This is a genomic window from Mesoflavibacter sp. CH_XMU1422-2, from assembly GCF_037029245.1.
Lineage (GTDB): Bacteria > Bacteroidota > Bacteroidia > Flavobacteriales > Flavobacteriaceae > Mesoflavibacter > Mesoflavibacter zeaxanthinifaciens.
Window position 1 is genome coordinate 1 of record NZ_JAYMEE010000012.1, and the last position, 110371, is coordinate 110371.

At 31.1% G+C, this 110371-nt stretch carries 96 protein-coding genes; 67 read left to right on the top strand and 29 right to left on the bottom strand.

What is annotated here, in order from left to right:
- Positions 1-58 precede the first annotated feature (58 nt).
- The 3 genes from WA340_RS02650 to WA340_RS02660 form a co-directional block, all read right to left on the bottom strand.
- Positions 59-361, bottom strand: a complete 303-nt coding sequence (locus tag WA340_RS02650; protein WP_336127172.1) for a hypothetical protein — start codon at positions 359-361, stop codon at positions 59-61.
- Between the two features lie 133 nt (positions 362-494).
- Positions 495-2381: a molecular chaperone HtpG gene (gene htpG / locus WA340_RS02655; protein WP_336127173.1), complete on the bottom strand. Its 1887-nt coding sequence runs from the start codon at positions 2379-2381 to the stop codon at positions 495-497.
- Positions 2382-2540: 159 nt separating this feature from the next.
- Positions 2541-4943, bottom strand: a complete 2403-nt coding sequence (locus tag WA340_RS02660) for a prolyl oligopeptidase family serine peptidase (RefSeq protein ID WP_336127174.1) — start codon at positions 4941-4943, stop codon at positions 2541-2543.
- 168 nt (positions 4944-5111) lie between these two features.
- Between WA340_RS02660 and WA340_RS02665 the strand changes: the two genes are divergently transcribed.
- Positions 5112-6122, top strand: a complete 1011-nt coding sequence (locus WA340_RS02665) for a 3-oxoacyl-ACP synthase III family protein (protein WP_304143227.1) — start codon at positions 5112-5114, stop codon at positions 6120-6122.
- A gap of 359 nt (positions 6123-6481) precedes the next feature.
- On the opposite strand, the gene WA340_RS02670 is transcribed toward WA340_RS02665, so the two are convergent.
- Positions 6482-8956, bottom strand: a complete 2475-nt coding sequence (locus WA340_RS02670) for an outer membrane beta-barrel family protein (protein ID WP_336127175.1) — start codon at positions 8954-8956, stop codon at positions 6482-6484.
- Between the two features lie 107 nt (positions 8957-9063).
- Between WA340_RS02670 and WA340_RS02675 the strand changes: the two genes are divergently transcribed.
- Positions 9064-9426, top strand: coding sequence for a CoA-binding protein (locus WA340_RS02675; protein ID WP_304143231.1), 363 nt, complete (start codon positions 9064-9066; stop codon positions 9424-9426).
- A 2-nt stretch (positions 9427-9428) separates the two neighbouring features.
- Here WA340_RS02675 and WA340_RS02680 read toward each other — a convergent pair whose 3' ends face one another.
- Positions 9429-12692 carry a VCBS repeat-containing protein gene (locus WA340_RS02680; RefSeq protein WP_336127176.1) on the bottom strand — a complete coding sequence of 1088 codons (3264 nt, stop codon included), beginning with the start codon at positions 12690-12692 and terminating at the stop codon, positions 9429-9431.
- 96 nt (positions 12693-12788) lie between these two features.
- Positions 12789-14234, bottom strand: a complete 1446-nt coding sequence (locus WA340_RS02685; protein WP_336127177.1) for a sodium:solute symporter — start codon at positions 14232-14234, stop codon at positions 12789-12791.
- Positions 14235-14424: 190 nt separating this feature from the next.
- Here WA340_RS02685 and recR point away from each other — a divergent pair, with 190 nt between their 5' ends.
- The 3 genes from recR to WA340_RS02700 all read left to right on the top strand — a co-directional run bounded on the left by recR (position 14425) and on the right by WA340_RS02700 (position 17555).
- Positions 14425-15042 carry a recombination mediator RecR gene (gene recR / locus WA340_RS02690; RefSeq protein ID WP_027880102.1) on the top strand — a complete coding sequence of 206 codons (618 nt, stop codon included), beginning with the start codon at positions 14425-14427 and terminating at the stop codon, positions 15040-15042.
- A gap of 9 nt (positions 15043-15051) precedes the next feature.
- Positions 15052-16149 carry a glycosyltransferase family 2 protein gene (locus tag WA340_RS02695; RefSeq protein WP_336127178.1) on the top strand — a complete coding sequence of 366 codons (1098 nt, stop codon included), beginning with the start codon at positions 15052-15054 and terminating at the stop codon, positions 16147-16149.
- 92 nt (positions 16150-16241) lie between these two features.
- The gene (locus tag WA340_RS02700; RefSeq protein WP_336127179.1) at positions 16242-17555 is read left to right on the top strand and encodes a dihydrolipoamide acetyltransferase family protein; all 1314 of its coding nucleotides are present in this window, start codon (positions 16242-16244) and stop codon (positions 17553-17555) included.
- 83 nt (positions 17556-17638) lie between these two features.
- On the opposite strand, the gene WA340_RS02705 is transcribed toward WA340_RS02700, so the two are convergent.
- Both WA340_RS02705 and WA340_RS02710 read right to left on the bottom strand, forming a co-directional pair.
- Positions 17639-18250 (bottom strand): metallophosphoesterase, encoded by a 612-nt coding sequence (locus tag WA340_RS02705; protein WP_336127180.1) that lies wholly within the window; start codon positions 18248-18250, stop codon positions 17639-17641.
- A gap of 300 nt (positions 18251-18550) precedes the next feature.
- Positions 18551-19189 carry a glutaredoxin family protein gene (locus WA340_RS02710; RefSeq protein ID WP_336127181.1) on the bottom strand — a complete coding sequence of 213 codons (639 nt, stop codon included), beginning with the start codon at positions 19187-19189 and terminating at the stop codon, positions 18551-18553.
- A gap of 69 nt (positions 19190-19258) precedes the next feature.
- Between WA340_RS02710 and WA340_RS02715 the strand changes: the two genes are divergently transcribed.
- From WA340_RS02715 to WA340_RS02755, 9 genes are all read left to right on the top strand, one after another.
- A complete protein-coding gene (locus WA340_RS02715) occupies positions 19259-20035 on the top strand; it encodes a 3'-5' exonuclease (RefSeq protein WP_336127182.1) in 777 nt (258 codons plus the stop codon).
- 304 nt (positions 20036-20339) lie between these two features.
- Positions 20340-20951 (top strand): fumarylacetoacetate hydrolase family protein, encoded by a 612-nt coding sequence (locus WA340_RS02720; protein ID WP_336127183.1) that lies wholly within the window; start codon positions 20340-20342, stop codon positions 20949-20951.
- Positions 20952-21293, top strand: coding sequence for a hypothetical protein (locus tag WA340_RS02725; RefSeq protein WP_027880096.1), 342 nt, complete (start codon positions 20952-20954; stop codon positions 21291-21293).
- On the top strand, positions 21293-22543 hold the full coding sequence (locus WA340_RS02730) for a competence/damage-inducible protein A (protein ID WP_336127184.1): 1251 nt from the start codon (positions 21293-21295) through the stop codon (positions 22541-22543). The genes WA340_RS02725 and WA340_RS02730 overlap by 1 nt, the downstream gene beginning before the upstream one ends.
- Positions 22544-22623: 80 nt before the next feature.
- Complete coding sequence (gene rpmB, locus WA340_RS02735; RefSeq protein WP_027880094.1) at positions 22624-22860, top strand: 50S ribosomal protein L28; 237 nt, start codon at positions 22624-22626, stop codon at positions 22858-22860.
- Between the two features lie 30 nt (positions 22861-22890).
- Positions 22891-23073 (top strand): 50S ribosomal protein L33, encoded by a 183-nt coding sequence (gene rpmG, locus WA340_RS02740; protein WP_027880093.1) that lies wholly within the window; start codon positions 22891-22893, stop codon positions 23071-23073.
- 36 nt (positions 23074-23109) lie between these two features.
- A complete protein-coding gene (locus WA340_RS02745; RefSeq protein WP_081653195.1) occupies positions 23110-23259 on the top strand; it encodes a DUF4295 domain-containing protein in 150 nt (49 codons plus the stop codon).
- Between the two features lie 164 nt (positions 23260-23423).
- On the top strand, positions 23424-24398 hold the full coding sequence (ftsY, locus tag WA340_RS02750) for a signal recognition particle-docking protein FtsY (RefSeq protein WP_027880092.1): 975 nt from the start codon (positions 23424-23426) through the stop codon (positions 24396-24398).
- Positions 24399-24480: 82 nt separating this feature from the next.
- Positions 24481-26133, top strand: a complete 1653-nt coding sequence (locus WA340_RS02755) for an amidase family protein (RefSeq protein ID WP_223076354.1) — start codon at positions 24481-24483, stop codon at positions 26131-26133.
- Here WA340_RS02755 and WA340_RS02760 read toward each other — a convergent pair.
- The gene (locus WA340_RS02760) at positions 26126-27211 is read right to left on the bottom strand and encodes a serine hydrolase domain-containing protein (RefSeq protein ID WP_336127185.1); all 1086 of its coding nucleotides are present in this window, start codon (positions 27209-27211) and stop codon (positions 26126-26128) included. The genes WA340_RS02755 and WA340_RS02760 overlap by 8 nt on opposite strands.
- Positions 27212-27334: 123 nt before the next feature.
- On the opposite strand from WA340_RS02760, the gene rimO reads away from it, so the two are divergent.
- Positions 27335-28639 (top strand): 30S ribosomal protein S12 methylthiotransferase RimO, encoded by a 1305-nt coding sequence (rimO, locus tag WA340_RS02765; RefSeq protein WP_336127186.1) that lies wholly within the window; start codon positions 27335-27337, stop codon positions 28637-28639.
- 1 nt (position 28640) lies between these two features.
- On the opposite strand, the gene WA340_RS02770 is transcribed toward rimO, so the two are convergent.
- Positions 28641-29897, bottom strand: coding sequence for a carboxypeptidase-like regulatory domain-containing protein (locus tag WA340_RS02770; protein ID WP_336127187.1), 1257 nt, complete (start codon positions 29895-29897; stop codon positions 28641-28643).
- 128 nt (positions 29898-30025) lie between these two features.
- Here WA340_RS02770 and bshC point away from each other — a divergent pair, with 128 nt between their 5' ends.
- From bshC to WA340_RS02815, 9 genes are all read left to right on the top strand, one after another.
- Positions 30026-31639, top strand: coding sequence for a bacillithiol biosynthesis cysteine-adding enzyme BshC (gene bshC, locus WA340_RS02775; RefSeq protein ID WP_336127188.1), 1614 nt, complete (start codon positions 30026-30028; stop codon positions 31637-31639).
- Complete coding sequence (locus WA340_RS02780; RefSeq protein WP_336127189.1) at positions 31632-33005, top strand: pyridoxal phosphate-dependent decarboxylase family protein; 1374 nt, start codon at positions 31632-31634, stop codon at positions 33003-33005. Before bshC ends, WA340_RS02780 begins: the two co-directional genes overlap by 8 nt.
- Positions 33006-33084: 79 nt before the next feature.
- Entirely contained in the window at positions 33085-34620 is a 1536-nt protein-coding gene (gene guaA, locus WA340_RS02785) for a glutamine-hydrolyzing GMP synthase (protein WP_304143271.1), read from the top strand.
- 167 nt (positions 34621-34787) lie between these two features.
- Positions 34788-36731 carry a LysM peptidoglycan-binding domain-containing protein gene (locus WA340_RS02790; RefSeq protein WP_336127190.1) on the top strand — a complete coding sequence of 648 codons (1944 nt, stop codon included), beginning with the start codon at positions 34788-34790 and terminating at the stop codon, positions 36729-36731.
- Between the two features lie 29 nt (positions 36732-36760).
- Entirely contained in the window at positions 36761-37303 is a 543-nt protein-coding gene (locus WA340_RS02795; RefSeq protein ID WP_336127191.1) for a DUF922 domain-containing protein, read from the top strand.
- On the top strand, positions 37303-37533 hold the full coding sequence (locus WA340_RS02800) for a DUF3820 family protein (RefSeq protein WP_027880082.1): 231 nt from the start codon (positions 37303-37305) through the stop codon (positions 37531-37533). Before WA340_RS02795 ends, WA340_RS02800 begins: the two co-directional genes overlap by 1 nt.
- Before the next feature lie 63 nt (positions 37534-37596).
- Positions 37597-39213 (top strand): CTP synthase, encoded by a 1617-nt coding sequence (locus WA340_RS02805; protein WP_336127192.1) that lies wholly within the window; start codon positions 37597-37599, stop codon positions 39211-39213.
- A gap of 101 nt (positions 39214-39314) precedes the next feature.
- Entirely contained in the window at positions 39315-41222 is a 1908-nt protein-coding gene (gene yidC, locus WA340_RS02810) for a membrane protein insertase YidC (RefSeq protein WP_336127193.1), read from the top strand.
- Positions 41223-41422: 200 nt separating this feature from the next.
- Complete coding sequence (locus WA340_RS02815) at positions 41423-42139, top strand: toxin-antitoxin system YwqK family antitoxin (protein ID WP_336127194.1); 717 nt, start codon at positions 41423-41425, stop codon at positions 42137-42139.
- A 74-nt stretch (positions 42140-42213) separates the two neighbouring features.
- On the opposite strand, the gene WA340_RS02820 is transcribed toward WA340_RS02815, so the two are convergent.
- Positions 42214-43614 (bottom strand): fasciclin domain-containing protein, encoded by a 1401-nt coding sequence (locus WA340_RS02820; protein ID WP_336127195.1) that lies wholly within the window; start codon positions 43612-43614, stop codon positions 42214-42216.
- Between the two features lie 190 nt (positions 43615-43804).
- Here WA340_RS02820 and mnmA point away from each other — a divergent pair, with 190 nt between their 5' ends.
- The 7 genes from mnmA (at position 43805) to WA340_RS02855 (ending at position 50423) form a co-directional block, all read left to right on the top strand.
- On the top strand, positions 43805-44995 hold the full coding sequence (gene mnmA, locus WA340_RS02825) for a tRNA 2-thiouridine(34) synthase MnmA (RefSeq protein WP_336127196.1): 1191 nt from the start codon (positions 43805-43807) through the stop codon (positions 44993-44995).
- Between the two features lie 28 nt (positions 44996-45023).
- On the top strand, positions 45024-46634 hold the full coding sequence (locus WA340_RS02830; RefSeq protein ID WP_336127197.1) for a S8 family serine peptidase: 1611 nt from the start codon (positions 45024-45026) through the stop codon (positions 46632-46634).
- A gap of 64 nt (positions 46635-46698) precedes the next feature.
- Positions 46699-47640, top strand: a complete 942-nt coding sequence (locus WA340_RS02835) for an NAD(P)H-dependent flavin oxidoreductase (protein ID WP_336065925.1) — start codon at positions 46699-46701, stop codon at positions 47638-47640.
- A gap of 56 nt (positions 47641-47696) precedes the next feature.
- A complete protein-coding gene (locus tag WA340_RS02840) occupies positions 47697-49073 on the top strand; it encodes an MATE family efflux transporter (RefSeq protein ID WP_336127198.1) in 1377 nt (458 codons plus the stop codon).
- 99 nt (positions 49074-49172) lie between these two features.
- A complete protein-coding gene (locus WA340_RS02845) occupies positions 49173-49526 on the top strand; it encodes a four helix bundle protein (RefSeq protein WP_223076370.1) in 354 nt (117 codons plus the stop codon).
- A 92-nt stretch (positions 49527-49618) separates the two neighbouring features.
- A complete protein-coding gene (locus WA340_RS02850; protein ID WP_027880073.1) occupies positions 49619-49846 on the top strand; it encodes a hypothetical protein in 228 nt (75 codons plus the stop codon).
- A 4-nt stretch (positions 49847-49850) separates the two neighbouring features.
- Positions 49851-50423, top strand: coding sequence for a phosphatase PAP2 family protein (locus WA340_RS02855; protein WP_106679443.1), 573 nt, complete (start codon positions 49851-49853; stop codon positions 50421-50423).
- Between the two features lie 3 nt (positions 50424-50426).
- Here WA340_RS02855 and WA340_RS02860 read toward each other — a convergent pair whose 3' ends face one another.
- The 5 genes from WA340_RS02860 to WA340_RS02880 are packed head-to-tail and all read right to left on the bottom strand — an operon-like array spanning position 50427 to position 55044.
- Positions 50427-51107, bottom strand: a complete 681-nt coding sequence (locus WA340_RS02860; RefSeq protein WP_336127199.1) for a hypothetical protein — start codon at positions 51105-51107, stop codon at positions 50427-50429.
- Between the two features lie 19 nt (positions 51108-51126).
- Positions 51127-52059 carry an ArnT family glycosyltransferase gene (locus WA340_RS02865; protein WP_336127200.1) on the bottom strand — a complete coding sequence of 311 codons (933 nt, stop codon included), beginning with the start codon at positions 52057-52059 and terminating at the stop codon, positions 51127-51129.
- Entirely contained in the window at positions 52052-52675 is a 624-nt protein-coding gene (locus WA340_RS02870; protein WP_336127201.1) for a lipid-A-disaccharide synthase N-terminal domain-containing protein, read from the bottom strand. The genes WA340_RS02865 and WA340_RS02870 overlap by 8 nt, the downstream gene beginning before the upstream one ends.
- Positions 52676-53389, bottom strand: a complete 714-nt coding sequence (locus WA340_RS02875; RefSeq protein ID WP_336127202.1) for a glycosyltransferase family 2 protein — start codon at positions 53387-53389, stop codon at positions 52676-52678.
- A 35-nt stretch (positions 53390-53424) separates the two neighbouring features.
- On the bottom strand, positions 53425-55044 hold the full coding sequence (locus WA340_RS02880) for an ArnT family glycosyltransferase (RefSeq protein WP_336127203.1): 1620 nt from the start codon (positions 55042-55044) through the stop codon (positions 53425-53427).
- A 101-nt stretch (positions 55045-55145) separates the two neighbouring features.
- Between WA340_RS02880 and WA340_RS02885 the strand changes: the two genes are divergently transcribed.
- Entirely contained in the window at positions 55146-56084 is a 939-nt protein-coding gene (locus tag WA340_RS02885) for an NAD-dependent epimerase/dehydratase family protein (protein WP_336127204.1), read from the top strand.
- On the opposite strand, the gene meaB is transcribed toward WA340_RS02885, so the two are convergent.
- Complete coding sequence (gene meaB, locus WA340_RS02890) at positions 56081-57163, bottom strand: methylmalonyl Co-A mutase-associated GTPase MeaB (protein ID WP_336127205.1); 1083 nt, start codon at positions 57161-57163, stop codon at positions 56081-56083. The two genes, WA340_RS02885 and meaB, sit on opposite strands and share 4 nt — an antisense overlap.
- 23 nt (positions 57164-57186) lie before the next feature.
- Positions 57187-57747, bottom strand: coding sequence for a DUF2911 domain-containing protein (locus tag WA340_RS02895; RefSeq protein ID WP_336127206.1), 561 nt, complete (start codon positions 57745-57747; stop codon positions 57187-57189).
- A gap of 111 nt (positions 57748-57858) precedes the next feature.
- On the opposite strand from WA340_RS02895, the gene WA340_RS02900 reads away from it, so the two are divergent.
- Positions 57859-58542 (top strand): peptidoglycan DD-metalloendopeptidase family protein, encoded by a 684-nt coding sequence (locus WA340_RS02900; protein WP_336127207.1) that lies wholly within the window; start codon positions 57859-57861, stop codon positions 58540-58542.
- Here the strand turns inward: WA340_RS02900 and WA340_RS02905 are convergent.
- From WA340_RS02905 to WA340_RS02935, 7 genes are all read right to left on the bottom strand, one after another.
- Positions 58539-58949 (bottom strand): MFS transporter, encoded by a 411-nt coding sequence (locus tag WA340_RS02905; protein WP_336127208.1) that lies wholly within the window; start codon positions 58947-58949, stop codon positions 58539-58541. The genes WA340_RS02900 and WA340_RS02905 overlap by 4 nt on opposite strands.
- Positions 58950-58953: 4 nt before the next feature.
- Positions 58954-59379 carry a hypothetical protein gene (locus WA340_RS02910; RefSeq protein ID WP_336127209.1) on the bottom strand — a complete coding sequence of 142 codons (426 nt, stop codon included), beginning with the start codon at positions 59377-59379 and terminating at the stop codon, positions 58954-58956.
- A 281-nt stretch (positions 59380-59660) separates the two neighbouring features.
- Entirely contained in the window at positions 59661-63017 is a 3357-nt protein-coding gene (secA, locus tag WA340_RS02915; protein ID WP_336127210.1) for a preprotein translocase subunit SecA, read from the bottom strand.
- Between the two features lie 221 nt (positions 63018-63238).
- On the bottom strand, positions 63239-63460 hold the full coding sequence (locus WA340_RS02920) for a DUF2795 domain-containing protein (protein WP_006989959.1): 222 nt from the start codon (positions 63458-63460) through the stop codon (positions 63239-63241).
- 159 nt (positions 63461-63619) lie between these two features.
- The gene (locus WA340_RS02925) at positions 63620-64195 is read right to left on the bottom strand and encodes a cob(I)yrinic acid a,c-diamide adenosyltransferase (protein ID WP_106679467.1); all 576 of its coding nucleotides are present in this window, start codon (positions 64193-64195) and stop codon (positions 63620-63622) included.
- A 328-nt stretch (positions 64196-64523) separates the two neighbouring features.
- Positions 64524-65297 carry an O-methyltransferase gene (locus tag WA340_RS02930; protein ID WP_336127211.1) on the bottom strand — a complete coding sequence of 258 codons (774 nt, stop codon included), beginning with the start codon at positions 65295-65297 and terminating at the stop codon, positions 64524-64526.
- A gap of 278 nt (positions 65298-65575) precedes the next feature.
- Positions 65576-67438 carry an ABC-F family ATP-binding cassette domain-containing protein gene (locus WA340_RS02935; RefSeq protein ID WP_336127212.1) on the bottom strand — a complete coding sequence of 621 codons (1863 nt, stop codon included), beginning with the start codon at positions 67436-67438 and terminating at the stop codon, positions 65576-65578.
- Positions 67439-68391: 953 nt separating this feature from the next.
- On the opposite strand from WA340_RS02935, the gene WA340_RS02940 reads away from it, so the two are divergent.
- From WA340_RS02940 to WA340_RS03095, 32 genes are all read left to right on the top strand, one after another.
- Entirely contained in the window at positions 68392-69192 is an 801-nt protein-coding gene (locus WA340_RS02940; protein ID WP_106679473.1) for a polysaccharide biosynthesis/export family protein, read from the top strand.
- A 1-nt stretch (position 69193) separates the two neighbouring features.
- Positions 69194-71650 (top strand): exopolysaccharide transport family protein, encoded by a 2457-nt coding sequence (locus WA340_RS02945; protein ID WP_336127213.1) that lies wholly within the window; start codon positions 69194-69196, stop codon positions 71648-71650.
- A 1191-nt stretch (positions 71651-72841) separates the two neighbouring features.
- On the top strand, positions 72842-73591 hold the full coding sequence (locus WA340_RS02950; RefSeq protein ID WP_336127214.1) for a hypothetical protein: 750 nt from the start codon (positions 72842-72844) through the stop codon (positions 73589-73591).
- A gap of 508 nt (positions 73592-74099) precedes the next feature.
- The gene (locus WA340_RS02955; protein WP_336127215.1) at positions 74100-74462 is read left to right on the top strand and encodes an endonuclease domain-containing protein; all 363 of its coding nucleotides are present in this window, start codon (positions 74100-74102) and stop codon (positions 74460-74462) included.
- A gap of 489 nt (positions 74463-74951) precedes the next feature.
- Positions 74952-75179 carry a hypothetical protein gene (locus WA340_RS02960; protein ID WP_336127216.1) on the top strand — a complete coding sequence of 76 codons (228 nt, stop codon included), beginning with the start codon at positions 74952-74954 and terminating at the stop codon, positions 75177-75179.
- A 141-nt stretch (positions 75180-75320) separates the two neighbouring features.
- Complete coding sequence (locus WA340_RS02965; RefSeq protein WP_336127217.1) at positions 75321-76190, top strand: ABC transporter permease; 870 nt, start codon at positions 75321-75323, stop codon at positions 76188-76190.
- 87 nt (positions 76191-76277) lie between these two features.
- Complete coding sequence (locus WA340_RS02970) at positions 76278-77570, top strand: ABC transporter ATP-binding protein (RefSeq protein ID WP_336127218.1); 1293 nt, start codon at positions 76278-76280, stop codon at positions 77568-77570.
- The gene (locus WA340_RS02975; protein ID WP_336127219.1) at positions 77545-78744 is read left to right on the top strand and encodes a CatB-related O-acetyltransferase; all 1200 of its coding nucleotides are present in this window, start codon (positions 77545-77547) and stop codon (positions 78742-78744) included. The genes WA340_RS02970 and WA340_RS02975 overlap by 26 nt, the downstream gene beginning before the upstream one ends.
- 28 nt (positions 78745-78772) lie before the next feature.
- Positions 78773-79525, top strand: coding sequence for a hypothetical protein (locus tag WA340_RS02980; protein ID WP_336127220.1), 753 nt, complete (start codon positions 78773-78775; stop codon positions 79523-79525).
- Positions 79522-80409, top strand: a complete 888-nt coding sequence (locus tag WA340_RS02985; RefSeq protein WP_336127221.1) for a hypothetical protein — start codon at positions 79522-79524, stop codon at positions 80407-80409. Before WA340_RS02980 ends, WA340_RS02985 begins: the two co-directional genes overlap by 4 nt.
- Positions 80400-81242 carry a polysaccharide pyruvyl transferase family protein gene (locus tag WA340_RS02990; RefSeq protein ID WP_336127222.1) on the top strand — a complete coding sequence of 281 codons (843 nt, stop codon included), beginning with the start codon at positions 80400-80402 and terminating at the stop codon, positions 81240-81242. The genes WA340_RS02985 and WA340_RS02990 overlap by 10 nt, the downstream gene beginning before the upstream one ends.
- A complete protein-coding gene (locus WA340_RS02995; RefSeq protein ID WP_336127223.1) occupies positions 81239-82057 on the top strand; it encodes a hypothetical protein in 819 nt (272 codons plus the stop codon). The genes WA340_RS02990 and WA340_RS02995 overlap by 4 nt, the downstream gene beginning before the upstream one ends.
- On the top strand, positions 82050-83102 hold the full coding sequence (locus WA340_RS03000) for a hypothetical protein (protein WP_336127224.1): 1053 nt from the start codon (positions 82050-82052) through the stop codon (positions 83100-83102). The genes WA340_RS02995 and WA340_RS03000 overlap by 8 nt, the downstream gene beginning before the upstream one ends.
- Positions 83096-84085, top strand: coding sequence for a glycosyltransferase family 2 protein (locus WA340_RS03005; RefSeq protein WP_336127225.1), 990 nt, complete (start codon positions 83096-83098; stop codon positions 84083-84085). Before WA340_RS03000 ends, WA340_RS03005 begins: the two co-directional genes overlap by 7 nt.
- The gene (locus WA340_RS03010; protein WP_336127226.1) at positions 84078-84902 is read left to right on the top strand and encodes a glycosyltransferase family 2 protein; all 825 of its coding nucleotides are present in this window, start codon (positions 84078-84080) and stop codon (positions 84900-84902) included. Before WA340_RS03005 ends, WA340_RS03010 begins: the two co-directional genes overlap by 8 nt.
- A 2-nt stretch (positions 84903-84904) precedes the next feature.
- Complete coding sequence (locus tag WA340_RS03015) at positions 84905-85930, top strand: glycosyltransferase family A protein (protein WP_336127227.1); 1026 nt, start codon at positions 84905-84907, stop codon at positions 85928-85930.
- Between the two features lie 35 nt (positions 85931-85965).
- Positions 85966-87048, top strand: a complete 1083-nt coding sequence (locus WA340_RS03020) for a glycosyltransferase family 2 protein (protein ID WP_336127228.1) — start codon at positions 85966-85968, stop codon at positions 87046-87048.
- Between the two features lie 5 nt (positions 87049-87053).
- Complete coding sequence (locus WA340_RS03025; protein ID WP_336127229.1) at positions 87054-87842, top strand: glycosyltransferase; 789 nt, start codon at positions 87054-87056, stop codon at positions 87840-87842.
- Positions 87843-87966: 124 nt separating this feature from the next.
- Positions 87967-89121 carry a cytidylyltransferase domain-containing protein gene (locus WA340_RS03030; RefSeq protein WP_336127230.1) on the top strand — a complete coding sequence of 385 codons (1155 nt, stop codon included), beginning with the start codon at positions 87967-87969 and terminating at the stop codon, positions 89119-89121.
- Between the two features lie 10 nt (positions 89122-89131).
- Positions 89132-90007, top strand: coding sequence for an N-acetylneuraminate synthase family protein (locus WA340_RS03035; RefSeq protein WP_336127231.1), 876 nt, complete (start codon positions 89132-89134; stop codon positions 90005-90007).
- Positions 90008-90319: 312 nt separating this feature from the next.
- Complete coding sequence (locus WA340_RS03040; RefSeq protein WP_336127232.1) at positions 90320-91141, top strand: polysaccharide pyruvyl transferase family protein; 822 nt, start codon at positions 90320-90322, stop codon at positions 91139-91141.
- A 279-nt stretch (positions 91142-91420) separates the two neighbouring features.
- Entirely contained in the window at positions 91421-92815 is a 1395-nt protein-coding gene (locus WA340_RS03045) for a UDP-glycosyltransferase (protein ID WP_336127233.1), read from the top strand.
- Positions 92816-92820: 5 nt separating this feature from the next.
- Positions 92821-93966 carry a glycosyltransferase family 4 protein gene (locus WA340_RS03050; protein ID WP_336127234.1) on the top strand — a complete coding sequence of 382 codons (1146 nt, stop codon included), beginning with the start codon at positions 92821-92823 and terminating at the stop codon, positions 93964-93966.
- Positions 93963-95498 (top strand): glycosyltransferase family 2 protein, encoded by a 1536-nt coding sequence (locus WA340_RS03055; RefSeq protein ID WP_336127235.1) that lies wholly within the window; start codon positions 93963-93965, stop codon positions 95496-95498. The genes WA340_RS03050 and WA340_RS03055 overlap by 4 nt, the downstream gene beginning before the upstream one ends.
- A 3-nt stretch (positions 95499-95501) precedes the next feature.
- Complete coding sequence (locus tag WA340_RS03060) at positions 95502-96275, top strand: glycosyltransferase family 2 protein (RefSeq protein ID WP_336127236.1); 774 nt, start codon at positions 95502-95504, stop codon at positions 96273-96275.
- A gap of 5 nt (positions 96276-96280) precedes the next feature.
- Entirely contained in the window at positions 96281-97312 is a 1032-nt protein-coding gene (locus WA340_RS03065) for an exostosin domain-containing protein (RefSeq protein ID WP_336127237.1), read from the top strand.
- Positions 97309-98304 carry a glycosyltransferase family 2 protein gene (locus WA340_RS03070; protein WP_336127238.1) on the top strand — a complete coding sequence of 332 codons (996 nt, stop codon included), beginning with the start codon at positions 97309-97311 and terminating at the stop codon, positions 98302-98304. The genes WA340_RS03065 and WA340_RS03070 overlap by 4 nt, the downstream gene beginning before the upstream one ends.
- On the top strand, positions 98301-99428 hold the full coding sequence (locus WA340_RS03075) for a glycosyltransferase (RefSeq protein ID WP_336127239.1): 1128 nt from the start codon (positions 98301-98303) through the stop codon (positions 99426-99428). Before WA340_RS03070 ends, WA340_RS03075 begins: the two co-directional genes overlap by 4 nt.
- Positions 99429-99639: 211 nt before the next feature.
- Positions 99640-100719 (top strand): glycosyltransferase, encoded by a 1080-nt coding sequence (locus WA340_RS03080; protein WP_336127240.1) that lies wholly within the window; start codon positions 99640-99642, stop codon positions 100717-100719.
- Positions 100719-102068, top strand: coding sequence for an O-antigen ligase family protein (locus WA340_RS03085; RefSeq protein ID WP_336127241.1), 1350 nt, complete (start codon positions 100719-100721; stop codon positions 102066-102068). Before WA340_RS03080 ends, WA340_RS03085 begins: the two co-directional genes overlap by 1 nt.
- Positions 102028-103035 carry a glycosyltransferase family 4 protein gene (locus tag WA340_RS03090; RefSeq protein ID WP_336127242.1) on the top strand — a complete coding sequence of 336 codons (1008 nt, stop codon included), beginning with the start codon at positions 102028-102030 and terminating at the stop codon, positions 103033-103035. Before WA340_RS03085 ends, WA340_RS03090 begins: the two co-directional genes overlap by 41 nt.
- A 78-nt stretch (positions 103036-103113) precedes the next feature.
- On the top strand, positions 103114-104508 hold the full coding sequence (locus WA340_RS03095) for a sugar transferase (RefSeq protein WP_336127243.1): 1395 nt from the start codon (positions 103114-103116) through the stop codon (positions 104506-104508).
- Between the two features lie 82 nt (positions 104509-104590).
- Here WA340_RS03095 and WA340_RS03100 read toward each other — a convergent pair whose 3' ends face one another.
- A complete protein-coding gene (locus WA340_RS03100) occupies positions 104591-105742 on the bottom strand; it encodes a lipoprotein N-acyltransferase Lnb domain-containing protein (RefSeq protein ID WP_336127244.1) in 1152 nt (383 codons plus the stop codon).
- Between the two features lie 9 nt (positions 105743-105751).
- Positions 105752-106738, bottom strand: coding sequence for a PorV/PorQ family protein (locus WA340_RS03105; protein ID WP_304141669.1), 987 nt, complete (start codon positions 106736-106738; stop codon positions 105752-105754).
- A 205-nt stretch (positions 106739-106943) separates the two neighbouring features.
- Here WA340_RS03105 and WA340_RS03110 point away from each other — a divergent pair, with 205 nt between their 5' ends.
- On the top strand, positions 106944-107693 hold the full coding sequence (locus tag WA340_RS03110) for a CDP-alcohol phosphatidyltransferase family protein (protein ID WP_304141625.1): 750 nt from the start codon (positions 106944-106946) through the stop codon (positions 107691-107693).
- Positions 107694-107701: 8 nt separating this feature from the next.
- Positions 107702-108511: a TerC family protein gene (locus WA340_RS03115; protein WP_304141626.1), complete on the top strand. Its 810-nt coding sequence runs from the start codon at positions 107702-107704 to the stop codon at positions 108509-108511.
- A 101-nt stretch (positions 108512-108612) separates the two neighbouring features.
- Here the strand turns inward: WA340_RS03115 and WA340_RS03120 are convergent, their stop codons facing one another.
- Both WA340_RS03120 and WA340_RS03125 read right to left on the bottom strand, forming a co-directional pair.
- Positions 108613-109293: an ABC transporter ATP-binding protein gene (locus WA340_RS03120; protein ID WP_304141627.1), complete on the bottom strand. Its 681-nt coding sequence runs from the start codon at positions 109291-109293 to the stop codon at positions 108613-108615.
- Positions 109286-110206 (bottom strand): ABC transporter permease, encoded by a 921-nt coding sequence (locus WA340_RS03125; RefSeq protein WP_304141628.1) that lies wholly within the window; start codon positions 110204-110206, stop codon positions 109286-109288. Before WA340_RS03125 ends, WA340_RS03120 begins: the two co-directional genes overlap by 8 nt.
- Between the last annotated feature and the right edge of the window lie 165 nt (positions 110207-110371).

Genomic DNA, 110371 nt, shown 5'->3' on the forward strand with positions numbered 1-110371 from the left:
GCCTTACAATGGTGAACATAGAAGTACTCTAGCAATAAATAATTAATATTTTACTTGTTTATTGCCTCAGTTCTTTGTTGGTTATTTTAGCAGTTGTGTAACTTCCATATTTTTTAATTTCTGCTTGATTGTAATAGTATCTAATGCTAGAAGGTAAAGTAAATAGCATAAAAGCAGAACTTAAGATAATAAATAGAATGCCAAAGATTATAAATCCTAATCCATTACTTTCAACTTTATTTCCAATAAAAGTAAAGAAAATACCAAGAATAATAAATAAAAGCCAGACGCCAAGTAAACCAAGATGTGCTCTTATTGCTTTTATGATAAACTTTTTGCGATCTGTTAAAGTTGTTCTCAATTGATTATTAACTTGATTCTAGTCAAAAGTAAAGAATGCTATTAAATATAGTAGGTTGGTTTTTGATAAAAAAATAAAAAAAAACCACTTCGGTTAAGAAGTGGTTTAAAATCTTCTGCGAAAGCAGAAATAATTATTTTATCATTTCATAGCTACGTTTTATAAAGTCGCTAAGTTCTTTACCTTTTAAAAGTCCTTGCGATAAACGTGCTAAATCTAAACTTTGATTTATTAAGCGTTCTTGTTTTTTACGCGTTTTAGTATTTAAAATTTCGTTTACTAATTCAGAGTTTGTATTGACAACAAGATTGTACATTTCTGGCATATTACCCATTCCAAACATACCGCCGCCGCCAGTTTGTTGCATCTCTTTCATACGACGCATAAATTCTGGTTGCGTGATCATGAATGGTGTTGCGTTACTATCCATAGCTTCTAATTGCACCATAAATTTTTCTGAAGGAATCACTTCTTTCAACAACTCATCCAACTGTTTTTGTTGGTCTTCGTCTAATTTAGAAATTGTGTTTTCTTCTTTCTGAATTAACTTATCAATATGATCTGCATCTACACGAGCAAATGAGATATTTTCTTTAGAACCTTCTAATTTTTGCATTAAATGCGAAACAATAGGACTGTCTAATAATAAAACTTCGTAACCTTTGTCCTTAGCAGCTTCTATATAACTGTGTTGCTCATCTTGATTACTTGCGTAAAGGATAATTAACTTATCGTCTTTGTCAGTTTGTTTTGCTTTTATTGCATTGTAAAGCTCGTCGTAAGTATAATACTTACCATCTACAGTTGGGTATAAAGCAAATGCTTCTGCTTTTTCGAAGAATTTTTCTTCAGACAGCATTCCGTATTCAATAACAATTTTAATGTCATTCCATTTTGCTTCAAAATCTTCGCGGTTACTGTTAAATAGCGACTTTAATTTATCGGCAACTTTACGTGTAATGTAAGAGCTAATTTTTTTAACTGCACCATCTGCTTGTAAGTAAGAACGAGACACATTTAAAGGAATGTCTGGACTATCTATAACACCACGTAGCATGGTTAAAAATTCAGGAACAATACCTTCTACATTATCTGTTACAAATACTTGATTTTGATATAGTTGAATTTTATCCTTTTGAATTTGCATATCATTAGATAACTTAGGGAAATACAAGATTCCTGTTAAGTTAAATGGATAATCTACATTAAGATGAATGTTGAAAAGAGGCTCTTCAAACTGCATTGGATACAACTCACGATAGAAGTTTTTATAGTCGTCTTCTTCTAACTCGGTTGGTTGTTTGGTCCAAGCAGGATTTGGGTTGTTTATAATGTTGTCTACTTCTTTAGTAGGAGCAGGATCGTCTTCTTTAGCGTCTTCTGGTTTTGGTAAAGTTTCAGTTTTAGTACCAAATTTAATTGGTATTGGCATAAACTTGTTATACTTCACTAAAAGCTCTCTAATTTTACTGTCTTCTAAAAATTCTTCTTCACCTTCAGAAATATGAAGAATAATTTCTGTACCTCTTTCGGTTTTATCGGCTTCTTCTAAAGTGAATTCTGGGCTACCATCGCAAATCCAATGTGCAGCAGGTTCGTCTTTAAAAGATTTTGTAATAATTTCTACTTTATCTGCCACCATAAACGCAGAGTAAAAACCTAGTCCGAAGTGACCGATAATTCCGCTATCCTTAGCACTGTCTTTGTATTTGTCTAAAAACTCTTCGGCACCAGAAAAAGCAACTTGGTTAATGTATTTTTCTACCTCTTCGGCAGTCATACCTAAACCTTGATCAATGATGTGTAATTTTTTTCCTTCTTTATCAATTTTTACTTCGATAATAGGATTGCCATATTCGGTTTTTGCTTCGCCAATGCTAGTTAAATGTTTTAATTTAAGCGTAGCATCTGTTGCGTTACTAATAAGCTCACGTAAAAAGATTTCGTGATCGCTATACAAGAATTTTTTAATTAAAGGGAAAATGTTTTCTACCGAAACGTTAATATTTCCTTTTGCCATAATACGTTGTTTTATGTTTAGTTTCCGCGAAAGCGAAAAAATGTTATTATTTATACATGATGCATTAGACAACAAAAATGCCAATTAAGGTTGTGTGACAATATGACATAAAAAAACCGTTTAATTTAATTAAACGGTTTTTGTAGTTATGTTGTAATGTTATTTTTTGTTTTTTACATGTTTTTCTAACCATTGATCTTGTTCCCAAAGCATGTGCATAATAGATTCTTTAGCTCTATAACCATGACTTTCTTTAGGTAACATTACTAATCTTACTGGTGCGCCTAATCCTTTTAAGGCATTAAAGTAACGTTCGCTTTGTAGAGGATAGGTACCAGAATTATTATCTGCAACACCATGAATTAATAATAATGGTGTTTTCATTTTATCGGCATTCATAAAAGGAGACATTGTGTTGTATATTTCTGGAGCTTCCCAATAGCTTCGCTCTTCACTTTGAAAACCAAAAGGCGTTAATGTTCTGTTATAAGCACCGCTTCTTGCAATTCCTGCAGCAAAAAGATTAGAATGAGATAGTAAATTTGCTGTCATAAATGCACCATAACTATGTCCGCCAACAGCAACTTTGTTAGGGTCTATATAACCAAGATTATCTACTGCATCTATTGCTGCTTTTGCGTTAGCTACAAGTTGTGTTATAAATGTGTCGTTTGGTTCTTGGTTGCCTTCTCCAACAATTGGAAAAGCAGCATCGTCTAATACGACATAACCTTTAGTAACCCAATAAATAGGTGATCCCCAATATGGGTAAACAAACTCGTTAGGGTTTGCTGTACTTTGGGATGCACTTGCTTTATCTTTATACTCTCTTGGGTAAGCCCATAAAATCATTGGGTATTTTTCTCCTTCTTTGTAATCTAATGGCAGGTATAATGTACCTTCTAAATCTAAGCCATCATTACGCTTATAATTAATAACGCGCTTATCTACGCTTTCTAAACTTTTAAAAGGATTATCAAAATCTGTAATTGCTGTAAGTTTATTCTTTTTAATATTTCTAATGTAATAATTAGGGTAATCTGTTTTAGATTCTATACGAACAAGGATGTCTCCTTTTTTCATATCAATTGCAAAGTTTAAACTTTCTAGTTTATCTGTGTATTTAGATTTATATAAGCGTTTTGTTTTACCAGTCTTAATATTGTACTCGTCTATAAAAGGAAATTGTCCTTCTTTAGAATAACCATCGCCCATTAGATAAAGATTGTCTCCGTTAATGGTTAGTGTGTAGCTGCCATATTTGTTTTTTGAAGACACAAAATCGCCTGGATCACTGTATACATCTTGATAATTTCTGTCAGAAATTATTTTAGCTTCAGCTGTAGTAGGATTAAATAAGTAAGTTTTTAAGTTTCTGGTATTCCACCAATAATCAAAAGCAATAGCAATATTATCATTACCCCATCTTATACCAGAAAAGCGTTGTTTTGTTTTAAGTATTTCTTTTGGTTGACCATTAAAAGGCGCATCTAATTGATACACTACATCCCTGTAGTCTACTTTTACTTCAGGATCACCTTTGTCTAATGCTTCTGCCCAAACTATAGTTGCAGGCTTGTCGCTTCTCCATTGCATACTGCGTTTACCTGTTCTTGTAGCCATAAAACCTTTTGGTCTTACTTCGTCTAACGGAACATTGTTTACTGTTTTTAAAAAGTTACCGTTAAGGTCATATATGTTACTTTCACTAGGGAATCTAGAATAAGTTACTAAATAAGAGAATGGACGTTTAATTTTTGTAACCATTATATAATTACCGTCAGGAGAAAAGCTTATGCCACGATACATATCTGCATCTAAAAAATCTGTAATTTCTCCATTTATGGATAGTTTTTTAATTTCGGAACGTGCTAATTGCTCAAAGTTAAACTCGTCATTAGGTGTTTTTAGTAGATCTTGATAAGTTCTGTTTTGTGCTTTTGCACCATCACTAACAGAAACGGTTGGACCAGAAGGAACAGCTGTAGCACTATTTATAAGCTCTTTTCGGTCGTTTGGCAGCATTTTTACAAGAAGGTGTTTATTATCTTTAAACCAATTAATTGTACTTCTCATATTAGCGTTAACATTGGCGTTAGAAATTTTATATGCATTAGCGTTTTTTATATTTACAATCCAAACTTCAACTCCTTTAGGTGTTGTATTTAAGCAAGCTATAAGACTTTCGTCAGGAGACCAACTAAAATTAGATAAACGCGCATTGTCTGGTAAGCCTTTAACTTGTTTAGCCTCTTTGTCTTTAACTTGTTTAACTTTTAAATTTGTATAGTAATTGGTACGACTACCAATGTTAGTAACAGGATTAATTCTTAAACCAGCTAATCTTAGTTCGGTTTCAGAGAGTTCTTCAATAGATTTATATTGGTTACGATATAATAGTACCATGTGCTCTCCTTTGCTATCTATTTGTACACCAGGAGCAAGATCTGCATCTGCTAGTTCTAAAATTTCTTTAGAAGGTTTTTGATACGTTAAGTTTTGTTGTGCATATCCGTTTAGACACACAAAAATAAGTAGTAGTTTAATTAATGATTTTGCCATTTTATTTGAAATTAATTAGGACTTCAAGATACCTAAAAATGAAATTTATGACTTAAAACGATTTGTTAAACTTGTGTGAAAGACTTATTGGTAAAAATGGTTAATTATAGGTTGTTTTAATTATAATTTATTGAAATACTTTAAATTTGTATTATAAATATTAAGTATATGTACAATTCAAAAATTATAGGAATTGGTAAGTATGTGCCAGATAATGTGGTGACTAACCAGGATTTGTCCAAAATAATGGATACTAGCGACGAGTGGATAACAGAGCGCACAGGTATTAAAGAGCGACGTTGGGTCGTAGAAGGTAGCGATGATACTACAGCTACAATGGGTGTAAAAGCAGCAAAACAAGCTATAGAACGCTCTGGTTTAGATAAAGACGATATAGATTTTATCATTTTTGCAACATTAAGTCCTGATATGTATTTTCCTGGTCCAGGCGTACAGGTGCAACATGCTTTAGATATAAAAACTGTTGGTGCATTAGATGTGCGTAATCAATGTTCTGGATTTATTTATGCATTATCTGTTGCAGATAATTTTATAAAAACGGGTATGTATAAAAACATACTTGTTATTGGTAGCGAGTTACATTCTCACGGATTAGATAAAACCACACGAGGAAGAGGTGTTTCTGTTATTTTTGGTGACGGCGCAGGCGCAGTTGTAGTGAGTAGAGAAGAAGATAATAGTAAAGGAATATTATCTACACATTTACATAGTCAAGGTGAACATGCAGAAGAATTAGTGGTAAAAGCACCAGGTATGGGAACACGCTGGGTAACAGATATTATTGCAGATAATGATGAGAATGACGACAGTTATTTTCCGCATATGAATGGACAATTTGTATTTAAAAACGCAGTTGTACGTTTTAGCGAAGTTATTATGGAAGGTTTGATAAAAAATAATCTTAAAAAGGAAAATATAGATATGTTAATTCCGCATCAAGCTAATTTGAGAATAGCTCAATTTATTCAAAAGAAATTTGACTTGACAGATGATAAAGTGTATAATAACATTATGCATTATGGTAATACAACTGCAGCTTCTATACCTTTGGCTTTATGTGAAGCTTGGGAAGAAGGAAAAATTAATGAAGGCGATACGGTAGTCTTAGCTGCTTTTGGAAGTGGATTTACTTGGGGAAGCGCTATTATTAAATGGTAGTTAAAATAATTTTATAACTAAAAAATCCGAAACTTACGTTTCGGATTTTTTTTATAACTAAACTTAACTAACTAAACTTATGTTTTATAGGTTGAGGACTAATTCAAATAAATATAAAACTTATGGTTTGCTTTGTTTATTACATGACGCTTAATTCTTATTTTTATTACATTGATTTTCAATATTTAACGCTTATTTAACAAAGATTAAGTGTTAAACAAAAAATTATCTTAAAAAAGTTAGTTTTAAATTAGAAAACCCAAAGTCGATCAGGCTTTGGGTTTTCCTTTATTTAGCAAATTTACCTTAACACTAACCATCAACTTTAAAGTAAACTGCTAAATTTCTAGAAGGTTTATTTACATAAATCCGCCGCCACCAGAAGATTCGTTGTCATCACGTTGTTTACGTTGTAATGCTCGGTATTTTCCACCACCAAATCTATAGGATAACGCAACGTTCCATGTGTTGCTTTCCCAATTAAATTGTCCAGTAGAAGGATAAGGTGTGTCGGTTTCAAATTCAAAACGCATGGTGTTGAAAATGTCATTATAGTTAAAGCTAATAGTTGCTCTATTATCTTCCAAAAACGTATAGCGTAAACCAGTATTTACAAAATACATTGGTTTTCTTAAAAACTGAACGCCTTGTTCTTCACCACGGTACATAGCAAATAATGATAAGCTTAGGTTTTTAGTAGCTTTAAAGTTGTTAAACATTCTAAAGTTCCAAACTACATTTTCGACTTCAGTTTTACGTGTTTCAATATCATTAACTGTTGCTGTACTTAAATCGTTAGCATCAATAAATTCTGTAATACCAGTTTGAGACTGAGAATATAAATCAAAACTCGCGTTAAAGTTCCACCATTTTGTTGGTCTATAGTTGCTAGAAAGTTCTATACCGTAGGCAGATGTATTATCAAAATTATCATAAGATAAAATAGAATTACCAGCAGAAATATTTGTTCTGTCAATAGCTACAAATCTGTTTATGTTATCTTCAATTATTCTATAAAATACACCAGCAGTTATGCTTCCTTTTTTTAATTGTCTTGTATAGTTTGCTTCTGCAGAGTTGGTGAATTGAGGTTGTAATTCAGTATTTCCAAAAGATGAAACTCTTGGTGTGCTCCATTCTCTAATTGGGTTAACTTGTTGTAAACCTGGTCTGTCTACACGTCTACTTAAGCTAAATTGATATGAGTTTTTATCTGAAGCAGCATAAGTTAAAAATGCAGATGGATATATTTGAAAATATTCATTAGTAAAAGGTAACACTTGTGTTGTCCCATCTGTAAACATGTTTAAAGCTTCAGCTTCTACTTTTACTTGTTCTGCACGTGCACCAACTTGATAGCTCCATTTTTCGTTAATAGTTTTTCCAAAAGTTATGTAAGCAGAAAAAATATCTCTTTTATAATCAAACGCTGTACTTGGTGTAGGTATAATTGTACCTGTGCTAGAAAATGTTTGACCAGTAGATCTGTATCTTAAATCGGTATTAAAAAGTCTTGCTTCTGCACCAATTTCTAATTTAGAGTCTTCGTTTATTGGTTTTACATAATCTACGTTTATTGTGGTTTGATCTCTTTTTGTATCAACAAAATCATTGTAATCTGGCGGAAAACTAAAATTGATGTAGTTAAAGTCTGCTACTTCTGTATTAGTAAAGTCGTTGTAATCTACTTCAATATCTAAAGTTTCGTTTTCGTCTTTAAAAAGGTGTTTATAGACAAAGTTGTATTGACCTGAATTGTTCTCTGAGTCACTACCAAAAATTTGTCTTTGATATAGATTTTGGTCAGGAAAACTTAAATTGGTAGTACCAACACCATTGCCTTCAAAAATATTTTGATTGGTAAAGAAAGATAATGTGTTGTTATCGTTTAAATAATAATCTACACCAACTTTAAATAAATGAGATTTATTATTGTTGAAAAATTGAAAATCTTGTCTAGAGTTATCGTTAGATTGGTCGATATATCCAAAATTGTCATATTTACCAATGTTATTACCGTAACTACCGTAAAAGTTGAATTTTCCGTTACGATAATTTAAGTCTATAGAACTATTAAATTTTGCATAAACCTCATTAGTGAGACCAATGTTTAAATTACCGTTAAAACCTAATTTGGTATTTTTATGAAGTTTAATGTTGATAATTCCGCTCATTCCTTCTGGGTTATATTTTGCCGAAGGATTAGTAATTAACTCGATGCTTTTAATTGCTGTAGATGGTATTTGTTTTAATAATTGAGCAATTGGCACGTTAGATAATTTACCGTCTACCATAACACGTACGTTTTCGTTTCCGCGTAAGCTAATGTTACCTGTTTGTTGGTCTACGTTTACAGATGGTATGTTATTCATAATATCGCTTGCATTTGCACCTGCCGTTTGTAGATCTTTACCAATGGTAATGACTTTTCTATCTATTTTTTGTTGAATGGTTGAGGTTTCTGCAACAATGGTTACTTCTTCTAAGCTTTCAGCAGATTCACTTAAATTAATAGTACCTAGGTTGATATTTTTATTGTTGTTAGAAATTTCAATGTTTTTACTTTCGGTTTGATAACCTAAAAACTCGATGCTAACAATATTTTTACCTAATGGTATTTGATTAACATTAAAGCTTCCGTCTTCATTAGTAATTCCGCCAGTTATAATATTTTGATTTACATCTTTTATAACGACATTTACATACGGTAAGGGTTGTTGTAAATTTACGTCTAATACTTTACCGGTAACAGTTCCGATTTTGGGTAAAGTTTTGTCTTGGGCATTTATGCTAAAGGTTACCAATAGCATAACAATGGAGAATAGTTTTTTCATTTTTGGTTGTAATGATTATTTGATTGATGAAATTGTTTATGCTATTAAGACTAAATTTTACTTGTATTGTTACGGATAAAATTTAATTTTAAGAATATTTAACATTTATGAATAAAAAAACTTTAGTGCTAGGAGCGTCATTAAATCCAGTGCGTTATTCTAATACAGCTATTAACAAATTGGTAGCTAATAATATACCCACTGTAGCATTTGGATTAAGAGAAGGAGAAGTGGCTGGTGTTAAAATTGATACAGATTTAAAAATGTATACTGATTTAGATACTGTAACATTATATTTAAATCCAACCAGACAAAAAGAGTATTATGATTACATAGTAAGTTTAAATCCTAATCGTGTGATTTTTAATCCAGGAACTGAAAATCCTGAATTTTATAAAATTTTAGATAAAAACAATATTGTTTATGAGGTTGCTTGTACGTTAGTTTTGTTGTCTATTAATCAGTATTAAATTTACTTAACCGCGTAACAGTCTACCTTGTCATTGTTTGAGATTGTTAAAAGGTATTTGTTGTTTTTTGTGTTAATTTTCTCAAAAGATTTCACTTGTTTTTTAAAAGGCTTGATACCTAAATTAGATACAGGTGTTATGTTATCTAAGGAATAAAAAGTATAACCTTGAAGTGAGTTGTATTGTCCATGATAGGTAGTTACATTTAGGTTGTTACCTCCAATTAGTATTTGTTCTTTGGTGTCTATAGAAATATTTTCGAAAGAAGTTATTGGTGATAACTGTAATTGAACTGGGAAAGGGACAAATTGATTAAAAGAGCCATTATTGTTTTGCAAAATACCAGATTTTAAATTATCAACATAGAACAGTTGAGCGCTTTTTACAGATTTTGGCGTTAATACTTCTTCTACTGTTTTTAAAGAAAAATCACTATGTTGTACAAATCGTTTGCTTATTACATTCATTTGCGAAGCTAATTCGTCTTTAGTATTTAAAGGGTAATATTGTCCGTCAATATTGTAAGCTATTATAGTTTCTTTAATATTGTTATTGTCAAAATCACCAAAATACATGTGTAATGGTTTTTCTTTTGTTGCATTAAACCTTGTGTTTAATCCCCAATTACCTAAGAGTATATCTTTATCTCCGTCATGGTCATAATCGTAAGTTATAGCTGTTTGCCATAAGCCATTTAGGTTTTCTGGAATTTTTATTAAATCTAGAGAACCGTTATTATTTAAATAAATTTTAGGAGTATCCCATTGACAAGTAACAATTAAATCTTTAACACCATCGTCGTTTAAATCTTCCCAAATGGCATCTGTTACTTTAGAAGATAATTTAAAGTTTAGATCTTTTTTAAAATTACCTTTTCCGTCATTAATAAGTATGTAAGATTCAGTAGATTCTCCAAATACATCTGGGTTAGATAGATTGCCTATAAAAATATCTATATCACCATCATTATCATAGTCGTAGGTAACAACAGTAGATGTGTTTAAATAATTGTCTGGAAAGTTAGTAGATTTCTTAAATGTATTGTTTTCGTTTATGTAAAGTCTATCGTTTTCGTATTTTTTTATTCTATTAGTATTAATTCCAGAACCTACATATAAATCTAAATCGCCATCTCCGTCAGCGTCAAATAAAGATGCAGAGTTGTCTTCGCAATAAATATCTTCTTCAAAGACGTTATGGTTTTTGGGGTTTAGTTTATATCCGTTATTTAAATATAATTTTGAAGATTTTCCTGAAGCGCCTCCTATAAAAATATCTTCATATTTGTTATTGTCTACGTCTGCAACAGCTACTGCAGGTCCTAATGTTGATACTTTATAAGGAATTAATTTTTGGTTGAAAAAGTCATTAAAATTATCTTCTTCATGTTTATAGTTAATTATGTCTTTGTTGTTAAAGACTGTATTTTCGGTTTTTCCTTTTAAGTAATAATTTTGTGATGTATTACGGTTAGGAGAATAGTTTATGTTTAATACCGTATTTATTTCAGGGTTTTCAATAGTTTGAACTTTTAAGTCTGGCCAAATTATTACTAAAGAATCGATTTTATTTTCTTCGTTTAAACCAAAATGAAGTTTTTTTTCTGTTGAAGAAAGAAATCCTCTAGATTTAAATAACTGTTTTAATTGTCTTGTTTTATTAGTGTATACAATTGCTTTGCTGCCAATTGCTTCTTTATTTCCTTTTAAAAATTTTAAATCTAAGCTTACAGAGTTTTTTGATTGGTCTGTGTTGTTTTTGTATATGTATGGATAGTCGTTCAAGTTGTTTGTAATAATGTCTAGATCACCGTCGTTATCTAAATCTGCATATATTGCACCGTTAGAAAGTGATGGTGTTTTGTCTATCCATTGACCGGTCTTGATGGTTAATTTTTCAGAATCTCCTTGGTAAATTTCATTTGCAACTTCACCTCTTGGCATTTCATTTATAGATTTAAAAAGCCATTCTAAACCATCACTTCTTGATCTGCTTTTAAAAGCATTAGCTACGTATTTTCTAAAATCTAATCCGTTAGGTCTTCTTAAGATTCCGTTTGCAATAAATATATCTTGATGGCTATCATTATTAAAGTCTGCAATTAATGGTCCCCAACTCCAATCTGTATTTTCTATATTATTAACAATTGCTGCATCGTAAAAATAAGCCCCATTTTGGTTGTTTATTTGAAGCATATTTCTAGAATACTGATTTGAATACCCTAGTCTTTTAAGTTGACTTTGTTTATTAAGCATAGCTTCGTCACCTTCAGTTTCTTTAATTACCTTTTCGTCTTTAGGTAACATATCTAATGTTATTATATCCTGAAGTCCATCTGCATTTATATCTGCAGCATCACTACCCATAGAAAATCTGCTTGTAGCAGTAAAAGCCGATTTTAAAGATTCTTTAAAAGTACCGTCCTTTTGGTTGATATAATAATAATCATCTTCATGAAAATCGTTACAAACATATAAATCATCCCAACCGTCATTGTTAAAATCTGCAAGAGACGCGCTTAATCCGTAACTGTTAGCGCCACCATATATATTAGCGTCTTCACTTACATCTACAAACTTACCGTTGTCATTTCTTAATAATACATCTCCAACTAACGGAGTACGATTAGATCTTATACTTGCTGGACCATGTGAAATTGATGTGTGTATTGCGTGATTAACTATATAAACGTCTAAGTCTAAGTCTTTGTCATAATCAAAAAAATACGCTTGAGTAGAATAACCTGTAAAGTCTAATCCGTATTCTTCAGCTTTTTCTGTAAAAGTTCCATCACCATTATTAATAAATAGTTCATTACGACCAGTAAAATCTAATAATCCAGAAACTGAACATAAGTAGATATCTAAAAACCCATCATTATTAATATCTACCATAGTAACGCCAGTATTCCAGCTAGAATTACTGTTAATATTAGCGCTTTCAGAGATGTCTTCAAATTTAAAGTTGCCTTTATTTAAGTACAGTTTATTTCTGTTTTGGTTGGAAGCAAAATATAGATCAACCAATCCGTCATTATTAATGTCTCCAGCAGCTACACCGCTACCATTATAAAAATAAATGTAATTAATAATGCTGTGATCGGTGTTTTCAGAAATATTATTTTTAAAGGTAATACCTGTGTTTTCTGGTTGTAATCTCTCTAATAAATATGTTTTTGCTGTGATGTTTTGTTTGTTCTGATCTGTTTTTTTATTACAAGAGAATAATGTAATAATCACTATAAATACTGAGATATATCTTTTCAAAGCTAAAAATCTGTTAATTTATGTTAAATTATTAACACAAACTTAACAAATTATTCCAAAAACAACTAAAACAACTGTGTTTTGTTTAATAAAATGTTAATTATTTTTCTTTTTAAGAATAAGCATTAGCCCTAAAAACGTCAAGAACCCATTAAGTATTAAAATGAAAAAGCCAAACTCAAATCCAAGCCATTTTAAGCTATTTACACTAATAATGTAAGATAGAATAGGAGATAGAATGGCGATTATTGGTATAAATTTATCCTTAACATTCCATTTTGTAAATAAACCAAAAGCATAAAGACCAAGTAAAGGACCATAAGTGTATCCAGCAAAGACAAACAGTTTAGAGATTACACTTTCGTCTTTAATAATGTATTTAAAAGCTATAATAACTAATATTAATAATAATGAAATTAAAACATGTATACGCTTTCTTATTTTGACTTGCTTGTTTTGGTCGTGTTTTTTTTCGATGTCTAAGATGTCAATGCTAAAAGATGTCGTTAATGACGTTAAAGCACTATCTGCACTACTGTAAGCAGCAGCAATTAATCCTAGTAAGAAAAACACAAAAACACCAAAACCTAAATGATTTTTAGCAAGAATAGGGAACAAATCATCTTTATGTGCTTCAATTCCGTTTTGCTGTGCGTAAACAGTAAGTAGTAATCCTAAACTTAAAAATACAAAGTTAACTACAGTTAGAACTAACGTAAACCAAAACATGTTTTTTTGTGCATCTTTTAAAGATCTACAAGTTAGGTTTTTTTGCATCATATCTTGATCTAATCCAGTCATTACAATAGCTATAAATGCACCAGAAATAAATTGTTTCCAAAAATAATCTCCGGATTTAATATCCTCAAAGAAAAATATTTTACTAAGTTCGTTATCGTTAACAAAAGCAAAAATACTTTTCCCGCTTAAATCCATTTCAGAACTTACAAAATAGATAGCGACACCAACAGCAATAAGCATAAAAAGCGTTTGTAAGGTATCTGTCCAGACAATTGTTTTTATACCAGATTTAAAAGTATATAACCAAATTAAAGCAACTGTTATACTTACTGTTTGCCAAAACTGAATACCTAAATCATCAAACAAAATAAGTTGTAAAACATTAGCTACTAAATACAGTCTAAAACTTGCGCCTACTATACGAGATATCAAAAAAAAGGAAGAGCCAGTTTTGTACGCATAATTACCAAAACGTCCTTCTAAATAGGTGTAAATAGAAGTTAAATTCATTTTATAATATAGTGGAAGCAACACCGTGCCAATAACCAAATAGCCCAGCATATACCCAAAAACTACTTGCATGTAGCTAAATTTAGAGGCTTCAATCCAACCAGGAACCGATATAAAAGTAACACCAGATAAGGAAGCACCAATCATCCCAAAAGCCACTACATACCAAGGTGATTGCTTATTGCCTTTAAAAAAAGCATCGTTGCCAGATTTTTTTCCGGTGAAATAAGAAATTAAAATTAGTACACCAAAATAGGCAGCGATTAATAAAATGATTTGAGTAGATGTCATAAATTAAATTTTCTGATTGCCAAAATACGAAATAAGTTTTGACTTCAGTTAGTGGTGATTAGTTAGTAGTAAGTAACAAGTGGTTTTGCGCTTTACTTAAAAAATAGTGTCAATTCGTGAAACTCATGTCTAACTATTAATTTATCCAAAAATGTAAAATAATATCTTGCAATGTCGTAAATTCGCAACTATGGAATTTTCTTCAAAATTATTAGAAAACGCAGTTAACGAAATCTCGCAATTACCAGGTATAGGCAAGCGTACCGCATTGCGTTTGGCACTACATTTATTGCGTCAACCTAAAGAAAATACCCATGGTTTAAGTAAAGCGTTAAACCAAATGGTGGACGATTTAAAGTTGTGTAAATCATGTCACAATATTAGTGATACCGAGCTATGTGATATTTGTGCAAACCCAATGCGTAAAACAGATGTAATTTGCGTAGTCGAAGATATTAGAGATGTTATGGCGATAGAAAATACAGCATCTCACAAAGGGTTGTATCATGTTTTAGGCGGAAAAATATCGCCAATGGATGGTGTTGGTCCACATGATTTAAACATTTCTAGTTTAGTAGAAAAAGTAAAAAGCGGAAGCGTAAAAGAGCTTATTTTTGCACTAAGCCCAACTATGGAAGGCGATACCACAAACTTCTATATTTACAAACAAATTAAAGAGTTTGAAGTAGAGACTTCTACCATTGCACGAGGTATTTCGGTTGGTGACGAGCTTGAATATGCAGACGAAATAACTCTTGGGAGAAGTATTTTAAACCGAATTCCTTTTGAAAATTCTTTAAAATTATAAATTCTACTTTTGAAGCTATCCGTTATCATACTTAACTATAACGTGCGTTATTTTTTAGAGCTTTGTCTACAAAGTGTAGAAGCAGCAATCCAAAATTTAGATGCCGAAATTATTGTGGTAGACAACAACTCTTCAGATGAAAGTTGTACGATGGTAAAGCAAAATTTTCCGAAGGTTAAATTAATCGAGAATAAAGAAAATCTAGGTTTTTCAAAAGGAAATAATATAGGTGTACAACATGCAAAAGGCGAGTATCTGTGTATTTTAAATCCAGATACCGTTGTGCCAGAAGATTGTTTTACAGAGTTATTTGAATTCTCCGAAATCAAAAATGATTTGGGTTTATTTGCTTGCCGATTAATTGACGGAACAGGCTCATTTTTACCAGAAAGTAAACGTCACATTCCAACACCAAAAGTGGCAATTAAAAAAATGTTAGGCTTTACCAAAAGCTATTATGCAACAGACGTTGAAGAAGATTCTACGGGTATTGTACCAATTCTTGTTGGTGCATTTATGATGGTAAAAACAAGTGTATATAAGCAAGTACAAGGTTTTGATGAAGACTATTTTATGTACGGAGAAGATATAGATTTGTCATATAAAGTCACTAAAGCGGGTTACGACAATATGTATTACGGACCAATACAAGTCATACATTTTAAAGGAGAAAGTACATTAAAAGACCGTGTTTACGCTAAACGTTTTTACGGTGCTATGCAGATATTTTATCAAAAACATTTTAAAAGTAATGCGTTAACCAAAACGGTGATTAATTTGGGTATAAAATTGGTAAAACTCTTTAAAGATAACACTTCCGTAGAAAAAATGCCTGTAGATAGATATGTGTTAATTAGCGATAAAAATTATCCAAAATTGGCAGAAATTTTTAAAAAACCATTCAGAGTTCAAACAAAAACAGAAGTGTTTGAAGTCAATACACAAGTTGTTCTAGATGCAAATTATTTAAGTTTCAAGCAGATAATAATATGTATGTCAACTTCAGAAAAAAACAGAAACATATCATTTAAAATTATCCCAAAAAACTCTAATTTTATACTCGGAAGTAATTCTTCAAAAAATAGAGGAGAAGTTATTCATTTTTAAAAATTCAAATTGATAAATAATAAACAGTAAATTAGGTTATTTTTTATTAATTTTGCAAAACAAAACAATAAAACTACATTTCAATTATTAATATGGCAAGATTTGAACTAAAATTACCAAAAATGGGAGAAAGTGTTGCAGAAGCAACAATTACCTCTTGGCTTAAAGAAGTTGGCGATACTATTGAAGCAGATGAAGCAGTCTTAGAGATTGCAACAGACAAAGTAGATAGCGAAGTACCAAGTGAAGTAGACGGTGTTTTAGTAGAAAAACTGTTTAACGTAGACGATGTTGTAAACGTTGGACAAACCATTGCAATTATAGAAACCGATGGTGACGCACCAGAAACTGCTGCTGCACCAAAAGAAGAAAGCACACCAGAACCAGAAGCAGCTCAAGAAGTTGCAAAAACAGTTGAGGTTGCTAAAGAAACTGCAGAGCCAATTACATCTAACGGAGATCGTTTTTACTCGCCATTAGTGAAAAACATGGCAAAAACAGAAGGTATTAGCCAATCTGAGTTAGATGCTATTCCAGGAACAGGTAAAGATGGTCGTGTGACTAAAAACGACATGATGGCTTATCTTGATAATAGAGGTAATCAACCTGCAACAACACAAGCTGCGCCAGCAACACCACAAAAGACAGAAGCGCCAAAAGAAGCACCAAAAACAGCTGCGCCAGTTAGCGTAAATGGTGGTGATGAGATTATTGAGATGACCAGAATGGGCAAATTAATTGCACATCACATGGTAGAATCAGTACAAACAAGTGCGCACGTACAAAGTTTTATTGAAGCCGATGTAACTAACATATGGAATTGGCGTAAAAAAGTTAAAAACGACTTTGCTAAACGAGAAGGAGAAAACTTAACGTTTACACCAATATTTATGGAAGCGGTAGCAAAAGCCTTACGCGATTTCCCGATGATGAACATCTCTGTTCAAGGTGATACAATTATTAAAAAGAAAAACATTAACCTTGGTATGGCAGCAGCTTTACCAGATGGTAATTTAATTGTACCAGTTATAAAAAATGCAGACCAATTAAACTTAGTTGGTATGGCAAAACAAGTTAATGATTTAGCAGGAAGAGCTAGAGATAACAAGTTAAAACCAGACGATATACAAGGCGGAACATACACTGTAACTAACGTTGGTACCTTTGGTAGTGTTATGGGTACGCCAATAATTAACCAACCACAAGTAGGTATTTTAGCTTTAGGAGCTATACGTAAAGTACCAGCAGTTATAGAAACACCAGATGGCGACTTTATAGGTATACGTTACAAAATGTTCTTATCGCATAGTTACGACCATCGTGTAGTAAATGGTGCGCTTGGTGGACAATTTGTACAAGCGGTTAAAAATTATTTAGAAGCTTGGGATATTAATAGAGAGATTTAAAAATACCTGCTAGTCACTGAGCGAAGTCGAAGTGCAGGTATCTAAATGATATAAAAAAGCACAACTTTTAGGTTGTGCTTTTTTTATATTTCCATTTCCACCATTTCAGCTCTTGCTCCAAATCGGATTGGTAAAATACTTGTTCCAATTCCTTTTGAAATGTACATTTTCGGTCCAGATTCTTTATACCATCCTTTTAAGTACTTTCCGCTTCCTTGAGGTTTGAAAGGAACAATTCCTAAAAATGTTATTTGTCCTCCGTGAGTATGTCCAGAAAGTACTAAATCAATATTTAAGCTTCCTTTTTGTTTTGTAATAATATCTCTGTATTCAGGACAATGTGATAAAATTATATTGGTTTCAGTTTCTTTTATATTCTCAACTGCTTTTCTAAAATCTGCGTTGCCGCCAACAAAATCATCAATTCCTATTATTGAGATTTCTCGGTTTTTAATTAAAATTGTTCTATTCTCGTTTATCAGTAATTCGCAATTATTTTTAGAATAAATACTTTTAAGTTTTGTCAGGTTTACATTTCCCCAATACTCCCAATTTCCTGTTATCGCATATTTTTTAATCGAATTATCAATTAATTCAAGAAATTTATTCAGAGGTTTTATTTTTTCTGTTTTATCAACAGAATCTCCAGTAATAAATATTAAATCAGGTTTTATTGAGTTTATTTTTTTTTGCAATAGATTTATGGAAGTATCTTAATTGGTCAAAATGTAAATCCGAAATTTGGATAATTTTTATTTTATCTTTTTCTGATTTCGAGATGTCAAAATAGTTCCATTCAATTACATATTTCTCAAACCAAAGTGAGTCCAAAAGAACTAAGCCAAGTGAGGCTAAAATTCCTCTTTTAATAAATTTTCTTCTGGTTAAGTTGGTCATTTCACAAATTACTACCAATGAAAAGGTAAAGCGAGTTTTTTAATTCATGTTATTAGTTGTTAAGCTAAGTTAGAATAAAAATTCAATTGACCAAATGTTTAATTAAACCCATCACGCAAAGCTTCAATAAAATCTTCCAAACTTTCAATTTGGTTATATACTTTATCGTCCACTTTTAAAATAGGGATTTTGTTAACAGCGCTATTGGGTTTTAAGGCTTTAAATTCCTTAATTAGTTTGTTGTAATGCGTTGTGTCTTGGTCTATGTTATACTCTTGATAACCAATTTTATTTTTGGTTAAAATACGCTTTGCATCAGGACAAATACTGCAATCGTTTTGGGTATAAATTTCAACAGTTTTAGATTTTAATGCTTCATCTAATTTGGTATCTAACAGCTCAAAATCTTTATCAAATTGTAAGGCGTAAGCTACTTCGTTTATGATTAACGTGTACGTGTATTTACCTTCTTTACCGTTTAAAATAACCATAGTTAGCACGCGTTGTTTGGACTTTGGCGGTACGGTTTTTAAAATTGGTCTTTCGCTACTGCGTCTAAAATCTTCTGTATCAACTTTTAAAAAAATATCATAAGAGATAGAGTCTGTGTTTTCTATATACAACTCATAGCGTTTGCCTTTAATTTCTTCAATAAGTTTAACGTGTTTATGGTCATTTTGTGCTTTTGTTCCAATTGTAAAAAAGATTAAAAGAGTAAGAAGTAAATAGTTTTTCATTTTTTAAAAAGCTTTACAAAGTAAAAGTAACAGATTACATTTATATTTGCATAAATCAAAGCAAAATTCATGCCTTTAAATTTAACAAAACCACTTTGTTTTTTCGATTTAGAAACTACCGGTATTAATATTACTAACGATAGAATTGTCGAAATTTCAATTTTAAAAGTCTATCCAAACGGAAATAAAGAAAGCAAAACCTGGCTAGTCAATCCCGAAATGCCAATACCAGCAGAAGTCTCTGCAATACATGGTATAACTGACGATAAAGTAGCAAACGAGCCAACGTTTAAGCAATTAGCATCAGAGATTAACAACATGATCAAAGATGCAGATTTGGCAGGTTTTAACTCTAACCGTTTTGATATTCCGTTGTTAGCCGAAGAAATGTTGCGTGCCGATATGGATTTTGATATGAAATCGCGCCTTGCGATAGATGTACAGACTATTTTTCATAAAATGGAACAACGTACACTTAGCGCAGCGTACAAATTTTACTGCGATAAAACTTTAGAAAACGCACATACAGCAGCAGCAGATACATTGGCAACTTATGAGGTTTTAGAAGCGCAAGTAGAACGTTATGAAGATTTAGAAAACAATGCAAAGTTTTTAGCCGATTTTAGCTCCCGCAAGCGTTTTGCAGATTTTGCTGGTTTTATTGCGTTTAATAAAGAAGGACAAGAAGTGTTTAGTTTTGGTAAACATAAAGGCAAATTAGTAACCGATGTTTTAGAAACCGAACCAGGTTATTTTGGATGGTTGTTAAATGCAGATTTTCCGTTATATACTAAAAAAGTACTAACTGCAATTAAGTTAAGAGCGTTTAATAATAAGTTGGGTTAGATCAATAAACAATAAACAATAAACAGTTGTCAGTTGTCAGGTCGAGCGCAGTCGAGACCTAATTAAGTGAGAAGCACGAAGCACGAAGCACGAAGAAAATAATTAAAAACTAATGGCTAGCACCTTTAATTAAACCGCGTCACTTCGAGTGATGCCGAAGGATGAGGCATTGTATCGAGAAGTGCAAAGCACGAAGTAAAAAGATAAAGTTTAAAAATTACATTGCAATCAAAAACAATAAATAATCGAGTAAGCATCTGTTTTCTAGCAGCGAAGCGGTCTTTACTCTTGATTCTTAAATAATATGAAATTAATCTGCATAGGTCGTAATTACACCAAACATATAGAAGAATTACAAAACGAGCGTCCAACAGAACCAGTAGTCTTTATCAAACCAGATACAGCTATATTATTGAAAAAACAACCGTTTTTTATACCAGATTTTTCAGAAGATGTACACTACGAAGTTGAAGTATTGGTAAAAATAAATCGTGTAGGTAAACACATTGATAAAAAATTTGCCCACAAGTATTATGATAAAGTTGGATTAGGTATAGATTTTACAGCAAGAGATGTTCAGCAAAAATTAAAAGAAAAAGGATTACCTTGGGAAAAAGCAAAATCTTTTGATGGTGCAGCTGTAATTGGTAACTGGATAGATAAGTCAGAAATTTCAGATATTAACAACTTGAATTTCAGTCTGCAAAAAAATGAAATTACCGTACAAAAAGGTAACACTAGTCACATGCTCTATAAAATTGACGAGATTATCGAATATGTGTCTAAATATTTTACATTAAAAATAGGAGACATTATCTTTACGGGTACGCCTGCAGGAGTTGGCAAAGTTGTTGCTGATGACGCACTAAAAGGATATATAGAAGACAAAGAAATGTTTTCGATTAAAGTTAAATAAATGGAACAGCATTATAAATTAGAAAGAATAAAAGAGCTAGCAGATAATGACCAAGATTTTATCATGGCATTAGCACAAACATTTTTAGAAGAAGTCCCAGAAGATGCAGCTGTTTTAAAAACCGCGGTAGAAAATAAAAACTACAAGTTATCTTACCAAACAGCTCATAAAATGAAACCAACTGTAGATATGTTTGAGCTTGGCGTACTTAACGATTTAATCGAAGTCCAAGATTGGGGTAAATTTGAACAAACAGATAAAGATATTTCAAGTAAATTAACTATTGTGCTTACAGCAATAGATAACGCAGTTAAAGAAATTAAAGAAGATTTTAATTTATAATGCAGGCCGAAATAATAACCATTGGAGACGAGATTCTCATTGGTCAAATTATAGACACAAATTCAGCTTTTATAGGTAAAGCGTTAAACTCCATAGGTGTATCTGTATATCAAATAACTTCAATACAAGACGAAAGAGAATACCTAATAAAAGCCTTTAAAGAAGCAGAAGAAAATGCCGATATCATTATTGTTACAGGCGGATTAGGACCAACTAAGGACGATATTACGAAGCATACTTTAGCCGAGTATTTTAATGATACTTTGGTGCAAAACGATTTAGTATTAGCACACGTAGAGCAACTTTTTGAAAAATATATTACGACTCCAATTTCAGATTTAAATCGAAAACAAGCATTAGTACCATCAAAAAGTAAAGTGCTAATGAATAAGTATGGTACAGCGCCTGGAATGTGGATGGAAAAAGGAGATAAAGTTTTTATATCTCTACCAGGTGTTCCCTACGAAATGAAAGCGCTAGTAGAAGATGAAGTACTGCCAAAATTAGCGCATAAATACAAAAGACCATTTATTTTACACAAAACCATTTTAACCTATGGTTTAGGTGAAAGCGCAATTGCACAACGTATAGAACATATAGAAGACCAATTACCAAAACATATTAAACTGGCATATTTGCCTAGTTTAGGACGTGTGCGTTTAAGATTGTCAGGTAAAGGCAACGATGAAGATGTTTTAAATAAAGACATCCAAACGCAAGTTGAGAATATCTTACCATTAATAAAAGATATTTTTGTTGGTTTTGAAGACAATAATAATAGTATAGAACAAATTATTGCCAATCAATTAGTAAAAACTAACCAGACATTGGCAATTGCCGAAAGTTGTACAGGCGGAAAATTAACCCAAACCTTTACACAACATTCTGGCGCATCGGCATATTTTAAAGGCGGATTAGTCACTTATGCTACACAAAGTAAAGTAGATATTTTAGGTGTAGATCAAGCTATTATAGAAAAACATTCTGTTGTTAGTGAAGCTGTTGCAAAAGCTATGGCTATTAATGTAAGAGAAAAGCTGAATGCAGATATTGGGATATCAACAACAGGTAATGCAGGATCAACAAAAGGCGATTCTGATGCAGAAGTAGGAACAGTTTTTATTGGATTTGCCACTAAAGAAGGCGCAAAAGCCTTTCAATTTAATATGGGTAATCATCGTGAGCGTGTAATAAATAAAACCGTAAATAAGGTTTTAGAACTACTTCAAAAAGAAATTTTTGAAAATTAATTATTTAGCTATTGTCAAATAGTAAATAATTAGTATATTTGCACCTCGATTTTTAATAACACTTTTAAAGTTATATAGTAATGTCAAGAGTTTGTGAACTTACAGGAAAGAAGGCAATGGTTGGAAACAACGTGTCTCACGCAATGAATAAGACAAAGCGTACATTTGGAGCTAATTTAATTAAAAAACGTTTTTATATTCCTGAAGAAGATAAGTGGATAACTTTAAAAATATCTACATCAGCGTTAAAAACAATTAATAAAATCGGTATCTCTGCTGCATTAAAAAAAGCAAGAGCTAACGGATTTGTAAAATAATATTAGCCTAATAGGTAAATAATAGTAATTATGGCAAAGAAAGGTAACAGAGTACAAGTAATATTAGAGTGTACAGAGCACAAAGAGTCTGGTAAACCAGGAACATCTCGTTATATTACAACAAAAAATAAAAAGAACACGCCAGACAGAATGGAGTTAAAGAAATTTAACCCAATCTTAAAGCGTATGACAGTTCATAAAGAAATTAAGTAACATTCTTTATTGCAAAGAATTTAAAAAAGATAAAAGATGGCAAAGAAATCAGTAGCATCGTTACAGACAGGATCAAAAAGATTATCAAAAGCTATAAAGATGGTAAAATCTCCTAAAACAGGAGCTTACATGTTCGTAGAGTCTATTATGGCGCCAGACTTAGTAAACGACTGGTTAAAAAAATAAGAATTGTGCTTTAGCAATCCTATTAAGCTACTTTCTGCCCGAAGGTGGCTTTTTTTATTTTAAAATATTGCGTTTCTTTACACTGTAATTATGACAATTTAGCAGTAAAACTATTTGGCTCTATTATTGTAATTGCATCGCTAACAAACAAATATTAAAACTATATGAGTTTTTTTAAAAGAATATTTTCTTCAGAAAAAAAAGAAACACTAGACAAAGGACTAGAAAAGTCTAGTACAAGCTTCTTAGGTAAGCTAAGTAAAGCAGTTGCAGGAAAATCTAAAGTAGATGATGATGTTTTAGATAACCTAGAAGAAGTTTTAGTGACTAGTGATGTTGGTGTTAATACGACATTAAAAGTTATAGAGCGTATTGAAGAGCGAGTAGCTAAAGATAAATATTTAGGTACAGACGAATTAAACCGAATCCTACGTGAAGAAATTGCAGGATTACTATCCGAAACCAATTCTGGAGAAGAAACAGAATATACAATACCAAATTTACCAGCACAATCAAACGGACAAAAGACTCCATATGTGTTGATGGTAGTTGGTGTAAATGGTGTTGGTAAAACAACAACTATTGGTAAATTAGCTTATCAGTTTAAAAAGAAAGGACTTAAAGTTGTTCTTGGTGCAGCAGATACCTTTAGAGCAGCAGCGATAGATCAATTACAAGTTTGGGCAGATAGAGTAGATGTACCGATGGTAAGACAAGAAATGGGATCTGATCCTGCAAGTGTGGCTTTTGATGCTTTACAATCTGGTGTCTCTCAAGATGCAGATGTTATAATTATTGATACTGCTGGTCGTTTACACAACAAAATTAACTTAATGAACGAGTTAACTAAAGTAAAACGTGTCATGCAGAAAGTAGTTGGTGATGCGCCACATGATGTATTACTAGTTTTAGATGGTAGTACTGGTCAAAACGCTTTTGAACAAGCAAAACAATTTACAGCAGCTACCGAAGTAACAAGTCTAGCTGTGACTAAATTAGATGGTACAGCAAAAGGTGGTGTAGTTATTGGTATAAGTGACCAATTTCAAATACCAGTAAAATATATAGGTGTTGGAGAAGGTATAGAAGATTTACAAGTGTTTAATAAATATGAATTTGTAGATTCTTTCTTTAAATAGAAATTTTTCAACATAAATTATTACAAAAAAAGCCTCTTATTTAAAGAGGCTTTTTTTTGTATTTTTATTGAAAACAAAAATCATGAAACTAGCTAAACTCCTAATTGTATTTCTTTTTTTATTTAATAGTTGTAAAGAAAATAATAAAACTGTAAAAGAAGCCGAAGTTGAAAATGAAATAAGCTCTATTTCTACAAAAGACTTTAGAGAGTTTAAAGTTTTAGATTCAAAATACATATCTAATGCTTCAATTTGGGAGCAATTAAATTCGCAATTAGAAGATTTTTCAGAAGAAAATTATCAGCAATTAAAGCCGTTAATTTTAGATCAAAATATACCAACACTTCAGCAGTATATTATTGATGGTAAACTAACTTATGAGAGTCTTACAAAATTCTATTTATATCGAATTAGAAAATTTGACAGAGAAAATGATTTGGCATTAAATTCAGTAATAGCTGTCAATCCTAATGTGATAATGGAAGCTAAAAATAGAGATGAATCTTTTAAAAATATGGATGTTAACGTACGTGATTTATTGATGTCTGTTTATGGTATGCCAATTCTTTTAAAAGATAATATTAATACCTCAGATATGGTAACTACTGCAGGTGCTGTTGCTTTAAAAAATAATAAAACCAATGATGCTTCTATTGTTAAACGATTAAAAGAAAAAGGTGCGTTAATTTTAGGTAAAGCTAATTTAAGCGAATGGGCATATTTTTTCTGCGGAGATTGTCCTAGCGGTTATAGTGCAATTGGTGGACAAACATTAAATCCATACGGAAGAAGAGTTATTGATACAGGCGGATCAAGTTCTGGTAGTGGTGTAGCGGTAGCGGCTAATTTTTGTGTCGCAGCTGTTGGTAGTGAAACTGCAGGGTCAATTTTATCCCCAGCAAGCCAAAATTCGGTTGTAGGTTTAAAACCTACTATTGGATTGGTAAGTAGAAGTGGTGTTGTACCTATTTCTTCCACATTAGATACAGCAGGACCAATGTCTAAAAATGTAATAGACAATGCTATTCTCTTAGAAGCTTTAGTTGGTTTTGATGATGCTGATAGTAAATCTATTGAAACAGCTTCAAGTATTATAAATTATGATGAATTGAAAAATTTTTCTGTAGAAGGAAAACGTTTAGGAGCAATTAAATCTCTTATGAAAGATTCTTTATACTCAAGAGCTGTAAAAGATTTAAAAACTATTGGTTTTGAAATTGTAGAAATTGAAATGAATAACGTTGAATTGCCAGACTTTATAAGACTACTAAATTTAGATATGCAAAAAGATTTACCAGAATATTTTAATGCATATGCTGATACATCTTTAGGTTTTAAAACTATAGATGATATTATCGAATTCAATAAAAAAGATTCATTAAATAGTATGCCTTACGGACAGAAGTTATTTGAAGGTGTAGTTGCAGATAAAGCTTCGGTTAATGAATTGGAGACAATTAAAGAAAAATTAAAAGCCAATGGTAAACTATTTTTTGACAAACCAATGGAAGCAAGTAATGTAGATGTGGTTTTGTCAATTAATAATTATCATGCTGCACATGCTGCTGTAGCAGAATATCCAGCATTAACAGTTCCTATGGGATATGAAGAAAATGGAGCGCCTAAAGGAATAACTTTTATAGGAAAACCACTAACAGAAAATCAGTTATTACAAATAGGTTTTGCTTTTGAAAACAAGACAAAGTATCGTCAGTCACTAAAAGAACTTAATTAATTACCGCATTAATTTTTTCCCAAAGCTCATTATCAAAACCAGATAAACCAAAAGAAGAATTGTCAGGATTAGCAACTTCTCCCATTCTTATGACTACTATGTTTTTGCTAGGTACAACGTAAACTTTTTGATCGTTTTTACCTAAACCAGCAAACATATCTGCTGGTGCATTTGGTATTAATTCACCTGTAAATTCAACTTGCGTTGTTGGTAAGTGAAAGCTTGAATTACCATTTAACCACCATAAATATCCGTAAGCTAAATTAATGTCTTGAGATGTGTTAGTGGCTTGGTTAGTATAACTTTCGCTGATGATTTGTTGGTCTTCCCATTTACCGTTAGCTAACGTCATTAAACCAAATCTAGCCATGCTTCGTGTGTTACTCCAATACACACTTAACGCATTTAAATTTACCCAACTACCAGTCATTCCTATTTTATCACGTAATTTTTCATTAAAATAGGTATCCCAATCTTGTCCAGTAGCTTGTGCAACAACATCTTGCATTTTTACATACACATTGTGATAAGCCCAACGTGTACCAGCATCTGCTAAATATTGAAGATTTTCAGGAGAAACATCATCTCCAGTTTCATCGTCTAAACCAGAAGTCATTGATAATAAATGTTTGCAAGTAATTAGGTTTTCTTTGTTTAATGTAGCGCTTGTCCAACCAGTACCAATATAATCAGAAACTTTATTTTCAATATTTAAAAAACCTTCGTCTTGAGCAATACCAGAAACAGTTGCGGTTAATGTTTTACCTGCGCTTGCCCAATACCAAATACTATTGGCGTTATGACCATTCATATAAGATTCTACAACTATTTTACCGTTGTGCAGGATAATAAAACCTTTTGTGTTTTTTTCATCTAAAAAATCTAATAAAGGTTGAAGTTGGCTTTCATTCCAACCTGCTTCTGCTAAAGTTTTAGTTTCCCAAGTGTCTGAATTTATAGGTGGAAAATATAAACTCTCTTCATTGGCAGTTGGTGTTTCATCAATTTCATTATTGTCATTACTGCTGCAATTCAATATTAAAAAAGAAAATGAAAATAGAAAAAGCAGTTTTTTCATAACAGTTTGTTTTTCAACTTTAGACTAAAGTATACAAAAAAGGTTTAATGTCTGATTTTTAATATTATTTCGACACTTAAAAATCGTAAATCATTACGTATCTTTGCCATCCAAAATTAAGGTATGAGAACTAAATCACTTAAAAAAAATAAAATAAACGTTGTTACTTTAGGTTGCAGTAAAAATGTGTACGATAGTGAAGTATTAATGGGGCAACTTAAAGCAAATGGAAAAGAAGTTGTGCATGAGCAAGAAGGTAACGTTGTGGTTATTAATACCTGCGGATTTATTAACAACGCCAAAGAAGAAAGTGTAAATACTATTTTACATTATATGCAGAAAAAGGAAGATGGCGAAGTTGATAAAGTGTTTGTAACTGGCTGTTTAAGTGAACGTTATAAACCTGATTTAGAGAAAGAAATTCCTAATGTTGATCAATATTTTGGGACTACAGAATTACCTGGTTTACTAAAAGCTTTAGGTGCAGATTATAAACACGAATTAATTGGTGAACGCTTGACAACAACACCAAAAAACTACGCCTATTTAAAAATTGCTGAAGGTTGTGATAGACCTTGTAGTTTTTGCGCAATACCTTTAATGCGTGGTAAACACAAGTCTACACCAATTGAAGATTTAGTAGTTGAAGCTGAAAAGTTAGCAGCAAATGGTGTTAAAGAATTAATTTTAATAGCTCAAGATTTAACCTATTACGGATTAGATTTATATAAGAAAAGAAATCTTGCCGAATTACTTGAAAACCTTGTAAAAGTTGAAGGTATAGAATGGATAAGATTACACTATGCATTCCCAACTGGTTTCCCGATGGATGTTTTAGATGTTATGAATCGCGAGCCAAAAATTTGTAACTATTTAGATATTCCTTTACAGCATATTTCTGATAAGATTTTAAAAAGCATGCGTCGTGGTACAACACAAGAAAAAACAACTAAGTTGTTAAAAGAATTTAGAGCTGCAGTACCAGAAATGACTATACGTACAACTTTAATAGTTGGTTATCCAGGTGAAACAGAAGAAGATTTTGAAACCTTAAAACAATGGGTGACAGATATGCGTTTTGAGCGTTTAGGTTGTTTTACATATTCTCACGAAGAAAATACACACGCGTATAATCTAGAAGATGATGTGCCTGAAGAAGTAAAGCAAGATCGTGCTAATCAAATTATGGAAATACAGTCGCAAATTTCTTGGGAATTAAACCAAGAAAAAATAGGACAGACCTTTAAAGTGGTTATAGACCGTAAAGAAGGTAATTACTTTATTGGTCGTACCGAGTTTGATAGTCCAGATGTGGATAACGAAGTGCTAATCGACGCAACTACAACTTACCTTAAAACTGGCGATTTTTATAATGTTAAAGTTGTAGAAGCAGAAGATTTTGACTTGTATGCACAAGTTGTAGAATAGTTTAAGACTTGTCTAAGTGCCTACTAATTTTTCTAATGGCGCTTTCAATAGATTTTTCGGGTTCAATAATATTATATTCGCCCCAAAATTCTGGGTCAGTAAAACCAGAAACTTCATCTTGAAGGATACTAGATGGTCTTAATCTTTTATTTTCATTAGAGCTTATAGTATTGTTGTCTAAATTCCAATCTGTAATAGCCATTTCACTATTTAATGTGTATTTGCTATTAAAAAGTTTACCCTTCCAATCTACTATAAAAGTTAACAACATGTTGCTGTAACTGTAATACCACTTACCGTTTTTAACTCTGTAAGTTACTTTATAATTAGCTTCTGTAGGAGTTATTTCGACTCTATTAGGCTTTTTCTTTACAAAAAATGAAGATGCTTTAGCTTTGTTTTCAACATTTAAGTTGTAATCAGCACTTGTAAGTGCGTAAGTTTGAGAATCTATATATAGTTTCCCATAGTAAAGTGGCATGTTATAATTAGAGTTTTGTTTAAAGTTAACAACGTAAACCATTCTGCCATTTTTTTCAGTTGATTGTTCAAAACTAAAATCATAGTATTTTATAGATTCATTATTAAAAACATAATCAGGGTATTTAATCATATCTGCGTATAAAGATCCAAATGGTCCACCTTGTAGCTTTAAAGCAAGAGTATCTAATCTGTTATAGTTGGTCTGCTTTCTGGACTTTATTAAGGTTATTTTATCAGATTTATAATTAGTGTAAGGTTGTTTTTCTATGCTTACAATAGCTTCTGCTAAAGAAGCATTTCGGTTTCTCTTTTTTATCGATTCGCGATAAAAACCTGTCATATACGCGTTCTCGGTTAAATAATTTTCACCTTTTAAGGAAAGTGTTTTTTTTACTAAATCATAAGCGTCTTTAGGTCTAACAATATCAACAGAAGCTAATATGGTTGCTGCAGGTTCTAAGTATATTTTAGCATTAGCATTATTAATTTCAGATAGTTTTACTTTTTGCTGTTTATAACCTAAAAATGAAATTATTAAACGCTCATTAAGTTGGTTTTCTGGAATTTTAATAGAAAATTCTCCTTCTCTATTGGTAATCGTACTAATGTTGCTGTTTGTAAGAGATATGTCTGCTAAAGCTAATTCATTTTTATTATTTTGATCTAAAACAACACCTTTATATTCAACTAAGTTTTGAGCAAAACTTATCGAGCAATATAAAGTGGTAAACATTAAAAATATAATCTTTTGTGATGTGAAATTAATCGTTTTCATAACGTTTTTAATTAAAGAGTTATCTATAAATATACGTAAAAAAGCAACATGTTTATTGAGGATTTATGTTAATTTTAAGACATAGAATAGTCTATTCTGTGTTATATTTGTAGTAGAATTTTACACTTATGCCAACAGACTGTATTCCATTTAAAGACACAGGATATTTTTCTACTTTAATAACCGATTATCTCTCAGAAAAAGAAGAGCTAAAACCATTTTATAATCACTTTCCAAAGCTTCAAAATTTTAAATTTCAAATTGAAGAAAAACAAGCATCATTTTCATCTGAAAACAGAAAAATTCTTGCAGAAACTTTAATAGAACAATATCAGTCTTTTGATGCGTCGTTACAAACTTTAAACAATATTGAAGCACTGCGTAAAGACAACACGTTTACGGTAACTACAGGACATCAACTTAACTTGTTTACAGGACCTTTATATTTTTTATATAAAATTATTTCAACCATAAATCTTACTAAAAATTTAAAAGCAACCTATCCAAAGTATAATTTTGTTCCTGTCTATTGGATGGCGACCGAAGATCATGATTTTGAAGAAATTAACTATTTTAATTTCAATGGAAAAAAAATAAGGTGGAATAAAAATGCATCAGGTGCAGTTGGCGAATTATCTACAGAAGGTTTGCAAGAGGTTTTAGAGGTATTCTCTCAAGAGTTAGGACTTGGTAATAATGCAAATACACTAAAGCAATGGTTTGAAAAAGCCTATTTAAAACACAGTAATTTAGCCGAAGCAACCTTGTTTTTAGCAAACCAACTTTTTAAAGATTATGGATTAGTAATTGTTGATGCCAATCACAAAAAATTAAAGCAATTATTTGTTCCTTATATAGAAAAAGAACTTGTAGAGCAAACGTCTTTTAATAAAGTGATGCAGACCAATGCTGAAATTGAAAAAACGTCAGAAAACTATAAAATACAAGTAAATCCAAGAGAAATTAACCTGTTTTATATAGGCGAAAATCTAAGAGAACGTATTGTTTTTGAAGATGAAACTTATAGCGTATTAAACACAAATATTACGTGGACAACTCCTGAAATTAAAGAAGAAATTAAAAATCACCCAGAACGTTTTAGTCCAAATGTAATTTTACGTCCGTTATATCAAGAAGTTATTTTACCAAATCTGTGTTACATTGGTGGTGGCGGAGAATTAGCCTATTGGTTCCAATTAAAAGAAAATTTTAAGGCAAACAATGTAGTTTTTCCAATGCTTCTATTGCGTAATTCGGTACTGTTAAAAACCGAAAGGCAAGCCAAAAAACTAGACAAACTGAATATTAATAATGCTTCATTATTTTTAAAGCGTGATACATTCATAAACAAACGTGTACGCGAAATTTCAAATATAGATATCAATTTTTCACCACAAATAAAGCATTTAAAACAGCAGTTTGAAGATTTATATACATTGGCTGAACAAACCGATAAATCCTTTATTGGCGCAGTAGACGCGCAAAGACGTAAGCAAATAAAAGGTTTAGAACATCTAGAAAAACGTCTGCTTGCCGCACAAAAAAGAAAGTTAAAAGACCATGTACAGCGCATTACAGATTTACAAAATCGACTATTTCCAAATCAAAGTTTACAAGAGCGTAGCGTAAACTTTTCCCAATTTTATTTAGAGTATGGAGATAGTTTAATACCACAATTAATTAATAATTTAGAGCCTTTAAAAAGCGAATTTTTAGTTCTTCAATTACAAGATAATGCATAAGATAGATATAGATTTAGTAGAAATGACGCTAGACGTCATGAAATACACAATAGACCGAATTTCTAAAACAGAAGATGTTATCGGTAAACCTCAAAAAGCTGAAACTTTAAAAGCTTTAGTAGGAGAAACTATTACAGAAAAAGGAATTGGAGGCGAAACCGCATTTAACATGTGGAAAAAACATTTAATGCATGCTAATGTAAAAATTGATCATCCACGTCATTTAGCTTTTGTGCCAGCATCACCAACAAGAGCTGCAGTAATGTTTGATTTAGTAACATCAGCATCAAGCATTCATGGTGCGTATTGGATGGAAGGTGCAGGAGGTATTTTTTGTGAAAACGAAGCTATGAAGTGGATTGTATCCTTGACGGGTTTACCAGAAGGAGCATTTGGTGTATTTACAAGTGGCGGTACTGCAGCAAATTTATCTGCAATAGTAACTGCACGCGAATATTGGAGAAGCCTAAATGAGCAAAACAAAAACGAAAAAGGATTAATTATAACCTCTATTGGCGCTCACTCTTCAATAAAAGCTATGGCAAAAGTGGTGGATGTAGATGTATTATTGGTAGATACTGAAGACCGTTTAGAAGGAGAAGCTTTACAAAGTACGATTAACAGTTTAACCCAGCACCAACGTCAACGTTTATTTGCAGTTGTTGCAACTGGTGGCACCACAAATGCCGGTATTATTGATAATTTAAGCGCAATTGCAGATATCTGTCAAAAAGAAAAGTTATGGTTTCATGTAGATGCTGCATATGGTGGAGGCGCTTTGGTGGCAGATTCTGTAAGACACTTATTTAACGGAATTGAACATGCAGATAGCATCACAATAGATCCTCATAAATGGATGTTTTCTCCGTATGATTGCGGAGCAGTAATCTACAAACAACCTGAATTAGCAAAAAAAGCACATTCTCAAGAAGGATCATATTTAGAAATTTTTAAAGATGAAGGTGCGCATGGATTCAACCCAACAGATTATCAAATACAATTAACACGTCGTGTTAGAGGTTTGCCACTTTGGTTTAGTTTGGCTACACATGGTACCGATAGATATAAACAAGCTGTAGAGCGTGGTATAGAATTAGCTAATATAGCAGGTAAAATGATAGAAGATTATGATCATGTAGAGTTGGTTAGAGAGCCAAGTTTATCGTGCGTATTGTATAGAAGAAAAGGTTGGAATCCAGAAGACTATCGTAATTGGACATTTACAAATCACGATAAAGGTTTTGCATTAGTCACTCCTACAAAATGGAAAACAGGCAATACTTTTGAAACCGTCTCACGTTTCTGCTTTATAAACCCAGATACTACAGAACAAGATATAAAAGCAATATTAGAATCGATGCTTTAGTTGATAGTTTTGTTAAAAAATAAGTTGAAATTTAATATCACATAAATAGTAATTTTCAACGCAATTATTATTTTTGTGCATGCAACACGACAAAGTACTTATTTTAGATTTCGGATCGCAATACACACAACTAATTGCGCGCAGAGTTAGAGAGCTTAACATCTATTCCGAAATACACCCATTTAACAAGATTCCAAACAACTTAGAAGACTACAAAGCGGTAATACTTTCTGGTAGCCCAATGTCTGTAAGATCAGAAGATGCATATCATCCTAACTTATCAGATATAAGAGGCAAAAAACCAATGCTAGCAGTGTGCTACGGTGCACAGTATTTAGCGCATTTTTCTGGTGGCGAAGTAGCAGAATCTAATACGAGAGAATACGGTAGAGCTAACTTAAGTTACGTTGAAGAAAACGAAACTTTTTTAGAAGGCATACATATTGGCAGTCAAGTTTGGATGAGTCATAGTGATACAATCAAGATTTTGCCAGAAAATGGTGTGCTTTTAGCAAGTACACACGATGTGCAAAATGCAGCATATAAAATAGAAAATGAAACAACTTATGCTATTCAATTTCATCCAGAAGTATATCATTCAACAGATGGAAAATTACTACTAGAAAATTTCTTAGTTAAAATAGCAAAAGTTAATCCAGATTGGACACCAAATGCTTTTATAGAAGAAACTGTAGAAGATTTAAAAACAAAGTTAGGTAACGATAAAGTAGTTTTAGGATTATCAGGTGGTGTAGATTCATCTGTAGCAGCAATGCTTTTACACAAAGCCATCGGTAAAAACCTATATTGCATCTTTGTAAATAATGGTTTGTTACGTAAAAACGAATTTTCAGACGTATTAGAACAATACAAAGGAATGGGCTTAAATGTAAAAGGTGTAGATGCTTCGGCACGCTTTTTGGATGCCTTAAAAGATGAAAGTGATCCAGAGAAAAAACGTAAAGCTATTGGACGTGTATTTATCGAAGTTTTTGATGACGAAGCTCATTTAATAGAAGACGTAAAATGGTTAGCACAAGGTACAATTTATCCAGATGTGATAGAAAGTGTTAGTGCAACTGGCGGACCAAGTGCAACAATAAAAAGTCATCATAACGTTGGAGGATTACCAGACTTTATGAAGCTTAAAATTGTAGAACCATTAAAAGAATTGTTTAAAGACGAAGTAAGACGTGTTGGTGCATCAATGGGTATGGATAAAAACCTTTTAGGTCGTCATCCGTTTCCAGGTCCAGGTTTAGCTATCAGAATTTTAGGAGACGTAACAGCAGAAAAAGTTCGTATATTACAAGAGGTAGATGCTATTTTTATCAACGGATTAAAACAAGCAGGATTGTATGACAAAGTATGGCAAGCAGGCGCCATGTTACTTCCGGTAAACAGTGTAGGAGTAATGGGAGATGAGCGTACTTACGAAAAATGTGTGGCATTACGTGCTGTAGAAAGTACAGACGGTATGACTGCAGATTGGGTAAATTTACCATACGAGTTTTTACAAAAAACAAGTAACGATATAATAAATAAAGTAAAAGGCGTTAATAGAGTAGTTTACGACATTAGTAGTAAACCACCAGCAACAATAGAGTGGGAATAAACAAAAAATCGTCACTTCGAGTGATTTTCGAAGTATGAGAAAATAGTATCGAGAAGAATGGCGTTACCACAAGGGTCGGGCTTTCACTACTCGCTTCCCAACAAAAGTTGGGAGAGCTCAAACAAACCGTTCAATCCCTAACGCACTTTTACAACGTATAATTAGATATGAGAAAATTACTATATATTTTAGGCTTATTAATGGTCTTTAGCTGTGCTTCCGCGAAAGCGCAAAATTACAAAACCCATAAAGTCCAAGCTGGGGAAACTTTAGAGCAGATTGCAAAAGAATATAATGTGTCTAAATCTTCTATCTTGGCATTAAATCCTGATGCAAGAAAAGGGTTAAAAGTAAGTTCTGTTTTAATAATACCAAAACAAGGTGTAGTTGTAAAAGAACCAGAAACCACAACAAAAGAAACAAAAACGCTGTTAGGGTTTAAAACTCATAAAGTAAAACGAAAAGAAACGCTTTACAGTTTATCTAAAGAGTATGACGTTACTCAAGAAGATATTAAAAAGCACAATCCAGAATTGTATGCTAACAATTTGCGTAAAGGCGACCGTATAAAAATTCCAGAATATAAAATTGTAAAAGAAGTTGTTGAGACTAAATCGCCTTTAACCACTTATACCGTTCAACCAAAAGAAGGAAAATGGCGTATTGCTTATAAATACGGAATTACGGTACAAGAACTTGAAGATTTAAATCCTGAAATGAATGATGTTTTACAACCAGGTGATGTTGTAAATGTACCAAACAAAGAAGCTGAAACCATAAAAGAAGTAGATGAAAAGTATAGCTACTATACAGTTTTGCCAAAAGAAGGTTTTTATCGTATTAAATTAAAAACTGGGTTAACCCAAGAAGACCTTGAAAAATTAAACCCTGAACTAGAAGAAACTGGATTAAAAGAAGGTATGGTTTTAAAAATACCTTTTAAAGGAAGTAACTCGACAATAGAAGGTGTTGTAAGTAGTATGACTACAAATGCAGGAAAAGTAGATCTAACAAAAAGTAATATAAATCCTGAAACTAAAAAGATAGCAATCATGCTTCCTTTTGGTTTAAATAAGGTAAATACAGATTCTATTTACGACACCAAAAAACAAATCGAAACAGATAGATATTTAAGTGTGTCTTTAGATTTTTATACAGGTGTAAAAGTAGCATTAGATTCTTTGCAAGAGTTAGGTGTAAATCTAAAAGTTGATGTGTTTGATACACAAAATAGAGAAAGCGAAGTGGCTTCAATTTTAAGAAGAAATGATTTTTCAGAAACTAGCGCAGTCATTGGACCAATGATGAAAGATAATTTTAACACAGTAGCTTCACAATTAAGCAATCAAAAAATACCCGTAGTTTCACCATTAACAAAAACGGTAAATTTAGGAGACAATGTTTTTCAGTCAAGACCATCTGAAGATATGTTAGAAGACGCTATAATTAATTACTTTAAAAAAGACTCAACAGCACATGTTATTATTATTTCAGATAAAAAACATAAATCTATAAGTGATAAATTAAAAAGAGAGTTTACAAGAGCATCAATTTTATCTTCAAGAACAGAAAGAAAAACAGGAAAAGATGCGTATTATGTATTAGATCAAGATATAATTAATGTGTTAAAACCAGGAAAAAATGTGGTGTTTTTAGAAACAGACAATCCAGGTTTTGTATCTAATGTTTCAAGTCTTTTAAATTCAAAAATTGTAACAGGAACAAATATAATTTTAACTACTACAAAAATGGATAAGGCGTTTGAGGATGAAGAAGTAAGAAATACACATTTATCTAATCTTAGCTTTACGTATTCAGATATTAAAAAATCTTTTAACGAAGACGAAAACAATAGTTTTGCAAAGCGCTACAAAAGTACTTATAATGAATTACCAAATAGTTATGCAACAAGAGGCTTTGATATAACTATGGATGTAGTGTTACGTTTAGTTACATCAGAAGATTTATATATGTCTGCAAACCAATACCCTTTAACAACCTATGTAGAAAATAAGTTTGCTTACAAGAAAAAGCTATTTGGCGGTTATTACAATGATGCTGTTTACTTAGTAAAATACAGTGATTTAAAAATAGTAGAAGTAACCGAGTAATTTTTTAATTAACTTAGCGTTAATTGGTTATGTTAAAATTTATTTCAATATTAAGTTTGTTTATTCTATTTCATAGCGATGTTATAGAAGAAGTTTCTTGGAATGAAAATTACAAATTAACTTGGTCAGATTTTAAAGGTGCACCAAATAATCAAACAGATGCTGTAGCTATCACAGCTTCAGGGATTACTTTTAGCTATTCTATAAATAAAACATCAAATAAGGTGCATAGTTTTAAAACATTGGTTAAAGCTTATTTTTATCCAGAGCATTCGTGGTGTAAAAAAGAAATGGTAGATGATAATATTTTGAGACATGAACAACTTCATTTTGATATTACAGAGTTACATGCTAGATTATTTAGACAACAAATAGCCAAAATAAAGCCAAGTTTAGACTTAGATAATCAGTTAAACCAACTACATCAAAGTATTAATAAGCAATTATCTTTAATGCAAAATTCTTATGATGAAGAAACTAATCATTCTATAAATACCGAAGCACAAATTAAATGGCAGGAAAGTGTTGCTAAACAATTAAAAACTTTAGAAAAATTTAAATCTAAATCTTAGTGCTAGAGCCAGACAAAGACTTTCTCATAAAATTAGCACATACTAAAATGCCTTTTGGTAAGTATAAAGACAGGTATTTAATAGACCTGCCAGAACATTATGTAGTTTGGTATTATAATAAAGGTTTTCCAAAAAATAAATTAGGACAAATGCTAGAAACTGTTTATACATTAAAAGTAAATGGACTAGAATATTTGGTACGAGAGATACAGAAAAGATACTCAAAATAAATCTTAAATTCATCCTAAGTTTTCAACTAAAAATTGTAAATTTGCCCGCGTTAACAACGCAACATGACAACTAAAACTAAGTACATATTTGTAACCGGAGGTGTAACTTCTTCATTAGGAAAAGGTATAATCGCAGCATCTCTAGCCAAGTTACTTCAGGCGCAAGGTTATAAGACAACAATTCAAAAATTAGATCCTTACATTAACGTAGATCCAGGAACTTTAAACCCATACGAGCATGGCGAATGCTATGTAACCGATGATGGTGCAGAGACCGATTTAGATCTTGGGCACTACGAACGTTTTTTAAACGTACCAACAAGCCAAGCTAATAATGTAACTACTGGTCGTATTTACCAAAACGTAATAGAACGCGAACGTCGTGGCGAATTTTTGGGTAAAACCGTACAAGTAGTACCTCATATTACTGACGAAATTAAACATCGAATTCAGATTTTAGGAAACTCTGGAGACTACGATATAGTTATTACAGAAATAGGAGGAACTGTTGGTGATATAGAGTCTTTACCTTATGTAGAAGCAGTAAGACAATTAAAATGGGATTTAGGCGAAAACAATGCAATTGTTATACATTTAACGTTAGTTCCTTTTTTATCTGCAGCAGGAGAGCTTAAAACAAAGCCAACACAGCACAGTGTTAAGACTTTAATGGAAAGTGGTGTGCAAGCAGACATATTGGTATGTCGTACAGAGCACGAATTACCAAGTGATTTAAGACGAAAGTTAGCTTTATTCTGTAACGTTCGTGAAGAAGCAATCATACAATCTATAGATGCATCTACAATATATGATGTGCCTAATTTAATGTTGGATCAAGGTTTAGATAAGGTTGTTCTTAAAAAGCTAGCCTTAAAAAGTGATGTGCCAGATTTAACAAAATGGAATAAGTTTTTACAACTTCATAAAAATCCAAAATCAGAAATTACAATAGGATTAATAGGTAAGTATGTAGAATTACAAGATTCTTACAAATCTATTTTAGAAGCTTTTATCCATGCAGGTGCAGAAAATGAAGTTAAAGTAAATGTAGAATCTGTACACTCAGAATATCTAAACGAAGACAATATTAAGATGAAATTATCTCATCTTGATGGTGTACTTGTTGCACCAGGTTTTGGAGAACGTGGTATAGAAGGTAAAATAGACGCTATTAAATTTGTAAGAGAAAATAACATTCCGTTTTTAGGAATTTGTTTAGGAATGCAAATGGCTGTAATAGAGTTTTGTCGTAACGTACTAGGATTAAAAGATGCTAACTCAACAGAGATGGATCCTAAAACATCTAATCCAGTAATAGACATTATGGAAGACCAAAAAAACATCACCGATATGGGTGGAACAATGCGTCTTGGTGCTTGGGATTGCCACATAGAAAAAGAATCTATTGCATACGATGTGTATAAATCACAGGATATAAAAGAACGTCATAGACATAGATACGAGTTTAACAGCGACTATAAAGAAAAAATAGAAGCTGCTGGATTAAAAACTACAGGTTATAATCCAGAAACTAAATTGGTAGAAATTGTCGAAAACCCAAGCCATCCTTGGTTTGTTGCTGTACAGTATCATCCAGAATATAAAAGTACAGTTGCAAATCCACATCCATTATTTGTGGCATTTGTAAAAGCTAGCTTAAAACATCATAACACAAAATAGTGTCACTTTGACATTAAAATAAAAAGTGGTCGTATATTTGACCAAAATTTTAGACCTGCTAGATTTTATTAAATTTGGCAGGTCTTAAACTGAAGAACAGAATGGAAGAAAAAAAACTAGACATTAATTCGATAATTGGATTTATTTTAATTTTCGGAATTTTATTATTCATGATGTGGCAAAATGCACCATCTGAAGAAGAATTAAAAGCGCAAGAGGCAGAGAAGCAAGCGCAAATAGATGCTCAGAAAAAAGCTGAAGCTGAAAAAGAAGACACAAAAGTAGTAACAGAAACAGATTTTACAGAAGCAAAAGATTCTGCACAGGTAGCTGCATTACAATCTAAAATAGGTGCATTTGCTTACTCTGTAGCAACAGCAACATCTTCAGAAAAAGAAATTAATGTTCAAAACGAAGTTTTAGATTTAAAATTTAATACAAAAGGAGGACATCTTTCAGAAGTAAGATTAAAACAATTTGTAGACTTTGATTCTGTGCCAATTTACATCGTAAAAGACGGTAATTCGGTATTTAATCTTCAATTTCAAACAACAGATAATCGTACTTTAAATACTAAAGATTTATACTTTCAACCAACAGTTACAAAAAGTGGAGCCAACACTATTGTGTCTATGAAGCTAAAAACTGCTCAAAATAAGTTTTTAGAATACAATTACGTTATTAAGCCAAACGAGTACATGGTAGATTTTACTATCAAATCTCAAGGTATAGAGACAGATATTAATACATCTAACCCAATTACTTTAGATTGGTCTCAAAAATTATACAGACACGACCAAAGTATCTCTTACGAGAATAGATACACACGTTTAACTTACCAAAACGATGGTGATGTAGATAAATTATCACAAATGAGTGATGATGATGAAACTGTAGACGAGTTAGAATGGTTAAGTTATAGACAGCACTTTTTTAGCACAATTTTAGTAGCAGATCAACCTTTTAATAATGTTGCATTACGTTCTAAAAACCTAGTTGAAGATGAAGAAGTAGATTCTATTTACACAAAGCAATTTGCAACAAAATTAGATTTACCGTTAAGCGGAGCAAACTTAAACAGTAATTTAAAATTATATTACGGTCCAACAGATAGTCAAATCCTTAAACAATACGAAGGTAATATTGTAGAAAGTATACCATTTGGATGGGGAATTTTTGGATGGATTAACAAGTTTTTATTCATTCCATTATTTAGTGGTTTAAGTAGCTTCTTACCTTACGGTATAGCAATTATTGTAATGACGGTTTTAATCAAATTAGCCATGTCTTTTGTGCAATACAAACAGTATTTATCACAAATGAAAATGAAAATTTTAAAGCCAGAATTAGAAGCTATTCGCGAGAAGTACAAAGACAACAAGTTAAAAGCACAACAAGAAACTATGGCGCTTCAAAGTAAAGCAGGAGCAAGTCCATTAGCAGGTTGTTTACCAGCATTAATCCAAATGCCAGTGTTTTACGCCTTGTTTATGTTTTTCCCAACAGCATTTGCTTTAAGACAGAAAAAGTTTTTATGGGCAGACGATTTATCATCGTATGATGTAATAGCAGAATTACCTTTTAATATTCCATTATATGGTGATCACGTAAGTTTATTCCCGATTTTGGCAGCAATTGCTATTTTCTTCTACATGAAGTTAACTACTGGGCAAAACCAAATGTCTGCGCCACAACAAGAAGGCATGCCAGACATGACAAAGATGATGAAGTACATGATTTACTTTGCACCAATTATGATGCTTATTTTCTTTAACCAATATGCATCTGGTTTAAGTTTGTACTATTTCATTTCTAATTTAATTAGTATTGGTATTTTGTTAGTCATCAAGAATTTTATTTTAGATGAAGACAAAATCCATGCTAATATCCAAGTGAAAAAAGCGCAGCCTAAAAAGGAAAGTAAATTTCAAAGAAAGATGAAAGAAATGATGGAGCAGGCTGAAAAGCAAAAACAAATGCAAGAGCAACAAAAGAAGAAACGTAAATAAACGTTAGTTCGAGTAATTTAAAATTAATTAAGCAGTTGGCTAAAACTAATTTTAAATAATATCGATAACTTATAAAACTAAAAGCTGTCAAAAAAATAAATTAAATTTGGCAGCTTTTTTGTTATAACAAAAACAGACTATAGTACGTTAACAACTAATAAGATTAATTCAATTTCAGCGAAAGCGAAACAATATTAAAAATGAAATACATATTAACTTTTTTCATATTTACATTATCTGCAACAGTAATGTTTGCACAACAGCTTAATCAATTTGATAGTAATGGTAAACGTCACGGAAAATGGAAAAAAAACTTTGAAGGTACAGAAGTATTAAGATACGAAGGACAATTTGAACATGGTAAAGAAGTTGGTGTGTTTAAATTTTACCAAAATCTTGAGAATAAAGCTGTTTTAGCAGCAACACGTACGTTTAAAAAAGATACAGACATTGCTCAAGTTGTATTTTATACATCTACAGGAAACAAGGTTAGTGAAGGTGCAATGCGAGGAAAAACTTATGTAGGTAAATGGTTATACTATCATAAAAATAGTGATCAATTAATGACTTCAGAATTTTATAATAATAAAGGAGAATTAGAAGGCTTAAGAACAACATTTTACCTTAACGGAAATGTGGCAGAAAAAACAAACTACAAAAACGGAAAACTAGATGGATTATCGCAATGGTTTTCTGGAGAAGGTGTTTTAATTAGAGAATATACTTATAAGGACAATATGTTACATGGTGCTTACAAATCTTATGACGAAAAAGGAAACTTAATATTAGAAGGACAATACCAAAATGATTACAGACATGGTATCTGGAAAACTTACAAAGACGGAAAGCTTATTGAAGAAAACGACTTTACTAGACGCAGTAAAAATCCATATAAGAACAATAAAAAAACGCCTTAATTAATTAAGGCGTTTTTTTTTAAGAATAAACTGTTTGTTTCAATTTATTCAACTTAACATCAATCATCTAAAAACTATTGTGGCGGTAAAATAACGTTATTGTCAATTACGTGAACAACTCCATTTACTGCTTGTATGTCAACTAAGCTAGTAACTATGTCACTTACTCTTCCATTAGCATCTGTTAAAGTAAAGTTCGTAGCATCTGCTGTAATATTTCCTCCTAGTGTAGTAATAGTTCCACTAGTTAACATAGAAGACTGTATATTCCCATTTACAATATGATAAGTAAGAACAGCATCAACAGTAGATGTTGGTATATCTGTTAAAGCAGATACATTTAATTCTGTTAATAAATTTCCAAAAGCATTATCCGTTGGAGCAAATACCGTAAAAGGACCAGCTTCTGCATCAGAAACAGTGTTTATGTATGGTACTGTTGGCATACCTGTATCTGCATATTGTAAAGCAGCTACAAGGTTAGATAAAGCTGGGTTAGTAGTAGCAAATGTTGCTATAGTAGGTAAATCAATTACAGTGTCTACTGTGTGAATAATTCCGTTTGTACCTACAATATCTGCTGTTTCTACTGTAGACGCACCGTTAAACATAACACCATTAGAAGTGTTAAAGTAGATGCTTAAATTATTCATATTAGGTCCAGAAGCGTTTGTATTAGAATAACCTTCTCCTAAAGCTATTAAATCTGTAGAAGTGATTGCTCCATCAATAACATGATTTAATAAAATTTGAGATAATACAGCTGTATCAACATCAGCAAGTGCTGCACCATCTAAAAATGTTGCAAATGCTGTGTCATCTGGAGCTAAGACAGTAAAAGGTCCTGTTCCTGATAATACATTTACTAGGTCTCCATCTGCAGCTCCTAAAGCAGCAACAAGATTAGAATAATTTGTGTTATTAATAGCATGATCAACAACTGTAGGTAACGTAATTACTTTATCAACAACATGAACAATTCCATTAGATGCTTCTACATCTGCAACTGTAACTTCTGCACCATTATTAAAAACAACACCGTTATTAGTGTCAAACAGAAGGCTAATTTTATTGTTAGAAGGACCATCAGCTAAAGTATTAGTATAACCTCTACCCATACCAGTTAAATCTGTAGATATTACAGTTCCAGAAATAACGTGGTTAAGAAGTGTTTGTGTTAACGCTTCGTCAGGTATGTCTTGTACAGTAGTCCAACCGTTATCAGACAAAAATTCTGCAAAAGCTTCGTCTGTAGGTGCTAAAACAGTAAAAGGTCCTGGTCCACTAAGTGTTGCAGCTAGATTAGCTTCAACAACAGCATCAACTAAACTTGATAAATTAGGATTAGACTGTGCTAATTCTACAATGTTTAGAGGTTGTTCATCAATAATAATAGTTCCGTCATCGTCATCACTACATGACCAGAAAACGATAGTTGTTAATAATAACAACGATAAGAGTTTTAAATTTTTCATAGCAATTTTTATTGGTTTGTAAATTTTGTTTAACAAATCTAAAGAAAGTTTAAACAGAATATGTCTAATATTTTGTTAAACTTTTTAACTTACTGTTTTTTAGGTGTTTGAATTGGTGATAATAAGGTCTTATTGATTTAATATGAGTTTAAAAAATGACGTATCTTTGCAATCCAAAAAAAGATTTTAGATGAAAAAAAGAGTTGTTGTAGGACTTTCAGGAGGTGTAGATTCTAGTGTTGCTGCTTATTTGTTAAAAGAGCAAGGTTATGAGGTTATAGGTCTTTTTATGAAAAACTGGCATGACGATTCTGTAACAATATCAGATGAATGTCCTTGGCTAGAGGATAGTAACGATGCCATGTTAGTTGCAAATAAATTAGATATACCTTTTCAAACTGTAGATTTAAGCGAGCAGTATAAAGAACGTATTGTAGACTATATGTTTAACGAATATGAAAAAGGTCGTACACCAAATCCAGACGTACTTTGCAATAGAGAAATCAAATTTGATGTCTTTATGAAAATTGCTTTAGATTTAGGTGCAGATTACGTAGCTACTGGTCATTATTGCAGAAAAAGTACGATTGAAAAAGACGGAAAAGAAATTCATCAACTTTTAGCAGGTAAAGACGATAATAAGGATCAATCTTATTTTTTATGTCAATTATCTCAAGACCAATTAGCAAAAGCATTATTTCCGGTTGGCGAACTTTTAAAACCAGAAGTTAGAGCAATTGCTAAAGAGCAAGACTTAATTACAGCAGATAAAAAAGACTCGCAAGGTTTATGTTTTATAGGTAAAGTGAGATTGCCAGAATTTCTTCAACAACAATTAAAACCAAAAGAAGGTGTTATTGTTGAGGTTGAAAAATCTAACGGAATTTATAACCAAACACAGCCAAACTTCAATAATAAATTAGAAGAATTAGACTACTTAAGTCAGAAAAAAAGCTACGCGTTATCCGATGGAAAAGTTGTAGGCAAGCATCAAGGTGCGCATTATTTTACAAAAGGACAGCGTAAAGGATTAGCGGTTGGAGGAACTGTTGAACCACTTTTTGTGATTGAAACCGACGTAAATGAAAACGTGATTTATACAGGTCAAGGTAAAAACCATCCAGGATTATTACGTAACGTGTTATTTGTGTCTAATGACGAATTACACTGGATCCGAGAAGATTTAGCAATTAATGAAGGCGAAACTATGCAAGTTAAAGCCAGAATACGTTACAGACAACCCTTACAAGATGCCACTTTATACAAAGTAGAAACTGGTTTGTATGTTGAATTTAAAGACGCGCAATCTGCAATTACCGAAGGTCAATTTGTAGCTTGGTATTTAGGTGAAGAATTAGTTGGTTCCGGAGTTATTTCTTAAATTGCAGTAACTATAAATGGTTACTGAAATGAAGCAGACTTTACTTATAATTGCTTTTCTAATAAGCTATTCGGTTTTTGCTCAAGAACACGCTTGGGTATATTTAAACGACAAGCCAAATAGTGCTTCTGCGTTAGCAAATCCAATTTCAATTTTAACTCAAAAAGCGTTAGACCGTAAAGCAGCACACAATATTAATGTAGACTACGATGATGTCCCTGTAGACGAAGGATATATAACTCAAATAAAAGCACAAACAGGAATTACAGTTCTTGCTAAATCCAAATGGTTAAACGTGGTTCATGTGTTAGGAACCGAAACCGATATTAATGCGTTAACAGGATTAACCTTTGTTGATCATATCGAATTTGCAGATAATAATCTTAATGCAAGACAATCTCAAAATCAAAACAAATTTGATATCGAAACAAACCAAACAGTTTTTAATTACGGAAGCGCTACCAACCAAATAGAAATGTTTAATGGCGGCGATTTGCATCTTGCAGATTTTACAGGATCAGGAATGACAGTAGCTGTTTTAGATTCAGGTTTTCCTAATGTGCCAACCATGTCAGGCTTTAATCGATTAAATACGAATAACGGAATTTTAGGCGGATATGATTTTGTAGATAGAAACCCAAATGTGTATGCGTACACAGGAAATGCTCACGGAACTTGGGTTTTAAGCGATATGGCAGGTTATGTACAAGACCAATTTGTTGGTACTGCTCCAGATGCAGAATATTATTTATTTAGAACCGAAAACGCAGCTACAGAAACTCCAATTGAAGAAACGCTTTGGGTTGAAGCAGCAGAACGTGCAGATAGTTTAGGTGTAGATGTCATAAACACATCGCTTGGTTATACCACTTTTGACAATCCAAATTATAGCTATACACCAGCCGAAATGGATGGTCAAACCGCGTTTATAACTCGTGGCGCTAATTTTGCAGCCCAAAAAGGAATCTTGTTGGTTAATTCTGCAGGAAATTCTGGTAATTCCTCTTGGCAAATTGTTGGTGCGCCAGCAGATTCGCCTAACGTATTAAGTGTTGGAGCAGTCAATGCATCTGGTAATTATGCGTCGTTTAGTTCTCAAGGAAGTAGCGCACAACCAACACAAAAACCAGACGTTGTAGCACAAGGTCAGGCAAGTTTTGTAATCAATACTAATGATAATCTTATAACACTTAACGGTACATCGTTTAGTGCACCAATATTAGCTGGCGGCGTTGTATGTTTGTGGCAAGCATTACCAACATTAAACAATCAGCAAATTATGCAATTGGTTCGTGAGTCTGCTTCGCAATTCAATAATCCTGATAATTTTTTAGGTTATGGTATTCCTGATTTATCATTAGCATTAGCAAATGGATTGTCTTTGGTCGAATTTCAAAATGAAACTACTAAACTAAAAGTATACCCTAATCCAGTAAGTAGTTTATTATATGTTGAAATTCCTAGCCAATATGATACTGCAACCGTAAAATTATATGATATTTTAGGTAAAAAAGTACTTGAAAAAATAGTGTCTTCAACACAAACAAAAATTAATGTAAGTAACCTTTCTAAAGGTGTTTATTTAGCAAAAATTGAAGCTAACGGATTAAGTATCACCAAAAAAATCATAAAAAACTAGAAGTAAAAACCAATTCACCTCGAGCGCAGTCGAGAGGTCATAAATCAACAACTTAATAATAAATATGCAAAATAGAATTACAGACTTATTCAATATTAAATATCCAATAGTACAAGGCGGAATGATTTGGAATAGCGGTTGGCGATTAGCTTCTGCTGCAAGTAATTCAGGGATTTTAGGTTTAATAGGCGCAGGAAGTATGTATCCAGATGTGCTAAGAGAACATATTCAAAAATGTAAACAAGCAACCGATAAACCTTTTGGAGTAAACGTGCCAATGTTATATCCTAACATTGAGGAAATTATGAATATTATTGTTGAAGAAGGTGTAAAGATTGTATTTACTTCAGCAGGAAATCCAAAAACATGGACTAAATGGTTGCAAGACAAAGGAATAACAGTTGTACACGTAGTTAGTAGTGTAAAATTTGCATTAAAAGCTCAAGACGCTGGTGTAGATGCTGTTGTTGCAGAAGGTTTTGAAGCTGGCGGACATAACGGTCGTGACGAGACAACAACACTTACGCTAATACCAATGGTTAAAGAACATTTAAAAATTCCTTTATTGGCAGCAGGCGGTATTGCAACAGGAAAAGCCATGCTTGCATGTATGGTTTTAGGCGCAGATGGCGTGCAAGTTGGTAGTCGTTTTGTGGCGAGTACAGAAAGTAGTGCGCATCAAGCGTTTAAACAAGTCGTTGTAGATGCCAAAGAAGGCGATACGCAATTAACTTTGAAAGAATTAGCGCCAGTAAGATTAGTAAAAAATAAGTTTTTTAATGATGTTGAAGCGTTGTATAAATCAGCCCCAACACCAGAACAACTTAAAGAATTATTAGGTCGTGCTCGAGCAAAAAAAGGAATGTTTGAAGGCGATTTAGATGAAGGTGAGCTTGAAATTGGACAAATTTCAGGATTAATTCATGACATTAAACCAGTTGCTGAGATTGTAAAAGAGATGGTTGAGGAGTTTGAAATGGCTAAAAAAGAAGTGGCTAATTTTTAAGTGAATTTAAGTTGATTTCTTATAAATAAATTTTCTCAAACCACTACTTCTGCAAAATGGTTTTGAGCAATTACACAAAAGAATTTAAGTACAATTGGCAACTAGCAGCACCAGTCATGTTAGGTATGTTAGGACATACCTTTGTTAGTTTTATAGACAATATTATGGTAGGTCAATTAGGTACGGCGCAGTTAGCAGCAGTATCTTTAGGTAATAGTTTTATGTTTATAGCTATGTCTTTAGGTATTGGTTTTAGTACAGCCATTACACCTTTGGTAGCCGAAGCAGATGGAGCAAACGATTTTGCTAAAGGAAAATCTGCTTTTAAACACGGATTATTTTTATGTACTGTTTTAGGCGTGTTGTTGTTTCTGTTAGTGTTTTTTGCCAAACCATTAATGTATTTAATGAAACAACCAGTTGAGGTTGTAGAATTAGCTATTCCGTATTTAGATTTGGTAGCATTTTCTTTGATACCTTTAGTCGTCTTTCAGGCATTTAAACAATTTAGTGATGGATTGTCTTTAACCAAATATCCAATGTATGCTACTATAGTAGCTAACGTGGTTAATGTGGGTTTTAACTATGTGCTTATCTTTGGTAAGTTTGGTTTTCCAGAAATGGGTATAGTTGGTGCAGCTTATGGGACTTTAATTTCTCGTTTTGTAATGGTAGCACATATTTGGTGGTTGTTAAAAGGACGAGAAAAATCAAAACATTTTGTCACCAATATTAAAATATTAGTTTTAGACAAAACAATGATTAATAAACTTATTGGTCTTGGTGCGCCAAGTGCAATGCAAATGTTTTTTGAAGTTGCCATTTTTACCGCAGCAATCTGGTTAAGTGGCTTGTTGGGTAAAAATCCGCAAGCAGCAAATCAAATTGCTTTAAATTTAAGTTCTATGACCTTTATGGTTGCAATGGGATTAAGTGTAGCGTCTATGATTAGAGTAGGTAACCAAAAAGGACTTCAAAAATATTTTGAGTTACGTCGTATTGCATTCTCATTATTTTTATTAGGGTTTATTTTTGCAGTAGTATTCGGAATTTTATTCTTGATTTTTAATGAAGCTTTGCCAAAACTGTACGTAGATTTTGACGATGTTATTAATTTTAAAGACAATACCGAAGTTGTCACAATAGCATCACAGTTACTAATTGCGTCGGCTATTTTTCAGATTAGTGATAGTTTACAAGTTATTGTTTTAGGTGCTTTACGAGGCTTGCAAGATGTTAAAATACCAACATTAATCACCTTTATTGCCTATTGGTTAATAGGTTTTCCTATAAGCTGGATTTTAGGAAAAGAAGATGCTTACGGAAGCTTTGGAATTTGGATTGGCTTATTAGCAGGCTTAACTAGTGCAGCAATTTTATTGTTTATTAGGTTTAATTATCTTACAAAAAACCTTTTAGTTACTCATTCTTAAAGTGCCTAAAGTTATAAATGTCTAAAGTATTTAAAGTATTGGATAATACTCAAGATTAATTATTTCTGTTGGTTATATTTGTTTAAACAATAAGTGATTATGACCAATAAAGAATTTGCTAAAGTTTTAGAAAAAAGAACAATAACATTTGCTATTAAAATCTTAAAATTATCAGGAAGTTTACCCAATACGCCAGAAGCACTTGTATTGAGAAATCAATTATCAAAATCAGGAACTAGCATTGGAGCAAATTATAGAGAAGCCAATAGAAGTAGAAGTACAAAAGACTTTTCTAATAAACTAAAAATATCTTTAGCAGAAGCTAGCGAAACAGATTATTGGTTAGAAATTATTGAAGAATTAGGTTTTGTTGAAAGTAAAAATTTAAAAGAAATAAGAAATGAAGCAAAAGAACTACTCGCACTTTTCACTTCTATCGCAAATAAGTTTTAACTTTGAAAAATAAACATATTAAAAATTTAATATACTCTAAATACTTTTAACTTTAGCCACTTTAAATACTTTCAACTTTAGACACTAATTAAATGGAACTACCAAAATACATATTAGGCGACAATACAGATTTTCCAAACGCTATATTTGTAATACATACCGATTTTCCTCGGTTTATTATAAACTTAGAAGACGATGAAGTAGAATGGCTTGAAGATTTTGATCAACATGATGAAAAAGAATTAGAGCTAGAAATGGAAAATTTAATCAACGAAGCTACTGCATTTTATGACAGAGAAGTAGCACGATACGAAGACTAATTACATGTTAGAACAAATTTTAGAATTAGATAAACAAGTTTTTTTATTCCTTAATAATCTAGGTAATCCTTCTTGGGATGGATTTTGGATGTTTTATACAGATAAATTGCATTGGATTCCTTTTTATGCAGTGCTTTTCTTCTTTATGTATAAAAAAAGAAATGATAAATCCATTATTCTAACCGCTGTAGTTATTGCTTTAATGATCCTGTTTACAGATCAAATTACAAACTTATTTAAATATGGTTTAAAACGACCAAGACCTTGTCACGAAGCAGATTTGATAGATGTTATGCGTTTAGTTAAATCTTGGTGTGGCGGAGCATATGGTTACTTTTCTGGTCATGCCAGTAATAGTATGGCAGTAGCTATTTTTTCAGGTTTTATGTTAAAACAACGTTTTAAATATTTAATATATATACTAATTGTTTGGTCTTTAGCAATGGGTTATAGCCGTATATATATTGGTGTGCATTACCCGCTAGATGTTTTATCAGGTATGATTTTTGGCGGATTTTCAGGATATATGTTCTATAGATTTGAAAGCTACTTACATAAACGCTTTACGCTAAGGTAATTTTTATTTCCTTTCTAGTTCGTAATAATCAAAAGTTAATCTGTCTCTGTATTGCCTGCTATCTGGCTCAGCTTCATTTAAATCATAATGATTTATCTTTTTAACATTGAAATAGGAGCTTAAAAATGAAATTTTTTCTTCTGAAAGACCATAAGTTAATAATCCAAATTTTGAGTCCTTTGGAAGATTTTCAATAGTATTCAAATTAATAATTGTCGGAATCTTTTCGCCATATTGCCAAACGGTTTCAGGCGTTGCTTCACCTAAGCTATAAGTTTTAATATCGTTGATTTCATTTTGCTTTAATAACCTAGACACTGGTTTATAATTTTTGCTAGTAAATGTTTTAAATACAGGTAATCCAAAAACAAAAAGACTCGCAAAAAAGACTACTGTTAATAAGAATACGTGCTTAATTTTCTTTTTGTATAGTTGTATTAAAATAAAAAATGAAATAACTATAGAAACTAGACCAAAAATTGAAAAAGCAACAATGTTATTATGTAATTGCTCATAAAATAAATAGGCTAATCCAAAAGGGGAAACTATACCGATAATAGCAATTAATGTAAAATTGAAGTATACAGGTAAAGTTTCTTTTTTATTATTTAAGTACTTAAATTTTCTAATTAAATACTCTATATAAAATCCTGTGTTTAATGCTAACGGAATTAAGACAGGCATTAAATAACGAGACTTTTTTTCAGGAATTATAGAGTAAAATTACAGCAGCAATAGTCCATAAAAACGTGAATTTATAAGCTCTGTAATGTATTGCTCTACGTTTCATATATGGATACAATAATCCTATAAATGCTGGAATTGTCCAAATTCCGCTTTGCGTAAAAAAGCTCCAATAATAATAGAAAGGTCTAACGTTGTAGCTTGTCCAATTAGCGGTTTCTTTATTAGTTATAGCTTCAAAAGTATGAGGATCTTCTAATCTTACATAAAGATACCACCAACCACCTAAAATAACAGCAAGAATTAATATGATTATAAATGGAATAATTTTAACTTTTAAGTTTTTATAATTGAAAGAAAAGCTAAAAGCAATTAAAAATGGTAATAACAATGCGTAAAACGACACAGGACCTTTGCTTAATAGAGAAGCAGCAATACCTAAACTAGCTAAAAGAATGTGTTTCCAATTAACCGTTTCACTTTTAAATAGTAGAAATAAATAGTAAATAGCAATCATCATAAATCCATGAGTAAAAATATCCCAAGGCGCTTCTATAGTAATACCTATAACGTAAAAAGATGTGATTAATATTAATGCATTTATTAAACTATGTGCTCTACTTTTAAGTATGAATTTTGATAATTTATAAGTAAAATTACCTAAAACCATAACCATTAATACAGCTGGTAAACGCATCCCAAATACGCTTTTAACTCCAAAGATTAATGCAGATAAAGCAGTAATCCAAGTTGGCAATGGTGGTTTTTGATAACGTGGTACACCATTCATAGTAGTTAATAACCAATTGTTATCTGTAACCATTTCTCTAGCAGTAATAAAATTACGCGCTTCCATAATGGTTACCTGCATACTGTCTAAGTTAGGCAATAACATAATTGCAATAAAAAGACATAGTAAAATTAATGGATAGTTTTTTAAAAGTTTAGGCATCTTGCTTTTTTAAAATTAAAAGATTTCTAACATAAATAGTTGCACCTAGTAAATGGCCAACTAATAATACAGGATCTTTTCTAAATATAGCATAAATCAAAATAAGTAAAGATCCAACTAAGCTTAGTGCCCAAAACCCAAAAGGAAGTGAAGATTCTTTGTTTTTTTCAGAATACATCCATTGATATATAAATCTTAAAGTAAATACTATTTGAGACACTATTCCTAAAATTAATAACCATAACGGAATGGCTTCATTTTTAAAAAGCTTAACTGTATCAATTTCGTTATTGTTAAAGTAGAAAATAGTTACAAATACAGGCATAAATAATAATACCCAACGCATAAATATTGGATATTTTTTCCATTGGTTTTGTAACTGAAGATTTCTTATATAAATATAATATGTAAGACCTTGACCAAGCATAATTGCAAAATCATTACGTAAGTAACCATATATAAAAAGTAAAAAGGAAGCGATTAAACTAAGTGTCCAAAATAGAGTAGGTGTAATGACTTTTTTTTGTTTTTCACTAGTTATCCATTGTATAACTAACCTTGACGAAAATAGGATTTGAGCTAAAAAGCCAATACTATATATTAACCAGTTACTCATTTATTTTTTCTTAGCAACTTCGTAATTAATGTACTTTTTCTTCATCCATAAATAAGCAAAACAATCCATTAAAGGACCTAAAAGCCTATTCCAAAGTCCAAATTTAGCTTGACCTGCAATACGCGGAAAATGTTGCACAGGTACTTGTTTTATGTTACCATTTTGCAATAAAATCATAGCAGGTAAAAAACGATGCAAACCTTTAAACATAGGTATGCGTTTTGCGTAATCTGTTTGTATTACTTTTAATGGGCAACCTGTGTCATCCATACCATCTTTTGTAAAAGCACGTCTTATACCGTTAGCAATTTTAGACGACATATTTTTAACAAAACTATCCTTACGGTTGGCACGTACACCAGTTACTAATGCGTTGTCTTGTATATGTTCTAAAAGTAGATTAAAGTCTGATGGCGCCGTTTGTAAGTCAGAATCTATATAACCAACCAAAGGTGTGTCTGCATGATCAAAACCAGCTTTTATCGCAGCGCTTAATCCTCTATTTTCTTTAAAAAGAATGTAGAAAAAAGCATTATTACGTGTACAAATGTCTTCGATTAGTTGCTGACTTTTGTCCTTAGACCCATCGTTTACAAATAATATTTTTGTGGTTTTACTAGCTATTTTGGTATAGGCTAAAAGTTCTTCTTCAACTCTAGCTAAATTATCCTCTTCGTTATAAACAGGAACAATAATCGTAAATTCGTAACTCATTATGCTTTACTTAGTCTTACAAAAGTATTATTTTTTTAGTAATAGATTACCCAAGTGCCAATTTCTTTGCGATTAGGCAAGTTTCTTTTTAGATACTTATTATGCTCTTGGATATCGTGTTTTTTTCTAGTTATTAAAACAGCATTTTTATTTAGAATATTTTTTGCTTTATTAATTCCGTTTTCAGTATGTAAATTAAAGTTATAATCTTTCCAATTAGTAGAAGTTTCAAATTGAGTTTCGCGTTGTACTGTATTATGTCCATCATTTAAAATATACACCTTCTTATCTGAATAAAATTGAGATGAAGCTATAAGATAATTATATACTACAATATTTTCTTTTTGAGGTAGTTTAGTGTTTATAAATTTAAATACTTCTCTTGTCGAATTTAACTCAGAATCATTAAGTTTTAAAAATTGAGTGCCACTTGTTAATAAAAAAGCACCTAATAAATAGCCTAAAATACTTGTCCTTAAAAGTCCTTTGTTATTTTTTAAAACTAATACAATAAAAATACTAACTAATAAAGAAATTATTATCGCAGTAATTAAACTATAATTAAACTTAAAATCAATAATAGATAAAACAATTAAAGAGCTTGCAATTAAGCCAATAAAACTAATAATTATAAGGTTGTATTTTTTTAAAGTTTTAGGAGATGTTTGACTTAATAGTTTTGCAGTGAGTATTGCTAAAAAACCAAAGCTAGGTAAAATATAAAGTATAAGCTTTGTTTTAAATGCAGAAAATAATATTATAATAGTTGATATAGTCCAAATTAAAATCAAACTGTAAGATTTTTGATTTTTAATATTTTTGAAACCTTTATATGTTTGATGACATAAAAAGAATATCCATGGTAAGCCAATAGCAGGAAGTGTTAAGAGATAAAACCAAAAGGGTTTAGATCTGTTATAAGATTTTGAGCTAATACGATTTACAATTTGTTCTTTAAAAAAGTAATTGTATAGCATAGGGTTTTCAATAAAAACAACAAAATACCAAGCTAAAGACACTGCTAAAAATAAAATAAAACCTAGAATATGATGTGTTGTAATTTTTAATTTTTCTTTAGTGATTAATCTGTGGCTTATAATAAAAACAAAAGGAAAAATAAGACCAACAGGACCTTTTATTTCAAAGCTTAAACCTAACGAAATAAAGAATAAATAAATAAAAATAGGTTTAGAAGCCCTTAATTTATAATACAACCAAAAGAAAATAGATGCCAGGACGGTAGTAGTTAAATAAGCATCTGTAGTTAAGTTTCTTGAAGAAATAATAACAATAGGAAAAGAAAAGTAAATAAGCATTGCAGAAAAGGCAATTTTCTTTTTTTTGTAAAAAAGTAAAGTAATATTATAAACTAAGATTAATTGTATTAGAATTGCAATTTGTAAAAAAAATCTAGCGCCAAACTCATTAACTCCAAAAATTTTATACCCTAAAGTTGTAATTTGATAGGTAATAGGTGGTTTATGATAATGATGTATGCCTAATAATTTAGGATGTACATAATCATTATTGACTAACATTTCTCTGCTAATTTCTGCGTATCTAGACTCGCTAGTTTCTGTAATTCCCCATGACCCTAAATTAAAGGTTAGTAATAAAAAAGAAATAGCAACTATCAGTAGTGCTCTAAATTTCATGAATAGTAAGTTGTTAGATATGCAAAAGTATTATTTTTTATCAATAACAATTTATGTTTCACTTAAAAGTTGTTATTTTGTAAAACATTTCAAAATTTTTTATGAAGATATTAGTCACTGGAGCAGTTGGTTTTATAGGTTCTCATACCGCCGAAAGACTCCAAAAACTTGGGCATGAGGTTGTTGGAGTAGATAACTTTAATGATTATTATAGTTTAGAATTAAAGCAATTAAATGAAAAAGCTTTAAATGAAAAAGGAATTACAGTTTTAAAGTTAGATTTAAGAGAAATTACAGATGTAAATAAGCTACCAAAAGACATAAATTATATCTTCCATTATGCGGCACAACCTGGTATATCCTCAACATCTACTTTTGAAGATTATTTTACAAATAATGTTATAGCAACAAAAAATTTAATTGATTATGCTTTACAATTAGACGATTTAAAATTGCTTGTAAATATCGGGACATCATCTATCTATGGTTTAGAAGCGACTTTTCCAGAAGATGTAGCACCAAAACCTGCATCGCATTATGGTGTAACCAAGTTAACTGCTGAACAGTTAGTGCTTCAAAAAAGTAGAGAAAAGCAGTTAAAAAGCTGTTCTTTAAGACTATATTCTGTTATTGGACCACGAGAACGTCCAGAGAAAATGTACACCAAGCTTATAGCTTGTGGTTTAAATGATGAAGCTTTTCCCTTATATGAAGGTAGTGACAAGCATTTGCGCAGTTTTACTTATGTAGGTGATATTGTTGATGGAGTAGTAAGCGTTATTGGTAATGAAGACAGAGTAAATGGCGAAATTATTAACCTTGGTACCGAAGTAGAACATACCACACAAGACGGTATTGATGCTGTAGAAAAAGTTTTAGGAAAGCCAATTAAAATTAATGTTATTGCCAAACGAGCAGGTGACCAATTACGTACAAAAGCTAATATTGATAAAGCTAGAAAACTACTTAATTATAACCCGAAAACTACGCTACTAGAATCAGTAGAAAAACAAGTAGAATGGTATAAAGCTAACTTTTAATTTTTTAAGTTTAATAAATATTCAGCTGCAACAAAAGGAGTAGTTTTATTAGCTTCAATTAAAGTCAATTGTTTTTGTAATTCAATTTTTATGGTTGGATGATTAAAGAAGTCACTCTTTAATTGTTCTTCAATAGTTTGAATTAACCAGTATTTATTTTGCTCATTACGCTTTGAGCTAAAGTAATTATTAGATTTTGTAATTTCTAAATACTCTTCCATAACTTTCCAGATATCGGCAATACCTTCATTTTGTAAACCACTACATAAGGTTACTTTTGGTTGCCAATTAGAAGACTTTGCAGGATAAAGATGTAATGCGCGGTTAAATTCTACTTTAGCTAGCTTAGCAGCTTTAAGATTGTCGCCATCTGCTTTGTTAATAGCAATAGCGTCTGCCATTTCAATAATACCACGTTTAATACCTTGTAGCTCATCTCCAGCACCAGCTAATTTTAAAAGTAGAAAGAAATCTACCATGCTGTGTACAGCGGTTTCACTTTGTCCTACACCAACAGTTTCAATAATAATAGTGTCAAAACCAGCAGCTTCACAAAGCGTAATAGTTTCTCTGGTTTTTCTGGCAACGCCACCAAGCGATTCTCCTGAAGCCGAAGGACGTATGTAGGCATTTTCATTTTTAACTAAAGATTCCATACGCGTTTTATCACCTAAAATACTTCCTTTAGTTAAAGAACTACTTGGGTCTACAGCTAGTACCGCAACCTTTTTACCTTGTGCAGTTAGATAATTGCCAAAAGCTTCAATAAATGTACTTTTACCAACTCCAGGTACGCCAGTAATACCAATTCTTACCGATTTGTTAGCATGAGGTAAACAAGCTTTAACAATTTTATGTGCTTGTTCTTGATGTTTGGTGTGTTTACTTTCTATAATTGTAATAGCTTGACTTAAAGCTGTAATATTTCCATCAAGAAGCGAGTTAATTAAGTCTTGTGTGTCCCTTTTAGATTTACGTTTTGCTTTTAATTTAGAAACAGCTTCGGCATTAGTAATTTCAGAAGATGTAACACCTTCTTGTTCAGATAACGCCGATTTTTTTATTTCTTTTTTAGCCAAAAGTGAATTTATTTATGTTGAAATTATCTATTTAAAGGAATTTCAATTTTTACATCATCCCAAGCCATTGTCATTTTTAAGTCGTCTGTAGAGTTGTCAAAAGCAATCGTAAATTGCTCAACAGGTTTGTCTAAATCCTTGACAGGCACTTCTGCCTCAATAACATCAAAATTTGGATCCCACATAGGTTCCATTTTTTCATTTACTCCCCATTCGTATTGCTTAGAGTTAAACATTACTTTCCAAGTGTCCTCCGTAGGGACTGTCCAAATGGTGTATTTTCCTTTAGGTAGATACATGCCTTGTACGGTTAAATCTTGATTAGTTTCAAAAGTAGTAGCTTCGTTTGCTCCAGTACGCCAAACTTGGTTAAATGGTACTAATGCACCAAAAACTTCACGATCACGTTTTGAAGGACGATTGTAAAACACTTCTAAATTTAAATCGTCTACTTTAAAAGCAACTGTTTTTGGCGGACTTAAACGTTGCTCAAAAACACCAGTTTTAGTAAAAAATTGATAGCCTAAAACAAGTACAGCTACTGTAATTAGGGCATATATTATCCACTTTAAAAATTTATTCATTGTAGAATTAAGGATTTATTGAATATAAAAGTATAGCAAATTTATTGAATATAAGTATAACGAAAAATTAATTTAGATGTTATCTTTATTCTCTAAAATAAGAATAGCGTAATGGTTTTAAATAAGATTTTAGATGCTTCAAATCAAGAAGAAATTTTTGTAGTTGATCATTCAATTTCAATTAATGATTATGTTGCAATAGATTTGTCAAAACAGAATGAAGATTTAAAGTTATTTGATGTGTCTTCTTCTAAAGCATGGGAGATTTATATTAATAATTATCTTAAAAAAGCTAATAAAAAAGTAGCATATGGTGGTTATTTAGAGCATAGAAATCTTTATGACCGTAGTGATTACTTTTCTTCTCAAACCGAAGAAGCGCAACGCAATATTCATTTGGGTTTAGATTTATGGTGTCCTGCAGGAACAGATATACTTGCTGCTTTTAATGGAGTAATCCATAGCTTTAATGATAATACTAATTTTGGAGACTACGGACCAACCATAATTTTAGAGCACAGCTTAGGAAATGATAAGTTTTATACACTTTATGGTCATTTATCGCGTGCTTCAATTAAAAATATTAAAGTTGGTCAAAGTGTAAAACAAGGAGATATTATTGCACAATTAGGAGATGCAAAGGTAAATGGAGATTATGCGCCGCATCTTCACTTTCAAATTATAAAAGATTTACAAGGTAAAGAAGGAGATTATCCTGGTGTTTGTAGTGCTAAAGAATTAGAGTTTTATAAACAAAATACAATAGATCCAAAACCAATACTAGGATTGGTTTAATCAAATTGATTTAAGTCTCTTTTTATTCTTGCTTCTGTAGGAATAAGTAGAGCCAAATAAACAATTAATAATATTCCAAAAAGAAGAAATTCTGGATAGATTAATAAAATTAAAAAAGCTGCGCCTTCCAAAATTGCCCATCTTATTATTGATGCAGATTGATAACTAACCAACTTTTGTTGTACAGAAAGGTTGTTATCTATTTTAGAAACAAAATGTTTAAATAATAGATTGCTAACTATAAATGCAGCTATTGGGATAAATAAATAAATGTAACTTTTACTGTTAACTGTTGGGAAAGTTAGCTCTGTTAAATTCCCTAAATCACCTAAAAAGTAATACGCCAAAATTAATCCTGCAATTAAAGCTAGATGAATGATTTTAAAAATCTTTAACTGTTGCTCCATATTTTTATGTTCTAATTGTTTCTATTTTTCCATAAATGTGACGTCTTGCTAAAGGTTTGCCAAATAAAAATCCAGTTATTACACTAATACCATCTGCAATATAAAACCAAGTTGGAGAAGGAATCATAAACCAATTAGCAATTGTAGCTACAACCATAAAGCCAGCGACAATATATGCAGGGATTATAGATGTTTTAGCAATAAGTCCTGCTATAAACATACCAATAGCTATCCCAACACCATGTGCGATGATAACAGCTATCATCGAGCCACGAGGAATAAGATCTATATTGTTTTTTATCCATTCCATATCCATAGGTTTAGCGCCTTCAGGATAAGGGAACAGAGTATGACCTAAGGTTTCAATAAGATAAATAGATAGGCTAGCTGCTATAATACCAGCAATTGTGGCTAATATTTTTCTTAGCATAATTAATGATTTTATTTAGTTAAATCCTTTGTGCATTTTGATTTCAATATCATAATTAAGCGCCAGTTCGAGTGATTTTGAGGAACGAAAAATTGTATCGAGAACTTGTTTGAATTAAAAAATTCTATTCTCGATACTGATTTTACTCATTCTTAATCGTAAAATCCACTCGAATTGACGAATTTTATCATAATGCACAACAGGTTTTGTTAAAATAAAAATACAAAAAAATCCCAAAGCATTACACTTTGGGATTTTTAATATGATTTGATATATATTATTTATTCATTTACCAAAACCCATTCGCCTTTAGCAATTAATGGTTCTGCTTGTTTGTATTTAAGGGTTTTGTTTTCGCCACTCATTACATTTTTTATAGTCACTTTGTCGTTACGACCAATTTTTGGTTGCTCTCTAACAATAGTTTCTACAACTTGTGGTTGTTGTTGTGTATTACCAGCAGCTCTATTTTGGGCAGCACGTTCGTCTAAATTAGGAATTTCTTCCTTTTCAGTTTTTAGATTCTCTTTTTGACGTACTTGTTTTGCTTCACTAATAGCATTAGTTGTTTCTGTCGGTAATTCACCTTTAAATAAGAATGAAATTACATCTTTATTAACTTGAGAGATCATGCTTTTAAATAATTCAAAAGCTTCAAACTTGTAAATTAATAATGGATCTTTTTGCTCGTGAACAGCTAATTGAACCGATTGTTTTAACTCGTCCATTTTACGTAAATGAGTCTTCCAAGCATCATCAATAATGGCTAATGTGATGTTCTTTTCAAAGTCAGTAATTAACTGTTTTCCTTTACTTTCGTAAGCTTTTTCTAAGTCAGTTACAACTTGTAACGTTTTAGTGCCATCCGTAAAAGGTACTACAATACGCTTGTAACGATCACGTTGATTTTCGTATACGTTTTCTATAACAGGGAAAGCAATTTCGGCGTTGCGTTCCATTTTATTTTTATAGTGATCAAAAGCTGTTTTATAGATGTTTTGTGCAATCTCTAAAGCAGACATTTTGTTAAACTCAGCTTCACTAATTGGTGAAGACATAGAGAAGAAACGGATTAGTTCAAACTCGAAGTTTTTAAAATCGTTAGCATCTTTATTGGTCTCTGCAATTAACTCAGAAGTATCATAAATCATGTTAGCTAAGTCTACACGTAAACGCTCACCAAATAATGCGTGGTAACGACGTTTGTAAACTACTTCACGTTGAGAGTTCATTACATCATCATATTCAAGAAGACGTTTACGAACACCAAATTGGTTTTCTTCTACTTTTTTCTGTGCACGCTCAATAGATTTTGAAATCATAGAATGCTGAATTACTTCACCTTCTTGTAATCCCATTCTATCCATCATTTTGGCAATACGCTCACTACCAAATAAACGCATTAAATTATCTTCTAAAGATACATAGAATTGAGAGCTTCCTGGATCACCTTGTCTACCGGCACGACCACGTAACTGTCGGTCTACACGACGTGAGTCATGGCGTTCTGTACCAATGATGGCTAATCCACCTGCAGCTTTAACTTCGTCACTTAATTTAATATCTGTACCACGACCAGCCATGTTTGTTGCAATGGTTACTTGTCCTGGTTTACCAGCTTCAGCTACAATATCTGCTTCTTTTTTATGAAGTTTTGCGTTAAGTACATTATGAGGTACTTTTCTTATGGATAGCATTTTACCTAATAACTCAGAAATCTCTACACTGGTTGTACCGATAAGTACTGGTCGACCTGCTTGAGATAACTTGGTAACCTCATCAATAACAGCGTTATATTTTTCACGTTTTGTTTTATACACTAAATCTTCACGGTCATCTCTTGCAATAGGTCTGTTAGTTGGTATTTCAACAACATCTAATTCGTAGATTTCCCAGAACTCTCCAGCTTCTGTTACCGCAGTACCTGTCATACCAGCTAGTTTACGGTACATACGGAAGTAGTTTTGTAAAGTAATTGTTGCAAAGGTCTGTGTAGCGTCTTCAATCTTTACATTTTCTTTAGCTTCTATCGCTTGGTGTAAACCGTCTGAATAACGACGACCATCCATAATACGACCTGTTTGCTCGTCTACAATCATTACTTTGTTATCCATGACTACGTATTGGATGTCTTTTTCAAACAATGCGTAAGCCTTTAATAACTGGTTTAATGTATGGATACGTTCTGATTTAACAGCAAAGTCACGGAATAAGTCTTCTTTTAGATTAGCTTCTTCTTCGCTAGATAGATTTTGATTTTCTATTTTAGCAATTTCTACACCAATTTCTGGCATAACAAAAAAGTCCGGATTGTCTTTACCTGAAAGATAATCTACACCTTTGTCTGTTAATTCTATCTGATTATTTTTTTCTTCAATTACATAGTATAATTCCGCGTCTACTCTTGGCATTTCACGGTTATTATCTTGCATGAAGTAGTTTTCTGTTTTTTGAAGTAATTGTTTTACACCTTCTTCACTTAAAAACTTAATTAACGCTTTATTTTTTGGCATACCACGGTACACGCGTAGTAATTGAAAACCACCTTCTTTAGTGTCTCCGTCAGCGATAAGTTTTTTAGCATTGGCTAAAACCGTAGTTAAATATTTACGTTGTACGCTAACAATATCTTCTACTTTTGGTTTTAATAATGTAAACTCGTGTTCGTCACCTTTTGGTACTGGACCAGAAATGATTAATGGTGTACGTGCATCGTCAATTAAAACTGAATCTACCTCATCTACAATAGCGAAGTGGTGTGGACGTTGTACTAAATCGCCAGGTGCATGCGCCATATTATCACGTAGGTAATCAAAACCAAACTCGTTATTGGTACCATAAGTAATATCTGCATTATAAGCTTTACGACGTGCATCGCTATTTGGTTGGTGATAATCTATACAGTCTACACTTAACCCATGAAATTGGAAAATAGGAGCCATCCAAGCGCTATCACGTTTAGCTAAGTAGTCGTTTACTGTTACTAAGTGTACACCTTTGCCAGCAATAGCGTTAAGGTATACAGGTAAGGTTGCTACAAGCGTTTTACCTTCACCAGTTTGCATTTCGGCAATTTTACCTTGGTGCATTGCAACACCACCAATTAACTGTACATCGTAATGTACCATATCCCATGTTACTTCTTTACCCGCAGCATCCCAAGAATTTGCCCAAGTTGCTTTATCTCCTTCTAGAGTAACGTAGTTATGTTCTCCAGAAATTAAACGGTCAAATTCGTTAGCTTCAACGGTAATTGAAGTGTTATCTTTAAAACGTTTTGCTGTTTCTTTAACAACAGCAAAAGCTTCTGGAAGGATGTTGTTAAGCACATCTTCTGTAGCAGCGTAAGCATCGTCTTTAATTTTATCAATTTCTTGATAAATATCTTCTCTTCTATCTATATCGTCAGATGCTTCTGCTTCTTGTTCTAATGCTTCGATTTGAGAGTAGAATGGCTGACGTGCTTCGGCAATTTTTGCTTTAAACTCTGCTGTTTTTGCTCTAAGTTGATCATGCGATAAGGCTTCTAAAGCACTTTCAAAAGATTTGATTTTTTCAACTATTGGCATGATGGCTTTTACGTCTTGTTTAGACTTATCACCAACAAATACTTTTAGTATTGAATTTAAAAAATTCATAATTTAATATGTGTTAATTTGAAATCAAAATGAAGCAGCAGTGTGCTGAGCCAAAGATTTCATTAGCTTTTGGTTTTTAGTATGTTAGTTCTGTGCTAATTAGGGCATACAGAACTATGCCTTTTTAAAAAAGGGCTTAAATATACGTTTTTAGCTGTGTAAAGCTAAATTTTAAGCACAAAAAAAGTCTCTATGTTGAGACTTTTTATGCTTTATTTATTTTAGTATTCGTCCTCATTCCAGAGGTAATCTTCGTCAGTTGGATAATCTGGCCAAATTTCTTCGATAGAATCGTAAGAATCTCCTTCGTCTTCAATAGATTGTAAGTTTTCAACAACTTCTAAAGGCGCACCTGTACGGATTGCGTAATCGATAAGTTCGTCTTTGGTTGCTGGCCAAGGTGCATCACTTAAATAAGATGCTAATTCTAATGTCCAATACATTCTTTTATCGTTTTAATTTTTTGCAAAAATAAATTTTTAGTTCAAATAGTCAAGAAAAAAGTGAATTATTTTTTCAGTATAAATAGGAACGTTTGTTTTTATTTAAACTACTTGACTTTTAGGTCTTTTGCAGTATTAATAAATGCTTTAAAGGTTAATTTATTCTGTTTTTTTAGGAATCCACTTTACCTCATCTGCTTGTAAGTCTTGTGACAACTTTCGTGCCAATACAAAAAGGTAGTCAGATAGACGGTTTAAATAGGTTAGTGTTTCTGGTTGAAATGGTTCTAAATCGTTAAGTGCTGATGCTAAGCGTTCTGCACGTCTGCAAACTGTACGTGCAATGTGACAGAATGACACGGTTTGGTGTCCGCCAGGTAATACAAAGTGCGTCATTTGTGGTAATTGCGCATCCATGCTATCCATCTCTTGTTCTAAAACATTAATGTCAGCTTCATTTATTTTAGGGATGTTTAAGCGTTCTTTACCATTTTTTAAAGTGGCTTTTTCTGGATCTGTTGCTAATATAGCACCAACGGTAAACAGTTTGTCTTGTATGTTTATTAAGGTGTCTTTGTATTTTTGATCTATGTCTTGGTCTCTTATTAAACCAATATAGCTGTTTAATTCGTCGACAGTTCCGTAGCTATCAATACGTATATGATGTTTAGGTACGCGTGTACCACCAAATAAAGCGGTTGTACCTTTGTCTCCTGTTTTTGTGTATATTTTCATAGTATCAAATTTAGGAGTTTAAAGTTTAAAGTGAAAGTTTTTTAGAAGATTAGATGTTTTGATTGTTAGATTGCTCGATTTATAGATTATTTGAGATATTTACTGACTACTCACTACTGTCTACTCACAACTGACTGCTCTTGTGTGATTTCTCAGTCGTACCTTCTTCGAAATGACTTAGGGATACTTCTCGATATAATGCCTGATGCTTTTGCATTACTCGATGGTTCGATTTCTCGATGATTCGATTTTTAGACTTTACGATTATTAGATACTTTTACTCACTACTCACTACTCACTACTCACTACTCACTACTCACTACTCACCTTAAATTCTAATAGTAAAATGTTCTTTAGCTTGTTCTTTTCTAAAGCTTACAAATCCCCAAAAAAATGTGTCTATAGTAACTGTAACTTGCGGATGTTTTTTTATGGTTTCCCAAGCTTGTGTCATTCCTTTTGACCAATAAATGTCATCAAAAATAAAAATGGTATTGTTATTAATTGTAGGTAATAACATATTGAAATACTCTATAGTAGCTTCTTTTTGATGGTTGCCGTCAAAATAGATTAAATCATATGTGTTTGATGTTAATGTTGGAATAACCGCTTTAAAATCTCCTGTTAATGAAGTAATATTATTTAAGCCTAATTTATTGAAATTCTCTTTAGTAAATTTTGAAATATTTGGACAACCTTCAATAGTAGTAATTTGTGTTTTTGGGTTACCTAAACTTATGGCATGTGTGGCAATACCCATAGATGTACCTAATTCTAAAACTTGGTTGAATTTAAAATAACGTGATAATCTGAAAAAAAGTTTTGCTCTTTTAACTGTTGTACCTGCATTTTTAGTAATGTTTGATACTTTTCTTGTGTTAGATTTATCTACTTGAGAGCCTGCGCCTAAATCTGTGACTTCTATAGTTGTTTTATTTTGAAGCAAGTCTTTTCTGTAAGTTTTTAGTTGATTATAGGTGGAGTATTTTGTCTTGTCATAAAAGCATTTTGTCACTAAATCATAAACAAAAGGAGAGTGGACACCATGTTGATTTTTAGAGCGTAATAAGAATTTTATATAGGCTATGATTAGTTTTCTCATTAGGAGTAATTTGGACGTGATAAATATAGTAGTTTATTCTTTAGCTTCTCGATACAATGCCTCATGCTTCGGCATCACTCGAAGTGACGATTTTTTAGATTACTGGACTATTAGATTTTTGGATTATTAGATATTTACTAACTGCTAACTCTTCCTTGGTCTGAGTACATCTAGTTTTATGCTTTTTGTGTGATTTCTCGCTGTGCTCGAAATGACTAAAGGAATTTTTTATAGTCATCAGTTATCAATCATTAGTGATCAGTTATTAATCACTAGTTTTACTCGTTTTCCATTTTTTCTGCTAGTTCTAACCAACGTAATTCTTTTTCTTCTATACTATCTATAATCGTTTGCATTTTATTAGACAGTTCTGTTATTTGGTCTTGTGTTAAGTCAGGATTTAAGAATTGTTGCTCTAATTCCTTTTTATCAAACTCTAGGGACTTAATCTTGCTTTCTAAGTTTTTGTATTCTTTTTGTTCATTATAAGACAGATTACTATTGCTGTCTTTTTTCCAAGTTTTCTTTTCCTTTTTATCTTCAGAAGCTATTTCTGGTGGTTTACTGTCTTCATAAATGCGGTAATCTGTATAATTACCAGGGAAATCTTCAATTTTACCTTCACCTTTAAAGACTAAAAGATGGTCTACAATCTTATCCATAAAATAGCGGTCGTGAGAGACCACAATTAAACAACCAGGAAAATCTAATAGAAAGTCTTCTAAGACATTAAGTGTGACTATATCTAAATCGTTAGTCGGCTCGTCTAAGATTAAAAAGTTAGGGTTTTGAATTAAAACGGTACATAAGTATAGACGTTTACGCTCGCCACCACTAAGTTTTTCGACAAAATCATATTGTTTTTTACGGTCAAACAAGAAACGTTCTAATAATTGTTGCGCACTAATTTGACGTCCTTTTTTTAGTGGAATATAATCACCAAATTCTCTAACAGCATCAATTACTTTTTGTCCTTCTTTTGGGTTAATTCCTGCTTGAGTGTAGTATCCAAATTTAACCGTTTCTCCAATAATAATCTTACCGCTATCTGGTTGTGCGGTTTCTGTAAGGATATTTAAAAAGGTGGATTTACCTGTTCCGTTTTTACCAATAATTCCAACACGCTCACCTTTTTGAAAGTTGTAGCTAAATTGGTCTAAAATGATCTTGTCTTTAAAAGATTTTGAAAGTTTTACTAACTCTACAATCTTACTACCAAGACGTTCCATATTTATCTCTAACTCTACAACATGATCTTTACGGCGTTGGTGTGCTTTGTGTTTTATTTCGGCAAAGTCGTCTATTCTAGATTTAGATTTTGTTGTACGAGCTTTAGGTTGTCTGCGCATCCAACCTAGCTCTTTTTTATAGAGTTGTTTTGCTTTGTTAACTTCGGTTTGTTCTCTTAAAATACGTTCTTCTTTTTTCTCTAAGTAATAAGAATAGTTGCCTTTATAGGTGTAAAGCTCTCCGTGATCTAATTCTATTATTTCGTTACAGACGCGTTCTAAAAAATAACGGTCGTGCGTTACCATAAACAAGGTGATGTTTTCTTTAGCAAAGAAGCCTTCTAACCACTCAATCATTTCTAAATCAAGATGGTTGGTAGGCTCGTCTAGGATTAATAAATCTGGTTTATTAATTAATGCGTTTGCTAAGCTTAGACGTTTTTTTTGTCCACCAGATAAGTTGTTTACTTTTTGGTCTAAGTTGTCTAGTTTTAACAAGAAAAGAATTTGCTTGTATTGAGTTTCAAAATCCCAAGCTTGATGCCTTTCCATTTGCTCAAACGCTGTTTGGTAAGCTTCTGTGTCTTCTGGATTTTGTAAAGCTTTTTCGTAATTAGCAATAATGTCTAATATAGGGTTATCTGCATTAAATATAGTTTGCTCTATAGTTAAATTAGGATCTAGATTAGGTTCTTGCGGTAAAAATGCTACTTTTATGTCTTTACGGTAGATAATTTGACCAGTATCTGGAGCGTCAAAACCAGCTAGAATATTAAGAATGGAAGTTTTTCCGGTACCATTTTTTGCTACAAATGCAATTTTTTGATCCTTGTGTACACTAAAAGAGAGGTCTTTAAACAATGTACGCTCTCCATAGGATTTAGAAATATTTTCTACAGTTAAGTAATTCAAAGTGTTCTTTTTTGCAAAGATGGGAATATTAGTTTTAAGTTGAAAGGCGAAAGTTTGTGGATTTAGTTTTTTGTTGCTTCTCGATACAATGCCTCATGCTTCGGCATCACTCGAAGTGACGATAGCTCGATTGTGGATTGTTAGACTATTTGAGATTTTTTACTCATTACTCATTACTCATTACTCATATGAGATTTCTCAGTCGTGCCTTCATCGAAATGACAAAGGATAAATTCATTTTATTTAATAACTTGAAATGTGTGTTATTATTCATCTTCATGCTTCTAACTATGTGCTTCAAGCTTCTCGATACAATGCCTCATGCTTCGGCATCACTCGAAGTGACGATAGCTCGATTATTGGCTTGTTCGATTTAGGGTGTTTAGATTCCTCGCTTTCATTTCGGCTGCGCTCAATGTGACAGCTCTGAATGACAGAGGAGGTTTTAATTATACTTGGTTAAATAGAAAAGACGTTGTCATTCCGAGGGAAGTATGACCGAAGGAATCTGTTTGGATTGCTCGATTGTTGGATTATGAGATTGTTTCGTCCTGCGTCCTCGCAACGACGATTTGGTGTTTTGTGTTTGGTTTTTCGTGGTTAGAGCTTTTTGTGTGATTTCTCGCTGTGCTCGAAATGACGGTTTTTTTTAGATTGTCGGATTGTTAGATTATTTGAGGTATTTTACTCATTACTCATTACTCATTACTCATATGAGATTTCTCAGTCGCGCCTCCATCGAAATGACTTGGAGATGCTTCTTGATATGGTTTACTTACGTTTCGTTATGACTTGAAGTGACAATAGTTTGATTGTTTGAGATGTTAACCAATAATTAATTTACAATTGCTAATCTGTAATTTTAGTAAAACAGTTAAGCGGTTGAAATCTTCGGTAAAAGTTTTATTTTTCAGGTTGAAAAACTATATTTGTCACTTATCAAATGCCTCTATATGAAGCCACTTATTGCTTGTTTACTGCTTGTTTTAGTTCTTTTTAGTTCTTCTTGTATTACAAATAAAGACGTTGTTTACTTACAAAACAAAGGGACAATAGCTAATGATTCACTGCAGATTAAAGCGTTAGCACAACCATACCGTGTGCAGATAGATGATATTTTAAGTATTAACGTAAAAGCTTTAGATGAAGAATTGGTAAAGATTTTTAACCCAACTAATACTAATGCTGGAGGTAATATAGGGCAGTCTGAACAAGGTCTTTATTTTAATGGTTTTACTGTGGATTTACATGGTAATATCGAATTTCCAATATTAGGTGAGATTAACGTGTTAGGATACACTGTAGAAGAAATAGAAGATAAGGTAAAGGATTTGTTGCTAGAGAAGTATTTTAAAGAAACAGCGCAAATCTTTGTGACCGTAAAACTAGCAGGTTTAAGATATACCACGCTTGGTGAAATTGGAAATAAAGGGACCCAAGTATTATATAGAGAACGCGTTAATATACTTGAAGCGGTTGCTAATGCAGGTGATATTGCACAAACAGGAGATCGTAAAGATGTACTAATTGTAAGGCAATATCCTGATGGACAAAAAATACATCATATAGATTTGACCGATATAGCTGCAATGGAATCTGAGTTTTATTATATACAGCCTAATGATATTATTATGGTTAAACCTTTAAAACGAAAGGCTTTAGGAGCAGGTCAAACCGCAACACAAACCATAACTACGGTAGCAAGTATCTTTTCGGTATTAGTTAGTACTTACTTTTTAGCAAGAAATTTATAATATGGAAAATCAAGTCCAAGAGCAAGATGTGCAAATGTTTGATTTTAAAGCTTTTGTTTTTAGAGCTTTAAGTTATTGGAAGTGGTTTTTGTTGGCTTTAATTGTTGGAGTCTATATTGTATATCAACAAAATATAAGAGAAGAATTTCCTTATACATTAGATGCTAAAATTACGGTGCAAGATGATAAAAATCCGTTATTTACTTCTAATACAAGTTTAATTTTTAATTATGGTGGTATTTCTGGTAAAGTACAAGAAGTACTTCTTAACTTAAAATCTAGAGAACATCATGAAAAGGTCGTTGATAGTTTAGATTTATATTTGAGTTATTTGACTCAGGGTCGTTTTTATAAAACGGATATGTACGGCAGTGTTCCTTTTAAATTTGTAGGGTTAGATAGCGCATATCAGGTTTTAGGACATCCTATTAAGGTAGAGTTTATTGATGCTACTTCTTTTGATTTATCTTACGATTTTGGTGAAGCAGAAACTATTGCAACTCAGAATTTTGTAAGTAAAGAAGTGAAACGCTTACCAGTAACTCAACCAACATTAAAAAAACGCTATCAAATAGGCGAGTATATTAATTTACCTTTTTTAAAGGGAAGTATTGAATTACGTGAAGATTTTAGTATACCTGTAGGTAAAACTTACTTTATACAATATACTAGTTTTAATAGTGCGGTTTCTGGCTTTTTAAGATCTTATGTTGTCGTTAATGAAGAGCGTTCTCCTTTGCTTAGTATTAGGTTGACCAATAAAAATAAAGCTAAAATAGTTGACTATTTAAACACCTCTATATACATATTAGATCGTGATCAGCTAGAAAAGAAAAATCAGTATGCGGTTAATACCATTAATTTTATTGATAAACAGTTGTCTAGGGTTAAAGGTGATTTAACAAAAAAGGCAGACTCTTTAAATGAGTTTAAACGAGATAATAAGCTATATAATCTAGAAAACGAAACGGGTGAACTATCTAGTAAAATTACTAATTATGAGACGCAAAAGGAAAGTTACGAAAAGCAGCTAATGTCTTACGACTTGCTGAAAAATTATTTAGAAACTAGTGATGATTTTACTAGTTTTCCTGCGCCAGTTATTGAAGGTATTAGTGATGGGAATATACAAGGGTTAATTTCTCAAATGATTCAAATTTCATCAGAAAAATCTAAATTAGAATATTCTGTACGAGATAATGTGTCAATTTTTGATGATTTGAACCGTCAAATTGATGGGTTAAAAAAGGTGATGTTTGAAAGTATTTCTTCAGCAAAAACTAATATCAGGTATCAAATTCAATCTATAAATAATAAGATATATAATGTAGAGCGCGAGTTTTCTACGTTACCAGAAAGTCAGCAACAACTACAAGCCATAGAGCGCGAGTATTTGTTAAGTCAAAATACTTATAATTTGTACTTAGCAAAACGCGGTGAAGCAGAATTGGTTAAAGCTTCTAACGTATCTGATATTAACTTGTTAGAACCAGCTAAAGATACGGGTCAGGGTAGAGTGACTAGAAACTTAAATATACGATATGTTTTTGCAGTTTTAGGCGCTTTAATTCCTATACTAATCATTGCTTTTTTAGTGACGTTTTTTGATCATAAATTGCATAGTCCAAACGATTTAAAAGACTTAACTAAAATCCCTTTACTAGGTGTAGTTGGTAAAAATGAAAGTGAAAATAACTTAGCTGTACTTAATAAACCAAAATCTGCTATAGCTGAAGCATTTAGAGCTGTACGTTCTAGCTTACAGTTTATGTATAAAAAGCATGATGTAGAAGGTACAAAAACAGTGATGCTTACATCTTCTATTAGTGGTGAAGGTAAAACGTTTTGTTCTATTAATATAGCTTCTGTATTTGCTCTTAGTGGTAAGAAAACTGTGTTGGTAGGATTAGATTTGCGTAAGCCTAAAATATTTGGAGATTTTGACATTGATAATAACATTGGTGCGGTTAATTACTTGATTGGTCAGATGTCTTTAGAGGAAGTTACCCAAAAGACTATGATGGAAGATTTGGATGTTATTACTTCTGGACCAATACCTCCAAATCCTTCTGAGTTATTGATTGGTGAAAAAATGGATGCGCTTATCGAAGAGCTTAAATCTAAGTATGATTATATTATATTAGACACGCCTCCTGTTGGCCTAGTTGCAGATGCGCTAGAACTTATTGAATACGCTGATGCGACCTTATATGTTGTGCGTCAGGATTACACCAAAAAAGACATGTTACAACTGATTAAAGATAAACATCAAAAAGGAGAGGTGAAGAATATTAGTTTCTTATACAATTACTTTAATCAAAAAGGTACATACGGTTATGGTTATGGATACGGATATGGCTATGGTTACGGTTATGGTGCTTATGGTAATGGATATCATGATAATGGACCTAAGAAAGTGTCTTTGATGGATAAGGTGAAAAGGATTTTTAGAAAGTAGGTTTTTTTGGATTATTCGATTGTTAGATTACTCGATTGCTCGATTGCTCGATTGTTGAGTTGTTAGATTATTTTAGATTTTTTACTCATTACTCATTACTCATTACTCGTATGAGATTTCTCAGTCGTGCCTCCTTCGAAATGACAGAGGAGGTTTTAATTATATTGTAGCTTAATAGAAAAGATATTGTCATTCCGAGGGAAGTATGACCGAAGGAATCGGTGTTTTTATTTACAATTTGTGATTTACGATTGTTCGATTTTTAGATTATTAGAACACTTTTACTAAACACTATTTTCTTCATGCTTCTTTTGTGATTTCTCTCTTCGTTCGAAATGACGATTTTTTAGAATCTTTACTTTCATTTCGACTGCGCTCAATGTGACAGCTCTGAATGACAGAGGATCTTTTAATTATCCTTTATTAAATAGAAAAGACGTTGTCATTCCGAGGGAAGTATGACCGAAGGAATCTATTTGGATTTCTCGATTGTTGGATTATTTGAGATGCTTTCTAACTGCTAACTCATTTGAGATTTCTCGCTGTGCTCGAAATGACTAAGGCATAGTTTTTTCAATAAACAATCATATATATTTAACTTCATACTTTAAACTCCTCTTTTTTTCAATATTAATAAATTATCCAAACCAGCTCCTCTCTTTAGCTAAAGAGAGGTGGTATAACGCAGTTATGACGGAGAGTTTGACGCAAAACGCGAAGCTGTTTTATTAATAACTGATATTTGGATCTATATATCATTGTATTGATAGATTCTAAAAATACTATGCATTTCACAACTTTACTAACTACTAGTTACTAACTACTTATCTTATCCCATCTCAATACATTCCTTATAGATACCTTATGTCAAACCTATACCAATGTTAAATAAACAGAAAGTGATAATAACAACAAAAATGAACAAAAACAGCAAAAACTGTAAAAATCAACAAAGCTAAAATAAAAGTATAAGATGTATTAAAAGACCTAAAAAGTGCTCTAAAAAATAGTTTCAAACAATAAATAACAATAATTAGCCAAAGCAACAATTTTGAAAATCAGTACTGTAAACTAGACATAATTTTGACAAAGTAAAGTAATAATTGTTATCAGTAGGAGCTCATACATAACAAGTTACTTTTTTAAAATTATTGTATAACGCGCCTCAAAGCGCACAAAATTGTAAAGATTATGGCAAAATTAAAAAGCCTAATTAAGATTGAAGGAACCCTAGATGGGATGACCTTCTACAAAGGTAAAGACGGTTACTTGGTACGTACTAAGGGCGGTGTTTCCAAAAACAGAATTCAAAACGATCCAGCTTTTGTAAGAACAAGAGAAAATTTATCCGAGTTCGGACATGTTGCAAAAAGCGGTAAAACATTAAGGCACGCAATAACGCCTTTATTAGCAGATGTTAAAGATGGTCGTGTAACAAGTAGGTTAGCTAAAGTACTTAGTGTAGTTAAAAATGCAGATGCTACATCTACTAGAGGTAATCGTAATGTTGGAGTAGGTATGGTAACCGATGTGGGTAAAAATGCTCTTAAAGCATTTGATTTCAATCAAAATGCTGCTTTAGATGCTATCTTGCAAACAGAGTACCAGTTAGATACAACTACTGGTGAGGTAACAATTACAGGACTTAATCCGTTACAGCACATTAACGCACCAGGAGGGGCTACACATGTAAACTTTCAAGTAGGTGTTTTAAATTTAGATTTTCAAACACAAGAGAAAGAGTTGGTGTTAAGTACACCTATTAATGTACCGTTAAATAGTACAGTAATAGATGTCAATCCAACACCGTCTTCAATGCCAACTGGTACAGGGCAAACCTATTTCTTTTTAAAACTCGCGTTTTTTCAAGAGATTAATGGTAGTCAATATGTGCTTAACAATGGAGCATTTAATGTACTGCAGATTCTTGAGATTTTATAATCAAGTAAATCAAAAACCAAAAAAAGAGGAAGCTAAATAAACTTCCTCTTTTTTATTAATAAAATCCCCCAACTTAAAACTACCCAAACCAGCTCCTCTCTTTAGCTAAAAGAGAGGTGGTATAACTTAGTTATTAAGGAGATTTTGTCTTAAAACACGAAGTCGTTTTCCATTAGAAATAAATACAGAATAGTAATTAAGTGTTTCAAACTCCTCTTTCTTTCTAATTTCTTAAGTTAAAACAGAAATTCATTCTCCTCTTCATCTGAAGAGGAGAGCTGGGAAGGTTTTGTTTATGTTTGGGGGATATTGTTGTGATGGATTGCTTTGTTCTGTGTTTTTGTAATGAGTTTGTTCTCAAACTTTTTTTTCCAATGTTTAATTAATTTATGTAACTAGCTCCTCTCTTTAGCTAAAGAGAGGTGGCATAACGCAGTTATGACGGAGAGTTTGTCCTAAAAACACGAAGTTGTTTTAATAATCAAAATTATTGTCTATTTTTAATTTAATGTATAGAAAACGAATACATAGTAAAACAGAACTTAAAGGTCTTAGAGCTGAATTTAGACAAAGCTTAACACCTGCTGAAGCTTTTTTATGGTCTCATTTAAAAGCAAAACAATTTCATGATTTAAGATTTACTAGGCAGCATAGTATAAGTTATTATATTGTTGACTTTTATTGTGCAAAACTTAATCTGATTATAGAGTTAGATGGTGAGGTACACAATAATGCTGTGCAAGCAGAAAAGGATCAACTTAGGACTAATTACTTGAATAGCTTGGGATATACTGTGATTAGGTTTGAGAATAAAATGGTTTTTGATAACTTGACTTCTGTTTTTAGAAGTTTAGAAGAATATATTTCTTAAAATAAATTAAATAATCTCCATAACCAGCTCCTCTCTTAAGCTCAAGAGAGGTGGCTTTACAAAGTAAAGACGGAGAGTTTGTCTCAAAACGCGCAGCAGTTTCACTAATAACTTATATTTAAATTACTAGATTTTTAGATATTTTTACTAACCACTAACCACTAACCACTAACCACTAACCACCGATACACTTCATCGATTAAAGTGATGATTCCTACGATAACTGGTTTAAGTAAGATTTTTTTTGATTTTTCAATAGTATACCTCAGTCTAGTAATAATGAGGGATACATCGGTTTTTAAGTGTGATTGTTGATAATTATGTGGAAAACAGTTGTTTAAAAAATAATAACCCAATGATAAAACAAGGTAACTTAGCATTCTAAACTAATTATCAATAATAAACTAAAAATTAAAGAAATGAAGTACCTAGACAGAAGTAATCGACAAGTTCAATTTGAACGACACAGAAAATTAAAAAATAAGTTAAATGAAGTTACAAACCATATGCATAGATACTAAACAAGCATCCATAGTTTTAGGTAAAAGCATTTCACATGCTAGAACTATCATTAGAGCTATTAAAGATAGTCATAAGAAAAAAAGTTATCAGCCAGTAACTATCAAAGAATTCTGTGACTACATGGATTTACCTTATGAAGAGGTGTTTAACATGGTCAACAATATTAAAGGTGCGTCTACTTCAAAATCCGCCTAAGACGTTTCTATTTTCTTCAAGAGCTATTTCTCTAATAGCCTTTCCTTTTCTTTTTTAAGATTTTTCTCTATAAACTGTTGTTTTTTTGCGTTTAAACACCAAAAAATCGTTTATTTGTGTTGTAGCAATAAAACACAGATTTTGAATACATCACATAAGTCTGAAGACTGGTTATATACCATTTCACCCAAAAAAAAGCTAATAGATCTCAATTTTAAAGAGATTTGGCGTTATCGTGATTTACTTTTTTTATTTGTTAAACGTGATATTATAACCGTTTATAAACAAACCATTTTAGGTCCTTTATGGTTTTTAATACAGCCTTTATTTACGGCTTTAGTCTTTACCTTAGTTTTTAATAATTTAGGACAAATCCAAACAGGGTCTGTGCCTCCGTTTTTATTTAATATGGCAGGGATTACGGCTTGGAACTATTTTAAAGAATGCTTAACGGGTACTTCTAATACCTTTGTTAAAAACCAGAGTATTTTTGGCAAGGTCTATTTTCCTAGAGTCATTATGCCAATGACAGTAACTATTTCTAACTTGGTTAAGTTTGGAATACAGTTATTAATTTTTACAATTTTTTACTTGTATTATGTGTTTGCTGGCTATGATTTAACGATTAATAATCTTATAGTTTTATTGCCTGTTTATGTGTTGATCATGGCATTATTAGGGTTGGGTTTTGGTATGATTTTATCTTCTATGACTACTAAATATCGAGATTTAACGGTGCTAATTGGTTTTGGGGTGTCTTTACTAATGTATTTATCGGCAGTCCCTTATCCTGTGTCTGAAGCTAAAGCAAAATTTCCTAGTTATGTTTCTGCGTTTGTAGAGTATAATCCGTTAACGCAAGTGGTAGAAGGGTTTAGATTTATGCTGTTAGATACAGGCAGTTTTGATACCTTTAAATTTGTATATACTTTAACTATTAGTGTGTTTATATTTTTAGTTGGATTAATTGTGTTTAATAGAACAGAAAAATCGTTTATTGATACGGTGTGATGGTGGTGAGTAGTTAGTAGTTAGTAGTTAGTTGTGAGTAGTGAGTATTTAGTAGTTAGTGTTAAGGAAGTATTAAGTAAAAAAAGAATGTCAAAAGATAATATCATATTAAAAGCCGAAGGTGTCTCTAAACAATACCGTTTAGGGTTGGTAGGAACCGGAACCTTAAGTGATGACTTAAAACGTTGGTGGTATCTTATACGTGGTAAAGAAGACCCATTTTTAAAAATTGGCGAAAGTAATGACCGTAGTAAAAAAGGAGGTTCTAATTATGTATGGGCCTTACAAGATATTAATTTTGAAGTACAACGTGGTGAGGTATTGGGGATAATTGGTAAAAATGGTGCTGGCAAATCTACTTTGCTCAAAATTTTATCTAAAGTAACTTTACCAACAATAGGCGAGATAAAAACTAAAGGACGTATAGCATCTTTATTAGAGGTTGGTACAGGGTTTCATCCAGAAATGACCGGTAGAGAAAATATTTATCTTAACGGCGCTATATTAGGGATGACCAAAGCCGAAATAAAAAGTAAAGAAGCCGAAATTATTGCCTTTAGTGGTTGTGAAGGTTATATAGATACACCAGTAAAGCGTTATAGTAGTGGTATGCGTGTACGGTTAGCATTTGCAGTAGCTGCTCATCTAGAACCAGATATTTTAGTTGTAGATGAGGTGTTGGCAGTAGGTGATGCTGAGTTTCAGAAAAAAGCCATAGGTAAGATGCAAGATATAAGTAAAGGCGATGGACGTACCGTTTTGTTTGTAAGCCATAATATGGCAGCGATACAAGACTTATGTACAAGAGCTATTTTATTATCTAATGGAGAAGTCAAGTTTGATGGTAAAGTAGATGAAGTAGTTAATAAATATTTGAGCAGTAATAGTGTGACAAAAAGTAAAATAAATTTTAATACCGAAAATAATATTGACTCTGTAAAAATAAAATCTATCTCGATTTTTAATTCTAAAAATAAAAACACCTCACAATTAAAATCAGGTGAAAAATTTACTTTTGAAATTGAATTAGATGTAAAAAGGACTGTTAGAAACCCTATTTTTAGTTTGAGATTGAGTGATCTACAAAATGTTAATATTGTAACTTGGCGTTCAAATGATTTTGTAGTCTCACCTTTAGATAATAATATATATAAGGATTTTACTATAAAGCTAAGTGTAGGCAGTCTGTATCTACTTAATGGAATTTATGATATTTCTATGGGGTTTGCTGATGGTAAGGAAGTTTTAGATATGAAGATAAAGCAGGCACAAATAGAAGTTTTAGCAGATAAACCTAATTTAAAATATCATATTATTACTAAAGAAAAATCTTCAAATAGCTTAATTTTTTCAAATGCAGATTGGATTATTAATCAATAAAATATTTAAGAAAACATATAAAATGTTTTCACATAATACTTTTACAAAGAAAGAAAAGATAATTTCAATAAAAAGTATTTTATTAATATGTGACAACGATAATGAAATAGATTTAGATTTTAATAATGCATTAAATATTATAAGTGAAGATTATGATATTCAAAAATATTCTTTGAAAGATATTAAGAAAAATAAAATTAATATTGGTTTATTTGATTTTATAATATACTTCATGTCTGATACAAGAATTAGTCTTAGATTTTTTAGAAAGATAAAAATAAAAAAGGGTATATATATCAATAAAATCCTTAGTGAAACTAAATTAAATCAATTAAAGTATTTTGATTTAATATGGGCAAGTTCATATTCGATTTTAAATAAGATAAAAATTAATAAGCCTAAACTACATGCTTTTGGGGTCGATTTTGAAAGTAATGAAAGTGTATATTTAAATGATGAACGTAAGTCAATATTATGGAAACGATTTCATAATATAGATTTAAATGAGGCAGAATTAACAAAAAAAAATCAAGAATTTAAAGATTCTCCAATATGGGATATTAAATATTTTTCCATACAATTAAGAAAAGGCTTACAATTTTTTCAAAAAGATATTGATAGAAGAACCAATTTTATTGAATCTTCTCATAAATTAAAGGCTGGAAGGAACTCTTTTTACAATAAAAATTTATTAATCACTGGTGATGAATTTGTTGAAATAGGTTCTTTTTGTTCTTTTGGTAAAAATATTAGTGTTTATACATCTAACCATGATACTAAATATGCTACTACGCAAGGATATTTATACCGTAAGTATTTTAATAAAAACCATCCAGGGGAAGAAAAAAAATCTAAAGAAAGAACAAAAGGACCTGTTATTATTAAAAATGATGTTTGGATTGGCGATGGGGTTAAAATAATGTCTGGAGTAACTATAGGTAATGGAGCTTGCATAGGAGCAGGAGCTGTAGTTACTAAAAACATTGGAGATTATGAGATTTTTGCTGGTATACCAGCAAAAAGAGTAGGCTATAGATTTTCTGCAAATATTATAGAGCAGTTGTTAGAAGTTAAATGGTGGTGCTGGAGCGATTCAAAAATAGAAAGAAATATAAAGTTTTTTGAAACAGATTTGAATACAGTTGATAATATAAAACTTTTAATTGAAGAGTAATATAAGTGTTGTAAAAATAAAATTTTAAATGAAAGTTGTTATAATTTCAGGACGTTATCCAGAAACTACTTTTGATTCTTCAGTTAATCATAAATTGTATGCTGATAAATTTGGGTACACTTATATACATTGTAATTGGCCAACTAAAGCAAAAAATTTATATTTAAATAAAATTTATTACTTATTAGCTTATTTTGATTTTTTTGATTATTTGATTTGGATTGACGATGATGCTTTCTTTTTCGACTTTGATAAAGATGTTATGGATTACAAACCAAAAAATAATGCTTTTATATCTTTATGCAAAAGTCCAACTTTTAAAACCCTTAAAACACCTTTTAGTTCTGGGCAATTTATACTTCAGTGTAATTCATTATCAAAAGATTTTCTAAAGTGCGTAATTAATCAAAATTTGCAAGAAGTTAAAAGTTGGTGGCAATCTGAGTTGGGATACTTTACTAATGGAGATCAAGATGCTATGGTTTATCTATTACATACTCAACAAAAATTTATTAATGGTTTAGATTTACATGATTATAAAACCTTTAATAGTCGCTTTGAAAACTTAGAACAAACCGATGTACACCAACCATTAATTTTACATTTTACTGGTAAACCTGAAATTAAAATTAAAAATTATAATCTTACCCAAAAAAAATTAAATTTAACTTCTAGTTTGGTGCCTGTTAATTATTTAAAAGAGTATACTCTACCAAAAAAATCTCGCAAAAAACTTTTTTACAAGCGGTTATTAATTTTTTTGAAAAATAAATTTAAATGATATATACTTTTTGGAGTTCATCAAATTATAATTTACCAAATTTGATCAAGCAGGAGTTAATAAAATATTCTTATGTTTTCAATCCAAGTTATGTGAAATATAATCATATACATTACTTGGCAATACGTGTTTACTGTAAAAAAAAGAAAGCAGTTCTTTCACTATTATATATCTGGGATAGGGTTGATAGTTTTGAAACTTTTGATTTAAGCAAATATTTTAAAAATAAAATAAACTTAAATAAAGTAGCAGATCCAAAATTATTTATAATGAATAAATCAGTTTGGTGTACTTTTAATTCAGGTTACGTAGAAAAGGGTAATAATAATATTGTACTTTTTAAGCTTAATAAAAATTGTATTTCAGATTATTATAACTGTTTTTTTTCTGAAAGAAATAAAATAGAAAAAAACTGGGCTTTTTTTTATAAGGATGATTCTATACACGTACTGTATGATTTAAATAGTTTGACTATTTTAAAAGAGGAATCTAAAAATGATAATAAATTGATTTTTAGGGAATACGTAAAAAAAAATAATTTTAACAGATCTTATAGTATTGGTACGCCTTTAGTTGTTTTAAAAGAAAATGTTTATGGTTTTATTGGGCATAAAAAAATAAATAGAAAAAATAAACGGTTATACCTAGGTAGCTTTTTTAAGTTAAATACAGAGACAATGATTTGTGAAAAAAAACAAGGCCTATATATACATTCTCTAAAATCTCTTTTAGGAGTAAAATTTAAGTTTAATAAAAACTTAATATCTTGTACCTATTTTTCTGGTTTATATAAGTTAGATAAAGATTATGTAATTATAGGTTATGGTATTAATGATGTTGATTGGCGATTAAAAAAAATTAAGATAAACAAGTTATGGCGCTAAGAACATATTATTGGAATGATAGAAAATTAAGTAGGTTACAAAATTTAAAGCAATCAATTTTAAAAAAAGAAGTTTTTGGCTTCAAACACGGCAATGTTGGTGATATTTTTAATGTAGATCTAATTAAGTACTTATATAATGAAACACCTTACAGTTGTAGAACAGGCAATAATAAGCTACTATTAGTAGGTTCAGTTGCTTCTGTTATAAGAGAAAATGATATTGTTTGTGGTATTGGCTGGAAAGGCAATAATTTGTCTTCGATATCTAAAGAAATTGCGCAAACTAAAGTTTATGGGGTTAGAGGTCCTTTAACAAGGTCATTTTTTGAAAAACATGGAGCTGATTTAAGTAATTTGAAATTTGAGTATGATCCAGGATTGTTAATAAAAGAGGTTTGTAATGTTTCTTTAAAATCATCTAAAGAAAAGAATATTGTTTTTATACCTCACTATGGAGATATATCTATTTATAAAAAAAATTACCCGAAAGAATTTAAAATACTAAATGTAGACATGACACCTAAGGTTTTAGCTAAAGAAATTTTAAAGTCTAAAATTGTATATTCATCTTCACTACATGGGATTATATTTGCTCACGCATTGGGCAAACCAGCAGTTTTTGTTGCGCCACAGAGTTCTGAATCAATATTTAAGTTTAGAGACTATTTTTTGTCAATTGGTTATGACATGCCAAAGCCTATAAAAAATATTCAATCTTTTAATTTTATTTTGGATCAAGAAACTTTTTTAGATAAAGAAATAAGTATTAAAGATTTCTATTTCCCTAAAAAAAAAGAATTAGAATCTAAAAAAATTATATTTAATAAATGAAATTAATATACTTCAAATCTGATATTGGTAATTTTGGAGACGATTTAAACCCATGGTTATGGGAAAAGTTACTTGGTGACTTTACTCAATATAAAGATATAGATTTTGTAGGTGTTGGTTCTATTTTAGATGAAAGGATTAAAAGTGAAAAAACTAAAGTTGTTTTTGGAAGTGGAATTAGAGATTTTGATCTAAATATTGAAGATTTTGCCCCAATAGATATTAGATTTGTTAGAGGACCTATTTCAAGTAAAATTACAGGAGCCAAATACATTTCAGATTCTGCTTACGCTTTACGATTATTACCAAAACAAGATTACATAAAAAAATATAAAATTTCTTTTATACCTTACTTTAGGCATGTTAATCACTTTAATTGGAAAATGTTTGAAAAAATAACAGGTATCCATGTTATATTACCTACTATGCCTATTGATAAAGTTATTGAAGAGATACAATCTTCTAAAAACATTTTATCTGCAGCAATGCATGGTTGTATTTTAGCTGATGCATATAGAATACCTTGGATGAGGGTAAAATTCTCAAAACATGGCAGTGAGTCAAGTCTAACATCAGAGATAAAATGGGATGATTGGTTAAAAAGTGTTAAAATAAAAAATAATCAATCACATACATTTGGTTTCAGTTTGAATAGTAAGTTGTCTATTATAAAACAGATTATTATTACATTACTTTTAAGGTTTAAATTTAAACAAAACAAATTTACATTGTCTAGAGATGATGTAATTAATGAAATAGATAAAAAATTAGCAAAAGAACTTGTTGATTTCAAAGATAATTATTTGAATGTATAAAGTTTTAATGACATCGGATTATAATTCACAAAACACATATGTAAAAAGTATTGTTGACGAGATTAAAGGAGAGTTTATAATACAATGTGATACAACTAATTTTTGGTCTAAAGAGGAAAAATTTGATATCATACATATACAATGGGTTGAAGAATTATTAGGATGGTATAATTATGATTTAAAAGATATTAAAAAATTAGAACTTCAGTTAAATGTTTGGAAGTCAAAAGGTTCAAAAATTGTTATGACACTTCATAATGAATTGCCACATGTAGATAATATATTAAATAATATACTCTATTCTACAGTATATAAATACTTAGATGTAGTAATACATCTAGGAAATTATAGTTATAAATATCTTAAAGTTACAAATAAAGATATTGTAATTCCACATGTTAATTATTATAAGGATAGTATAGTAATCCCAAATAAAAAAGCTAAACAATATATTTCTATACCTTCAGATACATTTCTTTTTTTGAGCTTTGGTAAAATTCGTGATATTGCAGAGGAAAAGCAAATAATTAAAGCTTTTAAAAAAGTAAGAGCTAAAAACGATTTACTCTTAATACTCGGTACAAAAATACTTGGTAAACGACCTCAGTTTAAAAAAAATCCTATAAAAAGAATAACATATGAATTAAAGAAACAATATTATCTAAAAAAAGGTATTTACTTTGAAAAAAACAGAATATATAAAGACAAATTAAAATATTATTTAAATGCTGCAGATGTAGTAATTTGTCCTAGAATAAAAACTTTGAATTCTGGAGTTATTTATCAAGGGTTTTCTTATGGTAAAGTAGTTTTAGGACCAGATATAGGTAATATAGGTTCTATTTTGAAAACCATGAAAAACCCGGTCTTTAAGCCTAAAGATTCTGTATCAATACAAAATGCATTAACTAAAGCAAAGTATTTATCAAAAAAAACAAATAAAGGTGAGCTTAATTTACAAACCACTTTAAAAGAGAATAATTCAAAAAAAATAGGTTTACAACATTGTAATTTATATAAGTCAATCCTTTTAAATTTATGCTAAAACAATTTGTTACCATAATCATACCAACTTACAATAACTCATATTTAATTTTAGAAACATTAAATAGTGTTATGGCTCAAAACCATAACCAATGGGAGTGCATTATAGTAGATGATGGAAGCACCGATGACACAGAAAGCATTATAAACGACTTTATAGTTAAGGATAATAGATTTAAAATATTAAAACGTCCTCCAAATAGATTAAAAGGCGCAAATGCCTGCAGGAATATTGGTTTAGAAAATAGCCAAGGAGATTATATTTTGTTTTTAGACGCCGATGATATACTAACGATTACTTGTTTAGAAAATCGATTAAAAGAATTTAAAAGAGATGGTTCTTTAGATTTTGTTATTGCAGAAACATCTTATTACAGTAAAGGTGTAAAAGGAGAAAGATCCATTAATAAGTTTGCTTCAAATACTTCTTCTGAAAAATATTTGAAACATTTTCTAAAATACGATTTACCTTGGACTACTATGAGTGTTTTATGGAAAAGAATAACTATAAATAATATAAGATTTGATGAAAAATTACCAAGATTACAAGATGTAGATTTTCATATCAGAGTGTTACTAAGTAAGCCCTTACATAATTTTAGGTTAAATATTATAGATAATTATTATAGAAGTGAGCCAGGAAGCAAAAGTACCTATAGCCATCATAAAAAGGTGATAGATGCATCGTTAATTGTATTTAATAAATATTTAAATGGTGATTATTTGAATAAAAAACTAAAAGTAAATTTTAGGCAATTTGTTATTCATTTTTTAATTAATGAAATATACCCAAATCAAAAATTGTTTAAAAAACAAGTAAATAAAATTGACAAAGTTATACAACAAAATGAAGAGTTTTCAAATTTTGATAAAATGTATTTAATCCTTTATAAAATCTTAATAAAATATAACCTCTATAAAATAAAAGGAATAGGTATGTTTACCATTACAAAAGCAATAAAGAGAAAATTAAATTATGAATAAAAATATAAAAATTACTTTTATAGTACCTTGTTACAATCAAGCTCATTTTTTAAGCACATCTTTAGAAACAGTTCTTAATCAAACTTATGATAATTGGGAATGTATTATTGTTAATGATGGTAGTACAGATAACACAGAGAATATAGCTTTGCAATGGGTTGATAAAGATTCTAGATTTAAATATTTAAAAAAAGAAAATGGAGGGTTATCAAGTGCCAGAAATTTTGGTATAAAACACGTAACATCTCAATATGTTTTTCCTTTAGACGCAGATGATAAAATAGATATTGCTTACTTAGAAAAGGCTGTAAAAGTGCTCTCAAAAGATCCAGAGATAGAGGTTTTGACATCTCAAGTTAAATTATTTGGGACAAAAAACGAAGTGTTTAATTTACCTCAATACAACTTCAAAACGTTGTTATTACAAAATTGCTTAATAGCATGTTCAATTTTTAAAAAAGAAACATTTGAAAGAGTAGGTGGTTATGATGAAAACTTAAGTTCATTTGAAGATTGGGATTTTTGGATATCTGCATTAAAAGATGGAGGTAAATTTTACAAATTAGAAGAAGTATTATATTATTATAGAAAACAAGAAAAAGACACGTTAACCAGTAGGTTTTATAATGAAAAAGGCTACTATGATAGTTTACATGATTATATATATCAAAAACATTTAAATTTATATTTAGAATACTTTCCTAATTTCATACATGTATACAATGATTACTTACTTCAAAAAAAATTTATTAAAAAAATAAAGTCTTTACTTGTCTTTAAAGTTTATGAGTTCATTAAACAAAAAATTCGAGTTTAATTATGAGAATAGGAGAGAATATTTCAAAAGATAAATTACTAAATATAAAAGCTTATGATCATAGAGTTATCATACCCCTTTTTATACCTAGCTCTGATGGGTATTACCAACACTCTTTTAAAGTTTTTGAAATATGTATTAACTCTTTAAATAAGACCTTATGTTTGCCAACCAAAATTAGTGTTGTAAGCAATAATTCTGAGTATTCAATAAATCAACGTTTGTTAGAAATGCAAAATCAAGGTTTAATTGATGAACTGATAATAGAAAAAGAGCCTATAGGTAAATTAAATAGTATTTTAAAAGTATTACGTAATACAAAAGAGCGTTTAGTAACAGTAACTGACGCAGATATATTATTTAAAAACAATTGGTTAAAAGAAGTTTTAACTATTATGGATAACTTTCCAAAAGCAGCAGCAGTTAGTCCATTACCAGTATTTAGAACTCAAAATCATTATACAAGTAATATTATTTTTGATCATTTTTTTTCAAAAAAAATTAAATTTTTGCCAGTTAAAAATCCTCATGCATTAACTCTTTTTGCTAAAAGTGTAGGCTGGTCAAGATTAGATGAGAAGTGGAAAGATGTAATTTTAACAATCAAAAATAAAGAGCAAATAGCAGTAGTTGGTTGTAATCATTGTGTAGTTACATACAAAACAGAAATTTTTAAAACGATACCAAAACAAGATTCAAAGTACTTGCTAGGTGGTGACAGTGAAGGTGTCTATCTAGATAAACCACCATTAGCTGTTGATGGATATAGGTTGTCTACCTATGATAATTATGCTTATCATTTAGGAAACACAACTGAAGAATGGATGTATAATATTTTAAACTCATTAAAAAAGGAAACCGTACAATTAAACAGTTTAAAATATAAAGTGTTAAAAGAAAAACCAATAAGAAACTTTGTTAAAAATTATGTGTTTAAAAAAATTCTAAATAAACCTTTTGTAAAACGTTTTTTTTATAAAAAAGCAGGCCTAAATCCAAAGCAATTAAAAAATTTTGGTTTAAGTTAAAATTTTGATAAACAACATAATTAATAAAGTAAATAATGATTACAATCATTTACCCTTACAGAGAGCGAGATTTAGACCGTATAAGATTTAGTCTTAATTCACTAAATCTACAAACAGATAAAAATTTTAATGTAAAATTTGTTGATTATGGCTCTTCAATAGAACATTCTAAATTGATTAAAGAAACAATCAAAACTTATTCATTTGTAGATTATAAATATTATTATACTCAATATCAACCATGGAATAAATCTAAAGCATTAAACTCTGTTATAAAAAACTTAGAAACATCTCATTTTTTTGTTGCTGATATTGACATGATTTTCCATCCAGAATTCATAGCAAATGTTAATCAATTATCTAAAACTAATGATGTGTGGTATTATCAAGTAGGTTTTTTAGATAAAAGCACTTCAAAAGTAGAAAAATCATTCTCAGAGTATACTGTAAAATTTAAAAGTAATAAGGAAGCAACAGGATTAACATTATGTCCTACTGAGTATGCAAAGAATATAAGAGGCTTTGACGAAATTTATCATTTTTGGGGAAGTGAAGATACAGATTTTCATGAAAGGTTAAAAAATAAAGGTTATGATGTCAAGTTTTACTCAGAAAAATTACTTTTACTACATAAATGGCATAAAACTTACAGAAATAAAGAAAAAAAATATCTTACTAAAAAATTACAGGTTAACGGTATTGTCCAGTTTAATAAAAATCAACTCGACTTTGCTAAAGTAAATAAACGTGTAATAGTTAATGATGTTAATTGGGGGAGAATTATGAGTCATGAAGAATTTGTTGATCTGCAAAAAGCAGATAATTATATTGAATATAATAACTATCTTTCAACTATAAATCATTTTTTATACCAGCAATTAACCAATATAAAACCAGGTACGTATCATTTTAAATTTAAACTAATAGATAATAAAGACTATTTAAAATATTTATATAATCTTATTTTTAAACGCAAAAAGAAAATGCCTAAACTATTAAGCTTAAAAGCGGTAAATGATAAGTTATTATTTCACATCATAAATTTTTATCATAATAAAAATTATTGTTTTAAAGTTTCAGATGATAAAACCTTCATATTTTTGTCAATTAAGATATAAATATTATGATATCGGTAGTAATTAGAAATAAAAATCAAGAAGTTGCATTAGAGTTTTTACTTAAAAACTTAACAACCAGATATATTGATGATATAGATGAGGTTATTGTCTTAGATAATCTATCCTCAGATAGAAGTGAAATTATAACTAAATCCTATGGAGCTAAATTTGTTACTATTAAAAATTTCAGTTACGGGGGAAGCGCTAATGTTGCAGCGGAAGAAGCATCTAACAATATAGTTGTAATCTTTAGTGCCCATTCTTATCCTGTAAGTCATGATTTTTTTAAACTAATTAAAGAAAAATTTAAAAACAGGAATGATTTAGCAGGTCTTAGATGTCTGCATAGTCCTAATGATTATAGAAACTATATAAATAAAGTTTCATCGAAAGATGATCCTAATAAATCAGGTTTGATTTTTTCAGGTTCTGCATTTAATAAAAAGGTTTGGGAAAAGCACAAATTCAATAAAAATGTAGCTACTTTTGAAGATAAAGAATGGTCAAAACGAGTTATTGAAAAAGGTTATAAAATTGAGTTTGTCCCTTCAATTTTTAGTTACGAAATAAAACGTACAAAAAAACAACAGTTCTTTAGATTTAAAAATGATTTAACAGGTAATTATCACTTATGGCAAGAGCAACCTACGCTTAGAAATGCTTTTAACCTTTTAGTTGCATCAATTTTAAAACTTACTAAGAGTTTTATTATTGATCTTTACTATGTTTTAAAACGATTTTACTTCATTATAAAGTTTATTTTTAATAAACCTAAACCGTTAAAAAAAGTTTAATACTTTTAGAATAGTTCGTTAATAGCTAAAAATCATTCATTTCCTTAAATCCATAAAATACATACTTTCATCCGAAAAAAAATGTATTTTAGCGACTAGTTAAGTACAAGAAATCTTACTTATTATGAAATCTATAGGCTTTATTCCTTTACGTCAAGGCTCCAAAGGTATTCCCGGAAAAAACAAACGAAAAATGGTAGGTAGACCTTTATTTACATGGGTTTTGGGCGAAGCTTTGCACTCTGATTTGGATATTGTTTATGTGTATACCGATGACGCCTGGATTATTAATTTTATAGAAAAAGAATATCATTATACAGATAAAGTAAAAGTGTTACAACGTAGTGCATCTAGTGCTACAGATACCGCTTCTACAGAGAGTGCAATGTTAGAGTTTGCAGCATCTATAGATTATGATTTTGATGTGTTTTGCTTACTACAAGCTACATCACCGTTTACTACTGCAAATGATATTAATACTAGTTTGTTTCAATTAAACCAAGGATATGATTCTACAGTATCTGTAGTAAGTACACATCGTTTTACTTGGAATAGTGATGGAACACCACAAAATTATGATTACAATCATAGACCGAGACGTCAAGATTTTGAAGGGTTATTAGTAGAAAATGGAGCGGTGTATACATGCACTAAATCGGTATTAAAAAATAAACAGAATCGTCTAGGAGATAACGTAGGCATTGTGACTATGCCTGAAGGAAGCTTACTAGAGATCGATAGTGAAAATGACTGGTTAGTAGTAGAGCAACTTTTAATTGCTAGGCAGCAAAGTCTTAAAAAAGCCGAAAAAATCACTCATTTGGTTTTAGATGTTGATGGTGTATTTACTGATGGTACTATAACTTATACAAAAGACGGCGAGCATACTAAGCAATTTGATATGCGTGACGGTATGGGATTAGAAATACTTAGACAATTTGGTGTTACCGTTATGATTATGACTAGTGAACGTTCTAAACTAGTTGCAAAACGTATGCAAAAATTGCAAATAGAACAGGTCTATCTTGGTGTAAAAGACAAGTACACACTATTAACTCATCTAGCCAAAGAGCAAGGCTTTAATCTAAATAATGTAGCTTACGTGGGTGATGATGTTAATGATCTAGCTAATATATGTAGTGTAGGTTGGTCTTTAGCACCAAGAAATGCTATGAAAGAAGTGACCAATCAAGCCGATATTATTTTACCAAAACCATCAGGAGGCGGAGCTATACGTTCTGCTTGTCAATTTATAAAACAATATAACAAAAGATTTTAAAAGGAAATACATGATTAATTATAAGAAACCATACGTTATTGCCGAGATTGGATGTAACCATAAAGGGGATATGGAGATTGCAAAGGAATTAATTAAAGTAGCTAAAATCTTTTGTAATGTTGATGCTGTAAAGTTTCAAAAACGACATAATAAAGAGTTGTTAACCGAAGTACAATACAATGCGCCACATCCTAATCCCATAAACTCTTATGGTGATACTTATGGTGCACACCGTGAATTTTTAGAGTTTGATGTGAAGCAACATCAAGAGTTAAAAGACTATTGTGAAGACATAGGTTTGGATTATTCTACATCAGTTTGGGATTTAACCTCTGCTAAAGAAATAGCAGGATTACAGCCTAAGTTTATAAAAATACCATCAGCATGTAATAATAACGTGAAGATGTTAACTTGGTTGTGTGATCATTATGATGGTGAGTTACATATTTCTACAGGAATGACCACAAAAGAAGAGATTGATGATTTAGTATCGCTATTTAAAACCCATAACCGTGCAAAGGATTTAGTCTTATATAATTGTACCTCTGGTTACCCAGTGCCATTTAAAGATGTTTGCTTATTAGATATTAATATTTTGAAAGAGAAATATGGGGCTGAGGTGAAGCATATCGGTTTTTCTGGTCACCATTTAGGAATTGCAGTAGATATGGCAGCCTATACGTTAGGCGCTAATGTGATAGAAAGACATTATACCTTAGACCGTACTTGGAAGGGAACTGACCATGCCGCGTCTTTAGAACCTGCAGGATTAAGAAAGTTATCTAGAGATTTGATAGCCGTATACGAATCGTTGACCTATAAAACACAAGATATTTTACCTATAGAGCAAGTTCAGCGTGATAAGTTGAAGAATCAGAAAGGGTGATTTTTAATGACTAATGTCTATTGATTAATGATTAGTTTTTTAGAGGCAAGATGCAAGAGGCAAGATTCAAGAGGCAAGAGGCACGAAGCATGAAGTACGAAGTAAGAAGTATGGAGCAAGAAGAAGTGGCGAGTGAGAGAAAATAGAGTATAGAAAAGAGAGAAGAGAAGTTTGAGAAGGGTTTATTATGTAGATCATAGTCATTTCGAATGAGGAGCGACTGAGAAATCACACTATAAGGATTGATGAGTTTTGATTGAAGAATTGAAAAAAGATTAGAACTGATTAGAATAACTAAAAGTATAATACAATATGTTTAAAGGGGATAAAATTCCTTTGTTTTGGTGGAGTGAAAAGGTTTTAATGGGTAAATCTCTAGAAAACTATGGAGATTTATTAGGTAAGTATTTAGTAGAAAAAATCTCAGGACGCCAAGCTATCTTTAAGCATACCAAACAAAAGCATTGGTTTGATACAGGTAAAGTTTTAGTAACTATTGGAAGTATCTTAGCACATGTTAATAAGCGCTGTGTGGTTTGGGGAAGCGGTATTATTTCTAAATCTGTACCTGTTAAAAACGCAACGTTTTTAGCAGTAAGAGGTCCGCAAACCAGAGCTTTTCTATTGGAAAAAGGGTATGATGTACCTGAAGTATATGGAGATCCTGCTATTTTATTACCTAACTATTACAAGCCAAAAGTAGAACCAATTTACACTATAGGTGTTATACCACATTATTCAGATTATAAAATGGTCAAAGATTGGTATCACGATAATAAAAATGTTACTGTTATTGATTTGATGACAAATAATGTAGAAGCAATAACAGGTAGCATATTACAATGTAAGCAAATAGTTTCTTCCTCTCTACATGGTATTATTGTCGCTCAAGCATATGGTATACCAGCAGTTTGGCAAAAGTTTTCTGATAATTTGTTTGGGGATGATATTAAATTTCAAGATTATTTTGAATCCGTAGGTATTGATAGTTATCAGCCAGAAATTATTGATCAAGCATTAGATCAGAATAGTATAGAAATGCTATTAAAAAAGTACCCGGTTTTACCCAATAAAACTATTGTTGAAGGTTTGCAAAAAGGATTGTTGGAAGCGTTTCCTTTAGAAGTAAGATGATAGTAAGCGGTAGGTAGTAGCAAGAAGTAGGAAGTTTGAAGCATGAAGTAAGAAGTAAGGAGTACGAAGCAAGAAGAAAAGAGCATAGAGCATAGAAAAGAGAGAAAAGAAGTTTGGGAGAGTTTAATAAAAGGATCTTAGTCATTTCGAAGGAGGAACGACTGAGAAATCACACAAGAAGCCTAGAGAGATAAGATAGAGAACGTATGACCGAGGATGAATAGAATATCTAAAAAATAAAAACTAACGACTAAAACTAAAGACTAAGAGTAAAAATAAATGAGTAAAAAGGTATTTGTGTTTTTTCCAGATGGTGTAGGATTGCGAAATTTTGCGTTTACAAAGTTTAAGTCTATAGGTGAAAAAATGGGTTTTGATATTACCTATTGGAACAATACCATCTTTGATTTAGAATCTGAATTGGGTTTTAAACAAGTCACTATTGAAAATCATCAAATACATCCGTTAACACCAATATATTCTAGAGCAAGAAAACGTGCCGAATTAAACGTTTCTAGAGATAAGTTTAACGATGATGTCTATCCAACTTATAAATTTCCGTTTAGTTATAAAGGGTTAAAGAATACTTTTAAAAGTTTATACACGCGATTGTTGATTGGGTTATACTCTTCGGAACAAGGCGTAGAAAAAATAAGACATAAAATAAATGCTTTAGAGCGTAAAAATCCAAAGTACGCCTACTGTAAAGCCCAATTAGAACAACATCAACCAGATTTAATTTTTTGCACCACACAACGTGCGACACAGTCTATTAGTGCTTTATTAGCGGCTAAAGATTTAGGGATACCAACCGTAGCATTTGTCTACTCTTGGGATAATGTCCCAAAAGCCATGCAAGTTGTTGAGACTGACTATTATTGTGTGTGGAGTGAGCATATGAAGCGCGAAGTATTGCAATACTATCCATTTGTAAAACCAGAGCAAGTTTTTGTAACAGGAACACCACAATTTGAGCCACATTACGATCATAGTTTAAAAGAAACCCGTGAGGACTTTTTTAATACCTATGGGTTGGATGTCAATAAGCAATACATTTGCTATTCTGGAGATGATGAAACCACTTCGCCTTTAGATCAGTACTATTTAGAAGACTTGGCTAATGCAGTACGAAGTTTGAATACAAAAGGTTATAATTTAGGAATAATTTACCGAAAATGTCCTGTAGATTTCACCAATCGTTATGATTCGGTTTTAAAAGAAAATGCGGATATCATTGAAGTCTTAGATCCAATTTGGAAGCAGGTAGGTAGTCAATGGAATCAAGTCTTACCAGCTCCTGAAGATTTTAAAATGTTGTATAATGTATGCGAACATAGCGCATTTGTTACCAATGTATGCTCCAGTACCGTATTTGATTTTGTGGCTCATGATAAAGCCTGTATTTATTATAATTATGAGCAACCACAATTAAAAAAAGGGATTAGAGACATAGGACAAAATTACAACTATGTGCATTTTAGAAGTATGCCTAGTGGTAAAGCAGCTATATTTTGTACCGATAAAAATGAATTAGAAAGCTTGGTAAAACAAATTTTAGATGGTCAATTAACCAATGTTCCAGAAGGAAAAGCATGGTTTAAAATTATTGTTGGGCCAACACCAACTGAAGCCTCTAAGAATATTTGGGAAGCTATTAGTAAAATATTAAATTGATATTTATGCATATAGGCTACATCACACCAGAATATCCACATCCAGAAGTTAGTCATGCAGCAGGTATTGCGACTAGTATTAAAAACCTAGCTAATAGTTTGGTTAAGCAAGGTGTAAGAGTAACTGTGTTTGTATATCATCAATCCAAAGATGCTGTTATTGAAGCTGAAGGTGTGACCATACATTTAATTAAAAAGCGGTCTTATAAATTTTTAACCTGGTATCGTTATAGAAAACTTTTAAATACATATGTAAATTCTATTGTAGCTAAAGAGCAAATTGATCTTATTGAAGCACCAGATTGGACTGGTATAACGGCGTTTATGCGTTTTAAGGTTCCGTTAGTCATTCGGTTTCATGGTAGTGATGCCTATTTTTGTAAACTAGACGGAAGGAAACAGAAGTTTAAAAATTTTGTATTTGAAAAACTAGCATTACAAAAAGCCAAAGCTTATATCACGCCAACCACTTATGCAGGAGATGAAACCGCTAAAATATTTGGATTAAACCGAAATAAAATAAAAACCATTCATTATGGTTTACAATTAGAACAATTTATAAATTCTAAACCAGATGCTTTTAAACCAAAAACCTTACTTTACATAGGAACCATTATTAGAAAAAAAGGTGTTTTAGAGTTAGCCGAGGTTTTCAATAAGTTAATAGAAAAAGAACTAGATGCACAATTAATTTTAATTGGAGGCGATTCTAACGATATACAAACAGGCTCAACTTCAACCTTTCAATTAATGCAAAATATCTTCTCAGATCAAGCTAAATTAAAGGTTAATTATTTAGGTAAGCTTCCGTATTCAGAAGTGCAAACTCATATTAAAAATGCTCACGTTTGTACATTTCCTAGTTTTGCTGAAACTTTGGGTATGGTAACTATAGAAAGTATGGCATTACAAAAACCGGTAGTAAATACTAGCATAGGTTGGGCACAAGAGTTAATAGATGATGACGTTAATGGCTATTTAGTACATCCTACCGATATTGATGGCTATGTAACTGCTATTTTAAAGCTTTTTAATGATCAAGAATTATGTTTGCAAATAAGTAAATTGGCACGTCTAAAAACTGAGTGTACGTTTGACATAAATACACTATCAATGCTTAATGTAGAATACTATAAAACGTTAATAGAATGATTTTAATACTTCATGATAATAATATTATTAGAGAGGTGTTGGATAAAAATCAAGCGACCATCCAATATGATCAAAGTATAAAATTAATAGAAAGTTTTATTTATTTAGCTAAGACTTATCCAGATGAACTTCTAATTTGGTGTCATATAGATATTAAAGACGATTTAAATTTGAAAGCTATAAACTCTGTATTTCATCACAAACGAGTAATGGCAAGCTACCATCCACATTTAAATTACATTCTATCAAACAAAATTGGCTATGTAGATCAAAGTTTTTATTTAAAAGTTAATAAGAACACAAGATTTACAACTTGGTTGAGTACTAGTTTAGTTGGTGGTGTTCATGCTAGTATTGTTAATAAATTATCCAAAAGCATTACCAATAAAAGTAATTTTGATTACTTTTTGAATAGTTTAGCCAAATTAGGAATGTCTCAAGGACTGTTTTGTTATTCTGAGCCGCAATTATTAAAAAGATTAACAAAAAAGGAAATGAAGACTAAAAAAATATCTGAATATGACTTATATAGGTTTGTAAGAGAGCACTATAAATGGTTTTGGGTCTATTTTTTAACACTTTCAGATTTAGTATACAATCGAAAGTTAATGCTACTTCCTTTATTGAAATCATTATTTTACAAGCAGATAAAAAAAGATTTTAAGCTTAGTGAAATTTCTATTCAGAGTAATAAATCACTTTGTAAAGATAAAACAGTAGATGTAATAATTCCCACGATAGGAAGAAAAGAATACTTGTATAATGTATTGTTAGATTTATCTAAACAAACTTTATTACCTAAAAATGTGATTATTGTAGAGCAAAATCCTGATAAAAATGCTTTAACTGAATTAGATTATTTAACTACTCAAAACTGGCCTTTTTCCATAAAACATACTTTTACACACCAAACAGGTGTGTGTAATGCTAGAAACGTAGCATTGTCCCAAGTTGAAAGTGAATGGACATTGTTAGGAGATGATGATAACCGGTTAGAAGATGATGTAATTGCTCGTCTTTTGAATGCAGTATGTATACATGGCGTAAAAGCAGGAACGACAGTATATATACAACCTAACGAAATACAGAAATATTTTGTTACAGCTCAAACTAGTTTTTTTGGAGCAGGAAACAGTTTAATCAAATCAGATTTGTTGGATATATTGAAATTTGATAAGAGATATGAATTTAATTATGGAGAAGATAATGATTTTGGGATGAAAATAAAACAGCTTGGTTGTGATGTAATATTCTTTTCAGATATTAAAATTTTGCATTTAAAAGCACCAATGGGTGGGTATCGAACACGTTTCAAGCATCCATGGGAGTCAGAAAAAATATTACCAAAACCCTCACCAACGATAATGCTCTTAAATAAAAGTTACTTTACTGATGAACAGTTTAAAGCATATAAACTATTATATTTTATTAGGCGTTATAAATCGTCTAGTCTTTTTAAGAATATATTTAAGTTTAGAAGGCGTTTTTTAAAAGAGTGGCAAGTAAGTTTGAAATGGGCAAATCAACTTTAGGTTATGGATCATAAAAAAATAAGTTTTTTAATTACTCATTATAATCGGCCTAAACAATTATTAAATTGTATTAATGCAATAAAATTAATTAATTATCCCAATTTTGAAATTGTGGTTAGTGATGATAGTAGTAAACAAGAAGTTATAGAAACTATTAAGACCTATAATGTTAATACATTAGTTATTGCAGAAACAAACAAAGGATTGGGAGCAAATATTAATAGAGGACTAAGAGCTTGTAAAGGAGAATTTATTATATATTGTCAAGAAGATTTTTTATTAAAAGCATCTATCAAAAAAGTTTTACCAGAAGTATTGAATTTAATAGCTAATGATAAACTTGATATGGTAAGATTTATTTCTAGTTACAATTTTAAAAAGCTAAAAAAAATATCAATTAATGTCAGTTTAATACCTAAATTTTCATTAAAAAATTTTTTGTTTCAAAGTCAGCAATATAGTGATAACCCTTTTATTACTACTATAAAATTTTATGATAAAAATGGTTATTATTTAGAAGGTACTTCAGGAGATTATGGAGAAACTGAATACGCCATTAGAATATTTAAATCTAAAGCTAAAATAGGTATTACTAATCAAAGTTATGTTTCATATGCTGCTAACAATAACTCGGTAATTGATAGAAAAAAAAATAAAGAGAGAATACAGTTAAGAAAAAAAAATAAAAGACTTGCTAGAGCAATCCGATTACACTTAGAAGCGTTATTATATAGAAAGTCGCATCGTAGATTAATAACATATAAAAATTTAAGGTAAGGAGTATGCTTAAACTCTACACCAATACCAGTTTTTTAACAGATACGTATCGACGTCAAGTCTTTCCGTTGCTTTTTGATTTGGTGTTTAAGCCAAACAAAGAATTGCTTAGTTTGTATCATATTACCGATACTATTACAGATGCAGATGTAGTTGTGTTTCCTATAGATTATGCGGTGTTTATTAAACATGAACAAGCTAGTCAGGAACTATTGCAGCTTGCTAAACAACATCAAAAGCCATTATGGATTTATACTGCAGGTGATTATGGGTATACAAACTACATCAAAAATAGCTATACGTTTAGATTAGGTGGTTTTGATAGTTTGTTGTCTAAGACTACTTTTATATTACCTTCATTTATAAATGATCCTTATTCGACTTTTATAAATTCAGAATTTAAATCTTTAGAAAAAACAGAACAACCTAATATTGGTTTTGTAGGACACGCCCAATTAGGATTTAAAAAATGGCTAAAAGAGGTTGTTAATCATTTAAAATATAGTGTAAAGCGTCGTTTTAAAGGTTGGTTGGTCGATAAACAATCGTTTTACCCTTCAAGTATTAAACGTGCAAGGTATTTACAAACATTAGCAGTAAACGATAAAGTAAATACCAATTTTATACTTCGAAATCAATACCGCGCAGGATTACATAATGAAGACACAAGACACGACAGTAGTATTGCATTTTATGGCAATATTTATAATAATGCTTATACCTTTTGCATTAGAGGTGTTGGCAATTTTTCGGTACGTTTTTATGAAACTCTAGCAGTAGGACGTATACCTGTTTTATTAGATACAGACTGTAGATTACCGTTAGCAAACATTATTGATTGGCAAAAACATTGTGTGATTATTGATGCTAAAAGTAAAGTGTCAATGGTCAAACAAATTCTTGATTTTCATCAGTCATTAAGTGAAGCTGAATTTAAAGCATTACAGCAAGCTAATAGAGAACTATGGTTACAGTATTTACAACGTGATGCTTATTTTAAAGCCATTTATAAACAATTTAAAGCAAGGTCATTATGAGGTTTTCTTTAATTGTTTGTACATATATGCGTCCGCAAGCTTTACTAACTTTGTTGAAATCGGTAAACGAACAAAGTTTATACCCAGATGATATTTTAATTATTGATGGATCTACAAATAATGATACCAAAACTATTTTAGAAGAAAATCCTTTTAAAAATTTAAGATATTATAAAGTAGATGATTCGCAACGCGGATTAACTAAACAGCGTAATTTTGGGATTAATCAAGTAGGAGATGCTATAGATGTGGTTTGTTTTTTGGATGATGATATTGTTTTAGAGCCTGATTATTTTAAACAGCTTTTATCAACCTACACTATTTATCCTAATGCTTTAGCAGTAGGTGGTTATATTACTAATGAGGTACAATGGGAAGTTTCTGATGGTAAGCACAGAACAGATAAGTTTTATTTTGATGGCTATATGCGTAATGAACCCTCGCGATTTAAGTTAAGAAAACTCTTTGGATTGCTACCAGATGTAGCACCAGGTTATATGCCTATATTTTCTCATGGTCGATCGGTAAGTTTTTTACCTCCTTCTGGGAAAACCTACCAAGTGGAACAAATTATGGGAGGCGTTTCTAGTTATAAAAAAGAAATATTTAAAACGCACACGTTTTCAGACTATTTTGTGGGTTATGGGCTTTATGAAGATGCAGATTTCTCTTTACGAATAGCTAAAAAAGGCGATTTGTATATTAATACCAATGCACGATTAGCACATTATCATGACGCTTCAGGACGACCAAACCAATTTAAATACGGTAAAATGGTATTAAGAAATGGCTGGTATGTATGGCGGGTTAAATACCAAAATCCGAGTTTGAAAGCAAGGTTTAAATTTAATGCAACGTCTTTATTGTTAACATTGATAAGAATGAGTAACATCATTACTACCAAAGACCGACAAAAAGCATTAACCGAAAGCTTAGGACGTGTTGTTGGTTGGTTTTCTATTATCTTTAATCCGCCAAAAGTTAACCGATGAACTTTTTAATCCTAACACATGTGCCTCATATTTACCAAAACCAAAAATGGTATGGCTATGCGCCTTATGTGCGAGAGATGAATATTTGGTTAAAATATGTAGATGAAGTGACTATCGTTTCACCTGTACATCAGGCAAAACCGTCTGCAATAGATATGGCATATCAACATGAGCAGATTACACATAAAGCAATTCCTGAAATAGCTTTTATTAATTTTTCAAGAGCTTTAAAGTCTTTAATATCTTTGCCTTTAATTTTGTTTACATTGTATAAAGCTTGTCAGCAAGCAGATCATATTCATCTACGCTGTCCTGGTAATATAGGTTTATTAGGTTGTTTGGTTCAGTTGTTTTTTCCTAAGAAAATAAAAACCGCTAAGTATGCAGGTAATTGGGATCCAAAATCTAAGCAACCCTTGAGTTACCGTTTACAAAAGTGGTTGTTAACTAATACTTTTTTAACTAAAAATATGACTGCTTTAGTTTATGGTGAGTGGCCTAATCAAACTGAAAATATTAAACCATTTTTCACAGCTACTTTTACCGAAGATGAAAAAGAGCCTTTAGACATAAGAGATTACAGTGCTACTTTAGAGTTTATGTTTGTAGGTAGTTTAGTAGATGGGAAGCGTCCTTTATTTGCTATTCAGTTAATAAAGCAGTTATTAGATAATGGACAAGAAGTTCGTTTGCATGTATTTGGTGACGGTGTTTTAAGATCAGAATTAGAAGACTATATTAAAACACATCAATTAGAAGCTTATATCATTTTACATGGTAATCAGCCAAAAGATGTCATAAAAACTTACTATGAAACATCACATTTTTTAATTTTAGCGTCAAAATCTGAAGGTTGGCCAAAAGTGGTTGCAGAAGCTATGTTTTTTGGAGTTATTCCTTTAGCTACTCAAGTATCTTGCATACCAACTATGTTAGGTCATGGTGAACGAGGTATATTAATAGATGTAGATATAAATAAAGCAATTAAAATGTTTAATAACTATACTGAAGCAAATTTTAAGTTGATGTCAATACAAGCTTTAGACTGGTCGCAAGCATATACTTTGGATCGATTTGATAGGGAGATTAGTGATTTGATTTTGTTTGGAGGAAATAGAGGATAGAGAATAGAGAATAGAACCAAGAGACAAGAGGCAAGAAGCAAGAAGCAAGAAGCAAGAAGACAGATGACAGTTGAATAGTGAGAAAATACATTTTAAGAATCTAATATTCGTGAAATCGAACTATCGTCACTTCGAGTGATGCCGAAGGATGAGGTATTGTGTCGAGAAGCACAAAGCTGAATGATTAAAATAATGAACAGTAAATAAAAAAATGAAAGTACTACAACTTATAGATAGTTTAGAAGCTGGAGGCGCAGAGCGTGTTGCAGTTAATATTGCAAATGCTTTAGTTGCTGAAGTTTCAGGATCTTATTTATGTAGTACAAGGAAGGAAGGTTTATTAAAAGCACCCTTAGACCCAAAGGTTGGTTATTTGTTTTTAAACAAGAAACGAACATTTGATTTAAAAGCTATCTTAAAATTAAAGCGATTTGTTAAACAAGAGCAAATCGATATTATTCATGCGCATTCTAGCTCTTATTTTACAGCCACTTTAGTTAAATTATTGTATCCAAAAATTAAAATTATTTGGCATGATCATTATGGGAATAGTGAGTTTTTACATAAGCGACCTAAACAGGTTTTAAAATTATGCTCTTATTTTTTTAATCATGTATTTAGTGTTAATAAGTTATTAGCTTCTTGGGCTGAGAGAAAATTATATGTAAAGTCTGTGAGTTACTTACCTAATTTTTCAGTTGAAAATAAACAGTCGTTAGTGACTCAATTAAAAGGCGTAGAAGGAAAACGAATTGTTTGTTTAGCTAATTTAAGACCGCAAAAAGATCATATTAATTTGTTAAATGCTTTTAAAGCAATAAGTCATCAACACCAAGATTGGACGTTACATTTAATAGGTAAAGATTTTGAAGATGATTACTCTCAATCTATTAAGCAATACATCAAAGATTTTAAGTTGTCTGATGGGGTTTTTGTATATGGGAGTTGTTCAGACACTTCTGCTATTTTAAAGCATTGTGATATAGGTGTGCTATCTTCAAAATCTGAAGGTTTACCTTTAGCTTTAATTGAATATGGTTTAGCAGGTTTACCTACTATAGCTACTAATGTAGGGCAATGTAAAGAAGTAATCATAGATCAACAAACAGGACTGTTAGTACCGCCTAGTGATCCAGAATCACTAAGACACGCTTTAGACTATTATATTAATAATCCTTTAAAACAAGAATTGTTTGGGAATGCTTTACGCCAACATATAGACAATAATTTTTCAAAAAAGGCTGTTATTTCAACTATTAAAGGTATATATTCTAACTTTGTGCCTCATTAATGGATAAACAGTATTTAAATATATTAGGACTACATGTGGTTTTAGGTTTGTTGATGTTTTTTTTCAGATCTTTTGGTAACATCTATTTTTATGGGCTAGTTGCTTATTTCTTCTTTAGAGTTATCAGTGCAAAACCTAATTTAAAAGCATTTGAGATTATTAAAGCTTGTGCTTATGTTTTGGGTGCTGAGGTTATTTTAAGGATGACAGGTAGTGGGTTATTTTATGAGTCTAGCAAATACCTTATGATGGTTTTTTGCATAATGGGACTTTTTTACAGAGGATTTCATTTTAAAGCAAGTTCTTACCTTCTTTATATACTATTATTAGTACCAAGTGTTTATGTCTCTTTGTATGTGCTTGATGTAAGTACTAATATTAGAAAGGCGATAGCTTTTAATTTAAGTGGGCCAGTAACTTTAGGTGTTGCAGCGTTATTTTGTTATAAAATACAATTAAGTAAAAGTCAGCTTAAAGATGTTGTTAATCATATTGTATTTCCTTTAGTTAGTACATTGATTTATATTATTACCTATAACCCTAATGTATCCGAAGTTGCTACAAGTACAGGGTCTAATTTTGCTGCATCTGGTGGTTTTGGGCCTAATCAAGTCTCAACCGTTTTAGGCTTAGGCTTTTTTCTATTTACGGTTCGTTTCTTTTATTTTTCTAAATCAAAATTAGTAAAGTATCTAGATTTATTATTTATTTTACTTTTTGCCTTTAGAGCAATAGTTACTTTTAGTCGTGGAGGTGTATTTACAGCTATAATAATGATAGTAGCTTTTATATTTATTCAATATAAAAGTATGGATAAGGTTAATAAAACTAGAATGCTATCTTCTGTAGTAGTTTTTTTGGTTCTGGGAGCTGCAACTTGGATTATCTCTACCATACAGACTAATGGAATGATTGAAAAGCGCTATGCCAATCAAAATGCTATAGGCGTAGAGAAGGACGATATAACAACAGGACGTACAGATTTATTTATAGCTGAGTTTGAAGAGTTTTTAGAACATCCTTTTATAGGTGTAGGTGTAGGACGTATCAAAGATTTACGATTTCAAGAAACAGGTATACACGCTGCCTCACATAATGAAATGAGTCGTATTATATCTGAACATGGTAGTTTAGGCGTACTGGCGTTTAGTATCTTACTTTTAGTTCCTTTATTTTTAAGATTAAAAGATAGAAGTAACGTGCTCTTTTTCTCTTTTTATCTGTTTTGGTTTTTAACCATAAACCATTCTTCTATGCGTATTGCAGCACCAGCGTTTATATATGCTTTAAGTTTAATACATATTAAAGATGACTCATCTCGTTTACATAGGAAACAAGTTAGCGCATAAAGGCAATACAGCATCTACTATTGATACCTTGGGTCTTCATTTTGAAGATTTAGGTTATAAAGTGACTTATGCGTCTTCTAAAAGTAATATTTTTTTACGTTTATTAGACATGTTATTAACCGTGTTTAAACAGCGTAAAACAGCTAGTTATGTGCTAATTGATACTTATAGTACTTTAAATTTTTATTTTGCTATAGCTGTTAGTCTGTTGTGTCGTCTTTTAAAGTTGAAATACATACCTGTTTTACACGGCGGAAACTTGCCTAACCGTTTAACAAATAACCCTAAGCTTAGTCAACTAATATTTAAGTATTCTTACATTAATGTATCACCTTCAGAGTATATCAAGCATCATTTTGAAACTAAAGGTTATACATGCAAAGTCATACCTAATAGTATTGATATTAGTCAATATGAGTTTAATACTCGAGTTATAGATGAGATAAAACTACTTTGGGTACGTTCTTTCTCTAAAATTTATAACCCTACTTTAGCTATAGATATTTTAGAGACTTTGAAAGCAAAAGGGTATAATGCCTCTTTATGTATGGTAGGACCTGAAAAGGATGGCAGTTTAGAGACGACCAAAGCTTACGCTAAAACCACGGGATTAGACGTTACTTTTACAGGTGGTTTAACCAAATGTGAGTGGATTTTACTATCTAAAGATTATAATATATTTATAAATACAACTGACTTTGATAATATGCCAGTAAGCGTGATAGAAGCTATGGCGTTAGGATTACCGGTTATTTCTTCAGATGTTGGTGGTTTGTCATTTTTAATTCATCACCAAAAAGATGGTTTATTAGTAAAATCAAGACAAGTTGAAGGTTTTGTAAGTGCTATACAACAACTTAAAGAAGACTCTTTATTACTATCATCTATTACAAAACAAGCTAGGGTAAAAGCCGAAAGTTATGATTGGTCTACCGTACAAAAAATATGGTTATCTGTCTTAAAATGATAATTATAAATTTGTCGATACACTTGTTTAAAATTTTTATGTTTTTATCTTTGGTAAAATTCTTCCAACCAATAGCCAATGGATAATACAAGTGGCATACATTTTGAAATTTCCGAGCGTAAAATTCTACTACGTATTTTCGACTTGCTTTCTATAGGTGGCTCTTTGTACTTGGTGAGTACTATATTTAATTTTGATTATTTTTTGGTAAATAAAGAGCATTGGGCATGGATTTTTGTGCTAGCACTTTATATATCTGTTTTTGGGACAGTTTTAGAACTGTATGATTTACAAAAATCTAGCCGAATGGAAACTGTGGTAAGCACTATTATTTTAACCACTTCGATAACCGTATTATTTTATTTATTAACACCTTTTTATACACCGTCTTTACCAGATAATAGGTTGCAAATTATCTATTTTTATATTGCTATTTTATTAGGTTTATTTGTTTGGCGTTGGGCTTATATTACCTTTATCTCTTCACCACGTTTTTATAAGCGTGTATTACTAATAGGAGAGACTTCTAATATTAAAAGTATTGTTAAGGCTTTTAATAATGCAGACCCAAATTATGTTATTGTAGGTTATATAAATTGCGAGAGTGATAAAAAAGACGCAGTTAAGTTTACTGCAGTTAAAGAATTTAGCTCTAAGCAAATTAGAGAGGTTATCAAAGATGAAGGGATTTCTGAAATAGTAGTCGCAAGTTATAATTCAGAAAATATAACGCCAACGATATATTCAGAGCTTATGTCTTTGCTAGAAAAAGGCTTCCCAATTAAAGAGTATACACAGGTTTATGAGGATATTACTTATCGTGTACCAGTACAATTTGTAGGTAAAGATTTTTATAAATACTTTCCTTTTAGTAGAAATAATAAAAACAAATTTTACCTTGCTTATAGACGATTATTAGATATAATTTTATCTGTAATAGGATTGGCTATAGGAGTTTTGTTTTTACCTTTAAATTTAATAGGAAATGCAATTGGTAATAGAGGTAAACTGTTTTATACACAAGAGCGCGTAGGTAAAAACGGAAAACCTTTTACTATATATAAATACAGAAGTATGGTGAAAAACGCCGAATCTGCAGGAGCAGTTTGGGCAAGTAAAAATGATAGTCGCGTTACGCCTTTTGGACGTTTTTTACGTACGTCTCGTTTAGATGAAATTCCACAATTTATAAACATCTTAAAAGGCGATATGAGTTTGATAGGACCAAGACCAGAACGACCTATTTTTGTTAAAGAGTTGTCTCAAGTTATTCCTTTTTACGAAACTAGACATATTGTAAAACCAGGATTAACAGGTTGGGCTCAGGTTAAAGCGCGTTATGGATCTAGTGTAGACGATAGTTTGTTAAAACTACAGTATGATTTGTTTTACATTAAACATCGTAGTTTTATGTTAGACATAAATATTATCATTAAAACCTTAAGTACTGTTATTTTCTTTAGAGGACAGTAAATCTAAGTTTGAATTTTGGAGGTTTAAAGTTCTAGTAAGTTCGAGTGTTTTACGAGGTAAGAGTAAAATTTATCGAGAACTACTATTTCTTTAAAAACTTCAATAGAAATATGTATCGTACGAATAGCGCAATTAAAAGCGGAATTAAAGTTGGAGCAAATTGTTGTACACCACTAATCCAATGCACAACTAGTAAACATAGCATTAATACACAAAACTTAATATATCCAATAAACCATTTTTTTGGTTTTGCTTTATAAGCTTGGATGACCATAACTAAACTTAAAGGAAAAGCCCATAATAAGTTATAGTTGTAACCCGTAGCGGTATGATCTGTACCGAACCATAATAAAGTTAAAAGTATACCTATTACACCTAAAATTAATTGTATACAAGCATCTAACCCTTTTGTTCTTCGCTGTTTTTTATGATCGTTAAAGGTTATATAGATGATTAATATAGCAATAAGACTTAAAACAAAAATTGGACTTAATAAAAAAGTTCCGTTTTTAAATTTAGTATCAGAATTAATAATTGTTTTACTATTACTAGCTAATTGTCTATTATTTATTGTAGCCTCACTGTAAAATGAATGTATGTTTTTAGGTAAAAACATGTGCTCTCTTGGTGTTGCTGTTCGGTCTATAATAGCTCCTAATGCAATATCTATTCCTAAGCTTCCCCAAGTATTAGGATGCAATTGATCTTGAATTAATGTGCGGAAGGTTTTGTCTTCGTAATTATCAGGTAATTGGTAGTTAATATTTCCGTTAGTAGCATTTTCTATAACATCTCTAATTTTTGTAGCACAATTGTCATAGAAAAAATCATATAAATAAGCCCCTTGATTTTTTGCGTAATTAGTTTCTAAAAATGTATAAACGCTTTGCTTTTCTTCAGCAGAAAGATTAAGAATTTGTTCTTTAATACTTCTGTTTTGTTGTTTGTAAAAATTAACTAAGTTATTGTAATTAGCTTTACCTTGTAAGTAGTTAAGTTTTCCTCTAGCGAAGTTGAGGTAAAAGTTTGGGTCTTCAAAATTATAACGACCAAAGTCGTATACAATATCGCTGTAACTTGTTTTTAGTCTAATACCACTATGTCCAAACGCATCATTAAGGTTATTACCAGGACCAATGGTTAATACACTAATTTGTGTGTTGTTAGGGATGTTTTTTTGTGAAAAAGCAACTGTAACACAAAGTAGAAAAAGGAAGCGTAAAAGTAGTTTCATAAGATAGGGTTATCTAAAGATACTAAAATCTAATTTTAAAGAAAATACGTTAGAATATAATGCTACACTTTGGTCACCAATATCTGTAAACGCATAATCTACCTGTATACCGTTGTATTTAAACCCAACTCCAAAAGTAGGCTGGAAAGTTAATTGCTCTGAATTATCTATCTGTAATTCATTTTGAAAATTACCCATTCCGCCACGAAGATATATCATGTCAATATATCCAAACTCAAACCCAAAAGCAGGATTGATACTAGCAAAAGAGGTAGAGATCACATCATTATTTTGTTCAAATCTTACATTTAAATCTATTTCTGCTTCTAATGTATAATCGTAGTGAAAGCGGTATAGTTTGGCAACACCAATTTGTAGTTTAGGTATTGTAATTTCGGTAGTTTCTGGTAATTCTTGGTTTTGACCTTCAACAGCATTCTGTACTTTGGCAAATTCTTCTTCGTTAATAGACCATGAGTTGTAGGTTGTAGTGATGTCTCTTGCCATAACACCAAACTTCCAATTGTTATCTGTTTCAAATTGAATAGCAGCATCAAGACCTACACCCCAACTTGAAGCAAAATCCCCAATAATACGGCGTATAATTTTGGCATTTACGCCATAGCTTAAACCTTGTATAGGTAAGTTTCTTGAATAAGATATTGTTAATCCATAATCTGCAGTAGAGAAGAGGCTTATACGATCGTAATTTACATTACCTTGTTCGTCGACTAATTGAGTGGTATCTAAAATATCGTCTACAGCAAATCTAATTAAAGATACCCCGAAAGCGCTATTGTCATCTAAAGGCATAGCAAAACCGGCATAGTCATAATTTGCAATGTTAGCAAAGTAACTAGAGTGCATTAAAGCTAATTGGTTGTCTTCTAAATTGATTAATCCAGCAGGATTCCAGTAACCTGCATTTACATCGTTAGATCTTGCTACTACAGCGTTACTTTGCCCTAAAGCAGCAGCATCTACACCTATATTCATAAATTCGTTAGAATATTTACGGGTGGTTTGTGCGTTTAATGGGATGAACGCCAATAATATAAGAGAAGCTAAAAGTAATCTCAATTTCAATTTTTTTACAAAGATGCTATATTTTTTCTACATATTAAACTTCAATTTTAATAGTATATTGTTTGTAAGTTGTTTTAGACCAAAATTCTTTACTATTTTTACAAAAAACTAATGCATGAATATTAAAGCCTTTATTCCTAATTTTATCACACTTCTTAATCTTTTATGTGGAAGTATAGCTGTGGTTTTTGTTGTAAATAATCACTTTACATTAGCAGCAATTTTTGTTTTTTTAGGTATATTTTTTGATTTTTTTGATGGGCTTTTAGCAAGAAAATTAAACGTACAAAGTGAGTTAGGAATACAATTAGATAGTTTAGCAGATATGGTTACTAGTGGTTTAGTGCCAGGTTTAATTATGTATAAACTGTTAGAATTAGCAACTAATACAAATGGAATAACTATAACTGATGATTGGTCTGATAGTTTATATTGGTCTGGCGTTAATGTTAGCTTTTTGCCTTTTTTAGGGTTACTAATTACGTTGTCTTCAGCCTACAGATTGGCACGTTTTAACATAGACGAAGATCAACAAACCTATTTTAAAGGTTTACCAACACCAGCTAATGCTTTGTTGGTATTGTCTTTACCTTTAATTTTAGAATTTCAGAATAACGATTTGATAAATGCGACTATTTTAAACCCTTGGTTTTTGGTGGTTTTAACTTTGTTAAGTACCTATTTATTGAATTCGCCAATTAAATTGTTTGCCTTAAAATTTAAAAGTTACGGTTTTAAAACCAATGCTGTGCGTTACATTTTTTTAATACTTAGTGTTGTATTACTAATAGTTTTACAATTTGCAGCAATCCCTTTAGTTATCTTACTTTACATTTTATTATCATTATTTAATACTATCAATTAATAACTATTATGTTAGAAAACATTTTTACCCTTCTAATGCTTATAATGTTACAAGCAGTTTTAGGTTTTGACAATTTACTTTACATCTCTTTAGAATCTAAGAAAGCACCAAAAGACTCTCAAAAACGCGTTAGAAAAGTAGGTATTTTAATTGCTATAGCTTTAAGAATAGTGCTGTTATTTGTGTTAGTATCTATTATTGGTTTTTTTAAAGAGCCATTTTCTTTCTTAACAGGAAGTGTAGAAAATGTAGTAGATTTTGCATTTAACGGTCACAGTTTAATTGTTCTTGCAGGTGGCGGATTTATAATTTATACTGCTATTAAAGAAATTTGGCATATGATTGGTACACCAGATATACATGAAACCTTAAAAAAAGAAACCAAAGGTTTTAAAAGTGCTAACGCAGTAGTTGTTAGTATTGTTATTATGAATTTGGTGTTTTCTTTTGATTCTATTTTGGCAGCAATAGGCTTAACTAGTGATATTGAAAGCTCTACAACAGCTTTTATAATTATGGCAATTGCTATTGTATGTAGCGGTTTATTAATGTTATTGTTAGCAGATAGAATTTCAACATTTATATCTAAAAATAGATTGTATGAAGTTTTAGGTTTATTTATCCTTTTTATAGTTGGTATTATGCTAGTGACAGAAGGTGGGCATCTAGCACATATCAAATTTTTTGGTAATGAAATTACACCAATGAGTAATACTACATTCTATTTTGTTATCGCTGTTTTAGTTATTGTAGATATAGTCCAAGGACGTTATCAAAAGAAATTGTTAGCAGAGAAGGCTAAAGCGCATAGAGAGTAATATTTACGATTTGGGATTTTGTGGTTTTTTGACACGAATGTCACAAATTATCAAAAATGTCGTGTTTTAAATTACGGTTATACATTGTTGCCAACCGTTATTTATTTTAGTTCAAGTTTGTCAATTTTATTTCCGATTGTAAATTCTTTCATTTCCTTTTCCAGATTATTAAAATCCTTTTTCTCTACTGTCTTTATTATTTCTCCGTGTTTCATTAAATAAATTTCATCACAAACTTCCGCTAAAGTTGAAAATATATGAGATGAAATAATTACTGTTTTCCCTAACTTTTTAAATCTTTTTATGATTTCGGTTATGATTAAATTACTTTGAATATCAACGCCATTAAAAGGCTCGTCAAGAATATACACATTGTTTTTCTGTAAAAGTATTGCTGTTAAAGCCAATTTCTTTTTCATTCCAGTAGAGTAGGTTGAAGCATATTGATTTAATGGTAAATCAAATATGTTTTTGTCCTCAATATTGGTTATTTTTTTTTGTCTTGCATTGGCAAGTAGTTGTATATATTCTTTTCCGGTAATTTTAGAGAAAAAGTATGGTTCTGTTAATAAAAGTCCTAAATGGTCTTTCAATTTTGCAGAGTCTGATGTGATTTTTCCTTTATAGGTTTCAAGTCCTGAAATACACCTAAATAGAGTTGTTTTTCCTGCTCCGTTTTCTCCTACGATTCCATATGTTTTACCTTTCTTGAATTCTAAATCTATTGAATTTAAAACCTGTTTCTTACCATAAAATTTTGATAGTTTTTCAATTTTAATCATTTAATACGGTGTTTAATTTTTTAACTGATTGAGAATAAAAAAGAGGAATAAATATTAAAAGTATTGGCGGAAACATAAAACTAATGGCTATTAAAATTCCTTGTGACATATTCATTTCGTTTGGAAAAGACGAATATTTAGCAAAAATTATTGTTGTGAGATAAGCATAGCATAAAAGAATAAATACAATCAAAATATCTATTTCTTCAAAAAATGAAATACTTAAAGCTATTATGATAGGTAAGCTTAAAAGTGTAAAAAAGATTAAGCACGTTTTCGTTTTTTCTATTAAAAATTCTTTTGAAGATAAATTGTAATTCCAAACAAAATAGTCGTTTTCTATTTTTGAATAATACGAAAAGCAAGTGAGTCCGATTAATAGCATAGAAAAAACACCAAGGTTAAAATTTCCAACAGATATTGAAATATAAGCTAAAAAATAAGCTATTGGAAAAACATAGAATGTCTTTCTAAAGCCAACTGTAAATTCAAATGGTTTTTTGCTAAATGGTGTTGGGATTGTAACATTAAAATTTGTGCTAAAGTTGAACAGCATAATAATTATTACACACAAAATTAACATAGCAGAAAAGACAAATTGTTTCTGATAAATTAAATAAAGAGTAAAAGGCAAGCAATAAATAATGTTTTCTAGTATTCTCAATTTTTTGTATTTGCTCTTGTTGAATATAGATTTCAAAAAATCATTTCTTTTAGGTTCACTTAATTTAGAAACAAGACTTAATGCAAATAGTCCATAAATATAATTTGCAAATTCAGTTTTTTCAAATAGGTAATTAGACAGCAAAATAAACACAAATGGCAGAAGTGTATATCCAATCAAAAGAGGAAGTCCGAAATCAATCATTCTTCGGTTTAACATTTTAAATTGAAGTTGGAAATATTCTTTCATTCGCAAATTTTGTCTAATGGTTGGCAACGTTAGCGTATAAATTTCAGTTGCGGGATTAAAGTTAATGATTTTCGGTTAAGAACTGACGTTAGCAATTCCGAGTGGATTCGGACGTAGTCGAATCCGCCGTAATTGCGGTTATACATCTTAAGTTAGCAATCTATT

Excerpts from the sequence above, each read along its gene's own strand:
- htpG (WP_336127173.1), bottom strand. The coding sequence starts at position 2,381 with ATGGCAAAAGGAAATATTAACGTTTCGGTAGAAAACATTTTCCCTTTA.
- WA340_RS02660 (WP_336127174.1), bottom strand. The coding sequence starts at position 4,943 with ATGGCAAAATCATTAATTAAACTACTACTTATTTTTGTGTGTCTAAAC.
- WA340_RS02665 (WP_304143227.1), top strand. The coding sequence starts at position 5,112 with ATGTACAATTCAAAAATTATAGGAATTGGTAAGTATGTGCCAGATAAT.
- WA340_RS02670 (WP_336127175.1), bottom strand. The coding sequence starts at position 8,956 with ATGAAAAAACTATTCTCCATTGTTATGCTATTGGTAACCTTTAGCATA.
- WA340_RS02675 (WP_304143231.1), top strand. The coding sequence starts at position 9,064 with ATGAATAAAAAAACTTTAGTGCTAGGAGCGTCATTAAATCCAGTGCGT.
- WA340_RS02685 (WP_336127177.1), bottom strand. The coding sequence starts at position 14,234 with ATGACATCTACTCAAATCATTTTATTAATCGCTGCCTATTTTGGTGTA.
- recR (WP_027880102.1), top strand. The coding sequence starts at position 14,425 with ATGGAATTTTCTTCAAAATTATTAGAAAACGCAGTTAACGAAATCTCG.
- WA340_RS02700 (WP_336127179.1), top strand. The coding sequence starts at position 16,242 with ATGGCAAGATTTGAACTAAAATTACCAAAAATGGGAGAAAGTGTTGCA.
- WA340_RS02710 (WP_336127181.1), bottom strand. The coding sequence starts at position 19,189 with ATGAAAAACTATTTACTTCTTACTCTTTTAATCTTTTTTACAATTGGA.
- WA340_RS02715 (WP_336127182.1), top strand. The coding sequence starts at position 19,259 with ATGCCTTTAAATTTAACAAAACCACTTTGTTTTTTCGATTTAGAAACT.
- WA340_RS02720 (WP_336127183.1), top strand. The coding sequence starts at position 20,340 with ATGAAATTAATCTGCATAGGTCGTAATTACACCAAACATATAGAAGAA.
- WA340_RS02725 (WP_027880096.1), top strand. The coding sequence starts at position 20,952 with ATGGAACAGCATTATAAATTAGAAAGAATAAAAGAGCTAGCAGATAAT.
- WA340_RS02730 (WP_336127184.1), top strand. The coding sequence starts at position 21,293 with ATGCAGGCCGAAATAATAACCATTGGAGACGAGATTCTCATTGGTCAA.
- rpmB (WP_027880094.1), top strand. The coding sequence starts at position 22,624 with ATGTCAAGAGTTTGTGAACTTACAGGAAAGAAGGCAATGGTTGGAAAC.
- rpmG (WP_027880093.1), top strand. The coding sequence starts at position 22,891 with ATGGCAAAGAAAGGTAACAGAGTACAAGTAATATTAGAGTGTACAGAG.
- WA340_RS02745 (WP_081653195.1), top strand. The coding sequence starts at position 23,110 with ATGGCAAAGAAATCAGTAGCATCGTTACAGACAGGATCAAAAAGATTA.
- ftsY (WP_027880092.1), top strand. The coding sequence starts at position 23,424 with ATGAGTTTTTTTAAAAGAATATTTTCTTCAGAAAAAAAAGAAACACTA.
- WA340_RS02755 (WP_223076354.1), top strand. The coding sequence starts at position 24,481 with ATGAAACTAGCTAAACTCCTAATTGTATTTCTTTTTTTATTTAATAGT.
- WA340_RS02760 (WP_336127185.1), bottom strand. The coding sequence starts at position 27,211 with ATGAAAAAACTGCTTTTTCTATTTTCATTTTCTTTTTTAATATTGAAT.
- rimO (WP_336127186.1), top strand. The coding sequence starts at position 27,335 with ATGAGAACTAAATCACTTAAAAAAAATAAAATAAACGTTGTTACTTTA.
- WA340_RS02770 (WP_336127187.1), bottom strand. The coding sequence starts at position 29,897 with ATGAAAACGATTAATTTCACATCACAAAAGATTATATTTTTAATGTTT.
- bshC (WP_336127188.1), top strand. The coding sequence starts at position 30,026 with ATGCCAACAGACTGTATTCCATTTAAAGACACAGGATATTTTTCTACT.
- WA340_RS02780 (WP_336127189.1), top strand. The coding sequence starts at position 31,632 with ATGCATAAGATAGATATAGATTTAGTAGAAATGACGCTAGACGTCATG.
- guaA (WP_304143271.1), top strand. The coding sequence starts at position 33,085 with ATGCAACACGACAAAGTACTTATTTTAGATTTCGGATCGCAATACACA.
- WA340_RS02790 (WP_336127190.1), top strand. The coding sequence starts at position 34,788 with ATGAGAAAATTACTATATATTTTAGGCTTATTAATGGTCTTTAGCTGT.
- WA340_RS02795 (WP_336127191.1), top strand. The coding sequence starts at position 36,761 with ATGTTAAAATTTATTTCAATATTAAGTTTGTTTATTCTATTTCATAGC.
- WA340_RS02805 (WP_336127192.1), top strand. The coding sequence starts at position 37,597 with ATGACAACTAAAACTAAGTACATATTTGTAACCGGAGGTGTAACTTCT.
- yidC (WP_336127193.1), top strand. The coding sequence starts at position 39,315 with ATGGAAGAAAAAAAACTAGACATTAATTCGATAATTGGATTTATTTTA.
- WA340_RS02815 (WP_336127194.1), top strand. The coding sequence starts at position 41,423 with ATGAAATACATATTAACTTTTTTCATATTTACATTATCTGCAACAGTA.
- WA340_RS02820 (WP_336127195.1), bottom strand. The coding sequence starts at position 43,614 with ATGAAAAATTTAAAACTCTTATCGTTGTTATTATTAACAACTATCGTT.
- mnmA (WP_336127196.1), top strand. The coding sequence starts at position 43,805 with ATGAAAAAAAGAGTTGTTGTAGGACTTTCAGGAGGTGTAGATTCTAGT.
- WA340_RS02830 (WP_336127197.1), top strand. The coding sequence starts at position 45,024 with ATGAAGCAGACTTTACTTATAATTGCTTTTCTAATAAGCTATTCGGTT.
- WA340_RS02835 (WP_336065925.1), top strand. The coding sequence starts at position 46,699 with ATGCAAAATAGAATTACAGACTTATTCAATATTAAATATCCAATAGTA.
- WA340_RS02840 (WP_336127198.1), top strand. The coding sequence starts at position 47,697 with ATGGTTTTGAGCAATTACACAAAAGAATTTAAGTACAATTGGCAACTA.
- WA340_RS02845 (WP_223076370.1), top strand. The coding sequence starts at position 49,173 with ATGACCAATAAAGAATTTGCTAAAGTTTTAGAAAAAAGAACAATAACA.
- WA340_RS02850 (WP_027880073.1), top strand. The coding sequence starts at position 49,619 with ATGGAACTACCAAAATACATATTAGGCGACAATACAGATTTTCCAAAC.
- WA340_RS02855 (WP_106679443.1), top strand. The coding sequence starts at position 49,851 with ATGTTAGAACAAATTTTAGAATTAGATAAACAAGTTTTTTTATTCCTT.
- WA340_RS02860 (WP_336127199.1), bottom strand. The coding sequence starts at position 51,107 with ATGCCTGTCTTAATTCCGTTAGCATTAAACACAGGATTTTATATAGAG.
- WA340_RS02865 (WP_336127200.1), bottom strand. The coding sequence starts at position 52,059 with ATGCCTAAACTTTTAAAAAACTATCCATTAATTTTACTATGTCTTTTT.
- WA340_RS02870 (WP_336127201.1), bottom strand. The coding sequence starts at position 52,675 with ATGAGTAACTGGTTAATATATAGTATTGGCTTTTTAGCTCAAATCCTA.
- WA340_RS02875 (WP_336127202.1), bottom strand. The coding sequence starts at position 53,389 with ATGAGTTACGAATTTACGATTATTGTTCCTGTTTATAACGAAGAGGAT.
- WA340_RS02880 (WP_336127203.1), bottom strand. The coding sequence starts at position 55,044 with ATGAAATTTAGAGCACTACTGATAGTTGCTATTTCTTTTTTATTACTA.
- WA340_RS02885 (WP_336127204.1), top strand. The coding sequence starts at position 55,146 with ATGAAGATATTAGTCACTGGAGCAGTTGGTTTTATAGGTTCTCATACC.
- WA340_RS02895 (WP_336127206.1), bottom strand. The coding sequence starts at position 57,747 with ATGAATAAATTTTTAAAGTGGATAATATATGCCCTAATTACAGTAGCT.
- WA340_RS02900 (WP_336127207.1), top strand. The coding sequence starts at position 57,859 with ATGGTTTTAAATAAGATTTTAGATGCTTCAAATCAAGAAGAAATTTTT.
- WA340_RS02905 (WP_336127208.1), bottom strand. The coding sequence starts at position 58,949 with ATGGAGCAACAGTTAAAGATTTTTAAAATCATTCATCTAGCTTTAATT.
- WA340_RS02910 (WP_336127209.1), bottom strand. The coding sequence starts at position 59,379 with ATGCTAAGAAAAATATTAGCCACAATTGCTGGTATTATAGCAGCTAGC.
- secA (WP_336127210.1), bottom strand. The coding sequence starts at position 63,017 with ATGAATTTTTTAAATTCAATACTAAAAGTATTTGTTGGTGATAAGTCT.
- WA340_RS02920 (WP_006989959.1), bottom strand. The coding sequence starts at position 63,460 with ATGTATTGGACATTAGAATTAGCATCTTATTTAAGTGATGCACCTTGG.
- WA340_RS02925 (WP_106679467.1), bottom strand. The coding sequence starts at position 64,195 with ATGAAAATATACACAAAAACAGGAGACAAAGGTACAACCGCTTTATTT.
- WA340_RS02930 (WP_336127211.1), bottom strand. The coding sequence starts at position 65,297 with ATGAGAAAACTAATCATAGCCTATATAAAATTCTTATTACGCTCTAAA.
- WA340_RS02940 (WP_106679473.1), top strand. The coding sequence starts at position 68,392 with ATGAAGCCACTTATTGCTTGTTTACTGCTTGTTTTAGTTCTTTTTAGT.
- WA340_RS02945 (WP_336127213.1), top strand. The coding sequence starts at position 69,194 with ATGGAAAATCAAGTCCAAGAGCAAGATGTGCAAATGTTTGATTTTAAA.
- WA340_RS02950 (WP_336127214.1), top strand. The coding sequence starts at position 72,842 with ATGGCAAAATTAAAAAGCCTAATTAAGATTGAAGGAACCCTAGATGGG.
- WA340_RS02955 (WP_336127215.1), top strand. The coding sequence starts at position 74,100 with ATGTATAGAAAACGAATACATAGTAAAACAGAACTTAAAGGTCTTAGA.
- WA340_RS02960 (WP_336127216.1), top strand. The coding sequence starts at position 74,952 with ATGAAGTTACAAACCATATGCATAGATACTAAACAAGCATCCATAGTT.
- WA340_RS02970 (WP_336127218.1), top strand. The coding sequence starts at position 76,278 with ATGTCAAAAGATAATATCATATTAAAAGCCGAAGGTGTCTCTAAACAA.
- WA340_RS02975 (WP_336127219.1), top strand. The coding sequence starts at position 77,545 with ATGCAGATTGGATTATTAATCAATAAAATATTTAAGAAAACATATAAA.
- WA340_RS02980 (WP_336127220.1), top strand. The coding sequence starts at position 78,773 with ATGAAAGTTGTTATAATTTCAGGACGTTATCCAGAAACTACTTTTGAT.
- WA340_RS02985 (WP_336127221.1), top strand. The coding sequence starts at position 79,522 with ATGATATATACTTTTTGGAGTTCATCAAATTATAATTTACCAAATTTG.
- WA340_RS02990 (WP_336127222.1), top strand. The coding sequence starts at position 80,400 with ATGGCGCTAAGAACATATTATTGGAATGATAGAAAATTAAGTAGGTTA.
- WA340_RS02995 (WP_336127223.1), top strand. The coding sequence starts at position 81,239 with ATGAAATTAATATACTTCAAATCTGATATTGGTAATTTTGGAGACGAT.
- WA340_RS03000 (WP_336127224.1), top strand. The coding sequence starts at position 82,050 with ATGTATAAAGTTTTAATGACATCGGATTATAATTCACAAAACACATAT.
- WA340_RS03005 (WP_336127225.1), top strand. The coding sequence starts at position 83,096 with ATGCTAAAACAATTTGTTACCATAATCATACCAACTTACAATAACTCA.
- WA340_RS03010 (WP_336127226.1), top strand. The coding sequence starts at position 84,078 with ATGAATAAAAATATAAAAATTACTTTTATAGTACCTTGTTACAATCAA.
- WA340_RS03015 (WP_336127227.1), top strand. The coding sequence starts at position 84,905 with ATGAGAATAGGAGAGAATATTTCAAAAGATAAATTACTAAATATAAAA.
- WA340_RS03020 (WP_336127228.1), top strand. The coding sequence starts at position 85,966 with ATGATTACAATCATTTACCCTTACAGAGAGCGAGATTTAGACCGTATA.
- WA340_RS03025 (WP_336127229.1), top strand. The coding sequence starts at position 87,054 with ATGATATCGGTAGTAATTAGAAATAAAAATCAAGAAGTTGCATTAGAG.
- WA340_RS03030 (WP_336127230.1), top strand. The coding sequence starts at position 87,967 with ATGAAATCTATAGGCTTTATTCCTTTACGTCAAGGCTCCAAAGGTATT.
- WA340_RS03035 (WP_336127231.1), top strand. The coding sequence starts at position 89,132 with ATGATTAATTATAAGAAACCATACGTTATTGCCGAGATTGGATGTAAC.
- WA340_RS03040 (WP_336127232.1), top strand. The coding sequence starts at position 90,320 with ATGTTTAAAGGGGATAAAATTCCTTTGTTTTGGTGGAGTGAAAAGGTT.
- WA340_RS03045 (WP_336127233.1), top strand. The coding sequence starts at position 91,421 with ATGAGTAAAAAGGTATTTGTGTTTTTTCCAGATGGTGTAGGATTGCGA.
- WA340_RS03050 (WP_336127234.1), top strand. The coding sequence starts at position 92,821 with ATGCATATAGGCTACATCACACCAGAATATCCACATCCAGAAGTTAGT.
- WA340_RS03055 (WP_336127235.1), top strand. The coding sequence starts at position 93,963 with ATGATTTTAATACTTCATGATAATAATATTATTAGAGAGGTGTTGGAT.
- WA340_RS03060 (WP_336127236.1), top strand. The coding sequence starts at position 95,502 with ATGGATCATAAAAAAATAAGTTTTTTAATTACTCATTATAATCGGCCT.
- WA340_RS03065 (WP_336127237.1), top strand. The coding sequence starts at position 96,281 with ATGCTTAAACTCTACACCAATACCAGTTTTTTAACAGATACGTATCGA.
- WA340_RS03070 (WP_336127238.1), top strand. The coding sequence starts at position 97,309 with ATGAGGTTTTCTTTAATTGTTTGTACATATATGCGTCCGCAAGCTTTA.
- WA340_RS03075 (WP_336127239.1), top strand. The coding sequence starts at position 98,301 with ATGAACTTTTTAATCCTAACACATGTGCCTCATATTTACCAAAACCAA.
- WA340_RS03080 (WP_336127240.1), top strand. The coding sequence starts at position 99,640 with ATGAAAGTACTACAACTTATAGATAGTTTAGAAGCTGGAGGCGCAGAG.
- WA340_RS03085 (WP_336127241.1), top strand. The coding sequence starts at position 100,719 with ATGGATAAACAGTATTTAAATATATTAGGACTACATGTGGTTTTAGGT.
- WA340_RS03090 (WP_336127242.1), top strand. The coding sequence starts at position 102,028 with ATGACTCATCTCGTTTACATAGGAAACAAGTTAGCGCATAAAGGCAAT.
- WA340_RS03095 (WP_336127243.1), top strand. The coding sequence starts at position 103,114 with ATGGATAATACAAGTGGCATACATTTTGAAATTTCCGAGCGTAAAATT.
- WA340_RS03100 (WP_336127244.1), bottom strand. The coding sequence starts at position 105,742 with ATGAAACTACTTTTACGCTTCCTTTTTCTACTTTGTGTTACAGTTGCT.
- WA340_RS03105 (WP_304141669.1), bottom strand. The coding sequence starts at position 106,738 with ATGAATATAGGTGTAGATGCTGCTGCTTTAGGGCAAAGTAACGCTGTA.
- WA340_RS03110 (WP_304141625.1), top strand. The coding sequence starts at position 106,944 with ATGAATATTAAAGCCTTTATTCCTAATTTTATCACACTTCTTAATCTT.
- WA340_RS03115 (WP_304141626.1), top strand. The coding sequence starts at position 107,702 with ATGTTAGAAAACATTTTTACCCTTCTAATGCTTATAATGTTACAAGCA.
- WA340_RS03120 (WP_304141627.1), bottom strand. The coding sequence starts at position 109,293 with ATGATTAAAATTGAAAAACTATCAAAATTTTATGGTAAGAAACAGGTT.
- WA340_RS03125 (WP_304141628.1), bottom strand. The coding sequence starts at position 110,206 with ATGAAAGAATATTTCCAACTTCAATTTAAAATGTTAAACCGAAGAATG.